The 85,180-nt window shown below is 66.1% G+C and carries 82 protein-coding genes, 1 tRNA gene and 1 pseudogene; 43 read left to right on the plus strand and 41 right to left on the minus strand.

Going from position 1 to position 85,180, the window contains the following annotated elements:
• Positions 1-26: 26 nt before the first annotated feature.
• Both folK and pcnB read right to left on the minus strand, forming a co-directional pair.
• The gene (gene folK, locus J2T07_RS05030; RefSeq protein WP_306847775.1) at positions 27-512 is read right to left on the minus strand and encodes a 2-amino-4-hydroxy-6-hydroxymethyldihydropteridine diphosphokinase; all 486 of its coding nucleotides are present in this window, start codon (positions 510-512) and stop codon (positions 27-29) included.
• Positions 509-1,870: a polynucleotide adenylyltransferase PcnB gene (gene pcnB, locus J2T07_RS05035; RefSeq protein WP_306847776.1), complete on the minus strand. Its 1,362-nt coding sequence runs from the start codon at positions 1,868-1,870 to the stop codon at positions 509-511. Before pcnB ends, folK begins: the two co-directional genes overlap by 4 nt.
• Before the next feature lie 182 nt (positions 1,871-2,052).
• Between pcnB and J2T07_RS05040 the strand changes: the two genes are divergently transcribed.
• Both J2T07_RS05040 and fdxA read left to right on the plus strand, forming a co-directional pair.
• Positions 2,053-2,128 (plus strand) — tRNA-Glu (locus J2T07_RS05040).
• 27 nt (positions 2,129-2,155) lie between these two features.
• Complete coding sequence (gene fdxA, locus J2T07_RS05045) at positions 2,156-2,479, plus strand: ferredoxin FdxA (protein WP_306847778.1); 324 nt, start codon at positions 2,156-2,158, stop codon at positions 2,477-2,479.
• 34 nt (positions 2,480-2,513) lie between these two features.
• Here fdxA and J2T07_RS05050 read toward each other — a convergent pair whose 3' ends face one another.
• The 5 genes from J2T07_RS05050 to dapA form a co-directional block, all read right to left on the minus strand.
• A complete protein-coding gene (locus tag J2T07_RS05050; protein ID WP_306847780.1) occupies positions 2,514-3,476 on the minus strand; it encodes a hypothetical protein in 963 nt (320 codons plus the stop codon).
• 69 nt (positions 3,477-3,545) lie between these two features.
• Positions 3,546-4,505 (minus strand): hypothetical protein, encoded by a 960-nt coding sequence (locus J2T07_RS05055; RefSeq protein WP_306847782.1) that lies wholly within the window; start codon positions 4,503-4,505, stop codon positions 3,546-3,548.
• A gap of 254 nt (positions 4,506-4,759) precedes the next feature.
• Entirely contained in the window at positions 4,760-4,924 is a 165-nt protein-coding gene (locus tag J2T07_RS05060; RefSeq protein WP_306847784.1) for a hypothetical protein, read from the minus strand.
• Positions 4,925-5,268: 344 nt separating this feature from the next.
• Positions 5,269-5,859: a hypothetical protein gene (locus J2T07_RS05065; RefSeq protein WP_306847787.1), complete on the minus strand. Its 591-nt coding sequence runs from the start codon at positions 5,857-5,859 to the stop codon at positions 5,269-5,271.
• Positions 5,860-5,888: 29 nt separating this feature from the next.
• Positions 5,889-6,782, minus strand: a complete 894-nt coding sequence (gene dapA, locus J2T07_RS05070) for a 4-hydroxy-tetrahydrodipicolinate synthase (protein ID WP_306847965.1) — start codon at positions 6,780-6,782, stop codon at positions 5,889-5,891.
• Between the two features lie 180 nt (positions 6,783-6,962).
• Here dapA and J2T07_RS05075 point away from each other — a divergent pair, with 180 nt between their 5' ends.
• From J2T07_RS05075 to J2T07_RS05100, 6 genes are all read left to right on the plus strand, one after another.
• Positions 6,963-7,523: a glycine cleavage system protein R gene (locus J2T07_RS05075; protein WP_306847788.1), complete on the plus strand. Its 561-nt coding sequence runs from the start codon at positions 6,963-6,965 to the stop codon at positions 7,521-7,523.
• A gap of 25 nt (positions 7,524-7,548) precedes the next feature.
• Positions 7,549-8,010: a peroxiredoxin gene (locus J2T07_RS05080; RefSeq protein WP_306847789.1), complete on the plus strand. Its 462-nt coding sequence runs from the start codon at positions 7,549-7,551 to the stop codon at positions 8,008-8,010.
• Between the two features lie 82 nt (positions 8,011-8,092).
• On the plus strand, positions 8,093-9,484 hold the full coding sequence (locus J2T07_RS05085; protein WP_306847790.1) for a PhoH family protein: 1,392 nt from the start codon (positions 8,093-8,095) through the stop codon (positions 9,482-9,484).
• A gap of 49 nt (positions 9,485-9,533) precedes the next feature.
• A complete protein-coding gene (gene thiD / locus J2T07_RS05090; protein WP_306847791.1) occupies positions 9,534-10,310 on the plus strand; it encodes a bifunctional hydroxymethylpyrimidine kinase/phosphomethylpyrimidine kinase in 777 nt (258 codons plus the stop codon).
• Between the two features lie 76 nt (positions 10,311-10,386).
• The gene (locus J2T07_RS05095) at positions 10,387-11,343 is read left to right on the plus strand and encodes an aspartyl/asparaginyl beta-hydroxylase domain-containing protein (protein WP_430539307.1); all 957 of its coding nucleotides are present in this window, start codon (positions 10,387-10,389) and stop codon (positions 11,341-11,343) included.
• Positions 11,344-11,347: 4 nt separating this feature from the next.
• Positions 11,348-11,812 carry a hypothetical protein gene (locus tag J2T07_RS05100; protein ID WP_306847792.1) on the plus strand — a complete coding sequence of 155 codons (465 nt, stop codon included), beginning with the start codon at positions 11,348-11,350 and terminating at the stop codon, positions 11,810-11,812.
• 1,064 nt (positions 11,813-12,876) lie between these two features.
• Here J2T07_RS05100 and J2T07_RS05105 read toward each other — a convergent pair.
• The 3 genes from J2T07_RS05105 to grxC all read right to left on the minus strand — a co-directional run bounded on the left by J2T07_RS05105 (position 12,877) and on the right by grxC (position 14,694).
• Complete coding sequence (locus J2T07_RS05105) at positions 12,877-13,899, minus strand: isocitrate dehydrogenase (RefSeq protein WP_306847794.1); 1,023 nt, start codon at positions 13,897-13,899, stop codon at positions 12,877-12,879.
• Between the two features lie 136 nt (positions 13,900-14,035).
• Positions 14,036-14,425, minus strand: coding sequence for a carboxymuconolactone decarboxylase family protein (locus J2T07_RS05110; RefSeq protein WP_306847796.1), 390 nt, complete (start codon positions 14,423-14,425; stop codon positions 14,036-14,038).
• A complete protein-coding gene (gene grxC / locus J2T07_RS05115; RefSeq protein ID WP_306847798.1) occupies positions 14,425-14,694 on the minus strand; it encodes a glutaredoxin 3 in 270 nt (89 codons plus the stop codon). Before grxC ends, J2T07_RS05110 begins: the two co-directional genes overlap by 1 nt.
• 160 nt (positions 14,695-14,854) lie before the next feature.
• Between grxC and J2T07_RS05120 the strand changes: the two genes are divergently transcribed.
• From J2T07_RS05120 to J2T07_RS05160, 9 genes are all read left to right on the plus strand, one after another.
• Positions 14,855-16,471 carry a M48 family metalloprotease gene (locus J2T07_RS05120; protein ID WP_306847800.1) on the plus strand — a complete coding sequence of 539 codons (1,617 nt, stop codon included), beginning with the start codon at positions 14,855-14,857 and terminating at the stop codon, positions 16,469-16,471.
• Between the two features lie 79 nt (positions 16,472-16,550).
• Positions 16,551-17,240 (plus strand): phosphate regulon transcriptional regulator PhoB, encoded by a 690-nt coding sequence (gene phoB / locus J2T07_RS05125; RefSeq protein WP_072322254.1) that lies wholly within the window; start codon positions 16,551-16,553, stop codon positions 17,238-17,240.
• Positions 17,241-17,469: 229 nt separating this feature from the next.
• Positions 17,470-18,576 (plus strand): phosphate regulon sensor histidine kinase PhoR, encoded by a 1,107-nt coding sequence (gene phoR / locus J2T07_RS05130; RefSeq protein WP_306847969.1) that lies wholly within the window; start codon positions 17,470-17,472, stop codon positions 18,574-18,576.
• Positions 18,577-18,676: 100 nt separating this feature from the next.
• Positions 18,677-20,755, plus strand: a complete 2,079-nt coding sequence (ppk1, locus tag J2T07_RS05135; protein WP_306847803.1) for a polyphosphate kinase 1 — start codon at positions 18,677-18,679, stop codon at positions 20,753-20,755.
• Positions 20,752-21,897, plus strand: a complete 1,146-nt coding sequence (locus J2T07_RS05140) for an MGDG synthase family glycosyltransferase (RefSeq protein ID WP_306847805.1) — start codon at positions 20,752-20,754, stop codon at positions 21,895-21,897. Before ppk1 ends, J2T07_RS05140 begins: the two co-directional genes overlap by 4 nt.
• Positions 21,894-22,418, plus strand: coding sequence for a hypothetical protein (locus tag J2T07_RS05145; protein WP_306847807.1), 525 nt, complete (start codon positions 21,894-21,896; stop codon positions 22,416-22,418). The genes J2T07_RS05140 and J2T07_RS05145 overlap by 4 nt, the downstream gene beginning before the upstream one ends.
• Positions 22,419-22,511: 93 nt before the next feature.
• Positions 22,512-24,029, plus strand: a complete 1,518-nt coding sequence (locus tag J2T07_RS05150) for a Ppx/GppA phosphatase family protein (RefSeq protein ID WP_306847809.1) — start codon at positions 22,512-22,514, stop codon at positions 24,027-24,029.
• 65 nt (positions 24,030-24,094) lie between these two features.
• Positions 24,095-24,838, plus strand: a complete 744-nt coding sequence (locus tag J2T07_RS05155; RefSeq protein ID WP_306847811.1) for a peptidylprolyl isomerase — start codon at positions 24,095-24,097, stop codon at positions 24,836-24,838.
• A complete protein-coding gene (locus J2T07_RS05160) occupies positions 24,835-25,563 on the plus strand; it encodes a UDP-2,3-diacylglucosamine diphosphatase (protein WP_306847813.1) in 729 nt (242 codons plus the stop codon). The genes J2T07_RS05155 and J2T07_RS05160 overlap by 4 nt, the downstream gene beginning before the upstream one ends.
• A gap of 116 nt (positions 25,564-25,679) precedes the next feature.
• On the opposite strand, the gene J2T07_RS05165 is transcribed toward J2T07_RS05160, so the two are convergent.
• The 6 genes from J2T07_RS05165 to J2T07_RS05190 form a co-directional block, all read right to left on the minus strand.
• Complete coding sequence (locus J2T07_RS05165; RefSeq protein ID WP_306847815.1) at positions 25,680-26,480, minus strand: ferritin-like domain-containing protein; 801 nt, start codon at positions 26,478-26,480, stop codon at positions 25,680-25,682.
• Positions 26,481-26,522: 42 nt separating this feature from the next.
• The gene (gene purF / locus J2T07_RS05170; protein ID WP_306847817.1) at positions 26,523-28,001 is read right to left on the minus strand and encodes an amidophosphoribosyltransferase; all 1,479 of its coding nucleotides are present in this window, start codon (positions 27,999-28,001) and stop codon (positions 26,523-26,525) included.
• A 12-nt stretch (positions 28,002-28,013) separates the two neighbouring features.
• On the minus strand, positions 28,014-28,649 hold the full coding sequence (locus J2T07_RS05175; protein WP_306847819.1) for a CvpA family protein: 636 nt from the start codon (positions 28,647-28,649) through the stop codon (positions 28,014-28,016).
• A 41-nt stretch (positions 28,650-28,690) separates the two neighbouring features.
• Positions 28,691-29,755: an SPOR domain-containing protein gene (locus J2T07_RS05180; RefSeq protein WP_306847821.1), complete on the minus strand. Its 1,065-nt coding sequence runs from the start codon at positions 29,753-29,755 to the stop codon at positions 28,691-28,693.
• A gap of 87 nt (positions 29,756-29,842) precedes the next feature.
• A complete protein-coding gene (gene folC, locus J2T07_RS05185; RefSeq protein WP_306847822.1) occupies positions 29,843-31,138 on the minus strand; it encodes a bifunctional tetrahydrofolate synthase/dihydrofolate synthase in 1,296 nt (431 codons plus the stop codon).
• Positions 31,135-31,755: a GNAT family N-acetyltransferase gene (locus tag J2T07_RS05190; protein ID WP_306847824.1), complete on the minus strand. Its 621-nt coding sequence runs from the start codon at positions 31,753-31,755 to the stop codon at positions 31,135-31,137. Before J2T07_RS05190 ends, folC begins: the two co-directional genes overlap by 4 nt.
• A gap of 84 nt (positions 31,756-31,839) precedes the next feature.
• On the opposite strand from J2T07_RS05190, the gene J2T07_RS05195 reads away from it, so the two are divergent.
• Positions 31,840-32,988, plus strand: a complete 1,149-nt coding sequence (locus J2T07_RS05195; protein WP_306847825.1) for a sterol desaturase family protein — start codon at positions 31,840-31,842, stop codon at positions 32,986-32,988.
• Positions 32,989-33,001: 13 nt separating this feature from the next.
• Here J2T07_RS05195 and J2T07_RS05200 read toward each other — a convergent pair whose 3' ends face one another.
• The 6 genes from J2T07_RS05200 to miaA all read right to left on the minus strand — a co-directional run bounded on the left by J2T07_RS05200 (position 33,002) and on the right by miaA (position 39,260).
• Positions 33,002-34,309, minus strand: coding sequence for an adenylosuccinate synthase (locus J2T07_RS05200; protein WP_306847827.1), 1,308 nt, complete (start codon positions 34,307-34,309; stop codon positions 33,002-33,004).
• 51 nt (positions 34,310-34,360) lie between these two features.
• The gene (gene hflC, locus J2T07_RS05205) at positions 34,361-35,230 is read right to left on the minus strand and encodes a protease modulator HflC (protein ID WP_306847828.1); all 870 of its coding nucleotides are present in this window, start codon (positions 35,228-35,230) and stop codon (positions 34,361-34,363) included.
• Positions 35,227-36,363: an FtsH protease activity modulator HflK gene (gene hflK, locus J2T07_RS05210; RefSeq protein WP_306847830.1), complete on the minus strand. Its 1,137-nt coding sequence runs from the start codon at positions 36,361-36,363 to the stop codon at positions 35,227-35,229. Before hflK ends, hflC begins: the two co-directional genes overlap by 4 nt.
• 164 nt (positions 36,364-36,527) lie before the next feature.
• On the minus strand, positions 36,528-37,835 hold the full coding sequence (gene hflX / locus J2T07_RS05215; RefSeq protein WP_306847833.1) for a ribosome rescue GTPase HflX: 1,308 nt from the start codon (positions 37,833-37,835) through the stop codon (positions 36,528-36,530).
• Between the two features lie 94 nt (positions 37,836-37,929).
• A complete protein-coding gene (gene hfq, locus J2T07_RS05220; RefSeq protein WP_167023080.1) occupies positions 37,930-38,190 on the minus strand; it encodes an RNA chaperone Hfq in 261 nt (86 codons plus the stop codon).
• 107 nt (positions 38,191-38,297) lie between these two features.
• The gene (gene miaA, locus J2T07_RS05225) at positions 38,298-39,260 is read right to left on the minus strand and encodes a tRNA (adenosine(37)-N6)-dimethylallyltransferase MiaA (protein WP_306847837.1); all 963 of its coding nucleotides are present in this window, start codon (positions 39,258-39,260) and stop codon (positions 38,298-38,300) included.
• 576 nt (positions 39,261-39,836) lie between these two features.
• Here miaA and J2T07_RS05230 point away from each other — a divergent pair.
• From J2T07_RS05230 to J2T07_RS05245, 4 genes are read left to right on the plus strand one after another with little or no spacing between them, the layout of a single operon-like run.
• Positions 39,837-41,066: a hypothetical protein gene (locus tag J2T07_RS05230; RefSeq protein WP_306847838.1), complete on the plus strand. Its 1,230-nt coding sequence runs from the start codon at positions 39,837-39,839 to the stop codon at positions 41,064-41,066.
• Positions 41,059-41,667, plus strand: coding sequence for a HupE/UreJ family protein (locus tag J2T07_RS05235; protein WP_306847840.1), 609 nt, complete (start codon positions 41,059-41,061; stop codon positions 41,665-41,667). The genes J2T07_RS05230 and J2T07_RS05235 overlap by 8 nt, the downstream gene beginning before the upstream one ends.
• Positions 41,664-41,885 (plus strand): hypothetical protein, encoded by a 222-nt coding sequence (locus tag J2T07_RS05240; RefSeq protein WP_306847842.1) that lies wholly within the window; start codon positions 41,664-41,666, stop codon positions 41,883-41,885. The genes J2T07_RS05235 and J2T07_RS05240 overlap by 4 nt, the downstream gene beginning before the upstream one ends.
• A 47-nt stretch (positions 41,886-41,932) precedes the next feature.
• Positions 41,933-42,730: a DUF4198 domain-containing protein gene (locus tag J2T07_RS05245; RefSeq protein ID WP_306847843.1), complete on the plus strand. Its 798-nt coding sequence runs from the start codon at positions 41,933-41,935 to the stop codon at positions 42,728-42,730.
• Here J2T07_RS05245 and J2T07_RS05250 read toward each other — a convergent pair.
• The 4 genes from J2T07_RS05250 to J2T07_RS05265 form a co-directional block, all read right to left on the minus strand.
• On the minus strand, positions 42,725-43,708 hold the full coding sequence (locus J2T07_RS05250; RefSeq protein WP_306847845.1) for an alpha/beta fold hydrolase: 984 nt from the start codon (positions 43,706-43,708) through the stop codon (positions 42,725-42,727). The two genes, J2T07_RS05245 and J2T07_RS05250, sit on opposite strands and share 6 nt — an antisense overlap.
• 465 nt (positions 43,709-44,173) lie before the next feature.
• The gene (locus tag J2T07_RS05255) at positions 44,174-45,025 is read right to left on the minus strand and encodes a helix-turn-helix transcriptional regulator (protein WP_306847847.1); all 852 of its coding nucleotides are present in this window, start codon (positions 45,023-45,025) and stop codon (positions 44,174-44,176) included.
• Between the two features lie 43 nt (positions 45,026-45,068).
• The gene (locus tag J2T07_RS05260; protein ID WP_306847849.1) at positions 45,069-47,231 is read right to left on the minus strand and encodes a S46 family peptidase; all 2,163 of its coding nucleotides are present in this window, start codon (positions 47,229-47,231) and stop codon (positions 45,069-45,071) included.
• Positions 47,232-47,376: 145 nt separating this feature from the next.
• A complete protein-coding gene (locus J2T07_RS05265; protein ID WP_306847851.1) occupies positions 47,377-49,530 on the minus strand; it encodes a S46 family peptidase in 2,154 nt (717 codons plus the stop codon).
• Positions 49,531-49,703: 173 nt separating this feature from the next.
• On the opposite strand from J2T07_RS05265, the gene tdh reads away from it, so the two are divergent.
• The 3 genes from tdh (at position 49,704) to kbl (ending at position 55,679) form a co-directional block, all read left to right on the plus strand.
• A complete protein-coding gene (gene tdh / locus J2T07_RS05270) occupies positions 49,704-50,726 on the plus strand; it encodes an L-threonine 3-dehydrogenase (RefSeq protein WP_306847971.1) in 1,023 nt (340 codons plus the stop codon).
• Positions 50,727-50,806: 80 nt separating this feature from the next.
• Positions 50,807-54,400, plus strand: a complete 3,594-nt coding sequence (locus J2T07_RS05275; protein WP_306847853.1) for a DUF748 domain-containing protein — start codon at positions 50,807-50,809, stop codon at positions 54,398-54,400.
• A 79-nt stretch (positions 54,401-54,479) separates the two neighbouring features.
• Positions 54,480-55,679 carry a glycine C-acetyltransferase gene (gene kbl / locus J2T07_RS05280; RefSeq protein ID WP_306847855.1) on the plus strand — a complete coding sequence of 400 codons (1,200 nt, stop codon included), beginning with the start codon at positions 54,480-54,482 and terminating at the stop codon, positions 55,677-55,679.
• A 54-nt stretch (positions 55,680-55,733) separates the two neighbouring features.
• Here the strand turns inward: kbl and J2T07_RS05285 are convergent, their stop codons facing one another.
• The 4 genes from J2T07_RS05285 to J2T07_RS05300 form a co-directional block, all read right to left on the minus strand.
• The gene (locus tag J2T07_RS05285) at positions 55,734-56,498 is read right to left on the minus strand and encodes a pseudouridine synthase (protein ID WP_306847857.1); all 765 of its coding nucleotides are present in this window, start codon (positions 56,496-56,498) and stop codon (positions 55,734-55,736) included.
• A 285-nt stretch (positions 56,499-56,783) separates the two neighbouring features.
• A complete protein-coding gene (locus J2T07_RS05290) occupies positions 56,784-57,488 on the minus strand; it encodes a C40 family peptidase (protein ID WP_306847859.1) in 705 nt (234 codons plus the stop codon).
• Positions 57,489-57,752: 264 nt separating this feature from the next.
• Positions 57,753-58,460 (minus strand): YggS family pyridoxal phosphate-dependent enzyme, encoded by a 708-nt coding sequence (locus tag J2T07_RS05295; RefSeq protein WP_306847861.1) that lies wholly within the window; start codon positions 58,458-58,460, stop codon positions 57,753-57,755.
• Positions 58,457-59,899: a M20 family metallopeptidase gene (locus J2T07_RS05300; protein ID WP_306847863.1), complete on the minus strand. Its 1,443-nt coding sequence runs from the start codon at positions 59,897-59,899 to the stop codon at positions 58,457-58,459. The genes J2T07_RS05295 and J2T07_RS05300 overlap by 4 nt, the downstream gene beginning before the upstream one ends.
• 193 nt (positions 59,900-60,092) lie before the next feature.
• Between J2T07_RS05300 and J2T07_RS05305 the strand changes: the two genes are divergently transcribed.
• The 3 genes from J2T07_RS05305 (at position 60,093) to J2T07_RS05315 (ending at position 61,553) form a co-directional block, all read left to right on the plus strand.
• Positions 60,093-60,428, plus strand: coding sequence for a ComEA family DNA-binding protein (locus tag J2T07_RS05305; protein WP_306847865.1), 336 nt, complete (start codon positions 60,093-60,095; stop codon positions 60,426-60,428).
• 105 nt (positions 60,429-60,533) lie between these two features.
• A complete protein-coding gene (locus J2T07_RS05310) occupies positions 60,534-60,995 on the plus strand; it encodes an SET domain-containing protein-lysine N-methyltransferase (protein WP_306847973.1) in 462 nt (153 codons plus the stop codon).
• Between the two features lie 21 nt (positions 60,996-61,016).
• Entirely contained in the window at positions 61,017-61,553 is a 537-nt protein-coding gene (locus tag J2T07_RS05315) for a GNAT family N-acetyltransferase (RefSeq protein WP_306847975.1), read from the plus strand.
• 7 nt (positions 61,554-61,560) lie between these two features.
• Here J2T07_RS05315 and J2T07_RS05320 read toward each other — a convergent pair whose 3' ends face one another.
• The 4 genes from J2T07_RS05320 to J2T07_RS05335 form a co-directional block, all read right to left on the minus strand.
• Positions 61,561-62,472 carry a hypothetical protein gene (locus J2T07_RS05320; protein ID WP_306847867.1) on the minus strand — a complete coding sequence of 304 codons (912 nt, stop codon included), beginning with the start codon at positions 62,470-62,472 and terminating at the stop codon, positions 61,561-61,563.
• Positions 62,469-64,721: a M1 family metallopeptidase gene (locus J2T07_RS05325; RefSeq protein ID WP_306847870.1), complete on the minus strand. Its 2,253-nt coding sequence runs from the start codon at positions 64,719-64,721 to the stop codon at positions 62,469-62,471. The genes J2T07_RS05320 and J2T07_RS05325 overlap by 4 nt, the downstream gene beginning before the upstream one ends.
• A gap of 74 nt (positions 64,722-64,795) precedes the next feature.
• The gene (locus J2T07_RS05330; RefSeq protein WP_306847872.1) at positions 64,796-65,656 is read right to left on the minus strand and encodes a 2OG-Fe(II) oxygenase; all 861 of its coding nucleotides are present in this window, start codon (positions 65,654-65,656) and stop codon (positions 64,796-64,798) included.
• A gap of 137 nt (positions 65,657-65,793) precedes the next feature.
• Complete coding sequence (locus tag J2T07_RS05335) at positions 65,794-66,045, minus strand: GIY-YIG nuclease family protein (protein ID WP_306847874.1); 252 nt, start codon at positions 66,043-66,045, stop codon at positions 65,794-65,796.
• Between the two features lie 46 nt (positions 66,046-66,091).
• On the opposite strand from J2T07_RS05335, the gene J2T07_RS05340 reads away from it, so the two are divergent.
• On the plus strand, positions 66,092-67,162 hold the full coding sequence (locus J2T07_RS05340) for a PLP-dependent aminotransferase family protein (RefSeq protein ID WP_306847876.1): 1,071 nt from the start codon (positions 66,092-66,094) through the stop codon (positions 67,160-67,162).
• A 4-nt stretch (positions 67,163-67,166) separates the two neighbouring features.
• On the opposite strand, the gene J2T07_RS05345 is transcribed toward J2T07_RS05340, so the two are convergent.
• Entirely contained in the window at positions 67,167-67,982 is an 816-nt protein-coding gene (locus tag J2T07_RS05345; protein WP_306847878.1) for a tRNA threonylcarbamoyladenosine dehydratase, read from the minus strand.
• A 65-nt stretch (positions 67,983-68,047) separates the two neighbouring features.
• Between J2T07_RS05345 and J2T07_RS05350 the strand changes: the two genes are divergently transcribed.
• From J2T07_RS05350 to cqsA, 4 genes are all read left to right on the plus strand, one after another.
• The gene (locus J2T07_RS05350) at positions 68,048-68,437 is read left to right on the plus strand and encodes a cytochrome C (RefSeq protein WP_306847880.1); all 390 of its coding nucleotides are present in this window, start codon (positions 68,048-68,050) and stop codon (positions 68,435-68,437) included.
• Between the two features lie 52 nt (positions 68,438-68,489).
• The gene (locus J2T07_RS05355; protein ID WP_306847882.1) at positions 68,490-69,866 is read left to right on the plus strand and encodes a sensor histidine kinase; all 1,377 of its coding nucleotides are present in this window, start codon (positions 68,490-68,492) and stop codon (positions 69,864-69,866) included.
• The gene (locus J2T07_RS05360) at positions 69,866-70,903 is read left to right on the plus strand and encodes a response regulator (protein ID WP_306847883.1); all 1,038 of its coding nucleotides are present in this window, start codon (positions 69,866-69,868) and stop codon (positions 70,901-70,903) included. The genes J2T07_RS05355 and J2T07_RS05360 overlap by 1 nt, the downstream gene beginning before the upstream one ends.
• 276 nt (positions 70,904-71,179) lie before the next feature.
• Complete coding sequence (gene cqsA, locus J2T07_RS05365) at positions 71,180-72,445, plus strand: alpha-hydroxyketone-type quorum-sensing autoinducer synthase (RefSeq protein ID WP_306847885.1); 1,266 nt, start codon at positions 71,180-71,182, stop codon at positions 72,443-72,445.
• A 27-nt stretch (positions 72,446-72,472) separates the two neighbouring features.
• On the opposite strand, the gene J2T07_RS05370 is transcribed toward cqsA, so the two are convergent.
• From J2T07_RS05370 to J2T07_RS05385, 4 genes are all read right to left on the minus strand, one after another.
• On the minus strand, positions 72,473-72,778 hold the full coding sequence (locus J2T07_RS05370) for a DUF962 domain-containing protein (RefSeq protein WP_306847887.1): 306 nt from the start codon (positions 72,776-72,778) through the stop codon (positions 72,473-72,475).
• A gap of 13 nt (positions 72,779-72,791) precedes the next feature.
• Positions 72,792-73,658: a pirin family protein gene (locus tag J2T07_RS05375; RefSeq protein ID WP_306847889.1), complete on the minus strand. Its 867-nt coding sequence runs from the start codon at positions 73,656-73,658 to the stop codon at positions 72,792-72,794.
• Between the two features lie 98 nt (positions 73,659-73,756).
• Positions 73,757-73,960 (minus strand): transcription antiterminator/RNA stability regulator CspE, encoded by a 204-nt coding sequence (gene cspE / locus J2T07_RS05380; RefSeq protein ID WP_306847892.1) that lies wholly within the window; start codon positions 73,958-73,960, stop codon positions 73,757-73,759.
• 392 nt (positions 73,961-74,352) lie between these two features.
• On the minus strand, positions 74,353-74,562 hold the full coding sequence (locus J2T07_RS05385; protein ID WP_306847895.1) for a cold-shock protein: 210 nt from the start codon (positions 74,560-74,562) through the stop codon (positions 74,353-74,355).
• 340 nt (positions 74,563-74,902) lie between these two features.
• Between J2T07_RS05385 and J2T07_RS05390 the strand changes: the two genes are divergently transcribed.
• Complete coding sequence (locus tag J2T07_RS05390) at positions 74,903-75,373, plus strand: hypothetical protein (RefSeq protein WP_306847897.1); 471 nt, start codon at positions 74,903-74,905, stop codon at positions 75,371-75,373.
• Here J2T07_RS05390 and J2T07_RS05395 read toward each other — a convergent pair whose 3' ends face one another.
• Entirely contained in the window at positions 75,374-76,642 is a 1,269-nt protein-coding gene (locus tag J2T07_RS05395) for a winged helix-turn-helix domain-containing protein (RefSeq protein ID WP_306847899.1), read from the minus strand.
• A gap of 116 nt (positions 76,643-76,758) precedes the next feature.
• Between J2T07_RS05395 and J2T07_RS05400 the strand changes: the two genes are divergently transcribed.
• The gene (locus J2T07_RS05400; RefSeq protein WP_306847900.1) at positions 76,759-77,196 is read left to right on the plus strand and encodes an EF-hand domain-containing protein; all 438 of its coding nucleotides are present in this window, start codon (positions 76,759-76,761) and stop codon (positions 77,194-77,196) included.
• Between the two features lie 139 nt (positions 77,197-77,335).
• Positions 77,336-78,403, plus strand: a complete 1,068-nt coding sequence (locus tag J2T07_RS05405) for a phospholipase A (RefSeq protein WP_306847901.1) — start codon at positions 77,336-77,338, stop codon at positions 78,401-78,403.
• Positions 78,404-78,449: 46 nt separating this feature from the next.
• Here the strand turns inward: J2T07_RS05405 and J2T07_RS05410 are convergent, their stop codons facing one another.
• Positions 78,450-78,932 carry an FKBP-type peptidyl-prolyl cis-trans isomerase gene (locus J2T07_RS05410; RefSeq protein WP_306847902.1) on the minus strand — a complete coding sequence of 161 codons (483 nt, stop codon included), beginning with the start codon at positions 78,930-78,932 and terminating at the stop codon, positions 78,450-78,452.
• A gap of 191 nt (positions 78,933-79,123) precedes the next feature.
• On the opposite strand from J2T07_RS05410, the gene J2T07_RS05415 reads away from it, so the two are divergent.
• The 7 genes and pseudogenes from J2T07_RS05415 (at position 79,124) to efpL (ending at position 85,052) form a co-directional block, all read left to right on the plus strand.
• Positions 79,124-81,118: an acetyl/propionyl/methylcrotonyl-CoA carboxylase subunit alpha gene (locus J2T07_RS05415; protein WP_306847903.1), complete on the plus strand. Its 1,995-nt coding sequence runs from the start codon at positions 79,124-79,126 to the stop codon at positions 81,116-81,118.
• 11 nt (positions 81,119-81,129) lie between these two features.
• On the plus strand, positions 81,130-82,026 hold the full coding sequence (locus J2T07_RS05420) for a hydroxymethylglutaryl-CoA lyase (RefSeq protein ID WP_306847904.1): 897 nt from the start codon (positions 81,130-81,132) through the stop codon (positions 82,024-82,026).
• A 40-nt stretch (positions 82,027-82,066) separates the two neighbouring features.
• Positions 82,067-82,552 (plus strand): annotated as a pseudogene (locus J2T07_RS05425) (GNAT family N-acetyltransferase); the annotation flags it as partial.
• 150 nt (positions 82,553-82,702) lie between these two features.
• The gene (locus tag J2T07_RS05430; RefSeq protein WP_306847977.1) at positions 82,703-83,038 is read left to right on the plus strand and encodes a GNAT family N-acetyltransferase; all 336 of its coding nucleotides are present in this window, start codon (positions 82,703-82,705) and stop codon (positions 83,036-83,038) included.
• Positions 83,035-83,604, plus strand: coding sequence for a GNAT family N-acetyltransferase (locus J2T07_RS05435; protein WP_306847905.1), 570 nt, complete (start codon positions 83,035-83,037; stop codon positions 83,602-83,604). The genes J2T07_RS05430 and J2T07_RS05435 overlap by 4 nt, the downstream gene beginning before the upstream one ends.
• Positions 83,605-83,697: 93 nt before the next feature.
• Positions 83,698-84,465, plus strand: coding sequence for an SDR family NAD(P)-dependent oxidoreductase (locus J2T07_RS05440; protein WP_306847906.1), 768 nt, complete (start codon positions 83,698-83,700; stop codon positions 84,463-84,465).
• A 20-nt stretch (positions 84,466-84,485) separates the two neighbouring features.
• Entirely contained in the window at positions 84,486-85,052 is a 567-nt protein-coding gene (efpL, locus tag J2T07_RS05445; protein ID WP_306847907.1) for an elongation factor P-like protein EfpL, read from the plus strand.
• Positions 85,053-85,180: the final 128 nt, after the last annotated feature.

Raw genomic sequence — 85,180 nt, forward strand, 5'->3', positions numbered from 1 at the left:
GCCGATCCTACTCTCCGCGCCAGGATCTAGGGAAGGACCACGCAATCCTTCGTGTCCACCGCCCTTAGCAGGTCCGCCACGCGTCCATGCCCGGGCACGGCCTGTCCGGGGTCGAGGTCGGCCAGCGGCAACAGGACGAAAGCGCGTTCGGCGATCCGAGGATGCGGCAGGCTCAGCCGGTCGTCGTCGAGCACCCGGTCCCCATAGAGAAGCAGGTCGAGATCCAGCGTCCGTGGCCCCCAGCGCTCACCATCGCGCACCCGGCCGAAGGCCTGTTCGGTCTTCAGCAGGACATCCAGCAAGGCGTGCGGCGACAACGTGGTATCCACCGCGATAGCCGCGTTGACGAAATCGGGTTGGGGGACCGGCCCCCACGGCGGCGTCCGGTAGAACCGGGAGCAGCCGGCGAGTGCGAGGCCTGGCTCCCCGGCGAGCCGTGCGATGGCCGCCTCGAGCCGCTGCCGGACATCGCCGAGATTGCCGCCCAGGCCGATCGAGGCGCGAACGCTCACGCTCCGCCCGAATCGCCTTTACCGCGGCCAACGGGCTTGCGCCTGCGGCGGCGCTTGCGGGCGGGTGCCGCGGAGGCCGCCGTCGCCTCGTGGGACGGCACGCCACCGCCGCCCAGGGCGGCGGCGAGCATTTCCGGCGGCAACTGCTGGGCATGCGCCCACCACTCGCCGAGTTCACGCATGCCTGCGGATTCATGTGCGCGCAGCAACAGGAAATCGAAGGCGGCGCGGAACCGTGGATGCGACATCAGGCGGAACACGCGCTTGCGGTGGATCTGCTCGAAGCGCGGCTGCAACGCCCAGATCTCCTCCATCGTGAAGGTAAAGCGGCGCGGGATCGCCACGCGCTGGCACTGTTCGCCGACGACATGCACGGCGGCGCGCTGCCATGCCTCGTTGGCGTCGTAGCCCTGGGCGATCCAGCCGTTGGCCTGGTCGCGCACTTCGCCCCACAGCAGCACCGCGTACAGGAAGGCCGGGGTAACCGACTTGCCCTCGGCGATGCGCGCATCGGTGTTGGCGAGGCCTTGTTCCACGAGCGCACGAAGCGCGTGGTCGCCGCGTTCCAGCGCGCGCGCCGTGGCCGGGAACAGGAACTTCAGCAAGCCGCAGGCCTCGAGCATCTTGAAGCTCTTCAAGCCGTGGCCGGCGAGGAACAGCTTCAGCGACTCGTCGAACAGCCGCGCCGGGGCGGCTTCGCCCAACAGATTGCCCAGGGTCGCGAACGGTGCCGACGCCGCGGGATCGATCTTGAAATCGAGCTTGGCGGCCAGCCGCGCCGCACGCAGCATGCGAACCGGGTCCTCGCGGTAGCGTTGCTCCGGATCGCCGATGAGGCGCATCGAGCGGTCTTCGAGGTCACGCATGCCGCCGACATAGTCACGCACGCTGAAATCGGCGATGTCGTAGTAAAGGGCGTTGACCCGGAAATCGCGGCGGACCGCGTCTTCCTCGATCGATCCCCAGATATTGTCGCGAACGATCCGTCCATCGACGATGTGACGGTCGCCTTCACCACCCTCTTCACCCGTGCCGCGGAAGGTCGCCACCTCGATGATCTCGGGCCCGAACACCACATGGGCCAGCCGGAAGCGCCGGCCGATCAGGCGGCAGTTGCGGAACAGCCCCTTCACCTCTTCCGGCGTGGCGTTGGTGGCCACGTCGAAGTCCTTCGGATGCCCGCCCAGCAGCAGGTCGCGGACGGCGCCGCCGACGAGGTACGCGGCAAAACCGGCGTCGTGCAGGCGATACAGCACGCGCAGCGCGGCCTTGCTGATGTTCTTGCGGGAAATGGAGTGCTGGTCGCGCGGAATGATGCGCAGTACCGGCGAAACGTCACTCCTGGTTTCAGAATTCAAGCGATCGAGGTCCTGGCGAGCGCTCCGGCGCCCGTTCAAGTAGCTGCCCCCACCGGCGGGCGGTGTCGGGATGAATGGGCCCAATGTAACGAATTCGACCCAGTTCGACGAGCGGCCATAAAGTCGTTGCCGGACGCCGTAATTTGGATATACTAGCGCGCTTCGTACCCCCGGTACGACCCGCTCCCTTCGTCTAGTGGTCCAGGACACCGCCCTCTCAAGGCGGGAACACGAGTTCGAACCTCGTAGGGAGCGCCACTTTCCTTCCGGCGCCGAACCGTTCGCATGACCTTTGTCGTCACCGACAACTGCATCAAGTGCAAGTACACGGACTGCGTCGAGGTGTGTCCCGTCGACGCATTCCACGAAGGCCCGAACTTCCTCGTGATCAATCCGGACGAGTGCATCGACTGCACCCTCTGCGAGCCGGAGTGCCCGATCAACGCCATCTATCCCGAGGACGATGTCCCCGCGGGCCAGGAGGCCTTCGTCGCGCTCAATGCCGAGCTATCCAGGGAGTGGCCGGTGATCACCGAGCGCAAGGACGGCCTTCCCGATGCGAAGGAATGGGAAAACAAGCCCGGCAAACTGGCCGAGCTCAAGCGCTGACGCCCCGCCGTGGAAAGACCCCTAGGGGCCTTTGTCATGGAATCGCCTGTTCCCAGAAGGAATAGGTGAACGATGCCGGCCCGTTCATCACCGTGGGAAGCGTCACTCGGACCACGGGCACCCAACGCTTGTAACGGGTATTGAAGTCTTGCTGGTTCGCCTTCGCCTCGTTCAATGCGGCCGTATTCCCGGAAATCCAGAAGAACGCTTCCAGCGGGATATGGCTGTCGTTCTGGGCCCACGTCCCGATCTTGACCTCGTTCTGTATGTTGAACGCCGTTTTGCCGAGCGCGTTCCGGATAAGCGCGAGTTGCGCGAACGCCTGGTAGGCCCCCGCGGTACCTGGCTTCATCATGAATACGCACTGCTCCTGATAGAGCGCGCCGGCTCCGAACCGGGCCATCCATTGGGCGCTGGTGGTGATCCCCATTGCCTGGCAAGAACCCGTGCCGGCAACCGTCGACGGACCACAACCGTCCCTCTCCGGCGAATTCCTGGTATCCGTGGCGCCATCGACGGGAAATGCGCAAAGCACCGTCAACTGGGTATAGCCGTCGCCGGGACTGTCCGCGTAGAAGTGCGGGAGGATGATGAATCCCGTGTAGTAACCCCTGGCCAACGCGCCCAGTGCGTTGTCCTTGCGCAACCAGGAAAACGACACGCCTTGTGGCTGCGCGTTGCTCATGTTGGGGTTCCAGATATCGTATCCCGCCCCGCGATTGACCGTGCGTAGCAGGATTCCCGAACACAACACCGCAGGCAGCGGATTCGGATCATCGGCATACTTCCGACAGTCCGCCACGGCATCGTCATAGCGCTCCTGCAAATGCGCCGCCACGGTCGCTCCCTCGCCGTCGTGAGCTCCTTGCACCACGTTCGACACGTGTGCCTGCCGCATGCCCGTCGACGTCCGCGCATCCTGCGTCGGCACGCCGGCACAGCCTCCCAGCAATACCAGCATCACGCCAAGCAACGTCCAGTGTTCGTACCGCTTCATGATCCTCTCCTTCCATGGTGGTTCGTGCGACGGCAGCCCGGTGCGGCGCGGCACGGCGGGCCTGGTTCCTCAAGGCACCGCCTGCTCCCCGGACACGTATTCGAACGTGGCATGTGCACTCGCATTGGCGGGCAAGGTCATGCGGAGGATGGGCCGCCAGGGCCCACCCGCCCGGATGAAGTCCCTCTGCATGCCTTGCGCGGACGGCAGTCCCGTACCGCCACCGGCGTAGAAAAAGGCGGCAAGCGGGATGGTCCCGACGATGTTCTGCGGCCATTCGGCGACGATCAGTTCATTCTGCGTCTGGAACGAAAGCGTCCCCAACCCACTCATCGTCGACGGGAGCAAGGCGAACATCGTCGAGGCGCCAGGAGTGCCTGTCTTCGTCGTGAATCCGCACTGGTGCGAATTCGGGTAGTCGGTGACGAGCCGGTAATGACTGAGCCAGGCGGCGGTCGTGGTGATGCCCTGGGCCTGGCAGGGCCCGCTCGTCGCCGGGTGGCGGACATTGGCACCGCAACCGAAGCTGCCTCGCGCGTCGGAATTCGCATCGATCGGATACGCGCAAAGCACCTCGATCGGGTAATAGGGGAAGGTTCCCTGGTAGTCCTTCGGCACGAACAGGAAACCGGCGTCGTAGCCGAAAGCCAGCTTGCCGAACTTGGCGTCCTGGCGCAGCCACGAGAACGACACACCCCCCACCTTCGGACTATTCGGGTTGGGGTTCCACACGCCGAAAGCCGCGGAATACTGGCCGCCACGCAAGAGCACGCCCGAACAGTGGAATGCAGGACGGCCGCTACCGCAATCGGCCGGGGTCAGGGCGTAGAGGCCTTGGAACAACAGGGCCATGTTCCGTCCTTCCTCGTCGTTCGTGTTCTGCGGCGCGACGACGCCTCGCGACAAGACGGAAGCTGCCGATGGAGGCTGTGGCGTGGGAAGGTGTGGCGGTGCCGAGGCACACGCGGTCAGGAGGGCGAGCAACAAGCAGCAAAGCGCGCGCCATGCGCGCAGGGTCATCACATCCATGCGTCGAACTCCTTTTCAAGGAAGGCGCCCCCGAGGGAGCGCCAGCCCGTTCCGTTGCTACAACTTGGTGCCGCAATATCCGCAGTAGACCCACCCTATGGCAGAAGCGTTGCCGCACGTAGTGCAATACCCCGAGGCCACGGGTGGCCGCGGCGTCGGCAACGGTCCTGGAGGCGGCGTCGGTGCGGAAGTAGGCGGCGGCGGGGGCGGCACCGGTGCCGCGGTCGCCGGCGGTGGTGGCACCGGTGCCTTGGTTACCGGATCCACGGGATGGGGATCCAGTTCGTACTGACGGACCGGGCGCCCACCCCACCCGTCGCGTCCGCCTGGGTGGCGGCGTTGGCCCGTTCGACCAACTGCTCCACCACCCGTTCGATCGCGCTCAACCGGGACAATAGCTGCCCATTCGTGTCTTCCATGACTCCCTCCTTGGTTTCGGCACGCCGTGCCAAATCGTGACGGACGTTGCACATGTCCGACGACGTATATTCCGTCGACGCCAGTCTGTCGCCGATAGGCGACCGGGACCATATGGCATCGGTCGTAGGAACACGAGGAGCCAATCCGGCAACCACCACCTCGCCGCTCCGATGGCACTGTCGCTCGCGGGGCCCTGGTGGGAGCCGACCTTGTCGGCGATTCCGCGGCAGCGGGCACGATGGAGACAAGCACCCATCGCCGGCAGGGCCGGCTCCCACCAGGCCTTTCCTTCCCAAAAAAAACGCCGCCCGGAGGCGGCGTTCACGCGGGAGAGGCGAAAGGCTTACTTGCTGCCCATCCGCGACTTCAGCGCGTCGATCACGCGGCGCACACCATCGGCGTCGCCCTGCGCGCGGACTTCGCTGCCGGTACCGCTCGGGGTGACCGCCAGCACGACCGTGCGGGTGGCGCCCTTGGCCGAGGCCGGCGCGTCCTTGGCATCCTGGTCGGCGTTCTTGCCGCCACCGAACATGCGACGGAACAGGCCCGGGCGGCTTTCCGGCTTGCCGCGGCTCGCGGCGATCTGGTACGAGCGGGCGGCATCGTCGTGCGAAACCACCGAACCAAGGTCGCCCACGCTGATCAGTTCGCCGATGCGGCGATAGGCGGCATCCGGATCGTCGGTGAGGATGAAGCCATCCGAGACCGGCGCGGCACCCTGGTTCGCGGCGGCCCCAGCGGCGCCCGAGCCAACGTCGGGAATGACCAGGGCGGCACTGGTGGACGGCGTATCGAGGCCCGGCGGGATTTCCAGCGGGGCTTCCTGCTGGGCCCTTTCCCAATCCTTCGTGGAGCGGAACGCACCGCAACCGGAAACGACCAGGACGGACAGGAGCAGTGCCGGGACGACCAGCGCGTACGAGGTTTTCTTCATGAACTTAGGGTTCCGTTGAGAAGGTTGCTTCAGGCGGCAGACGCCAATGGTGCCAGAGCGGCGAGCGTTTCGCGCAGCTTCGCCAATGCCGGACCGGATTCCAGTTCGACCAGCGGCAGCCGCGGGGCGGCAGAACCGAGCCCCAGGGCGGCCAGGCCGGCCTTCACCGGGATCGGATTCGGCGCGCAGTTCAAGGCATCGATCAACGGGGCCAACCGCGCGGTTTCCCTGACGGTCCGCACGGTATCGCCCGAACGGGCGGCATCGCACAGCGCGCGGAAGGCTTCCGGCACGAGATTGGCCACGACGGAGATCGTTCCCGCGGCGCCCGCCAGCATCGCCTCGTGAGCCGAGCCGTCGTCACCGCTGAGGTAGACGAAATCGGCACGGATAAGTTCCGCGAGTGCCTGGATCCGCCCGGCATCGCCGCGCGCCTCCTTGATGCCGATGATGCCGGGATGGTCGCGCAGCAGGGCCACGGTTTCCGGGGCGATATCGCAACCGGTGCGCGGCGGCACGTTGTAGAGGATCACGGGCAGGCCGCCCTCGTCGGCCACCGCGAGGAAATGCCTGCGCAGGCCTTCCTGCGTGGGACGCACGTAGAAAGGCGCCACCACCAGCGCGGCATCGGCGCCGAGTGCCCGGGCACGCCGCGTGGTGGCGATGGTCTTCGCCGTGCCCGCTTCGCCGGTACCGGCAATGACCGGAATGCGTTTATCCACGTGCTTCACCGCGAACGCGAGCAGGCGCTCGTATTCGTCGTGCTCGAGGAAATGCGATTCGCCCGTGGAACCGGCCACGACCACCGCCTGGGTGCCGCCGGCGAGCTGCTGGTCGAGCAGCCGGCCGAAGGCTTCCAGATCGAGGGAGCCGTCCGTGGCGAAGGGCGTCGCCAACGCGGTGATGCTTCCGGAGATGTCCAAGGTGAAACCCGTTGTGTAATCAGCCCTTCGCATGTTACCGGGGCGTTTCCGGCGAGTCCATTCGGCGACTTTCCGGCCCATGGGCGCCCCGTGTCTTGCTAGCGTGCGACGCGGCCAAGTAAGCTGACCCCAAAGCGTTGGTTCCGCGCCCCGCGGGACGCGCCATAGGTAGTTTCCGCCTTGAATCGTTCCGCAGTACGCAGCGCCACCACGGACAACCAGCTCCTCATTTCGACGCTGTCGCCGGCGCATCGCGCGCCGATCCTGGCCCTGGCCAAGCGCATCGCCGATTCCGGCTGCAATCTCGCCGACGCCCGCGTGTCGACGATCGGCAACGATACCTCCGTCATGCTGTTGGCCAGCGGCGCCTGGGACGCCGTGGCCAAGCTGGAGACCTCGCTGGGCAAGCTGGCCCGCGACGAGGAACTGCCGATCGTCCACTACCGCACCACGCCACGCGAGCCCACCGCCCACCTGCTGCCCTACCTGGTCGAGGTGATCGCCGCCGACCGGCCGGGCATCCTCGTGAAGATCATCGAGTTCTTCTCCCGGCGCGACATCAGCGTGGAACAACTCTCGTCCATGCGTTACCAGGCGATGCAGACCGGCGCCGAAATGTTCCAGGCGCAGATCACGATCGGCATTCCCTCGGAAACGCACATCGCCGCCTTGCGCGACGATTTCCTCGAACTGTGCGATGGCCTCAACCTCGACGCCATCATGGACCCCGTTAAATTCTGATCCGGAAGGAGCAGCAGACGTACGCATGATCTCCAAGGGCAAGAAGCTCCCCAAACTCGAAGGCACGCTCGGCGATGGTTCGACGCTGTCCCTTTCTTCCTTCAAGGGACAGTGGGTGGTGGTGTTCTTCTACCCGAAGGACAACACGCCCGGTTGCACGAACGAGGCGAAGGATTTCCGCGACCTCTACGCCCGGTTCCAGGCCCTGAATGCCGAAGTGATCGGCGTCTCCCGCGATTCGGTGCGCTCGCACGCGAATTTCGCCGCCAAGCATCAATTACCCTTCCCGCTCGTTTCCGACGCCGACGAAACCTGGTGCCAGGCCTTCGACGTCATCCACGAGAAGGTGCTCTACGGCAAGCGCCACATGGGTGTCGTACGCAGTACCTTCCTCATCGATCCAGACGGCAAGATCCACACGGAATGGCGCGGGGTCAAGGTTCCCGGCCACGCACAGGCCGTGCTCGAGAGTGTTCCCACCGCGTGACGAATACCGCGTCATGCGGCACCTCCCCCCGGCCGTCGCCGTGCGGCCGGTTCTCGCAACCTCTGCATGAGGTCACTTCCGCATGACCGGAAGCAAGCGCATCTACGCCCTCGACACCAACGTGCTGCTGCACGACCCGACGTCGTTGTTCCGCTTCGAGGAACACGATGTCTTCATACCGATGACGGTGCTGGAGGAACTGGACGACAAGAAGAAAGGCGGCTCCGAGGTATCGCGCAACGGCCGCCAGGTAAGCCGATTCCTCAACGAGTTGATCGAGCGCGACGGCGGTGGACAGGGTCTTCGCGACGGCCTGGAACTGGTCAATCCGCAAGGCATCAAGCTCAAGCGTGGCGCCGTCGGCCGGCTGTTCTTCCAACAACGCGCGAGCCACGGCAACGGCAAGGCCGACAACCAGATCCTCGCATCCGTGATCGACCTGCGCGACCAGTATCCCGACCGCCCGGTGATCCTGGTCACCAAGGACATCAACCTCCGCATCAAGGCCTCGATCTACGGCATCACCGCCGAGGATTACGAGAACGATCGCGCCCTCGACGATTTCGCCCTGCTCTTCACCGGCTCCGACGAGCTGCCGGAGGATTTCTGGGGACGCCATCCTGAACTGCGCTCGTGGAACGAGCGAGGCCGCACCTTCTACGAAGTGAGTGTCCGCGACGACGAGCTCTGGTATCCGAACCAGTGCCTGTACATGCCCGGCGAGAACGACGTCGAGCTGCGTGTGCTCGAACTATCCGGCGACGAGGATGCGCGCAAGGCCCGGCTCGTGCTGCTCGACGACCATACCCACGCCGCGCATGGCGTATGGGGGATCGCCGCGCGCAATCGCGAACAGAACTTCGCGCTCAACCTGCTGATGGACCCGGATGTCGACTTCGTCACCTTGCTCGGTACCGCGGGCACGGGCAAGACACTGCTCGCCCTTGCCTCGGGACTCGCCCAGGTGATGGACCAGCAGCGCTACCGCGAGATCATCATGACGCGCGCCACGGTGTCGGTCGGCGAGGACATCGGCTTCCTGCCCGGCACCGAGGAAGAGAAGATGACACCGTGGATGGGTGCGCTGACGGACAACCTGGAAGTGCTCGCCAACCCGGAGGAAGGTGGCTCGTGGGGCCGCCAGGCCACGAACGACCTGCTCGCCTCCCGCGTGAAGATCCGCTCCTTGAACTTCATGCGCGGGCGTACGTTCCTCAGCCGTTATCTCATCATCGACGAGGCGCAGAACCTTACGCCGAAGCAAATGAAGACCCTGATCACCCGCGCCGGCCCGGGCACCAAGATCGTCTGCCTGGGCAACGTGGAACAGATCGATACGCCCTACCTCACCGAGACCACGTCCGGCCTCACCTATGCCGTGGATCGTTTCAAGATGTGGGCGCATTCGGGACACATCACACTGAAGCGTGGCGAACGCTCGAGACTGGCCGACTTCGCTTCCGAGGCGTTGTAGGGAACCTCCAAGGGCGCGGGCATGCCGCCCGCGCCCTTATCCTCCGCCCATGCGAACCTCCAAACCCAACACACTCACCATCGCCGGCTCGGATTCCGGCGGCGGTGCCGGCATTCAGGCCGACCTGAAAACCTTCCGCGCACGCGGCACCCATGGGCTCACCGCCATCACCGCCGTCACCTCGCAGAACACGCGTGGGGTGAGCGCCGTCCACACGCTTCCCCTCGCCCACGTCCGCAGCCAGCTCGATGCCGTCTTCGACGACTTCCCCATCGCGGCGGTCAAGACCGGGATGCTCGGCAGCGCCGCGATGACCCGTCTCGTGGCGGCGGAAATGCGCCGGCGCAAACCGGCGTGGCTCGTCGTCGATCCGGTCATGCTGGCCACCAGCGGAGCCCGGCTTCTCGATGAAGATGCGCTCGACGCGCTGATCGGCCGGCTGATCCCGCTGGCCGACGTGCTCACGCCCAACCTGCCCGAGGCCGAAACCCTGCTCGGACGCCCGCTCGGGCGCGATATCGACGCAGCGGGCGCCGACCTGCTCGCCCTGGGCGCACAAGGCGTCTTGCTCAAGGGCGGCCACGCCAAGGGGAGAGAGATCGTCGATCGTTACTACGACGCCGGTGGCGTGATCGAGATCCGTCATCCGCGCCTGCCCTTCGAAGGCCATGGCAGCGGCTGCACCCTGGCCTCCGCGGTGGCCGCCGAACTGGCCAAGGGCAAATCGCCGCATGCGGCCGTCCGCATCGCCGTCGCCTGGCTGGACAAGGCCTTCCAGCGCGCCTGGCGGCCGGGCGGTGGCGCGGCCCACGTGCTCGGGCACTGAGCCCGGAGTATCCTACCGGCGTTGATACGGGCCCTTCCGGGCCGTATGTATCGCCCGTCCCCCTCGAGTCCAACCCATGAATTTCCTCGGGCCCCGCTTCATCGTGCTGTACGTGCTGATCCTGTTCACGCTCTGCGTGCTGCTGGTACATCTGCGCGGCCGCTCGCGCCTGCGCTTCGACCGCCAGTTGGTGGACCATTCGGCGATTTTCGCGCCTTACAACCTGCTGATGTACGCCTTCTCCGCCGTGCCCGCACGGCCGATCCTCGATCGCCGCGGCTTCCCCCAGCTCGATCTGTTGCAGACCAACTGGCAGACGATCCGCCAGGAAGCGATGCACCTGTTCGACGAGGGCTTCATCCGCTCGGCCGAAAAGCACAACGACGCTTCCTTCAATTCCTTCTTCAAGCAGGGCTGGAAGCGCTTCTACCTGAAATGGTACGGCGAGCCGCTCGCCTCGGCCGAAGCGCTGTGCCCGGAAACAGTGAAACTGCTGAATTCCATTCCGAGCGTGAAGGCGGCGATGTTCGCCCTGCTTCCGCCGGGCAGCAAGCTCAATCCGCACCGCGATCCCTTCGCCGGCTCGCTGCGCTACCACCTCGGCCTCATCACGCCGAACTCGGACGAGTGCCGCATCTTCGTCGACGGCGAAATGCACGCGTGGCGCGATGGCAAGGACGTCGTCTTCGACGAGACCTACGTGCACTGGGCGGAGAACCGCACCGACCAGACCCGCGTCATCCTCTTCGCCGATGTGGAGCGCCCGCTGAAGAGTGGCCTCATGACCGCGATCAACAAGCGCGTCGGCGCCTTCATGGGTTCGATCACGGCCTCGCCCAACAGCGACGACGGCAAGGAACAGGTCGGCTTCGTCAACCGCATGTTCGCGCTCAACCAGCGCGGCCGCGAGCGCACGCGCAAGTTCAAGAAAGCCAATCCGAAACTGTTCCGCGTGGTGAAGTACATCGGCATCGTGCTGATGATCTGGCTGATCTTCCTGGCGCCCTATCCCTTCTTCCGCGGCGACGCCTGATGCCATGAAGCCCGTCGCGCTCGCGCTGGTTCTACTCGTCGCGACGTCCATCGCCTCGGCGGAAGATGCCGGGCCTGGGCCGGCGGAAGACCTCGCGCCTCGTGTCGCCCGCCTCGTCGACGACACGACGAAAGACGCGGCGAGCGAAGACCGCGCCTTCAACCAGTTGTTGCGACTCGGCAGGGCCGGCGTCCCTTACATCATCGCGCACCTCGGCGACGATCGCCGCCTGCCGGAACAGTCGATCTGGATACACCGCTCGGGTGGACGGGCGGAACGCCAGTACAAACCGTGGTACGTGCATGACGGCCTCGAAGCCGTGCTGACGGAACTGACCGGTTTCACCATGGGCCCTCAGAACGGCCACCTGCTCCCCAGCCAACGCAAGCAGAGCACGCGCAAATGGGTGGCATGGTGCGTGGAGCGCTATCCGGCCCAGGCGGATGTGTGCCGCTCGGGTCAGCGGTAGCGGCACACTGCTTCGTCTCCGGCTCGGCTTCGCCCTCGCTTTTGGGGGTGTGGGGCAGAGCCGTCGGCCGCCACCCTCGTCGCTCCGGTTGCACCGTCGCTCGGGAAGGGAAGCCTGGTGGGAGCCGACCGTGTCGGCGATGGGTGCTTGCCACAACCTGGCCCGCTGCCGCGGGATCGCCGACAAGGTCGGCTCCCACAACGGGGTTTCCGATTCGCCCTCCGTGGCTCAGCGAAAACGGCCGGCCGTCCAGGCCGGCCCCTGACGGGCCTTGTCGCCCGGCGCTCCTCGGTTCCACATGTCGCGCCGAGGGTGGCGGCCGACGGCTCTTCCAGGCACTGAGGTGGTGTGTGGCACAAGCAACGCCCGCTAGCCGGGTGCACGTCCCGTGTGGATGCCGTCCCCGGAAGTCGTCTTTGTGTGAAACCCCCTCACCTGGGTGGGAGCGGACTCTGTCCGCGAACTGTCACCCTGTTTCGAGCGAATGAGGCGATGCGCCTCAACCGAGCGGTGGAAAGCCTCGCCCGATCAGTGCAACGCCTCCTTCGCCACGACAGAGGTCGAGGGTTCGCGGACAGAGTCCGCTCCCACCCGGTGGCGGCAAGCGCCGCACAGAGCGGCACGCGACACGTGGCGAGCGTCGCTTTTCCCACCCACCCACCTCCGTGTCCAGAGAGCTGCCGGGCGCCACCCTCGGCGCGACATTAGGAGCCGAGGACGGGCGGGCGGACAAGGCCCGCAGGGGATCGGCCAAGGATGGCCGATCGTTTCCGCTGAGCCAGGAGGGCGAATCGGAAACCCCCGCCCGACCGTCCGAGCCCGAAGGGGCGCAGCCATCGGACATGGCCGCGCAGCGGCATCCTTTCCCAAGGGACGGCGACTACCGTCGCGCCGAGGGTGGCGCCCGGCAGCTCCCCCGCCACGCACACGACGAACGCGAGGGCGAAGCCGAGCCGTGCATGAAGCTGGCCCGCTGCCGCGGGATCGCCGACAGGGTTGGCTCCCACCGGGAGAACAAAAAAGCCCCGCATTCGCGGGGCTTTTGATGTCGCCTTGCCGGGCTGTTACGCCGTGGCGCGGAGGCGCTCGACGATGGCGTCGCCGAAGGTGTCCGTGGTGCCGGTGCCGCCGACATCCGGCGTGGTGCGGTCGCGGGCTTCCATCACGTCACGGATGGCACTGCGCAGGCGGGTGGCCTTGGCGACCATGTCGAGATGGTCGAGCATGTCGGCCGCCGCGAGCAGCAAGGCGCACGGGTTGGCCTTCTTCTGGCCCGCGATGTCCGGCGCCGAACCGTGCACGGCTTCGAAGATCGCCGCGTCCTTGCCGATGTTGGCACCCGGCGCGAGGCCGAGACCGCCGACCAGACCGGCGCAGAGGTCGGAAAGGATGTCGCCGAACAGGTTCGTGGTGACGATCACGTCGAACTGGTACGGATTCATCACCAGCTGCATGCAGGCGTTGTCCACGATCATCTCGTTGAACTCGATGTCCGGGTAATCCTTCGCCACCTCACGCGCCACCGTCAGGAACAGGCCCGACGAGGTCTTCATGATGTTGGCCTTGTGCACGGCCGTGACCTTCTTGCGGCCCTTCTGGCGGGCCATCTCGAAAGCGTACTTGCAGATGCGCTGCATGCCGGGGCGGGTATTGCGGATCATCGAGATCGCGACTTCGTTGTCGCCCTCGCCCGTCTGGGTCTGGCCTTCGGCGAGGTAGGCGCCCTCGGTGTTCTCACGCACCGTGATGATGTCGATGTTCTCGAAACGCGCCTTCGTGCCCGGGAAACTGATCGCAGGACGCACGTTCGCGTAAAGATCGAACTTGCGGCGCAGGGTGACGTTGATCGAAGTGAAACCGCCACCGATGGGGGTGGTCAGCGGGCCCTTCAGCGCGACCTTGTGCTCGGCGATCTTGTCCAGCGTGGCCTGCGGCAGCAGTTCGCCATGCTTTTCGAGCGCGACCACGCCCGCGTCCACGAAATCGTAGGTGAGGCCGCAGTCCAAGGCATCGAGGACGCGGATGGTCGCGTCCATGATCTCGGGGCCGATGCCGTCGCCGGGGATCACGGCAATGGTCTTGCTCATGGGGGTAACTCCTGAAGGAAAGCGGACGCAGGGCGCGCGAAAGTCGCGCGTGGGGAGAAAAATCGCCCAATTATCGGCGATCGGGCCTGCTTCCTTCAAGTTTGGCGCCCCTCACCGGGGCGCTCGTCATGCCTGTTCAGGCGGCGGAATGATCCGCGCAGGCCGCCGCATCCGCCGGCGCCTCGGTTTCCAGCGAGTCGAGGAAATCGACCGCGCGGCGCAGGTGCGGGATGACGATCGAGCCACCAACCACGAGGCCCACGCTGAACACCTCGAAGAACTCGTCGCGATTCACGCCCGCTTCCTTGCATTGCGCCACGTGATAACTGATGCAGTCGTCGCAGCGCAGCACCATCGATGCCACCAGGCCGAGCATTTCCTTGGTCTTCACATCCAGCGCGCCCTCGCGGTAGGTCTGGGTGTCCAGAGCGAAGAACCGGCGGACCACCTGGTTGTCTTCCGAAAGGATGCGGTCGTTCATCCGCTTGCGGAACGCGGTGAATTCCTCCACGCGATCACCGGCCATCAGTGCGCCGCCTCGAGGATCTCGGCCAGCCGGCCGCTGCGATCCGCCGCGGCGAGGTCGTCGAAGCCGCCCACGTGGGTGCCGTTGATGAAGATCTGCGGCACGGTGCGGCGGCCACCGCTCTTTTCCAGCATCGCGTCGCGCTGGGCGGGATCGGTATCGATGCGCACCTCGTTCCAGGAAAGGCCCTTGGCCTTCAACAGGTTCTTGGCGGCCACGCAGTAGGGGCAGACGGCAGTGGAATAGATGGTGATGTCGGGGCTGGACATGGAGGGATTCTCCGAACCGGAATGGGCGCAAGATGGCGACCGGGAGCGAATTTTGCAAGGACGGGGCGAACCCGACCGCCGCGGCGCGGTCGAAGTCCATCCCACCGCCGCGACCGTGGACGGTGTCTAATCCTTAGGTGATGGTATCGTCGTTCGACCTATGCGCCCGCCCCTTTCCCGCCTGTCCATCCTTGCCGCCACCGCCCTCGCGACCTTTGCCGCGGGTGCCCAGGACAACGTCCGCCTGCCCGACCTCGGCAGTTCGGCCAACGCCCTGATCAGCCCCCGCGAGGCCGACGAATATGGCGCGATGATGCTGCGCCAGATGCACGCGCTCGACCTGACCGTCGACGACGCCCTGGTCGACCAGTACATCAACGACCTGGGTTACCGTCTCGTCGCCTCCAGCGACCGGCCGAAGGACCACTTCTCGTTCTTCATCGTCAAGGACACCCAGATCAACGCCTTCGCGGCACCGGGCGGCTACATCGGCGTCAACGCCGGCCTGATCAACATCACCAGTAGCGAAAGCGAGCTGGCCGGCGTCATCGCCCATGAAATCGGCCACATCACCCAGAACCACCTCTACCGCGCCTTCGAGGATTCCAAGAAGAACGCCCCGCTGATGGCCCTGGTACTGCTGGGTGCCATCGCCGCCGGTGCGGGCGGTGGAGCCGGCGACGCCGCGCCGGCGGTACTGATGGGCGGCCAGGGGCTGCTCATGCAACGGCAGATCAACTTCACCCGCAAGGACGAGATCGAGGCGGACCGGGTCGGCATCCAGACCCTCGCCAACGCGGGCTACGACCCCGAGGCCATGGCCGAGTTCTTCGGCCGCATGCAGGACACCTTGCGCGTGGGCGAAGGTGAAGAGGCCCTCCCCGCCCTGCTCCAGACCCACCCGGTGACTCTGGCGCGCATCAGCGATGCGAAGGCGCGGGCGCGGGTGATCGAGGAGAAGCAGGCGAACAAGCCACGCCTGTCCACGCTCGACAAGGCCTCCTGGGAAAAGAGCACGGCCCCGGTGCTGTTCGTGAAGGATCCGACGACCCTGGTCAGTGCCGGTGAAAAGGTCGTGCCGGAAAGCGCCAGCGACACCTATGCTTTGATGCGCGAGCGCGTGCGCGTGCTCTCGGGCGATGCGCAGCAACTCTCGTCTTATTACGCGACCAATCTGAAACGCAAGGATTTCGACACGGCCGCCAACCGCTATGGCTACGCGCTGGCCCTGCTCCGCACGGGGCATGGCGCCCAGGCGGTGGACCAGCTGAAGCCCTTGCTGGCCAGCCAGCCGGGCAACGTCATCCTTCGCCTGGCCCTGGCCGACGCCTACGAAAACGCAGGCCGCCACGGCGATGCCATGGCGATCTACAAGGCCCTGCACGAGAATTCGCCACGCAACCGCGCCGTGACGCTGGGCTACGCGCGGGCGCTGGCCGACAGCGGCCGCGCCGACGACGCCCGCGCGGCCTCGGCCATGTTGCGGCCGATGCTCGACGACAGCGACGACCCGGAAATCTTCCGCACCTTCGCCCGCGCCAGCGAGCGCTCCGGCGACACGATCCGCGCCGCGGAGGCCTATGCCGACAGCGCCTACCTCTCCGGGCGCCCGTTCGACGCCATGGAACAGCTGCGCCGGCTCCTCAAGCGCGACGACCTGGACTATTACCAGCGTTCACGCATCCAGGCCCGGATCAGCGACCTCACGCCCCTGCTCCTGGAGCTGCGCAAACGCCGGATCACTACCGACGACAACCCCGACGGGCGCAGCCAGTAGCCCGATTGTTACGATTGTCATTGCCGTGTAACACAGCACGGCTGCAATATGACCGTCACAGCCAACGAGCGGTCCCAGCGTGCATAAACGCATCCTTATCGTGGAAGACGAGGCTTCGATTCGCGACATGGTCGCCTTCGCGCTTCGCAAGGCGGGTATGGACGCGGCTCACGCCGCGGACGCCCGCGCCGCCCAGATGGCCATTTCCGAGCGTGTTCCGGACCTCATCCTGCTCGACTGGATGCTGCCCGGCACGAGCGGGCTGGAGCTGGCCCGCCGCCTGCGCCGCGAGGAACTCTCGCGGGAAATCCCCATCATCATGCTCACCGCCCGCGGCGAGGAAATGGACCGCGTGAACGGCCTGGAGGCCGGTGTCGACGACTACGTCATCAAGCCTTTTTCCACCCGCGAGCTGATCGCCCGGATCAAGGCGGTGCTCCGCCGCAGCCAGGGTGACGATGGCTCCGGCGTGGTCGAGCTGGGAGGTCTGCGCATCGACGGGCCGGCACACCGTGTGTTCGCGGGGGAAGAAGCGGTGCCGATCGGCCCGACCGAATACCGCCTGCTGTTCTTCTTCATGACCCACCCGGAGCGGGTGTACTCGCGCGCCCAGCTGCTCGATCACGTGTGGGGCGGCAGCGTCTATGTCGAGGAACGCACGGTGGACGTGCATATCCGCCGCCTGCGCAAGACCCTCGAACCGTGGAAGCTGGACGACATGGTCCAGACGGTTCGTGGCGCGGGCTACCGGTTCTCGTCCAATACCTAGGTTTTAGCGGGCCAGCCGCGCTATGGTGCGTTCCACCAGACCGTCACCGGCTCGACGCATGCCTGTTCGTTTCATTTCCAGTTGGCGACTGCCCGCCGTGTGTGCCGCCCTGCTCGTCGCGGGCGGCGCCGTGGGCGCGCTGGCGGGCGCCGCGCTTGTCGGCGTGACCGTGGTCGCGCTGACGGAAATCGTCGTACTGCTGTCGCTGTTCCGTCACAAGCCGGGGCCAATGTTGCAATCGTCCGCCACGCGCCCCCCTGAGTATGACCGTCTGATGACCCGCACCCGCCGTATCGCATCCCGCCTGCGCGACCTGCGCAGCGCGGCTGGAACGCTGCCCGACGCGGTGGTCCTGCTGGACCACTCGTTGCACGTTCGCTGGTTCAACCACGCGGCGGAGGAATTGCTCGGCCTGAAGCGCCCGCGCGACCGGGGCCGGCCGATCGCCGAATTGCTGCGCAACAGCGAACTGGCGGACTGGCTCACGGACGGTGCGCGGGAACCACTGAACGACGTCACCTCGCCAGGTCATCCCAACCGCCACGTGACCGCCACCCTGCTGCCTTTCGGCAGCCGCCAGCGGCTGCTCCTTGCACGCGACACGAGCCACCTCACCCGGCTGGAACAGATTCGCCGCGACTTCGTCGCCAATGTCTCGCACGAATTGCGCACGCCGCTGACCGTGATCCACGGCTACCTCGAGTTGCTCGACCCGGAGGACGTGCCGGAACTCGCTCCCGTGCTCGACGAGATGCGCGCGCAATCCAAGCGCATGGGCCAGATCGTGGAAGACCTGCTCACCCTCTCGCGCCTGGAAACCCAGGATCACGTGGCGGACGAACACGTGCAGATGGCCCCTCTGCTGGCCAGCCTGCGCAAGGAAGCCGAAGCGCTCAGCCAGGGCAGGCACACGGTATCGCTCGACATCGCCACCTCGTACGACCTGCTCGGCTCGCCGAAAGACCTGCACAGCGCCTTCTCGAACCTGGTGAGCAATGCGGTGCGCTACACGCCGACCGGCGGACGCATCGCCATCCGCTGGGCCGAGGACGAGGGCGGTGCCAGGTTCTCGGTGCAGGATTCCGGCTTCGGCATCCCCGCCGCCCATATCGCCCGGCTCACGGAGCGCTTCTATCGCGTGTCGTCCAGCCGCTCTCGCGACTCGGGCGGCACCGGCCTGGGCCTGTCGATCGTGAAGCACGTGCTGAACCTGCACCAGGCACGCCTCTCGATCGAAAGCGAGCCTGGCAAGGGCTCCACCTTCGCCTGCGTTTTCGGCAGCGACCGCCTCCTCGACGGAACGCGGCTGCAGGAAGCGGCCGGGTTGCACCCTTGAGCCATGCCTGTGAATGCGCCCGGGGCTTGCTGCATTGCCGCTTTCCGGCATGATCGGCGATGAGCCACCATCGGCTGCCGTGAAAAGACCAGCGGAACGAATGAGCGATCCTGTCGACCTCGGCGCCCCCGAGCTATACATCAACCGCGAACTGGCGGCACTGGAATTCAACTTCCGTGTCCTGGCCCAGGCCCGCGACCCGGACGTGCCCGCGCTGGAGCGGTTGCGCTACCTGACCATCGTCAGCAATAACCTCGACGAGTACTTCGAGGTGCGCGTGGCGGTGCTCAAGCACAAGCATGCACTCGGCGTGGCCATTCCGGGCGCGGACGGGATGTCGTCCAGCGAGATCCTCACGCGCATCCGCGAGCGCACGCTGGAACTGGTCACCGAGCTGTACGGCATCTGGCGCGATGAACTGCTGCCCGCGCTGTCCGCCGAAGGCATCCGTTTCCTCACTCGCGATGCCTGGAGCGACAAGCAACGCCGCTGGCTGCTCGGCTACTTCCAGAACGAGATCATGCCGGTGCTGTCGCCGCTGGGGCTGGACCCCGCGCATCCATTCCCGCGCATCCTCAACAAGACGCTCAACCTCGCCGTGGTGCTCAAGGGCCGCGACGCCTTTGGCCGAGAGGGCCACATGGCCCTCGTGCGCGCACCGCGCTCCCTGCCCCGGATCATCCACCTGCCCGCCGAGGTCTCGGACGGAGACGGCGATTTCGTCTTCCTGGCAGAAGTGCTGCAAGCCTTCGCCGACGAGATCTTCCCCGGTTTCCAGGTCTGCTCCTCGTACCAGTTCCGTGTCACGCGCAACAGCGAACTCGTCGTCGAAGAGGCCGAGGTGGAGAACCTCGCCCGCGCCCTGAGCGAGGAACTGGCCGGCCGTGGCTATGCACGCCCTGTCCGCCTCGAAGTCGGTGCCGATTGTCCGCGCGCCATCACCGAAATGCTGATCGCCAACTTCCAGCTCGAGGAAGCCGACGTGTACCGTTGCGACGGCCCGGTCAACATCATCCGTGCCGGACTGATCTACGACCAGATCGACCGCCCCGAGCTCAAGTTCCCGCGATTCACGCCGCGCCTCTCGCCGGCGTTCGAAAAAGGGGTGAACGAGTTCGACGTGCTCGGCACGCGCGACGTGCTGCTGCACCACCCCTACGAGTCCTTCGCCTCGGTGGTCGAGTTGCTGCGCCGGGCCGCCCAGGATCCCGGCGTGCTGGCGATCAAGCAGACGCTCTACCGCGCGGGCAAGGATTCGCCGTTGGTCGATCTCCTGGTGGAGGCGGCACGCAACGGCAAGGACGTCACGGTAGTGATCGAGTTGCGCGCGCGCTTCGACGAAGAGGCCAACATCGGCCTGGCCAACCGGTTGCAGGAAGCCGGCGTGCAGGTGGTCTACGGCGTGGTCGGCTACAAGACGCATGCGAAGATGCTGCTGATCGTGCGCCGCGAGGGCGGTGGCGTGCTGCGCCGCTACGTCCATTTGTCCACTGGCAACTATCACCAGGGCAACAGCCGCGGCTATACGGACATCGGCCTCATGACCTCCGACCCGGAAATCGGCGAGGACATCCACAAGGTCTTCCAGCAGCTGTCCGGCCTTGGCCCGATGATCCAGCTCAAACGCCTGTTGCACTCTCCTTTCACGCTGTACAGCAGCGTGATGGGCAAGATCGAACGCGAGATCGAGCATGCGCGCAATGGACGGCCGGGCCGCATCGTGGCCAAGCTCAACGCGATGAACGAAGCGCACGTGGTCGAGGCGCTGTACCGCGCGTCGATGGCCGGCGTGCAGATCGACCTGATCATTCGCGGCGCGTGCACGCTGCGGCCGGGTATCCCCGGAATCTCCGAGAACATCCGCGTGCGCTCGATCATCGGCCGCTTCCTCGAACACAGCCGCGTCTACTGGTTCGGCAACGACGGCGCGCCGGAACTGTATTGCGCCAGCGCCGACTGGATGGAGCGCAACCTCATGCGCCGCATCGAGGTCGGCGTGCCCATCCTCGAGCCGACGCTGGCGCGCCGCGTGTACGACGAGACGCTGGCCAACTACCTGCGCGACAACACGCAGGCATGGTTGCTGGGCAAGGACGGGCGCTACACGCGCAGCCACCCCGCCAAGGGCGAGGCGCCGTACAGCGCCCAGCAAGCGCTGCTCGCGGCCTATAGCGGGTGAAACGGCGCATCCTTCTCCTGTCGGTATCCGCGGGTGCGGGCCATGTGCGCGCCGCGGAAGCGCTGGAGGCGACCGTGACCACGCTGGCGGCGGAGGGACATGCGATCGAGGCGAAGCACCTCGACGTCATGGACTATGTACCCTCGAGCTTCCGGCGCATCTACGCGGATTTCTACCTGCGCCTGATCACACGGCACCCACAGCTGTGGGGCATGCTCTATCGCATCACCGACGACACACGGCCCGAGGCGGTGACCCAACGCATGCGCCGCACGATCGAGCGGCTGCACACGCGCCGCCTGCGTGCGGCGATCGCGCAGTTCGCTCCGGACGCGATCGTCTGCACGCATTTCCTGCCCGCCGAGATGTTGATGCGACAGATCCGCAAGGGCCGCATCACGGTGCCTGTCTGGCTCCAGGTCACCGATTTCGACCTGCATCGCATGTGGGTGATCCCGGAGATGACCGGCTATTTCGCCGCCAGCCCCGAAATAGCCCAACGCATGTGCGCGGTCGGATTGCCGGCACCACGCGTGCATGCCACGGGCATCCCGGTGATGCCGGCGTTCGCCGAACCGCAGGATCGCCGCGCCCTTGCCGGATCGTTCGGCATGGACCCCGATCGCCCGGCTTACCTGGTGATGGGTGGTGGCGCAGGGGTGGGCGCGCTCGACGAGCTGGCCGATGCGCTGCTCTCCAGCGGCGGGGACTTCCAGCTCGTGGTCCTCGCCGGCCGCAACACGGCGATGCTGGATCGCCTGCGTGCGCTCGCTGCCACGCGGCACGCGGGACGCCTGTTCCCTCATGGGTTCACCCGCCATGTCGAACGCCTGATGGCCTGTTGCGACCTCGCCATCACCAAGCCCGGCGGCCTGACCACGTCCGAATGCCTCGCCATGGGCCTGCCGATGATCGTGAACGCACCGATTCCCGGGCAGGAAGAACGCAACGCGGACTACCTGCTTGAAAAGGGCGCGGCATGGAAAGCGATCGATGCCGTAGCCCTGGCTTGGCGGATCGGTGAGCTCCAAGCCGATCCCTCGCGTCTGGCCGCCATGGCCGCCAGCGCGCGTGCGATCGGCCGGCCGCACGCGGCTCGCGAAGTGATCGATACCGTGCTCGCCAATCTGGACGGTACATGAGTCATTCGCCGCGTCGCCGGGTCATCGCCGTGGTATCGACCGCCCTGTTCACCTTGCTGCTCGCCTTCATGTTCGCCCACGTGGAGATCGAAATCGAAGGCCCCAACGGCTGGGCCACCAGCCTGCCGACCTGGCGCGTCGATCACCACTGGCTGCTCGACCTGCTGTGGGGTGGCCGGCCCATGACCGGCTACCACGCCTGGGTCTTTCCTTTCATCGCCTTGTTTTTCCATTTTCCGATGGTGTTTCGTGGCTTCTGGAGCTGGCGGGCACAAGTTCGCGCGATCGCCTGCGTGATGCTGTTCTGGGTGGCGGAGGACGGCTTGTGGTTCGTGCTGAACCCGGCGTTCGGGCTGGAGCGCTTCAATCCGGCCGATGTACCTTGGCATCGTCATTGGTGGGGACCGGCGCCCAGCGACTACTGGGTGTTCGGTTTCCTTTGCATCGTGTTGTTCGTTCTCTCGGCGCTGCCGAAGCCGCCGCGCCAGCCAGAGGCAGGCACCCGGCTCTATTCCTCGTGACATCTCCACCCGTGCACACACGATTCATGTGCTTGCACGCAAGACCCGGCACCATGCCAGAATCCACCGACACGCCGCTGCGGACATTCCACCTTGGCACCGACAGGTAAATCGCAGATCAACGAAGGCGAGTTGCTCGCCGCCGTCGACCTCGGCTCCAACAGCTTCCATATGGTCGTCGCCCGCTACGAACACGGCGAACCCCGCGTGATCGACCGCCTGCGTGATTCCGTACGCATGGCCGTGGGCCTGCGCCCCGACGGCACGCTGGATGCCAACCATCGTGCCGCCGCGCTCGCCAGCCTCGCACGTTTCGGCCAGCGCATCGCCGGCATTCCCGCCCTTCACGTGCGCGCCGTGGCGACCAACACCGTGCGCCGGCTGGCCTCGCCACATGCCTTCCTTTCCGCGGCCGAGGCGGCCTTGGGCCATCCGGTGGAAATCGTCTCCGGACGCGAGGAAGGCCGCCTGATCTTCCTGGGCGCGGCGCATGACCTGCCCGCCTCGCGCGACCATCGCCTGGTGATCGACATCGGAGGCGGCAGCACCGAGTTCATCGTCGGCCGCGGCACGTCGCCCGTCCTCACCGAGAGCGTGCAGGTGGGTTGCATCGCCTCGACGCTGCGTTTCTTCCCCGGCGGAAAGATCACCCGCAAACGCTGGTTGCGGGCACGCCGTGAGATCGGTGTGCTGCTCCAGCAGTTTTCGGAGGATTATCGCGAAGCCGGCTGGGCCGACGCCTATGGCTCATCGGGCACCGCGAAAGCCATCGGCTCGGTGGTCAGGGCCATGAAGTTGTCGGACGACGGCATCACACCGGAATCGCTCGCGGCGGTCCGCGAAGCGCTGATCGAGCAGGGGTCCTCCGCCACGCTGAAACTGCCCGGTCTTGCCGATGACCGTGCCGAGGTGTTCGCGGGCGGCGTGGCGATCTTCGAGGCCGCGTTCGAGGCCCTCGGCATCGATCGCCTGCGCGTTTCCGAAAGCTCCATGCGCGAGGGCCTGCTCTGGGATCTCATCGGCCGCTCCGCCGGCACCGATCCGCGCATGGCCAGCATCGATTCGCTGGCCAGCCGCTATGGCGTCGACCGCGCCCAGGCCCGCCGTGTGGAGACCACCGCGCTGGCCTTGTTCGACCAGTTGGCCAAGGTCTGGAAGCTCGACGACGACGCGCGCGAGTGGCTTTCCTGGGCCGCGCGCGTACACGAGCTCGGCCTCGCCATCGCGCATAGCCAGCACCAGCGCCATGGCGCGTACATCCTGCGCAACGCCGACATGGCAGGTTTTTCGCGGCAAGAGCAGCAATTGCTCGCAGCCATCGTCGAGTGCCACCGGCGCAAGCCCGAGAAATCGGTCATCTCCGCGCTGCCCGTGCGCTATCGCATGCTGGCCCGCCATATCACGGCGATCCTGCGCCTGGGCGTGCTGTTTCGTCGTGCTCGCCGGGCCGAGGCGCTGCCGCGCATCCGTGCCGTCGCCACGCGCCAGCGTCTCCGCCTGACCCTTCCCGCGGACTGGCTCGACCAGCATCCGCTGACCGAGGCCGACCTGGAACAGGAACGCGAGCCGCTGGCCGAACTGGGCCTCGAACTGGAGATCGTGACCGAATGACCGCGATCCGCCCGGCAAAGGGGGGTATCATGCCGGGAATGTTCCACCGTCACGACCGGTCACCCATGCTCAAAGCCGTATTCGCCAGCGTCCTCCTCGCCCTGCCCGTCCTCGCGTTCGCGCAGGCGACCAAGCCGGCGACACCGGCGCCCGGCCCCGTCGAGCATCCCCGCGTGACGATGCACACCACCCAGGGCGACTTCACCCTGGAGCTGTTCCCGGAGAAAGCACCAAAGAGTGTCGCCAACTTCCTGCAATACGTGCGCGACGGCTTCTACGACGGCACGGTGTTCCACCGTGTGGTCAATGGCTACATGGTCCAGGGTGGCCTCTACAGTCGCGACCTGACGCAAAGGCGCACGCGCGCGGCGATCCCCAGCGAGGCGGACAACGGGCTCTCCAACCTGCGCGGCACCGTCGCGGTGGCGCGCGGAACCGACCCGAACTCGGGTACGGCACAGTTCTTCGTCAACCTCGTCGACAACCGCCGGCTCGACTACGTGAGCAATCAGAGCGGCCTCACCTGGGGCTTCGCCGTGTTCGGCAAGGTCCTGAACGGCATGGACACGATCGACAAGATCGCCGCCCTGCCCACGCGCGCGCAGGGTCCGTTCGTCGGCGACGTGCCGAATCCGCTGGTCGTCATCGAATCGGCCAATGTGGTCGGCGAAGAAAAGGCGGCGCCCTCCCCCTCTTCCTCCGCCGCGGCCCCCGCCAGCACACCGGCGAAGCCCACGACCGCGCCGGCCAAGCCGGCCATGCCCAAGAAGGGCGAGAAGAAAACCTCGACGCCGCCGAAGGCCGCATGAGCACGCTATTCATCGCCGACCTGCACCTCGACGAGAGGCGTCCCGATATCACGCTGTTGTTCGAACAATTCCTCGCTTCAGATGAAGCGCGCTCGGCGAATGCCTTCTACATTCTCGGCGACCTCGTCGAGGCGTGGATCGGCGACGACGACGATGCGGAATTGCCGGCACGGATCGCTCAGGCCACGCGCGGCCTGAGCGATGCCGGTGTTCCCGTCTACTTCATGGTCGGCAATCGCGACTTCCTGCTCGGGCCCGCCTTCGCCGAACGCGCGGGCATGACCCTGCTCGACGACGGCACCGTGCATGACATCGAAGGCGTGCCCACCCTGCTGATGCACGGGGACGTACTCTGCACCGACGATGTCGAGTACCAGGCGGTTCGCGCCCAGGTAAGGACGGAAGCATGGAAGGCACAAGTCCTCTCGATGCCGCTGGAGGCACGCCGTGCCTTCGCCGCCCAGGCGCGCAGCGACAGCAAATCGCGTACCGGCCGCATCGATGAGACGATCATGGACGTGAACCAGGGCGCGGTCGAAGACGCCATGCGCCGAGCAGGTGTCCATCGCCTCGTGCACGGGCACACGCACCGGCCCGCCATCCACGATTTCGAGTTCGACGGCGCGCCTGCGCAACGGATCGTGTTGGGCGATTGGTACGACCATGGCTCGGTGTTGTCGATCGACGGCCACGCGGTCGACCTTCGCGGACTCTCACTCACCTGACGTGATGGTGGGAGCCGGCTCTGCCGGCGATGGGTGCTTGCCGTAACCTGGCCTGCTGCCGCGGGATCGCCGACGAAGTCGGCTCCCACAGGGCAAGCTCATGCAACACGGCAGGCTCAGCCCAGGGTGCCCAGCCAGGCCAGCTCGCTCTCGGAAAACCCCGCCGCGCGGCGCGCATCGAGATTGAAGGGACCTCGCAGCGAACCGTTCATGTAATCGGAGAGGAGTCGCGCGAACGTGGCCTCGGGCTCGATCCCGTCGCGCTCGCAGCACCAGTGGAACCAGCGCGTCCCCGCGGCCACGTGGGCCACTTCCTCGCGCAGGATCACTTCGAGGATCGCGACGGTGCGTTCGTCGCCCTGGCGGCGTAGTCGCTCCATCATGCCGGGAGTGACATCGAGCCCGCGCGCTTCAAGGACGCGCGGCACGAGTGCCATGCGTGCCGTATCGCTGTGCGCCGTTTTTTCCGCCATCTCCCACAGGCCGTTGTGCGCGTCGAAATCACCGTAGACGTGGCCGAGTTCGGCGAGACGGCTGGACAGCATCGTGAAATGCCGCGCCTCGTCGTTGGCGCACGAGGCCCAGTCGCGGTAATACGCCAACGGCTTCCCGCGGAAACGGTAGACCGCGTCCCAGGCCAGGTCGATGGCGTTGAATTCGATATGCGCGATGGCATGCACGAGCGCGGCGCGGCCTTCCGCCGTGCCCAGGCCACGCTGTGCCACCTCACGGGAAGGGACCAGGCGAGGACGTTCGGGCCGGCCCGGAAGTGCGATGGGACGCGCCGGCGGCGATGACGGATCCGGCGCCAGCTCGCCCGCTTGCAGGGCCGCCCAGGTCTGGAAGCTGAGCCGGACCTTCTCGGCCGGATCGGCGGCATCGAGGCATTGTCGGGCGGCGGTGTGCAGGTCGTTCATGGATCGATGGCGGCGTGATTCGTCATCCACGCCGCCCACTGCTCAGGCGCTGCGGCGCTCGTTCTTGGCCGCGTCGGAACGCAGTGCTTCCTGCTGCTCGAGGAAGCCCGCCTCGACGCCCGTGACGTATTCGCCGGAGAAGCACGACGTATCGAAATGGGTGAGAGCTTCGTTGCCATCGGCGACGGCCCAGACGAGGTCGTCGAGGTCCTGGTAGATCAACCAGTCCGCACCGAGCGCCTTCTCCACTTCCTCCACGGTACGCCCGGCCGCGACCAGTTCAGAGGCCGCGGGCATGTCGATGCCGTAGATGTTCGGATAACGCACCGGCGGCGCGGCCGAGGCGAAGTACACATTCTTCGCACCGGCGTCGCGGGCCATCTGGATGATCTGGCGCGACGTCGTACCACGAACGATCGAGTCATCCACCAGCAGGACGTTCTTCTTGCGGAATTCGAGATCGATGGCATTGAGCTTGCGGCGCACCGATTTCACCCGCTCGCCCTGCCCCGGCATGATGAAGGTACGGCCGATATAGCGGTTCTTCACCAATCCCTCACGCATGGGTACGCCCAAGACCTGCGCCAGCGAGCTTGCTGCCGTGCGCGAGGTATCGGGAATGGGAATGACCGCATCGATGCCATGGTCGGGACCACGTTCGCGGAGGATCTTCTCGGCCAGCTTCTCGCCCATGCGCAGACGCGCCTTGTACACCGAGACATCTTCGATCATCGAATCGGGACGCGCGAGATAGACGTACTCGAAGATGCACGGCGCGTGGACCGCCCCTTCGGCGCAATGCTGCGCGTGGAGTTCACCGCCATCGGTGACGATCACCGCTTCGCCCGGCGCGATGTCGCGCAGGCGCTTGAAGCCGAGCACGTCGAGCGCCACCGATTCGGAGGCGATCGCATATTCGCGGCCTTCCGGCGTGACGCGCTCGCCGAGCACGAGCGGGCGAATGCCGTTGGGATCGCGGAAGGCGATCAGGCCATAGCCAAGCACCAGCGCGATGCAGGCATAGCCGCCGCGGGCGCGCGCATGCACGCGTGAGATCGCCTTGAAGACATGCTCCGGCGTAAGGTCGCCGCGATCGTCCACCTGCAGTTCGTGCGCGAGCACGTTGAGCAGCACCTCGGAATCGGAATCGGTGTCGATGTGCCGGCGGTCGTCCTCGAACATCTCCTTGCGCAGGGTCTCGGTGTTCACGAGGTTGCCGTTGTGCGCGAAGGCGATGCCGTAGGGCGAGTTGACGTAGAACGGCTGCGCCTCCTCGGTACCTTCGGAGCCTGCCGTGGGATAGCGGCAATGACCGATACCGATGCGTCCGCGCAGCTTGCTGACGCCCGCGGAGTTGAAGACGTCGCGAACCAGGCCATTGCCCTTGTGCAGGCGCAGACGCGCGCCATCCACCGTGGCGATGCCGGCGGCATCCTGCCCGCGATGTTGCAGGACGGTCAGGCCGTCATACAGGGCCGATGCCACTTCCGTGGTACCGACGATGCCGATGATTCCGCACATGGGTGTTGCCTTCTACGAAGAGGCCGCCGTGGTCGCGGCGGCAGGGTGAGCATTCGAATCTTTCGTGGGCTGCGCGGGGATCGTCAGGTCGCGCAGTTTCATCAATTCTTCCCGGCTGGGCAGTTTCACGTCCGGCATCTTCATGTTCTGCAGCGCCGCCGGTGGGTGCATGTACTCGCGCACGTTCGCCGGCACCTGCTGGCCAAGCCACGCGGCCGGCGCGGCGAACTGCGGCAGCATCGCGGATTCGCGCCACATGGGCTCGTTCGGCAACGGCGTGAAGCCCAGCAGGAACACCACGCCACTCACGATGAGCACGCCGCGCGCGAGACCGAAGATCATCCCGAGCAGGCGGTCCATGCCACCCAGCCCCGTTCCCGAGACCAGGCGCGAAATCAGGAACCGGAACACGGCGCCGACGAGCAGCACCGTGATGAAGCACAAGCCGTAGCCGATGGCGATCCGCGCCGACGGCAGCGACACGCTGCTCTCGAAGTAACGCGCCACCACCGGCCCGAACAGCCACGCGATCCAGAACGCGGCCACCCAGATCACCAATGAAAGCACTTCGGAAATGAGGCCACGCGCGAGGCCGATCAAGACCGAAATGAACAGTACGGCAAGGATGACGTAATCGGCCCAATTCACGTGACGCTCCTCGAATTCACGACGGGAGTCGGTCCGGCCCGTCAGGGCGCCGGGACGACAACCCCATCGAGGCCCACCTTGGCCTTGATCTGGTCCTTCAGGCGCACCGCGTCGTCACGCTGCGTCTGAGGCCCCGCGCGGACACGCCACAACTTGGCGCCACTGCTGGAGGCGATGCTATCCACATAGCCCGGAATGCCCGCGCCGCGCAGCTTGTCGCGCAGGCGCGTGGCTTCGGTCTCGCTGCTGACCGCGGCGACCTGGACCGCGAAACCACCCGCGCGTGGCGCGGCGGTGGGTACGCTGGGCGTGGCCGCGGCGGGAGCCGGGGTGGTGGCGGCCGGGCGCGACGGCGCCGGGGCGTCGGCGGTCTGCGTCTCGGCCTTGGTCGACAGGCTGGCCGGGGCGCCAGGCACCGCGGCGACGATCTTCAGACGGGCGGTCTCGGCGGCGGCACGCGATTCGAACGGCCCGGCGGTGACCCGCGTAAGCGACTTTCCGGCCTGCGTGGTCGACGCGGTGCTCACCGGATAGCCCAGCGCCTTCACTTTCTGCACGAGGGCGTCGGCCTTGGAGCGATCCGCGTACGCACTGAGGTTGATGCTGTAGCTGCCTCGCGCGGCGGTACCCGGCGGCAGGGCGACGGGTGCCGCGGCCGGCGTGGCTGGCGGTGCCGAGGCAACGGGCGTGGTGGCGGGCCTGGCCGCCGGCTTGGCCGGAGTGGCCGGGGTGGCCGCAGGCTTGCTGGCGGCCGGCGCGTTGGCGAAATCTTCCGGCAACGCATCAGCGGGCTTGCGCGAGGCGATGTCCACCGAAGCGAGACGGCCGCCACTGCCGGGAATGACGCTGGCCGAAGGCGCCGAAACGGCGGCCGCGGGCTGTTGGGGCACCGCTCCGGCGGTCTGCGGTCCGTTCACCGTCGCTGGTGAGCCGTTTGGCGCCACGTCGAGCGTGCGCGTCTGCAGTTCACGATCCGGTGCCGGCGGGATCGCCAGGCTGACGGTCTGGTCGGCGTCGGACTTGGGCGGCGTGCTGGAGAACAACATCGGCAAGAACAGGACCGCCAGGGCGATCAGGACGGCGGCACCCAGCATGCGTGTTTTCAAGGAAGGCTCCATACGACCGGTGCAAAGCGAATCGCGGCGATTATAACCGGCAATGGACCTGCCCCGGCGCCTCGCCCGTGCCGGCGTTCACGTGACCGTGGACAAGGCGGCGCCCGCGACGAAGAAGGAGCCGAAAAGCAGCACGGTGTCCTCGTCGCCTGCGGCGTCACGCGCGGCCGCCCAGGCCAGGGCGACATCCGGAAACGCCTGTGCGGCGGCACCCGGGAGCACGGCGGCGAGCGTGGCCGCGATCGCATCGGCGGGCAGGCCGCGCGGGGTATCGCGCTCCAGGCCAGCGAGGAACCAGCCATCGATCCGTCGCCCCAGGGCCGCGACGACACCGGCCACGTCCTTGTCCGCGAGGGCACCGTATACCGCGAAGACGCGGCCCGCCGCGGGTTCGGCGTCCAGCCATGCCGCCAACGCCCGCGCGGCCTGCGGGTTATGGCCCACGTCGACGAGAGTGCGCGGACGCTCGGCGATGCGCTGGAGGCGGCCGGCCACGTGCACCTGTTCGAGGGCGCGCCGAATGGCTTGTGGCGATACATCCACGCGGGGGCCCAGGGCGTGGATGGCCGCGATGGCCGTCGCCGCGTTGGCCATCTGCACCGGTGCATCGAGGGCCGGCCGAGGCAGGTCGAGCACCGTGCCGTCCCGATGGGTCCAGCGCCAGCCCGTGGGAGCCGCCCTTGTGGGAGCGGCTTCAGCCGGTGTCGTGGTGACGGTGAAGGCCTCGCCGGCACGGACGATATGGGCGCCGATGTCGCGCAAGACTTGTAGCAGGCTGGCTGGGGGTGCCGGTTCACCGACGATCGCGGCCCTGCCCGCACGGGCGATGCCCGCCTTTTCGCGACCGATGCTGTCGCGATCGCCGCCGAGCCAGTCCTGGTGATCCAGGTCCACCGTGGTGATGACGGCGACATCGGGATCGACGATATTCACGGCGTCGAGCCGACCACCCAGGCCGACCTCGAGGATGGCGACGTCGAGCGATGCGCGCGCCATCAGGTCGATGGCGGCTAGCGTGCCGAATTCGAAGTAGGTTTGCGGGATGTCGCCGCGCGCTGCCTCGATCCTTTCGAACGAAGCGACCAACGCGTCGTCACCGGCGTCCTCGCCATCGATCCGGATACGCTCGTTGTAGCGAAGGAGGTGCGGCGAGGTGTAACAACCCGTGCGGTAGCCCGCCGCGCGCAGCATGCCCTCCAGCAAGGCCACCGTGGATCCCTTGCCGTTCGTGCCACCGACGGTGATCACGATAGGCGCCGGACGCGGCGCACCCATGGCTTCCCAAACGGCGCGCACGCGCTCCAGCCCCAACGCGATGTCGCGTGGATGCGTTCGCTCCTGGTAGGCAAGCCACTCGGCCAGCGTGCGCGTCATGCAGGGTCCCGGTCCAGTTCACGCATCCAGAAATCGAGCACGTGCGGCGTCGCCGCGTCGGCGCCGATTTCCTTCCACGACAAGGTGCAGCTCAAGTCGATGGCCGGCGTGTAGCCGCGGCCGAGCCAGAACGCGTCGTTTCGATGATAGTTCGCCGGCTTGCGCGGATCGCCCGGCTCGCGCCGCACCGAACAGAAGGCCGTCCAACGGAAGGGGCCGGAGGCGCGCGCATGCGCTTCGCGGGCATCGAAGAATGCGTGGCCGATGCCCCGTCCCCGCCAGGGTGCGAGCAGCACCGATTCGCCGAAATAGAACACGTCGCCCGGCACGATGCCGCCTTCGATGAAGGGACGGCGGAAGGCTTCGCCTTCGTCGGCGAGCGGCATGCCGGTGGAGGCACCCACCGCGCGCCCCGTCTCGTCGCGCGCGACCACGCACACGCTCCGTGGCGATGCTGCATAGGCGGCGAGGTAATCCTCCTCGTAGGCGCGGTCGCCTTCGTAGAGATAGGGCCAGTCGCGAAATACCGACAGGCGCAACCCGGACAATTCCCCGGCCACGGGCAGGATCTCCTTGCCCACGTAAGTCCGTACGTCGATCCCTGGAATGTGGCGCATGGCGGAAAGCCCAACGAAAGAGGCGTGCAGCTTAATGGGAGTGTCGGCCGCGCGCACCTGCGCGGTCTTGCGAAGGTAGCCAGCATGTTCGCGGGATGGTCCCATCTTGTCGACTGGACGAGTGCCCATGCCATCGTCCCGTTCCTCGCCCTGCTCCACCTGACCGGCCTGGCCGGCGATCCACGGGAGATCGCCGGAGCGATCCTCATCTCGATCCTGCAAGTGGCGATCATCGCGCTGCTGTTCCGCCCGCTGGAATCGGTGATCCCCGCCGAGAAGTGGGCGGACCGCAAGCTCACGCGCGTGGACTGGCAATACACGCTGATGATGCTGCTCGGCATCTTCCCGATGTTCAGCTACCTCGTCCTGACGCCGATCGGCAATGCCTTCGGTGGGACGGGCGCCACGGGCGACGACGATTCACCGCTCGGCATCGTGCACTGGGTGCCTGCGTTGAACGGCCATCCGCTGGCGCTGTTCCTGGTCTATTACGTCATCTACGACCTGGTCTATTACTGGATGCATCGCCTGCAGCATGCGCTGCCCTGGTGGTGGGCGCTGCACAGCATGCATCACAGCACCCGGCAGATGAGTTGCTGGACCAACGACCGTGGCAGCCTTGTCGATGGCTTCCTGCAGTCGATGGTGCTGGCAGGCGTGGGCCTGCTCATCGGCGTCGCGCCCACCGACTTCGCATGGTTGATGCTGCTGGGCGAACTGGTGCAGAACTTCTCGCATGCGAACGTGCGCGTGCGCTTCGGGCCGGTTTTCGACCGTCTGTTCGTTTCGCCCGTGTTCCACCGTCTTCACCACATGCTGGTGGACCCGGATCGCCCCAACCTGCACAACTGCAATTTCGGCCAGGTGTTCTCGATCTGGGATTCCCTGTTCGGCACCGCGCTGCATGGCGAGCCGATCCGGCCTACGGGCGTGGGCGATCCCATGGTGGATGCGGACAACGAGAAAGGGCTGACGGGCCTGCATTGGGCGGCGTTTCGCCGCTTCTGGGGCGCGGTCACGTGCAAGGCGGGCTGGCGGTTGGGCGAGGTCGCCTTCGACGCTGATTATCGGCCGGTGCCGGTGAAGGAGATCGACCTGCATGCGTTGGAGGGTGGGCGGCTTGGCGAACACCCATCGCCGACGAAGTCGGCTCCCACAGGTTCGGGGCACCTATCGCCGACAGGGTCCGCTCCCACGGCTTTGGTGGGAGCCGACCCTGTCGGCGAGGGCTAGGGACTGCCGAAGATCAGCAGTTGTCGTCGCCGCCGAACGGATCGTCCAGGACGATCGTATCGTCACGGTCGGCGCCCGTGGCGACCAGGGCCAGCTTGCAGCCCGAAAGCTCTTCCACCGCGCGCAGGTAGGCACGGGCGGCCGGCGGCAGCTTGTTCCAGTCGCGGATGCCCGCGGTGGATTCCTCCCAACCGGGGAACTCCAGGTAGACCGGCTTGCACTCGTCCCAGCCGTCGGCATCCAGCGGAGCCAGTTCACGACGCTTGCCGCGGTATTCGTAGGCGATGCAGACCTTGATGCTTTCCAGCCCGTCGAGGACGTCGAGCTTGGTGATGGCGAGGCCGTCGATGCCGTTGATCTGCACCGCGCGCTTCAGCGCCACCAGGTCGATCCAGCCGCAGCGGCGCGGACGGCCCGTGCTGGCACCGAATTCGTTACCCTTCTTGCGCAGGAGTTCGCCCATCTCGTCGTTGAGCTCGGTCGGGAACGGACCGCCACCGACGCGCGTGGCGTAGGCCTTGCAGATGCCCAGCACATAGTCGATGTCACGCGCACCGACGCCGGTGCCGGCCAGCGCGCCGCCCACCGTGGTGTTCGACGAGGTGACATAGGGATAGGTACCGTGATCGATGTCGAGCAACGCACCCTGCGCGCCTTCATAAAGGATGTTGCCACCCTCGCGACGAACGTCGTGCAGGATGGTCGCGACGTCGTCGACCATCGGCCGCAGGTATTCGCCCCAGGTGAGCGCTTCGTCGAGCACGGTCTGGTAGTCGACCGGCTCGGCCTTCAGCCACTGGGTGAGCACGAAGTTGTGATATTCCACGGCGGCCTGGACCTTCTCCGGCAACTCGTGCGGATACATGAGGTCGGCCACGCGGATGGAACGGCGGGCGACCTTGTCCTCGTAGGCCGGGCCGATGCCACGGCCGGTGGTGCCGATGGCCTTGGCACCGGAAGCCACTTCGCGCGCCTTATCGACGGCGATGTGGTACGGCATGATCAGCGGCGTGGCCGGCGAGATCTTCAGGCGCGGGCGGACATCGACGCCCTGCTCTTCCAGTTCGGCGATTTCGCTCATCAGGGCAGCCGGCGAAAGCACGACGCCGTTGCCGATCAGGCAGAGCGCGTCGTCGCGCAGGATGCCCGACGGGATGAGGTGCAGGACGGTCTTCTTGCCCTTGATCACCAGCGTATGGCCGGCGTTGTGGCCACCCTGGAAACGCGCGACGGCGCCGACACGTTCGGTGAGGAGATCGACGATCTTGCCCTTGCCCTCGTCGCCCCATTGCGCGCCGAGAATGACGACTGACTTACCCATGTTGATGCTTCTCTTTAGTTGCGGTGCCCTGCCGGGCGATGTGGATCGGGTTCAGCGCGGACGGCCGGGGCCATCGTTGAGGTAGCGCAGGAATTCGGAATCGGGCTTCAGCACGAAGGTGCCCTTGCCATCGGCAAAGGCCTTCCGGTAAGCCGCGAGGCTGCGGTAGAAGGCGAAGAATTCCGGATCCTGGCTGTATGCCTGGGCATAGATGGCGGCAGCCTGCGCGTCGCCATCGCCCTTGACCTTGGTCGCCTCGCGGTTGGCATCGGCCAGCAGCACCAGCTTCTGGCGATCGGCGTCCGCACGGATGGTCTCGGCACTCTCCTGACCGGTGTAACGCAATTCATTGGCAAGCTGCAGGCGCTCGGCGCGCATGCGCTTATAGACCGAGCCACTCACCTCGTCAGGCAGGTCGATGCGCTTGATACGCACGTCGACGATGGCGATGCCGAGGTTCTTGCGGGCCACGGCGTCGGTCTGCTGGCGTACGCGCTCGGTGATGTCCTTGCGACCACCGGCGATAAGGTCTTCGAGCGGGCGCGCATTGAATTCGTAGCGCAGCGCATCCTTCACGATCGGGGTGAGGCGCTGGATCGCCTGTACCTGTTCGCCGGAGGTCGCGCGGTAGTAAGACGCGTTATCGGCGATCCGCCACTTCACGTAGAAGTCGACGTTGACGCTTTTCTTCTCCAGCGTGAAATAACGTTCCGGTTGTGCATCCAGGCCGAGGATGCGGTTGTCGAAACGCATGACCTGCTGCACCACCGGGATCTTGAAATGCAGGCCGGGCTGGTAATCGGCACGCACGATACGGCCGAACTGCAGCAGCAGCGCGTTCTCGCCTTCCTTCACGACGAAGGCGCTGTTGAAGCCCAGGAGGACGAGGGCGACGACGATGAGGCCGGAGACGATCTTCACTGGGCGTTCCCCTGCGACGGATTCGGAGTGGCGTCGGTCGTCGTCGCGGACTGGATGACCGTGCCCACGCCTGGAACATTGCGTACCGCGCCGTTGTTCGTCTCGACCGGCAACTGGATGATGTTCTTGCCATTGCTGCCGTCGACGACCTTCGGATTGCCGGCCATCACTTCCTCCACGGTTTCCAGCCACAGGCGCCGGCGGGTGACATCCGGGGCGGCGCGGTATTGCTTGAGCAACAAGTTGAAGCGCTCGACGTCGCCATTGGCACGGGCGATGCGCTCGACGCGATCGGCCTCGGCTTCGGCGGCGATGCGCGCGGCCTCGCCACGCGCCACAGGCACCACCTGGCTTTCGTAGGCGCGGGCCTTGTTCTCTTCGCTTTGCTTGTCTTCGCGGGCGGCGTTGACGTCGTCGAAGGCATCCTTCACTTCCTTCGGCGGCGAGACGTTCTGGAAGCTGACGCCGGTGACGAGGATGCCCGCGTCGTACTTGTCGAGCGTGGCCTGGAGGATGTCACGCGTCTGCTGCTGCAGGGTTTCCTTCGCCGCCGGCGCGACACCCGCGACAGGCGCCTGGTCCGGCGTCGGCGTGTCGACGCCCGGCGTGGTGAGGATGTTGTCCATGATGTTGGCGCCGACCACCGAGCGCACCGCGGCCTCGGCCGCGTTGTGGATGGTGTTCTCCTCGCGGTCGGCGTTGGAGTAGAGGAACTTCCGGGCGTCGGAAACCTGGTACTGCACGTTGAAGTCGATCGCGATGATGTTCTCGTCGCGGGTGAGCATCGAGACATTGTCGGAAACCGAGCGCACCTGGGTCGTTTCGACCTTGGTCACGGTCTCGACCGGGCTGGGCGCCTTGAGATGGAAACCGGGGGGCAGGATGCGCGAGAACTGGCCGAAGCGCAGCACCACGCCGACCTGGCGGGCATCGATGACCGTATAGCTGGAGACCAGCAGCCAGGCGACGATGAAGACCAGCACGATGGCAAAGACACCGCCGCTGCCCGCGCCGAACTTGCCGAACCGGGCCCTGAGGCTCTTGATCGCCGCGTCGATGTCGGGCTTGCGCCCGCTCGACCGGTTGCGGTTCCAGGGATCCTTCTGGCCGTTACCGGGTTCGTTCCAAGCCATGGGCGACAGTCTCCTTCGGGGACCGGAGGGTGGGCGGCTGACAAGCCTTGAGGTGGACCCGCCGCGGCGGGGGATGGACGCCGGACGCGCGAGCGCCCTTCGCCGCGCCGATAGGGCACGCAAACGCTGTGAATTCTATCAGATGGGTACCGATGAGTGCTCGATCAGTGGCCGGCGTGGACCGGATCGATCAGCTCGCGCAGGGAGCCCGCGTGCACATCGTCGCCCAGCAGGGGCGCCAGCACGGAACGCGGCGCATCGATGTCGAGGTGCCAACCATGCTCGTCCACGGCCTCTCCCGCGATCGCTCCCGCCGCCTTGAGCCGCGCATGCAGGCGTCCGGCGCTGAGAGGAAGCTCAAGCCCTGCCCGGATGCGGTCGCCACCGAGCAGTTCGCCCAGCGCCTCGCGCAGGCCGTCCACGCCCGCACCCGTGGCGGCCGAAAGCCAGACCTGGCGTGGCTTGCCGTCGTCCCCACGATCGATCCGCGGCACCATGTCGACGAGGTCGACCTTGTTCATGACCGACAGCTGGGGCACGTCGCCGGCACCGATTTCCTCCAGCACCTCGTTCACCACCCGGGCCAGCAGCTCGCGCTCCTCGTCCGCGGCGTCGCTGACGTGGATCAGGAGATCCGCGTCGCGCGCCTCGGCCAGGGTCGCGCGGAAGGCCGCGACCAGGTCATGGGGAAGCTCACGGATGAAACCGACCGTGTCGGCGACAACCGCCGGACCACAGGACAGGCCGTCGACCTTGCGCACCGTGGGGTCCAGCGTGGCGAACAACTGGTCGGCCGCGTAGACGCCGCCGGTGGTCAGGGCATTGAACAGGGTGCTCTTGCCCGCGTTGGTGTAGCCGACCAGGGCCACGCGCGGCACGGTGTTGCGCAGCCGCGCGCGACGCTGCTGGTCGCGCTGGACCTGCACCTTCTCAAGACGCTTGGTCAGCATCTTCACTCTTTCCGCGAGCAGGCGGCGGTCGGTTTCCAGCTGGGTTTCGCCTGGGCCGCGGTTGCCGATGGCACCGCCGCGCTGGGCGTCAAGGTGGGTCCAGCCGCGCACCAGGCGCGTGGCCAGGTGCTTCAACTGGGCCAGTTCGACCTCGAGCTTGCCTTCGTGCGAACGGGCACGCTGGGCGAAGATGTCCAGGATCAGCCCGGCGCGATCCACCACCCGGGCCTTGAGGTGCTTTTCGAGATTGCGCTCCTGCACCGGGCTGAGCACATGGTCGACCAGGACGAGATCGGCCTCCAACGCGCGGACGGCCTCCGCGACCTCTTCCGCCTTGCCGCTGCCGATGTAGAAACGGGGGTTCGGCACCTCGACGCGGGCCGAAATGCTGGTGAGGATCTCAGCACCGGCCGAAGCGACCAGTTCGGCGAATTCCTCGCCACGGCGGATCGTGTCGCCTTCGCCCCGCGAGTGCGGCAGCACCAGGATGGCCCGATCGCCTTTCTTTTGTCTATCGAACACTTAGGGGAATCACCTCATGGAAAAAGAAGGGGCGCACGCAGCCGGAAGCATACGCGCACCCACTCATTCCTATATGGGACAAAGCCAGGGCCCCTCAACCCTCGCCGTCACCCGATGCCGCATCGCCGTGATTCTCGTGCCCGCCGACCCGGACGTTCCGGCTCGGCACCACCGTGGAAATGGCGTGCTTGTACACCATCTGGCTCACCTGGTTGCGCAGGAGCACCACGAACTGGTCGAACGACTCGATCGTGCCTTGCAGCTTGATGCCGTTCACCAGGTAAATGGCGACCGGTACACGCTCGCGCCGCAGCGCATTCAGAAACGGGTCCTGCAACGATTGCCCTTTGGACATTCTTCTTCTCCCCTACGCCTCTCGTACGGGTCCGGGTAAAAAACGCCTTGCGACGCCCCAGCCCAAGTGTCTTGAATCTTAACTGCTTTTAAACGCCCGCTGGTAGCTTAAGATCGTGACGATCTCGGCATTCCGACGAACTGTTCCACCGCACGCGCGGCCCCGGGTAACGGATCCCCCCGGTCCGGGTCGAACGTGCGCGCGTCGAACTCGCCGCGCAGCCAGGTGATCTGGCGTTTGGCGAGTTGACGAGTGGCATAGATACCACGGTTGCGGAAGTCCGTGGCATCCCCCTGGCCCTCCAGGTACTCCCAGGCCTGCCGATAGCCCACCGCGCGGATCGCCGGCAGGTCCGGATGGAGGTCGCCACGGGCTCGCAGGCGGCGGACCTCGTCGAGGAAACCGTCGGCCAGCATGGCATCGAAGCGGAGCGCGATGCGCTCGTGCAAGGGCTTCCGATCCACTGGCAGCAAAGCGAGCTTGAGGACCCTCCAGGGAAAGCGGATCGTCGTGCCGCCCTGCTGCAACTCGCTCAGGGGGCGCCCGCTCAAGGCCATGACCTCCAGCGCGCGCTGGATTCGTTGCGCGTCGCCTGGCCGAATCCGCGCACCGGCCACGGGATCGAGGGCAGCCATGCGTGCGTGCATCGCCGCCCAGCCGATCGCCGCCGCCTCGGCCGCCAGCCGTTCACGCAACGCCGGATCGGCCTCGGGCAGGTCGGACAAGCCGCGCTGAAGGGCGCGGAAGTAAAGTCCGGTTCCTCCCACCAGGAGAGGCACCCTCCCCTCACCGGTGATGCGCTGCATCGCCGCCACCGCATCCTCACGAAAGTCCGCCGCCGAATACGGCTGCGCCGGATCGCGGATGTCGACCAGGGCGTGTGGGTAACGAGCGAGCGTGGCGGCATCGGGCTTCGCCGAACCGATATCCAGGCCGCGATAGACCAGCGCCGAATCGACACTCACCAGCCCCATGGGAAAGCGATCCGCCAGCGCGCAGGCGAGCGCCGTCTTGCCCGATGCGGTCGGGCCCATCAGGAAGATGGCGAGGGGACGGTTGTCGAGGGTCATGCACGCGGTGGGCGATCGAACGACCGCAAGGTTAGCGCACCCGGGCGACATGCGGTGACGATGCCGGCCAAGGCTTGACCAGCGCAACGCAAGTGCACGCCACATAAGGCGCTTGCGCAGTTATCCACACGGTTATGCAGCGATTACCCACACCGGCTGTGGATATCATCGCATCCCCCGATGAGCATCGCCCTGGTCAGTTCTTGAGCAGCGCAACGCAAGTCCATGCTGTCAAAGGGCGGAATCGAGTTGTCCACATGCTTATGCAGGGAGTATCCACACACGCTGTGGATATCGCGATGCGCTTCCGGCGTGCGTGGTCACGAACTGATCAGGACAACGCAAGTAGTCGCCACGCATGGGCGAATCGGACTTGTCCACACGGTTATGCATCGAATATCCACACGGCGTGTGGATATGTCGTGCCATGCGTTTTCAGAAGGAAGCCCGAGGATCAGGCCACACCGTGCGAATCGCTAAAGATTCCGACAGTCGCCCATAACGGGTTCGGGTGTACTGCCATCAGTCCATTCTGGTATGGCTCCCATGCGAAACCTGCGCCTCCCGCTTGCCATCATGTCGCTTTTCGTTGCGACGCCCGCTGTCCTGCCGACCTCCAGCGCCTATGCCTCGGACCACCTCGATACGCCCACGGTCACCGCCGATCCGCGTGCGGACATCGGCGACCTCTACGCCTGGACCTCCGCGGACGGCCATCATCTGAACCTGGTGATGACGATCGTCGGCCATAGCTTCTCCGACGCCATCGGCTATACCTTCCACGTCGGCAGCGGCAAGGTCTTCGGCGCCACGAGCACGACCACCGACGTGACCTGTCGTTTCAGCGCCTCGTACACCGCCGATTGCACCGCCGCCGATGAACGTGCCTCTGGCATGGTCGACGCGGCGAGTGGCTTCGCGTCGAATAGCGGGCGCCTCAAGGCATTCGCAGGCCGTCGCGACGATCCCTTCTTCAATAACGTGAGGGGGTCCCGAAGCGCGTTCGACGTGGCAGCGCGTGCTCTCGAACATGGGGCGCCGGTCGATGCCGACGGATTTCCGCAGTTCGATGCCGCCACGGTGGCTTCGATCCGCAAGGAGTGGCACCAGACCGGCGGTGGCCCGGGCCAGAATTTCCTCGCGGGATGGACGCCCGCGTGCATCGTCATCACGATCGATCTCGGACTGGTGAATGGCGGCGGCCCGCTACTCGCGGTGTGGGGAGAGACCGCGTCGCCGCACGGCCGCATCGACCGCGCAGGACGGCCGCTCACCGGCAACGCCTTGCTGTCGCCACTCGACGAAGCCAGGGGCGACCGCCTCAAGGAACGCTACAACCGTGCCGAGCCTTCGAGGGCCGCGCAGTTCATCGGCGACATCCAGCGCACGCTCGGCCTCTACGATGGCTACGACGGCGTGCGCGGAAACCAGTGGCTCGCCGACATGCATGCGGCGCCGGGATTCCGCTATCGCCGGCTGGCGACGTTGTTGGCCGACGATCGGTTATGGGTGAACAGTGCCTCGCCGAGGTGCACGCAACTCTTTGCGGTCGAGTTGGCCCGGCTCTCGGGACGTCGCGATTTCGCCGTCGACTGTGGTGGCCGTACGCCGAACTACGATGCGTCGAACCTCTACCGTTCACTGCTTGCGGCCGGCGACCTGGGCAGCATCGACGACGGCGTGCATCACGACGATCGCCCCCATTCCACGACACGATTCCCGTTCCTCGCGGCGGCAGTCAACACCAGCCCCGCGTACACCGCGCCGACCGCGGCTTCCAGCGCGGCGGCCGACTACCATGAATGATCCGCGTGCGTCGTTCGTTGTTCTCGCCTCCGTCGCGGCGGTGACGTTGTCGTACGCCGACCCAGCCATGGCGCATGCCGGTACCGGGTTGGCAGGTGGCTTCGGCGCCGGTTTCGCACATCCCTTCGGTGGCATGGACCACCTGCTCGCCATGGTGTCGGTGGGACTGTGGGGTGCTGTTCTCGGCGAACCCCTGGTGTACCTGTTGCCGATGGTCTTTCCAGGCGTGATGGTGCTGGGTGCCGTGTTCGGCATGGTCGGCGTACCGTTGCCACCCGTGGAATGGGGCATCGCGCTTTCGGTGTGCGCACTTGGCCTTTGTGTCGCCTGCGCACTCCGACCCCGCGTGGGCATGGCGATGATCGTCGTCGCCGTGTTCGGCCTCTTCCATGGGTACGCACATGGCAAGGAACTGCCTTCAGCGGCGGACCCGATCGGCTACAGCACGGGGTTCGTACTGGCGACGGGCTCGCTGCACGTCCTGGGCATCGGGCTCGGCGTGGTCGCGCGATGGCCGCGGGGCATGCGGGCACTGCGCGCTGTCGGCGTCGGTATCGCCGTGACGGGCGCCCATTTCGTCGTGCAGGCAGCCAGGGCATGAACGGAATGCATGCATCGCTAGCGTTTCTCTCGCTCGCCGTCGGCCTCGTGGTGGCGCTGACCAGCGTGATCGTGGCACGTCACCAGCCATCGAGGTACCGCGGCGTGCGCATGGCATTGCGGGTCGTGGCGAGTTGGTTCCTCGCGATCGCCCTGCTCGTCGCGACGCTCTCGTTCCTACCCGTCACCCCGGGCTACGAGCCCGATCACCTCGAATAGGCCTGACCATGCCTCGTCATTGTCCACGGCTGGGGGGTCGCTTCTGCGTGTCGACGCTGATAGTCGCCACGGGTACGGTGCATGCCCACGATTTCTGGGTGCAACCCCAGGCGTTCCAGGTGCAGCCCGTGCAAGCGACACCTCTCACGTTACAGGTCGGCCACGGGCCCTACCGCCAGCGTTCGCCCATCGCGCTACAACGCATCGTGCGATTCCAGGTCACCGGTCCTTCGGACCGGAGCGTGGATCTTCACGGCGCGCTACACCTGGGAGACGTGGCCGGCGACGGTGACGTCGCGCTGCCGCGGGCGGGCACCTATCTGCTTGCCCTGGAAACCGACAACCGCGCGCAGAGTCATCTCCCCTCGTTGCGTTTCAACGATTACCTGACGGTGGAAGGCCTGACGCCCGCATGGGAAAGACGCCGGCGGGAAGGCCGCATGGACGTGGACGAGACGGAAATCTACAGCCGGCATGCGAAGGCGATCATGCAATCCGGGCCATTCGATACCGCGGCACAGGCATCCGTGACGGCACCCCTTGGCCTTACGCTCGAAATCGTTCCGGACATCAATCCATATGCCCTGCCCCGCCCTCGCACGCTACCTGTGCGTGTGTTCTATCAGGGGCATGCCCTTCCGGGCGCCACGGTGAAATTCACGGACCTCGATCACGACGACGCACCCGTCGAGGTGCACGTCACCGACGCGGCGGGCCGGGCGTCCTTCGCCATGCCCACCGCGGGACGTTGGTTGCTCAACACGATCTGGATACGCGCCCTGCCGACGGATGCCGAGGCCGACTATGAAACGGACTTTTCCAGCCTCAGTTTCGGATTCCTATGACATCGCCCAAAGCCGCCGGGCCTCGGCGGCGATGACATCGGGAAATTCTTCGGGGAAGAAGAGTTTCGCGTTCGGTATGCGGTGCACACCATGCGAGTGCTTGAATGCGTGGTCGAGGTACTCCGCGCTCGCGGGCGAGAAGATGGGATCGGCCATGCCCCACACGACACGCATCGGTACGGGACTCTGCGCAAGTCGCGGCCCGATGCCCGCCAGCGAGTTTTCCTCCAGCGCCAGCGCGTAAGCATGCGTGCGCCCGGGATGCGCCACCAGGGGTGCCAGGTACATGTCGATGGCTTCGTCGGTGGGGTGACCCGGATATGTGAAGGTCATGCCACCGAGGCCCTCGGAGGAGCGCGCCAGCGTCTTGTCCGCCAACCATGGCCGCAGCCAGCGATCGACGTATGTGCCCTCGCGCGACATCGCGATCACCGGTGCCATCGCCGCGGGTGGGCATTCGTGTTCGGTATCGCAATTGGTCAGCAACAGGCTGCGTACGCGTTGCGGATGGTGTGTCGCCAGCAACTGGGCGACCGCGCCGCCGCTGTCATTGGCCACGACATCGGCCCGGGAGATGCCGAGGCTGTCCATGAAAGCCACCAGCATGTCCGCTTGCGCCACGGGCGCCACGCTTTGACCCGGGGCCACCTCGGTGTATCCCAGGCCGAGGAAGTCGGGCGCGATGCAGCGACGCGCATCCGCCAGCCGTGGCAGCACGCCGCGCCACTGGAATCCGTTGAGCGGAAAGCCGTGCAGGAAGAGCGCGGCGTCACCACTTCCTTGTTCGACATAGGCGATGTTGCCGAACGACGTGCGGGCGAATGTCCTCGCCGCGTTGAACCGCCGCGCGTCCATGTCCTCGTTCAAGGCCATCCGGCCCATGCCGGGTGCGCACGCCGCCACCACGCCGGCCGCCAGCATGCCCGCGGCGAGCCTCATGAAAGAACGGCGGTCGATGTCGATATGCCCATTACCCACGACGATGTCTCCTCTGCCGCCCACCCAGCGGGGCCGGTGAAGCAGACCATGCTGCCGACTCTACGGCTGTCGGAAAATTTAGGTTCTTGCGTGTTACTGGGTTCGTCCTGTGTCGGGCTCGGCTTCGCCCTCGCGTTCGTTGTGTGCGTGGCGGGGGAGCTGCCGGGCGCCACCCTCGGCGCGACGTGTGGAACCGAGGAGCGTCGGGTGAAAAGGCCCGTCAGGGGGCCGGCCTGGACGGCCGGCCGTTTTCGCTGAGCCACGGAGGGCGAATCGAAAACCCCGCCCGGCGCGACGGGCGCGACGGGGTGCCAGCCATAGAACACGGCCGCGCAGCGGCTTCCTTTCCCGAGCGACGGTGCAACCGGAGCGACGAGGGTGGCGGCCGACGGCTCTGCCTCAGTACCGGCCCGCTGCCGCGGGATCGCCGACAGGGTCGGCTTCCACCAGAAAATTCAGTGGCGGTCAGGTGCGACGGGTCGAGCGGCGGAAATCCGCGGGGGACTGGCCATAGGCCTGGCGAAAGACGGCCGTGAAATGACTGTGGCTGGAAAAACCCAGATCCGCCGCGAGGGCCGAGAGATCGTCTTGCGTGGCCATCAGGTCCAGCGCCCGGGCCAGGCGGAGCCGCAATTGGTAGCGATACAGCGGTATGCCTTCCACGCGCTGGAATACCTGAGTGAGATACACCGGCGACGCACCGATTTCCACACCGACATCCGCAAGCGACCAGCGGCGCGACACATCGCTGGCCAGCAACACCTTTACCCTGTCGGCCAAGCGCCGCTGGCCTTGCGTGGCCTCCGGCGCGTGCGAGGTCCGTGGGCCGAGGCTGCGGCCGACCAGGTTCAGCAAAAGGGTCTCCGCCTCCAGCGGTTCCATCGTCCCCTGCTCCAGCCTGTGGCGGAGCAAAGCCACCATGGCCTGCGCGCCGGGATCGATGCGCCGATGATGCGTGCGGAAGCCGTGTACCGGCCCCTGCTCCAGCGAGCTGACGGGCGCGAGTTCCTCCAGCAAAGGCGCGGCCACCTGGACCGAAAGGCTGGCGTCGCTTCCCTCCACCGGATGAGCGATCCGGTAGCCCTCGTCGGCATTGAAGAACACCACGTGGTTGGCGTCGGCCACGGCCTGGTCGCGGCCTACGTGGCGCACGTAGAGCCCGCGGTAAGGAAACACCAGGTAGGTCGATGCCGCGCATTCCTCGGGGCCGCGATGCGCGCAGCCGCCGTGGCAGACCACGTTCCGCACGGAAACGCTCGCCGTTTCCAGCGAAGCGTTTACGCTGAGTTCGCTCGCGGTGGGGTCGGACCGGGCCATGGCCGCGAGGATCGCACAGGCGCGCGATCCCCGCGACTGCCGGCTATTTCGCCGGAACGCCCATCTCCTTCAGGAGGTTGTCGGCGTGATCGAGATGGTGCATCACCCACAACATATAGCGCACATCGACCTGGATCGAGCGATTGAGCTTCGGATTGAACAGCCAGTCACCACTGACCGACTCCCAGTTGCCGTCGAAGGCGAGACCGACGAGACGGCCCTGCGCATCGAGCGAAGGCGAGCCGGAGTTACCACCGGTGATGTCCAGGTCGGCAAGGAAATCGACCGGCAGCGTACCGAGTTTCTTCGAAGCGTAACCGTCGAAGGCCTTCGCCTTGATCGCCTCGATCTCGGCCTTGGGCGCATTGAACGGCTCTTCACCGGTGTTTTTCTCGACGATGCCCTCGACCGTGGTGAAGGGCGCGTAGCTCACGCCGTCACGCGGGGCGACGCCTTGCACGTTGCCGAAGGTGACCCGCAGCGAGCTGTTGGCATCCGGATACACCGGCAGGCCCTGCGACTCCTTCCACGCGATGATCGCCTGCATGTAGCGGGGACGCAGCCGGGCCAGTTCGCCATCGCGGGCATCTTCTTCGTTTTCGATCTTCTTCAACTCCGGCAGCACCGCATTGGCCAGCTTCAGCATGCTGTCGTCGCTCGCGGCGATCGCCTTCTTGTCGGCCTTGAACCACTTCATGCGCTCGGCCGTGTCGCCCAGTTTGCTGCCCTTGTAGAGCGCCGACACCTTGGCCTGGATGGCCGCACGCGTGGATGCGCCGGCGAGCCACGCGTCGAGCGCGGGCAAGCGCTGGTCCTTCGGCAAGCCGACGTAGCGAACGAGCGCGTTGGCCAGCAGGTCCTGATCGGTCTTCGCGTCGTAGCGGCGCTCCATCTGCTTCAGCGCGCCCTCGATGCGCACCTCGTCGCGCTGCTGGTAACCAGCCTCTCGCTCCATGTCCGGCTTGGTGCGTTCGTCGGCCAGGCGTGCGAGGCGTACGCCGCTGGCGAAGAGCTGGGTGCGCGAAACGAGGGCGAGGTCGACATCGCGCTCGCGGGTAGCCTGGTAGGCGGCGAGCTTGGCCTTGAGTTCGGCGATGTCGGCGACGAGTGCCTGGTTCTCCGCACCGCCCTGCTTCTTCAACCACGCGTCGAGATCGGCTTCCTGCTTCTGTTTCACCGCGACCGCATCGGCGCGGCGCAGGCCTTCGAGCTGGCCGCCGAAGTTCTTGAGATAGTTGTTGAGGCCGGCGACGAGGCTGGCGTATTTCACCGTTACGTCGGGATTGGCCTTGCCGTTCGCGGCGATGGTGTCCAGTTGCTCCTGGTAGAGCTTGATCTGGGTCGGGTACTGCCAGTCGATCGCACTGCTCACCTCCTGGGCGAGACGGTACCGGTTCGTCCTGCCCGGATAGCCCACGACCATGACATAGTCGCCGTCTTCCACGCCTTGTGGGTTGAGCTTGATGACGTGCTTGGGATGGTAGGGCACGTTGTCCTTGGAATACGTCGCCGACTTGCCGTCTTTCGACACATAGGCGCGCAGGTAGCTGAAGTCGCCCGTGTGGCGTGGCCACATCCAGTTGTCGACATCGCCGCCGAACTTGCCGATGGACTCGGGCGGTGCATAAACCAGGCGCACGTCCTTGATTTCGAGCTGCCTGATCAGCTGGTAGCTGTAGCCGCCGTGGAACGTGTACACATCGCAGCGATATCCATCGGTCTCGCAACCCTTCACCAGCGTTTTCTTGGCGAGGTCGATGGCGTCGTAGCGTTGCTGGCCGCTCATCGCCGGGGTGAGCTTCGCGGTCACATCCCGGGTGACGTCGCGGATTTCCTCGGTGACGAAGACGCGCATGTCGGGGGAACCGGGCAGTTCCTCCGCGAAGGTCTTCGCGAGGAAGCCCTGCTCGATGAGGTTCTTTTCCTTCGTGGAGTTGTACTGCAGTGCACCGTAGCCGCAATGGTGATTGGTGACGACCAGGCCATCGGGCGAAACGAAGGAAGCCGTACAGCCACCGAGGCTCACGATGGCGCCCATGGGATAGGCGGTGAGGTCGGTGAGCGTAGCCGGATCGAGCTTCAGGCCGTGCTGTTTCAGCATGGCGGCGATCGTCGGCAACTGGGCCGGCTGCCACATGCCTTCGACGGCATGGGCGGCGGGGATGAGGCCTGCCGCGAGGGCGGTAGCCAGTAGGGCTCGGCGCATGAGGGATCTCCTTTGTGTTCCGGGGCGCGTTGGGGTCTCTGGGATCGCCGACAGGGTCGGCTCCCACCCAGGGACTGTTATAATGTAACGTCAATCCTGACGAATCGACCTCCGGCACGTACGTGCCGGAGGTCACGCTTGCCGCTTACCGTGCCGGCACGCCCAGTTCACGCAACAGGGCGGGCGACGGATACACCTTGTCGATCAGCCAGCGCATGTAGCGCATGTCGACATGGATGGCGCGCTTGTAGCGCGGGTCGTACATCCAGCTCGCGCTGACCGCTTCCCAGTTGCTGTCGAAATTGAGGCCGACCAGTTCGCCCTTCGCGTTCAACACAGGCGAACCCGAGTTACCACCTGTGGTGTCGAGGTTGCTCAGGAAATCGACCGGCATGGCGCCTGACTTCGGATCGGTATATCCGGCGAAATCGCCCTTCCGGATGGCGTCGAGCAACGGCTTCGGCGCGTCGAAGGGCTCTTTGCCGGTGTTCTTCTCGACGATACCGGCGACCGTGGTCAACGGGGCATAGGTCACCGCGTCGCGAGCCATCAATGGGGTGACCTTGCCGTAGCTGACGCGCAGGGTCGCATTGGCATCGGGGTACACCGCCTTGCCCTGCTTCTCGCGATAGGCGATCAGGGCCTGCATATAGGCTGGACGCAGGCGCAGCAGATCGCCTTCGCGGACCTTGCGTTCGTCCTCGATGCGCAGCAAGGCAGGACGCAGGATGCGCGCCGCCACCAACAACGCATCGCCACTGTTTTCGACCTCCGCCGGGGCGGCGGTGAACAGTCGCAGGCGCTCGGCTTCGTCGCCGAACTTCGTCGCCGCATAGATGCGATCCAGCGCTTGCGCGAGTTCGGCTGGCGTACGGCCGAACACCTTGTCCACCTCGGGAAGCCGCTGGGCATCGGGCAGTCGCTGGTAGCGAAGCATCAGCGACGTCACCAGCGCTTTCTCCACACGCGGATCGTAACGGCGCTGCACCTGCTTCAGCTGGCTCTGGATCAGGTCCTCGTCGCGCTTCTGGTAGCCCGTCTCGCGTGCCGCGTCCGCCTTGGGCCGCTCCACGGAAAGACGGTCCACCGCCAGCGCGCCACGCATGAGCTGGGTTTGCGCGGAAAGCAGCCCGACCAGCAGGTCACGCTCGCGCACGTCCTTGCCCTGGGCGATCAGGGCCGTGACCTGGTCGATCTCCGGCTTCAGCGCCTTTCCGTCGGGCTGCCCCGCGAGCCACGACAACATCGCGGCTTCATCGTCGCGGCGGACGGCGACAGCGTCGCTGCGCTGCAGCCCCTCGAGTTCGCCACTGAAACGCTTGATCCCGTTCTTCAGCGTTTGCAGCTGCGACGCATAGCGAATGCCGGCTTCCTTGTCGGCCTTGCCCTGGGCTTCGATCACGTCCTGGAGCGCCTTCAGCACGGCCACCGATGTCGGCAGCCTCCATTCCACCTGGTCGGCGAACTCGGCCGCCGTGCGATGGCGATAGGTGATGCCGGGATAGCCGGCGAGCATCACGAAGTCGCCTTCGGCGACGCCGTCGGTGGCGAGCTTGAGGTGCGAGGGCGGATGGTAAGGCACGTTGTCCGGCGAATAATCGGCCGGCTTGCCGTCGCGCCCGACGTACGCGCGCAGGATGGTGAAATCGCCCGCGTGACGTGGCCAGACGAAGTTGTCGATCTCGTCGCCGTAGTTGCCGATCGCGCGTGGCGGCGCGTAGACCAGGCGGATGTCACGCAGTTCCAGTTGTTTCACGAGGTAGAAGTCGCGCCCGTAGAACATGTTGGCGACGCTGCACTTGATGCCCTCTTCCGTCTCGCATTCGGCCACCAGCGCCTTGCTCGCGGCATCGACGGCGTCGTAATAGGCCCTGCCAGTCTTGCCCCTGGCCTGCGCCAGGATGCGATCGGTGACCTTGTCGAAACCGACCGTGACGCGGAGACGGTAGTCGGGATTGGCCGGCAACTCGCCGGCGCGATCCGGTGCCACGTAGCCATCGGCGATGAGGTCGCGCTCCGGCTTCGAGTTGTACTGGATGACGCCGAAGGCCACGTGGTGGTTGGTGACCACCAGGCCGTCGGCCGAGACGAAGGAGCCCGTCCCGCCACCCACCTTGACCACCGCGTTGAGCGGCGCACGGGTCAGGTCGGCGAGGTCCTCCGGATCGCCACGGAAGCCGGCATCCTTGAGGTTCTTCGCAATTCCGGGCAATTGCGAGGGCAGCCACATGCCCTCGTCGGCTTTCGCGTCCAGCGCCAGCGCCATGGCGGCTCCCAGCATCATCGAGCGGATTCGCATGTTTCGTTGTCCCCTGTGGGTCGTGCGGAGCGTCCCGACCATAGAGGGCCCGAGGGGCCACTGGCAATGGCGCGGCGCACCACGATCCGGGGCCGGTGCGGCTTATAATGCCGGTTTGGGTCCGCGCCGCGGGCCTTCCCCGCACGGAACCCACGAGCCCCATGCAGCAGACGATGAAGGCGCTGGTCAAGCGCAAGCCCGAGCAAGGTATCTGGATGGAAGAAGTTCCGGTGCCGCAGGTCGGCCCGAACGAAGTCCTGATCAAGATCGAGAAGACCGCCATCTGCGGCACCGACCTGCACATCTACAAGTGGGACGAGTGGTCCCAACGCACGATCACGCCCGGCCTCACCATCGGCCACGAATTCGTCGGCCGCATCGCGGAGATCGGCCCGGGCGTCACCGGCTACAAGGTAGGCGACCGCGTCTCGGCGGAAGGCCACATCGTCTGCGGCCATTGCCGCAACTGCCGCGCGGGGCGCCAGCACCTGTGCCCGAACACCATCGGCATCGGCGTGAACCGTAACGGCGCCTTCGCCGAGTACATGACCATGCCTGCCTCGAACCTGTGGCCGATCCCCGACCAGATTCCTTCGGAGCTGGCGGCGTTCTTCGATCCCTACGGCAACGCCGCGCATTGCGCGCTGGAGTTCGACCTGATCGGTGAGGACGTGCTCATCACCGGTGCCGGCCCCATCGGCATCATCGCCGCGGGTATCGCCAAGCACGTCGGCGCCCGCAACGTCGTGGTCACCGACGTCAACGATTACCGCCTGAAGCTCGCCGCCGACATGGGGGCCACCCGCGTGGTCAATGTATCCAAGCAGTCGCTCAAGGACACCGTGAAGGACCTCCACATCGAAGGCTTCGACGTGGGCCTGGAGATGAGCGGCAACCCGCGCGCCTTCGGCGACATGCTCGACTGCATGTACCACGGCGGCAAGATCGCCATGCTCGGCATCATGCCGCGCGGCGCGGGCATCGACTGGGACAAGGTGATCTTCAAGGGCCTCACCCTGCAAGGCATCTACGGACGCAGGATGTACGAGACCTGGTACAAGATGACCCAGATGGTGCTGACCGGCTTTCCACTGCAGAAGGTGCTTACACACCAGATCGCAATCGACGACTTCCAGAAGGGCTTCGACCTGATGGACGCGGGCAACTGCGGCAAGGTCGTGTGCTCCTGGACCTGATCCGCGCCGCCTGACCGCGCTCCCGCCAGCGCCCCCGCCGGGTACACTGCCCCGGGGGCCATGAGGTGAGGAGCGGAGGTATGGAAACACTCAAGACACGCGGCATGGTGCACTGGCGCAAGGGCCGCGAACGCGCCCTCGCTGTTTACCGTTCGCGCCGGACCCGGCGTATCGCCTCCGGCGTGTTTATCGCACTGGTCGTCTTCGGTCTGCTCGGCTTCTTCGCCGCGCCGCCACTGATCCGTTCACAGGTCGAGTCGCGCGCCAGCGCGGCGCTGGGCCGGCCAGTCACCCTCGGCTCGATCAGCCTCAACCCATTCACCTTGAAGCTGACCGCCGAGCGACTGCACATCGGCGAGCGCGACGGCAAGACACCTTTCGTCGATGTCGAGCGGCTCACGGCGAACGCCTCCTGGGCCTCGCTGTTCCGGGCCGCCCCGATCCTAGACGAACTGCGCATCGACGGACCCCGGATCCACCTGCAACGCAGCGCGCCGCAACGTTTCAATGTCTCGGACATCCTCGAGCGCTTCGCGACGGACCCCGCCGCCCCCGACACGGGCCCCGCCAGGTTCGCGCTATCCAATATCGCCGTGCACGGCGGGCAGGTCGATTTCGACGACCGCGTACTGGATGCCACCCACCGCCTCGACCACATCGAGATCGGCGTTCCCTTCATCGCCAGCCTGCCGAGTGCCTCGGACATCTTCGTGCAGCCCTTGCTGGCGATGAACGTCGATGGCAGCCCCCTTCGCGTGCAGGGACAGACCAAGCCCTTCGCCAGCAGTCGGGAATCGATGGTCAGTTTCCGGCTCGACAAGTTGGACCTGCCCCGCTATCTGGGCTTCGTGCCGACCCCTTTACCCGTCGCCGTGCCGAGCGGCAAGTTGTCCGGCCTGCTCGACCTGCGTTTCACGATGACCGACGACAAGCCGCGCGTGGTGTTGAGCGGCCGCCTGACCATCGACGGCCTGCAGGTGAACGACACGAGCGGCGCCCGGCTGGTCGCGCTCGGCCGCGGCGACGTGGCGCTCACGGCCCTGGAACCGCTGACCTCCCGCTACCGCTTCGGTACCGTGGCCATCGACGGTCTCGACCTGCGCTACGCGCGTCTTCCCGGTGGCCGCAGCAATATCGACGCGCTGACGGCACCCTCGCCCGCCACGGCGAAGGACTCGCCGGCGACGGACGTGCGCATCGACGCCCTCACGTTCGAGAACTCAAGGATCGAGTACGCGGATCTCGCGGCGCCGGCACCGGCGCATCTGGTGCTCGACGGTGTGCAAGGCAGCCTGCGCGGGCTCAGCACCGTGGCCGCGCCCGTGGCCCTGCTCGATGTCGCCGCGCGCTTGGCCGGCGGCACGGTCGCCACGCGAGGCAAGCTGGACCTCGCCGCGGCCCGCTATGCGGGCACGTTGTCGCTGGCGAACGTGTCCCTCGCGGCATTGATGCCGCTGACACCGCCGCTGCTGGACGCCGACATCACCGGCGGCGACGTCGCCGCGAACGGCGACCTGACGCTGGACTGGCGCGACGCCGCCATCGTCCGCATCGCCAACGCCAAGGCAAAGCTGGACGGCTTCCAGCTCGTACCGCGCAACGGCCGTGCTTCGCCGATCACCTGGAAATCGATGGCGGTGTCCATCGCCCTGGTCGATCTCGCCACCAGCGAGGCGCGCCTCGACCAGCTCACGCTCGACGGTTTGACGCTCGACCTGCGGCGCCTCGCCAACGGCAACCTCGACCTCGACCTCGCCGGCATCGTGAAGACCCCCGCCACGGCCGCCAAACCGGCTGCACCCTCGACCGCCTGGCGCTGGAGCATCGCCCATCTCGGCCTGAGCGACGGGTCGGTCACGCTCCGCGACGCCAAGGCGCCGGGCAAGCGCAATGCGATCACGATGCTGGCGACCTCGTTCGGCATCGATGGCCTGTCCAACGACATGGGCCACCCGCTCGCCCTGGACCTGAAAGGCAACCTCGGCAAGGGTGCGTTCGCGCTCACCGGCAAGGTGAAACCCCAGCCGCTCGATGCGGACCTGCGGGTGAAGGCCACGCGGCTCGACGTGGCGCCACTGCAATCGCTGGTCAGCGTACCGTTGAACGTCCGCGTGGAGAGCGGCCTGCTCAGCCTCGACGGACAAGTCCGCTACAACGACCGCGGCAACGCGCCCGCCCGGATCGCCTATCGCGGCCAGGCCACGCTTGGCCGCGTGCGCGTGCTGGACAAGCTGACCGACGCCGATTTCCTGCGCTGGACTTCGCTCAGCGCCACCGGCATGGTCATCCGCATGGGCGAGGCAGCGCCCCATGTCGCCATCGGCGGCCTGGCACTGGATGACTTCTATGCCCGCGTCATCATCAACGCGAATGGACGGCTGAACCTCCAGGACGTCGTCGCCAATCCCGAGGCGCCCGGGGCCGTGTCGGTCACCCAGGCGCAGGCTACGCCCGCACCGGCCGCACCGGCGGCCGAACATCCGGCCGCCACGCCACCCACGCCTTCGGCTGACATCCACATCGGCCAGGTCACCCTGACCAAGGGCCACCTCAACTACACAGACAACTTCATCAAGCCCAACTACACCGCGGACGTGACACGGCTGACCGGCAGGATCGGCGCCTTCGGCACGGATGGCGGCGCACCCCCCGCGGAGCTGACCCTGCAGGGCCAGCTCGACGACAACGCGCCGGTGGACATCGCCGGCACGATCAACCCGCTGGCGCCGGTGGCTTCCCTGGACATCACGGCCAAGGCGGAAGGCATCCAGCTCGCCAACCTCTCACCGTACTCGGGCAAGTACGCCGGTTACCCGATCACCAAGGGCCGGCTCAACGTCGACGTGCACTACCTGCTCGACCAGCGCAAGCTGACCGCGGACAACCATATCTTCATCGATCAGCTAACCTTCGGCGACCGGCTCGAGGGACCCGGAATCAGCCATCTCCCGGTGAAACTGGCGGTGGCGCTGCTGAAGGACTCCCAAGGCCGCATCGATGTGCGCGTACCCGTGTCCGGATCGCTCGACGATCCGCATTTCAGCGTGGGCGGCCTGGTCTGGCGCGCCATCGGCAACCTGATCGTGAAAGCGGTGACCTCTCCATTCCGCCTGCTCGCCTCGGCGGGTGGCGGCCGCGAAGACCTCGGCTACGTGGAGTTCGCCCCCGGGTCCGCCGTGCTTGACGCGAACGCGCAAGCCAAGCTGGCCGAGATCGTCAAGGTGTTGGCCGACAAGCCTTCGATCAGCCTCGACATCGTCGGCCGCATCGATCCGGCGAAGGACGAATCCGGCCTCCGTACCGTCATGGTCGACGACCTGGTCCACCAGGAGCTGGTCGCCGACAAGGAAGACGACACGACGCCTCCGACCGCCGCCGAGCAGGAAAAGTACCTGGAACGGGCCTATCGCCACGCCTCGTTCCCCAAGCCCAAGAACATGATCGGGCTGACCAAGTCGCAACCGCCGGAGGAAATGCGCACGTTGATGGAGACCAACATGCCGGTCGACGCCGACGCCCTGCGCCATCTGGCGGAACGCCGGGCCAATGCGGTCCGCCAATGGCTGCAAGGCAAGACGGACGACAAGCGGGTCTTCGTCGTGGCGCCCAAGACGGACGCCAAGGGTATCGATGACGGGGGCAAGACGACCCGGGTGGATTTCGGCCTGCACTGACGCTCCCTGGATCGAGGTTTTCTCATTCGTGCAAAGGCCTCACAATCGGGAGATTCCTCCGTCCCCGGAAACCTCCGCCATGACCTACCCCGGCCAGACCCGTTTCGCCAGCGAACTCGACTCCATCCGCGAACAGGGCTTGTTCAAGAACGAGCGCATCATCGTCTCTCCGCAGTCGGCGGAGATCGAGCTGGAAGGCGGCCGGAAGGTTCTCAATTTCTGTGCGAACAACTACCTGGGGCTGGCCGACCATCCCGAGGTCATCCAGGCGGCCAAGGATGCACTCGACACCCATGGTTTCGGCATGGCCAGCGTGCGCTTCATCTGTGGCACGCAGGACCTGCACAAGGAACTGGAGCGAAAGATCGCCGACTTCTTCGGCAAAGAGGACACGATCCTCTATGCCGCCTGCTTCGACGCCAACGGTGGACTGTTCGAGCCGCTGCTGGGCGAGGAAGACGCGATCATCTCCGACGCACTGAACCACGCCTCGATCATCGACGGCATCCGCCTGTGCAAGGCCAAGCGCTTCCGCTACGCCAACTGCGATATGGCCGATCTCGAGGCCCAATTGCAGGCGGCCGATGCCGCAGGTGCCCGGACCAAGCTCATCACCACCGATGGCGCGTTCTCGATGGACGGCTTCGTTGCGCCCCTCGCCGAAATCACCGCCCTCGCGCGCAAGTACGACGCGTTGGTGCACATCGACGAATGCCATTGCACGGGCTTCCTCGGTGAGACCGGTCGCGGTTCGGCGGAGCTGCACGGCGTGCTCGACAAGATCGACATCATCACCGGAACCCTTGGCAAGGCCCTCGGCGGCGCCCTCGGCGGCTTCACCACGGGTCGTCGCGAAGTGATCGAGCTGCTGCGCCAGCGTTCCCGCCCCTACCTGTTCTCCAACTCACTGCCGCCGCACGTGGTGGCAGCGGGCAGCAAGGTGTTCGACATGCTCGCCGCCGCCGGCGACCTGCGTGAACGGGTGAAGGAAAACACCCGCTACTTCCGCGAGAAGATGACCGAGGCGGGCTTCGACATCCGTCCCGGACAGCACCCGATCGTCCCGGTGATGATCTACGACGCGAAGCAGGCGCAGGCCATGGCGGCGGAACTGCTCGACGAAGGCATCTACGTCACCGGCTTCTTCTTCCCCGTGGTACCGCAGGGCAAGGCGCGCATACGCACGCAGATGAGCGCCGCGCATACGCGTGAGCACCTGGACAAGGCCATAGCGGCGTTCACCAAGGTGGGCAGGAAGCTGGGCGTGCTGAAGGGCTGAGTCCCCACCGGCCCCCAAAGCCCCGTTCGTGGCCAAGGCCGCGAACCAGGGGCCTCAGCGCCTCCGCAGGGCCGCCACCTCCGCAGGGCCGAGGTGGCGCCACTGTCCCTTGGCCAGGTCCCCCAGGACGAGATCGCCGATGGCGACGCGCACCAGCCGCAACACGTCGAAACCCAGCGCCGCCAGCAAGCGCCGGATATGGCGGTTGCGTCCCTCGTCGAGGGTGACTTCCAGCCACGCATTGCGCTCGCCCTGGCGCAACAGCGACGCCGCGGCCGCGCGCAGGGTCTCGCCCGTATCGACCACGCCTTCGCACATCGCGGCGACCGTCGCCGCATCCGGCTGTCCCGCCACCTGCACGTGGTAGGTCTTCGGCACGTGGGTCGCCGGCTCGGTGATTCCGGCGGCCCATGCCGTATCGTTCGACAGCAGCAGCAATCCCTCACTCGCCTTGTCGAGCCTTCCCACCGGTCCCAACCAGGGAAGCCCGGCCCCATCGAGCAGTGAATAAACCGTGTCACGACCCCGCTCGTCCGCGGCCGATACCACGATGCCGCGTGGCTTGTTCATCGCGATATAAACGGGCGCCACGGCCTGCGCGGCGCCACCGTCGATTTCGATACGCTCGTTGCCCGCCAGCGGAAACCCGGGATCGCGCACGATCCGGCCATCGACCCTGACCCTCCCCTCGCGCGCCAGCCGCTCGCCCTGGCTGCGAGAACAGATGCCGCGCTTGGAAAGCACGCGGGCGAGGCCGAACACGGGAGTGGCGGTGCGACGCGGACGCGATGTCGGCGAGCGGGGTGGCTTGCGGGGCATGCGTATAAGGATAGTGGCTGGTGGGCGAAGCTTCATCGAGGATTTCTTTTGAGGGCTATTTGAGGGCTCGGCTTCGCCCCTCGCGTTCGTCGTGTGCGTGGCGGCCGACGGCTCTGCCCCAGCCCCAACGCGAGGGCGAAGCCGAGCCGTGCCGGAAACCGGCCCACCGCCGCGAGATCGCCGACAGGGTCGGCTCCCACCAGAAGATGCCGGCACAAATGCCGGCCCAAAAAAAACGGCATGCCGGAGCATGCCGTTTCGGAAATATGCGTTGAAGGGTGCCCGTCAGATCTTTGCGATGCCTTCGGGGCGCTTGGCGCCGACGAAGTGCTTGGCCCAATAGGCCTCGTTGAGGCTGTCGACACGGACGGTCTTGCCCGCCGACGGCGAATGGATGAACTGGCCGTTGTCGATGTAGATGCCTACGTGCGACACGGCTTTGCCGCGTGTACGGAAGAAGACCAGGTCGCCCGTCTTCATCTCGCTGCGCTTGACCTTCAGGCCCGCGAGGAACTGGCTGGCGGAATTGGTCGGAAGGTCGAGGCCGATGCTGTGCATGAACACGTAGCGGACGAAGCCGCTGCAATCGAAGCCGGTGGACGGCGCACGGCCTCCACGGTGGTAACGGATGTCGCGCAGCTTCATCGCGAAAGCGAGAAGCGCCTCTCGTGCATGACCGTCGACATGGCCGGCCAGCTTGGCGGTGGCGGCGGCGACGAGGCTGTCGTCGTCATCGTCGGCGGTGGCATCGTCGTTGGCGGCGACCTGGCTGGCGGCGGCGGGGGCCGCGGCTGCGATCAGCGAGGTGGCATCGGGAACGGCGGACTGGGCGAGCGCGGTGGCCGGGGCGAACACCGGCAGGTCGGTCAGAAGGAGTGCGGCGGATTGGTCGAGGCCGTGCGGGACGGTGACCGTGTCGGCGATAACGGGTGTTACGGCGGCGATACAAAACGTGGCTAACGCGAGAGCGGTCAGTCGCTTTAAATGCATGAGCGAAAAGGCCTATTCATCGTGAAGTTAAGCCGCCGTGAAGGTGAGACGACCGTGAACGAGGGGTGAAGTTACCAAACCGGATTCAACAAGTTGTTCGCATAAGGTTAAAAACGGTCATTCCTAGGAAACATTCAGAGAAGTCGCAGGAAACTGCGGTCCACGGGGCAAATATCTGAACGGACATAAGGACTTACTTTCACCAATGTGACGGCCCGGCGACGCCGTCACGGCGGGGCGGTTACCGAATCTGTGCATCAGGTCTCACACCGGCTTGTACGACCTTGCCCCGAAGATCGCGCTGCCGATGCGTACCTCGGTGCTGCCCTCGGCGATCGCGAGCGCGAAATCACCGCTCATGCCCATCGACAGGCGGTCGGCGGGATGGCCCGCGTCACGCGCCCTGTCACGGAGACGATACAGGGTACGAAAACAGGCCCTGACGACAGCGTCGTCCGGCGAGGCTTCAGCGAGCGTCATCAGCCCTCGTAGCCGCAGTGAAGGAAAGGCCTTCAACTCGTCGAGGAACCCGGGAAGGGCCTCCGGCACCAGCCCGAACTTGCTTTCTTCCCGCGAGGTCTTCACCTGGACCAGCACGTCGATGGCCCGGCCCTGCGCCTGCAGGGCCTTGTCCAGCGCCACGGCGAGGTCCAGCCGGTCCAGCGACTGCACCTCGGCGGCAAGCTTCGCCACCGCCTTGGCCTTGTTGGTCTGCAGGTGGCCTATCACGACCCAGTCGAGCCGCTCGTCGGCCAGCCCGGCGGCCTTGGCCTGGATCTCCTGCACCTTGTTCTCGCCGAAACGGCGCAGGCCCAATCCCACCGCCTCGCGGATCACGTCCTCGCCGAAGGTCTTGCTGACCGGCAGCAGGGTCACCTCGGCCGGATCACGGCCAGCCTCGCGGCAAGCCGCGGCGATCGACCCACGCACCGCCGCGAGACGCGCGGCCAGCGTGCCGGCGCCGTCGCTCATGCCTTCGCCGCTTCCTGGAAGTGGCGCGCCACGACATCGGCCACGACCATGCTCACGCGCTTGCCCGTCGGAATGTGCAGGAACTCGTTCGGACCGTGGGCATTCGAGTGCGGACCCAGCACGCCCGTGATGAGGAACTGGGCCTGCGGGAATTTCTCACCGAGCATGCCCATGAAGGGAATGCTGCCGCCTTCGCCCATGTAGGCCGCCGGCGCGCCGAAGTAGTGCTCCGAGGCCTTCGCGACGGTTTCTTCGAGCCAGGGCGACAGCGCCGGCGCGTTCCAGCCGCTGCCGTCCTTCTCGAGGTCGAAAGTGACCTTCGCACCGTACGGTGGGTCTTTTTCGAGCAATTGCTTGAGGAACTTGCCCGCCTCCGCCCCGGAGAGGGTCGGGGGCACGCGCAGGCTGAGCTTCACCGAGGTCTTCGGGCGAAGCACGTTGCCGGCGCTATCGAGCGCGGGCATGCCACCGACGCCGGTGACGGCGAGCTGGGGGCGCCACGTGCGGTTGAGCACGAGTTCGGCGAGGTCATCGGTTACCGGTTTCATGCCTTCGACAAAGGGGAACTTGTCGTACACCGCGGTACCGAGCACCTCGGCCGACCGGCGCGCCTGCTCGAATCGCTGCGGAGGGATGTCGACGTAGAGTTCCGGCGGAACGATCGCGCCCGTCTGCGGATCCTCAAGGCGGCTGAGGATGTCACGGAGGATGCGGAAACTGGAAGGCACCACGCCCGATGCGTCGCCGGAATGGACGCCCTCCTCCAGCACTTGCACGGTCAGGTTGCCGCCCGTCATACCGCGCAGCGACGTGGTTAGCCAGAGCTGGTCGTAGTTGCCACAACCCGAGTCCAGGCAGACCACGAGGGCGGGATTGCCGATGCGGCCGGCCAGGTGGTCCACGTAGAACGGCAGATCGTAGCTGCCGGATTCCTCGCAGGCCTCGATGAGGATCACGCAACGCGCGTGCGGCACCCCCTGGTCGCGCAGCGCGAGCAGCGCCGCCAGCGATCCGAAGATGGCGTAGCCGTCGTCCGCGCCACCGCGCCCGTAGAGCTTGTCGCCCTTCAACACGGGTATCCACGGACCGAGGCCTTCGGACCACCCCGTCATCTCCGGCTGCTTGTCGAGATGGCCGTAGAGCACGACGGTTTCATCCGTGCCCTCGCCCTGCACGCCCTGTGCGGGCACGTCGATGAAGATGAGAGGCGTACGGCCTTCCAGGCGAACCACTTCCAGCGACGCACCCTCGAGCGCGGGCAGCTTGGAGCGCGCCCACGATTCCATCAGCGCTACCGCCTGGTCCATGTAACCGTGCTCCCGCCATTGCGTGTCGAACATGGGCGACTTGTTCGGGATACGGATGTACTCGACCAGCTGCGGGACGATTTCCGCGTCCCAGAGGCCACTGACGAAGGAAGAAATACGGGAGGTATCCATGCGGACCGGACTCGTTGGACAAAGGCCGATTGTAACAGCGACGACGGCGACGCCCCCGGCGATGTCGGCACAATGACGGCACGTATCGCGGCGGCACCTCACCGGAATTTCATCTCCGCGCCAGTTCGCGTGAAGCGTGCCGCGACGCAGAGTGCCCCTGCGTCATCCGACGCTGCCCATGAGGAGAATCCACGTGAACCATCATCTCGCCACCCTCGCGATCCTCGCATCGCTGCTGCTCGCCCCGCTGGCTATCGCCTCCTCGCCCGTGAACATCAACACCGCCGACGCGCCGACCCTCGCGCAGTCGCTGGACGGTGTCGGCCTGGCCAAGGCCCAGGCGATCGTGGCCTGGCGCGAGGCGAACGGCGCCTTCGAATCGGCGGACCAGCTCGCCGAGGTGAAGGGCATCGGAGCGTCGCTGGTCGAGCGCAACCGCGATGCCATCCAGGTGGACGGTGCCAAGGCGGCCAGGAAAGCCAAGGCGGCCAGGCCGTCCAAGGCCAAGGCGGGTGCCGAGGAAGACTGAGCCTCTCCCTCTAGCCACTACCGCCGCCGGCCGAACGCGCTACACTCGCGCCCCATGCCGGCGGCGCACTTGCGCTCCCGCCAGGAACAGGGGCTTGATGATCCAATGATCCTGCCGCGTTACCGTATCGCCGATTCCGCCATTCCCGGCGCCGGCAAGGGTTTGTTCGTCGACGAATTCGTGGCCGCGGGGCGTGTCGTCACCGCCCCCGACCAGATCGACCGCACGCACGCCTGGGCCGAGATCGTGGCCTCGCCGAGTCTGTCCGCCGACCTGCACGCCGCCGCCCGCTGGTTCGAGGACCGCTACACCGTTTCGCCCGAGTGGCCGGACGAGTGTTACGTGAACCATAGCTTCGAGCCCACGGGCATCTGGCACCTGGGCTTCATCTTCGCTGCGAAAGACCTTTCACAAGGCACTGAAATCACTGTGGATTACCGCCACCTCCTATCCCCCGGACAGGATGAGAGCTTCCAAGATGCGGCCACTGGTGAGAAAATAACCGGCTTGTCCTGGCAGGAAAGCCTCGCGCTGAGCACTCACGCTCTGGCTCGACTGCTCGGCTGACACTTGGTCACTTCGATGGCAATAGCTGACATTCCCGTTCTGGAAACGCCGCGCCTGCGGCTCACCGCCCTTACCGAACGCCATTTCGACGACTATGCGGCCATGCTCGCGGACGCCGAAAGCACGCGCTGGATCGGTGACGGGCAGCCACTCGACCGGATGAACGCGTGGCGCTCGATGGCCATGCTGCTGGGCCATTGGGCCTTGCGCGGTTGTGGCATGTGGGCGATCGAACTGAAGGACACCGGCGAATTCATCGGCCGCGCGGGCCTGATGAAACCCGAAGGCTGGCCCGACCTCGAGTTGGGCTGGATGCTCAAGCCAGAGCACCGACATCACGGCTACGCCACCGAAGCCGGTGAAGCCATCCTCGATTTCGCCTGGAAGCAGATGCACGCCCAGCGTGTGATCAGCCTCGTGCGCATTGGCAACGAAGCCTCCGACCACGTCGCCGAACGCCTGGGCGGCGAGCACATCGACAACATCGATTTCCTCGGCGGCGCGACGCACCTGTTCGCGTACTACCCACCGCACCGCGAAGTACGCCGCGCCGGCTGAAGCGCCCTTACAACGCCGGCGCGAAATCCGTGCGGCGGCGGCGATGCGGATTGACCGCCACCAACCCGGCGAGCGCCAGCAGGCGCGACGTGCGCATCCATGCCACGACGGCCACGCCGAGCTGGACGATCAGAACGCCTGCCAGAAGCCCGCTGCCCGCACCGGTGGTATGTCCTCGCCAGGCGGCGATAAGCACCGCGAGGACGCCCCCCACCAAGGTGACCGCCAGGTAGACGAATACGCTCGCAAAGGGGCGGCGGACGAACTGCATGAATCCCCTGCCCAGTGCGCGGAAGGCCGAACGCAGGCCGACGTCGGCGATGAATTGTGCGCGAGCGGATTCGACGATCACCTGCGCGACCACGAAAAACAGCAAGCCGACCGCCAACGCACCATGCTGATACAGGTCGGCGGTCGAGGGCAGGAACGCGGCGTCGACCTTGCGCTCCGCGAACGTGGACGCAGCATGCGTCACCAAGGCGAACACACCATACGGGACCAGGGACAGGATCATCAGGCGAAGCATGCGCCCGTATTCCATCGCCCCGCCCTGAAGCAGGCCGCCAAAACCGAGCGCCCGGTTCGCGCGGCCACCAGCCACCGCCATGCCGGTAAGGAATGGCGATACCGCCAGCGTCAGCAGGACCCCTGCCACGAAGGCCATGCCTGTCCATCCATTGGCATCGCGCAGGGCGGAGAAGACATCGGAGAACATCAGTCCGTCGAAGTGCGCCGCCCACGTGTCGGCATGCACCGAATACCCGAGCAGACGATCGAGCACCTTCCACAACGGCAAGGCGACCACCATGGTCGGCAGCAAGGTGATCAGTATCCACAACAGCACCAGCCGCCATTGCAGGCCGCCGAGGGCGCCATGGCCGAGGGCCGCGATGGCCGAGCGTTTCTGACGGTCGTTCATAACGTCACCAGGAAGGCGTAAAGGCCCTGCAGCAGAGCCGCGAAATCGGCGCCCCAACGATGCGACGCGGCGTGGTTGGCGTCCACGGTACGGCTGTCGTCGAGCTTGTTCGCGTCCAGGTAGATCTTCCTGTCCGGATCAAGTTCGGCCGACGTGCCCTTCACCGGCTTGGTGAAGACGAAGCGGGCCCAGCGGCGATCGTCGTCCCAGTGGACGGCCTCCACCGATCCGTCCGCGAACGACACCTTGAGTGTTTGCGGAACGCGCGCGCCATCCCGCCACACCGTTACCGTCGTCTTCCACGGAAAGGGACCGGTACCATCAGCCGCATCGGGATGCGCGTCCTTCCATGCCTCACGCTGTTTCGACACTGCCTCGTCATTCTGCTCGGACGACAGTTCGACACGATGGCCATTCTTGATCGTGGTTCCCGCGAGCGGCAGCACTTCCTCGCTGACGATCTCTTTCACGCGGTCGTCGATACGCGCGGTGCCATAGACGTATTGGTCGAATACCTGTGCCACGACGTCGGGTTTTCCCGAAGCGTCGGCGATCGAAGCCTGGAGGTCGGCGATCGACGGATGACGGAAGTGCCATGTCGCGTAGTACTGGCGATACGCCTTCTCCGTCACGTCCTTGCCGAGGCGTTCCTCCAGATCGTGCATGGCCGTCGCGGTGCGCGAGTAGACCGTGCCGTAGTCGGCGCTGGACAGGCGGTCCCACGCGTTCTGCCCGAGCGGGTCGGAGGGACGCGGCAGCAAGGCGAACATCCGCTCGAGCGCGAACACGTCCATCGGCGCTTCCACGCCGAAGAACTGCCACAGCGGCTTGGTCAGGTACACCCGCTGCTTGCGTTCGCGCAGCATGCGGTCGTCCCAGTATTCGTTGAGGCCTTCATCCAGCATCGGCTCTTCGAATTCGTTCGAGGCGAGCAAGCCGTAGAAATAGCCATGGCCGAACTCGTGGATGGTCACGAAGTCGAGGATGTATTCGTCGAGCGTCTTCGGCTTCACCTCGGTGAAGCTGTCCGCGGTGAAGAACGTGGGGTATTCCATGCCACCCGCTTCGGATGCGTTGAACGGCGGCACCACGGCGGTCACCGTCTTGTAGGGATAAGGGCCCAGCGTCGACGAGAAGTAGCCGAGCGAATCGATGGTTGCCTTCAAGACGGGTTTCGCGCTCGCCTCGTACTCGGGTGGATAGACCACCTTCACCTTCACGGGCGGACTGCCCGGACCGGTGTATTCGCCCTCCAGCGTCTTGTAGCCGGGCGCGGCCATCCAGGCGAAGTCGTGCACGTCGGCCTGGGCGAAATGCCAGGTCAGTTCGTTGCCTTCGGGAGTGGGATCGCCCTGCTGCTCGCCGACGGCCGCCACCACGTAATCCCGGGGAACGGTCATACGAACATCGTATTCGCCGAAGTCGGCATAGAACTCGCTGTTGAAATGGAATTCGTGCACGTTCCAGCGCGGCTCGGTGGCACCTCGTTCACCAGGCAGTTCCAGTACGCCGATCTTGGGAAACCACTGGCCGACGAGGTGGAACTTGCCGACGTAGCCGGTGCGCTCGATCACGCGTGGCAACTGGCTGTGGAAGTTCATGTCCAGCGTGACGCTTCCGCCCGCCGGCACCGGCCGTGCCAGGTCGACGCGAACCACGGTATGGTCGGTATCGGGGCCGCCATCCGGATGGACGTAGCGCCACTTCAACGCCGCACCATCCTGTTCCACATTGCCCAGGTCGATATAACCCCACTCGCCTTTTTTCACCTCGGCGACACCACGCGAGCCGCCGTGGGCGGCAAGTACACGCCGTTCTGTAAAAAAGGTACTCCCCTCGCCTTCGAAGGCGTTGAGATAGAGGTGCAGGAACACTGAGCCGACCGGCCGGTCACTCCGATTGCGCCAGGTCAGCTGCTGCTGGCCGTCCACGGTGTGTTTCGCGGGATCGAGGCGGGCCTGGATTCGGTAGGACACCACGCGGTCGGACAGCGTCGCTTCACTGCCAGTGCGCGGCCCGCCCCATGCGGTCGGCGCGCTGGGCGTGCGCACGGAAGCGGCGTGTGCCGAGGCAAAAGGAATCTCGGCCGGCTCGATCGCCACGGCAGCCGGTGCGGCGACGGTGGACCCGGCGGCGGGGACCGGCGTGGCAGGCCGGGCTTGCGCAGGCTCCTGCGCCCATGCGCCTTGAGCGCACGCGAGTGCGCCGAGCACGACGTAACGAACGACTCTGGCTGCCTGGCGGCGCATCGATCGACCCTCCCCTTGAAGCCGATGAGATTGCGGGCTATGACGTGGGCCGGATATAGGCCAGAGGTCACGGTTCAGCCAGGAAACGAGCGCTCGCGCATCCACTTGGTGAGGATCCACTTCTCGCCGCGGACCACGGGCGCCCCGCCATGCAACGACAACGGATCGAGCGACCCGTCCGGCGCCGTGTACTCGAAATACAGGGCCTGACCCTTGCGCGGTACATAGCTGAAATCGATCCGGGGGAAGACGGTTTCGCCACCGGCCTCGACATCGTTGAGGTACATGATCAGGGTCGATACGCGCTGGCCGCCGTTCTTCAGGTGCGACTGGCTGCCCGGATCGTCCGGCGGAAAGAAATCGAAATGGGGCACGTATTGGGCGCCGACGCCGTAACGCATGGCCTGCAGGCCCTCCCCGTGATCCTCGGTCATCCGCATGATCGCGGCGGCGCGCGCATCGACGCGAGCGATCAGTTCGTTCTCCGAACGCCCGAAGTTGGCACCTTCACTCGTCCGGATGTCCTGTACGACGCCGATGCCCGTGCCCGGGCTGACCACCTCCGAGCGAGCCAGGCGCGTGGTGGCCAGGCTGCGCAGCTGGTCGCATTCGACCGGGTCCAGCACGCCGTCGAGCACGGCGATCGTCGGACGGGACACCCGCACGAGCACGCGTACGCCGCGATCGCCCACATAGAGAACATGGCCATCTTCAAGGCGGCTGCTGAACGTGGCGGGCTCTGGCGCCTGCGCCGGTTGCCGCGGGGCGATGCCGCCGAACAGGGCCTCGGCGATCGCATCGCGTGCCGCCCATTCGTCGAAGCGATTTTGTTTCATGATCCCGAGGACGTCGGCGGGAGCGTGGCCGGCGGCAAGCGACTCGCCGATCCATCGGTGCCAATCGGGGGTGATCTTCGTGTGCAGGCGAGCTTCCATGGCATGGCCTCCTTACGTCGGTGGAATTCCGTTTCTCGTCTCGCCCATCCTATGCCAGTCCAACGTCTACGGGTACCCCATGTCCCATCGACCCGGTGTTCGGTCGACGCCCCCATGGCGCACGGTGACGAGCGGAGCTATACGCCGTCATGGGCGTTCAGCCAGGCCAGCTTCCTCGTCTTCGGCAGGCGCTTCACCTCGTACTCGGCCTTCGACGCCGCCGAACGGTCGGCGAAGGGGCGAAAGCCCAGCAGCCGTACCGGCGGATTGGCCCGCGTGTAACGCGCTCCCTTGCCCGCGACGTGGGCGGCATAGCGCGCGTCGAGGTCGTTGGTGATCCCCGCATACCACGCTCCGTTCCGGCATTCGATCAAATAGACGCACCACATGGAAGCGAAGCCTAGCAGCCCTGGCGGGCACCCCTACAATGCGGCCATGGAACCCAGCTACAACCTGGCGGTGAACCTCCCCCTTCGCGGAAGCGTCGTCACCCGCCTTCGCGCCGCGCTAGCCACCACGCCGGTGGATGTCGAGTCGCTCGCCTATCCCGATCCCGCCGGCGCCCTGTGGATCAGGAAGGCGATCGCAGGCTGGCTGGAGCGCGTGGGAGGGCACGGTCCGGTCGATCCCGAGCTCATCGCCTTGACGATCGGCGCGCGGCACGCGCTCGCCCTCGCGCTGGCCGCGTCCACCGCCGGACGACATCCTGCCGTGCTCGTCGAGGAGCACACGTACCACGGCGTCCGTCGCATGGCGAAGCACCTCGGCACGCGTTGCGTCGACGTGGCGATGGACCGGCATGGCATGAGGCCCGATGCCTTGATGCAGGCGGCCACGCGATCGCGCGCCCGGGCCCTGTATGTCCAACCCACGTTGCAGAACCCAACGACGGCGACCATGCCGCTGGAACGGCGCCTGGACATCGCGGAGGTCGCGGAGCGCCTCGGCCTGACCATCGTCGAGGGCGACGTCTACTCACCACTGCATCGGCCGGTGCGCGAAGGCCTGCCGCCACTTGCCCGACTCGCTCCCCACCGAACCGTGCACTGCGGTGGCATCGGCAAGATCGTCGGACCGGGTCTGCGGGTCGGCTGGATGGTGCACGCCGACGCGACGATGCAGGCGGTTACATCGGCCAGGATCCAGCTCGAGCAGGATGGCCTGCCCGCGCTTGCGTCATCCATCGTCGCCCGCTGGATGGATGACGGCACGGCGGAGGCGCTACTCGACGAACTGACCGACGCCATGGCGTCACGCGCCGGGATGGCGCGGCGGATCATCGGCGAACACCTGGTCACATCCGGAACCGGCCTGCACGCGTGGCTTCCGCTGCCGGACGCGCCCGCCATGGAGAAACGCCTCCTCGCACGCGGCGTCCACGTCGCCGCGTCGAAGCACTTCGTCGGCACGGGGCGGCAGGCTGCCGGCATCCGCCTTGCCATGGGTGCCGAGGAAGATCCTGACCGGCTCGAAGAAGCATTGCGGATCGTCGCCGCCGAGCGCTGAAGGGTCAGCCCCGGGCCGATACCAGTTTTTCGAGTGCCTTCCCTACCGCCGCGAAGGCGAAGGCCCCGGTCACATGCGTGGCCGCGCCCAACCCACCACCGCAATCGAGCTTGAGCGCATCGCCTCCCGGCGGACGCACCCCACAGACACTGCCGTCGGCCTGCGGATAGCGCACGTTCTGCAGTGAGTAAACCGCCGAAACGCCGAAGAAGCGGTCCGGATTGCGGGGGAACCCATGTTCCTGGCGAAGCTTCTTCCGGATCATGCTGAGCATGGCGTCGTGCTCGGTCCGCGAAAGGTCGCGCACGCGGATCTGGGTAGGGTCGGTACGTCCGCCCGCCGCGCCGACGGTGATCAGCGGAACCTTGCGCCGGCGACACCAGACGATGGTCTCGAGCTTGACCTTGAGCGCGTCGCAGGCGTCGATCACCACGTCGTAGTTGCGGTCCAGCAGGTCGTCGAGGGACGACGGGGTGAGGAAACGCTCCACGGCTTCGAGACGGATGGTCGGGCTGATCGCATGCGCGCGCTCGGCGATGACACCCACCTTGGGTTTCCCGTACTGGCCGTCCAGCGCATGGAGCTGGCGGTTCGTGTTGGAAAGGCAGACGTCGTCGCCGTCGATCAGGGTGAGCCGGCCTACGCCGCTTCGGGCAAGGGCCTCGGCCGCCCATGAGCCCACCCCACCCACGCCGATCACGCAAACGTGCGCTTGGGCCAGGCGGTCCAGGCTGCCGCGGCCATACAGTCGTTCGATGCCGGCGAAACGTTCTGCCTGGGCCGTACTCACGTGGGTCTCGATCGGGAAATCCGTGTTCATTGTCTCATATCGAAAGAATGGGACCGTCGGCTATGCTGACGGCCTCGTGCTGCCATGGATCACCGATGCGCCCGTTGCTACTCGTCATCCTCGGACTCGTGGTCGGCGCGATGGGTGCCACCTTCGCCTTGTCCGCGCTGCGGCAGGGAACGCCGTTCCACCTCGGGGTGATGGCGGTCATGCAGCACCACATGGGCGTCCTGCGCGCCAACGTGCGGGCGAAACAATGCGATGCCAAGGGCTCACTGGCCCACCTGTCGCGCATGCGGGAAAACGCCGGGGATGTCCGCGAGGCATTCCCCGGCATGGACGCGCCCTTCTACGGCGGAGGGGACAAGCTCGTCGCGGCGATCGACGATGCCATCTCCCATGCCCCTGGCAGCTGTGCGGCCCTGGCCGGCGTGCTCGCCCCCATCGGCGAGGCCTGCCAGGCCTGCCACCAGCAGTACCAATGAACGCGGCGGCCTTCGCTTGCCCCTCGAGCCACTGACGGACGCCATGCCACCCATGTCCACGCCCCCGGACAATTCGACCCGCCCGCGCCAGTTCTTCCGCATGCAATTGTGGCTGCTGCTGCGCGCGCTGGCCCGGTTCGAAACGACGATGTTCCTGCGCACGCGTTATTCGCAGCCGAAAATGGTCGCGATCGGTGTGGTCGGCAGTTTTTCCCTCGCCGTGTACTACCCGGTGTGGGCCTACCTGTTCCCACAGCCGTATGAGAACCTGCCCATGCGGCTGCTTTGCAGCGCCACCTTCATCCCGCTGGCCCTCTTGCCATGGTGGCCGCGCCGCCTGCGCACGCACCTGCCGACGTACTGGTACTTCGCGATGACCGTGGCGATGCCGTTCTTCGTCGGCTACATGACCTTGCGCAACGCCACGCCCGCGTGGCTCATGACCCACCTCGCCTGCGTGATGCTGCTGATGATGCTGTTCGACATCGCCAGCTTTCTCGTGGTGTTCACCCTGGGCAGCCTGATCGCCGCGCTGGTGTTCGCGCTCTCGCCCGAGGCGCACCTGCACACCCAGACCATGCTCGAGTACATCCCGCTCCTGCTGTTCGCGATGGTCGGTGGCGCCACCTGTACCGTATCGTCCAACATGGCCGAACAGACGAGGATCGACGCCCTGACGGCCGCCTCGAACAACATCGCCCATGAGCTGCGCACCCCCCTGGGTTCCCTGCGCATCGCCGCGCGCGCCGTCGCCCGCTTCATGCCCGATCTGCTCCGTAGCCACCGGCTGGCAGAAAGCCAGGGGCTGCCCGTGCCCGACGTGCGCGCACAGAACCTGCACGCGCTGGAGCGCAGCATCGGCGTCATGGAGCGCGAGGTCACCTACGCGAACACCATCATCGACATGCTGCTGCTCTCCGCCAGGCCGATCGGCGAGGTACCGCTCACCCCGTTGGGGGCGCGCGAATGCGTGGAGCAGGCCCTGCGCCGATTCCCCTACGGCTCGCGCGCGGAGCGCGAAAGGATCACCCTGTCACCCACGGGCGATTTTCGCCTGCTCGGGGAGGAAGCGCTGGTGGTCCATGTGCTCTTCAATTTGCTGCGCAACGCGCTGTTCCACATCGACCGGGCCGGCAAGGGGGAGATCGGGGTGTATATCGAGCCGGACGAACAGGCCAACCGGATCCGGGTCCTCGACACCGGCCCCGGCATCCCGCCGGACGTGCTTCCCCGTATCTTCAACCGTTTCTATTCCTATTCGAGCGACAGCGCCGGGAGCGGGACCATCACCGGGCTGGGCATAGGTCTCGCTTTTTGTCGCGCGGCGATGGAGCATATGGGCGGTGGCATCGCATGCCGTACCAACCTGGGCGAATTCACTGAATTCACCCTCACCTTCCCGCATCCGGAGACCGGGGACCGGCAGTGATGACGCTGAACTCACAGGGCGATATCCAGCCCTTCCATTTCCCGACCACGACGGTGCTCGTGGACGACCACGAGGAATACCTCGACGTCGTCCCGTTGCTGCTCGACCCGATGGTGCGGGTGCGCACGTTCAGTTCCCCGCGCAGCGCCCTGGCCACGCTGGGCAACAACGGCAGCCGCCCCGTGCCTGGCGGCGGCTGGCTGTACCGCTGGAAAGACCGTCCTTCGGAAACGCAGGAACTGGTCGCCCTGGACATCGACTCGATCCACCGGGTGGTCTACGACCCCGAACGGTTTGCCGAGATCTCCGTGGTGGTGGTCGACCAGGCCATGCCCGAGATGGATGGCATCACCTTCTGCAAGCGCTTGCCGAATCCGCATATCGGCAAGATCCTCCTGACCGGCCGCGCCGACGATGCGACGGCCATCGACGCCTTCAATTCCGGGGTGATCGACCGTTTCATCCGGAAGAACGACCCGCTCGCGATCGAAAAGCTGCAGACCGCCATCACCGAACTGCAGCACCGTTACTTCGAACGCGCCAGCGCCTTCGTCGCCGAGACCCTGGCCCTGGGCAATTTCCGTTTCCTGCGCGACCCGGCCTTCCGCGAAGTCCTGCAGAGCGTCACGGCAACGTTCCAGCCGGTGGAATGCTACGTGCACTGCAACCCTACCGGTCTGCTCCTGGTCGACGCGTGGGGCATCGGCCGTTTCCTCCTCGTCCAGACCGACGAGGACCTGCGCACGCACTATGAAATTGCGGCAGATCTGGGGGCGCCGGCCACGGTCCTGGAAGCCCTGCGCAGCGGCGAAGCCCTGCCCTGGTTCAATTCACGGGACGGCTTCTACCATAAGGGCGTCAGCCACCCGGAATCGCACCTGTACCCGGCAACGGCCATTTCCGGCGAACAGTGGTACTACTACGCCCTCATCGACGACGTGGAGCGGTTCCGCCTGCAACATGTGAAGTCATACCGTACATGGCTACGCGAGCAGGACCTGAGCCTGGCCGCCGACAGCAGGCCACGCTTCATCTAGCCGGGCCCTGAATCCAAACGAGTTCACCATCCCGTGGCGGAGCTTCCGGCGCGCGCGGTAGCCGTTTGGTCCAAAAATCCATCGTCGTGTTCGGACCATCCGGTCCCTGCGACGTCTCTCTGGTAATGGCATGAGGCAGGGGTTCCGCAAACGGTACCCTGGCAGGACGCCTCCCTCTCTAACGAATTCGCGTCTGCCCGGGCGAGGCCGACGCGTGCCGCCCCCTCGGGCGGCGCCTGAATTCGCCCATCCATTCACCAGAGAGAGAGATGAACCATGGAAAACGTTTCCATCCTGCATCGCCCCGCCAAGGCACCCGTGCTTCCCGATTTCGTCGCGCGAAGAGTCGATCGATTTCACAACGAACGCGTGGCGGTCGATTGGGGCGGCCGTCACATTTTGAGGGGCCGGCGGCCGCACGACGGCGACCTCATGCTTCAGAGCAACGACTATCTCGCTATCGCCGGGCACCCCGCGATTGTCGAAGCGCAGCGTACGTCCCTTGCCGAAGGAGGCCTGGGAATGATGATGTCTGCGCTGTTCCAGCAAGATGCCAACCAGCCATTGCATCGCGCGGAAGCCGAGCTCGCGCGGGCGGTCGGCAGCGAGGACGGCATCCTTGCCCAATCCGGCTTCGCGGCCAACGTGGGCCTCATCCAGTCCATCGCCACGGAACGCGTGCCGGTATACGTCGACATGCTGGCCCACGCGTCGCTCTGGGAAGGCATCCGCAGCGCGGGCGCCAAGGCGGTGTCCGTGCTGCACAACGACGTGGCCCATCTCGAACGGCAGGTCTTGCGCAACGGCCAGGGCGTGATCGTCGTCGATGCGGTCTACAGCACCAACGGAAGCGTGGCGCCGCTGGTCGAGATCGCTCGCGTCGCCCGGGAGCACGGTTGTGTCCTCGTCGTGGACGAGTCCCACTCGCTCGGCACGCACGGGCGCCGCGGCGAAGGCCTCGTGGCCAGCCTTGGCCTCAACGATCGCGTGCACTTCATTACGGCGAGCCTGGCCAAGGCCTACTGCTCGCGCGCGGGGTTCATCGCCTGCACGACGCATTTCAAGGACTACTTCGGCTGCGAGGCGCTACCCGCGATTTTCAGTTCGTCGCTGTTGCCCTATGAACTGGCGGGCCTTTCGGCTGCGCACCGGGTCATTCAAGCCGAAGACTGGCGCAGGCGCAGGCTGCGCGGGATCACCCGTTACGTGCGTCGCGAACTGACCGCACTGGGCTACCCCATCGGGGACGGCACCGAGCAGATCGTCGCGTTCGAGGCGGGGCAGGAAATCCTGACCGGACGCGTGCGCGACATCATGGAGCGTCACGGCGTGTTCGGCTCGGTGTTCAGCGCACCGGCGACAACGGTCAATCGTTCACTGCTGCGATTGACCCTGAACGCCGGCATGAGCGACACGGACGTGGAAAGACTGGTCGAGGTGTGCCGCTTGGCCCGTGGCGAAATGGCGATCGATTCCTGGAGCGCGACGCGGCGCGCGCAACGCGAATGCCATCGCCAGGACGCCTCCGCCGAGGTGGCATGATGGACGCCCGGCCCCGTTCCGGCCAACTCAGCGCAACGATACGCGCCCGCGCAAGATGTCGGCGAACATCACCCAATCGCCCATGAGGCTGTAAAACGGATGGCGAAAGGTCGCCGGCCGGTTTTTCTCGAACACGAAGTGCCCGATCCAGGCGAAACCGTAGCCACCGGCCAGCGCCAGCACCAACCAGCGGAACTGGCCGGTGGCGACGAGCATGACCAGCGCCGCCAGCACGACCCAACTGCCGGCGAAATGGAGGCGGCGGCAACGCACGTCGGTGTGCTCGCCGAGGTAATAAGGATAGAACTCGCGGAAACTGGCGAACCTGGCCATGCCTATACCCCGCTCAATAGGTAGGCAGGGGAATCCGCTCGTACTCGTCGCCGGGCACGACCGGGAAGCGGCCCGCGGACCAGTCGGCCTTGGCTGCCTCGATCAACTCATTCGAACTGGCCACGAAATTCCACCAAAGATGCCGCTCGCCATCGAGTGGCGCGCCACCGAACAACATCACCAGCGATCGCTCCTTCGCTTCCAGCACCGGCGGTTCGCCCTCGTGCGCCACGGCCATGTCCAGCGCGGCGAGGTCGGTTTCGCCGAAACGTACGGCCCCCTCGACCACGTAAGCACCCCATTCCGCATGCTGTCCCGGCATCGACAGACGGGCCCCCTTCTCGAGGCGTGCCTCGACGAAGAACATGGGAGCGAACACACGTACCGGCGACGTCTCGCCGAAGGCATCGCCTGCGATGACCACGAGCCGGGCTCCATCACGCTCCACTTTCGGCAACTCGGCCGCGGCGTGGTGATGAAATTCCGGGTCGATCCCTTCGTGCGACTTCGGCAGCGCCACCCATACCTGGATGCCGTGCAGGTTGCCGCCATGCCGCGCCTCCGGCGGGGTGCGCTCGGAATGCACGATGCCACGGCCGGCGGTCATCCAGTTCACGTCACCCGGATGGATGTCCACCGCGCTGCCGAGGCTGTCGCGATGGCGGATCACACCATCGAACAGCCACGTGACGGTGGCGAGGCCGATATGCGGATGCGGACGCACATCGAGCCCCGTGTCGTCGGCGAACGCCGCAGGGCCCATCTGGTCGAAGAATACGAAGGGCCCGACGTGCCGCGCCTTCAGGTGGGGAAGCATGCGCCGAACGACGAATCCGTTGCCGAGATCGCGCGGCTTGCCGTCGATGGGGATGGTGGTCATGGGGGACTCCGCAGGGCACGCAAAAGCCCCCCCGGCGCAGCTGCGCCGAAGGAGCGGAAGTCATGCAAGAACGGGCGGCGCGAGCCGGCCCGAACAAATCACTTCGGAACGACGTCGTCCGCCTGCGGGCCCTTTTGGCCCTGGGTCACCTTGTATTCCACCTTCTGACCTTCCTGCAGCGACTTGAAGCCGCTGCCCTGGATCGAACGGAAATGCACGAATACGTCCGGACCACCTTCATCCTGAGTGATGAAGCCAAAGCCCTTGGCGTCGTTGAACCACTTCACAGTACCTGTTGCCATCACACACACCTCTATCCAACACTCGAAAACCGGCTCGCAAGCCGGCGACTTACTGGGAATGCAGGACCGGGTGAAGCGATGGAGCGTCAGACTGCTCGCTTACATCGGGTCACTCTCGTGACCGCGCAGACACAGTAGCCCAGATAATAACCACATTTTTCGGAAGTTCTGTAGGGGAACCCCTACAGGAGACGATTTTTTGACGTCGATCACGCAGAAAAGCGTGAAGGAGCCTGGAAATCCGAATCCCGGCTCGATCGACCGACGAAAAAGAACCTAAAAAGGTTCTGGTCGGGCCCGAATCGCGAAGTACTGCCCGATCTTGCGCGAAAAACAAAAAAAGCCGGGCGTTGCCGCCCGGCTTTTCGCAAAACTTGGGTTGCCCCGGCCGATTAAGCGGCCTGGACTTCCTCAGCCTGCAAGCCCTTCTGGCCATTCACGACCTTGAAGGAGACCTTCTGGCCTTCGGCAAGGGACTTGAAGCCATTGCTCTGGATAGCGCGGAAGTGGACGAACACGTCCGGGCCAGCTTCACGCGAAATGAAGCCAAAACCCTTTGCATCGTTGAACCACTTGACGGTGCCGATCTCACGATCCGACATAGAAACACTCCAATACGATTTACGAATGAAACCAGCGACTTGTTGTAAGTCGCCGCATTACTGGTGTGCAAGGAAACGCGAGGAGCGAAGCGATGTTGCGGATACGTGATCAGCTGCATCGGGTCAACATAACTCTATGACCCCGGCAAACACAGTCCGGAGACTATACCCGTACCTGAAGGAAATAGCGATGACCCTGAATTGCCCCCGGGCTCCCCCATCGCTGACGTGGATTTCACCCCGGTTGGGGACATCCTTGCCCCGCGTCGCACTAGCGGTGCGACTTTGGCTACCATCCGTCCACGCTCGCCAAGGGGACCGACGACCCATGAACCGCTCCATGATCCGCATTGCCCCACTCCTGATCGGCGCCCTCGCGCTGGCCGCCTGCTCGGACCACAAGACCAAGCCGGAACCCACCACCAGCCGCACCGTGAGTTCGACCGCCACGGCAGGCGGTGGTACCCGGGCCACCACCTCCACGACCTCGACGAGCGCCGCCCCAAAAAGTGGCGGCAGCCGCACGGGTGCGAGCGGCAAGCAGGCTCCCCTGCCCGACAACACCGGCATCGCGTCCTGCGACGAGTACCTGGCCAGCTACAAGAGCTGCCACCTCGCCGCGGGCATCTACGCCCGCGACCAGATCGAAAGCCGCTACGAGCTCATGCGGACCAGTCTGCTGCGGCAGTCGCAGGATGCCGACATGCGCGACCAGTTGGCGAACCGCTGCACGTCGCTGGCCAACCAGCTCAAGGAGGCGCTGCACGGCAAGTCGTGCTCGGACGTGCCCGCCCCCGCCTCCACCCGCTGATCAGCCGGACAAGGCCTTGCCGATGAGCGAAGCCAGCCCCCGGGGCTGGCTTCGCTCCACCACGACGCGAGGCGTGCCATGCCAGGCGGCGCATTCGTCGATCGCCAGGGCCAGCCCCTCCACGAGCACCGGGGAAAGGGCCTCGCCTGGCTCCAGCCAGATGCCCAGGACCTGGAACAAGCCGCCCTGGCGGTGGGCTTTCGCATCCAGGCGCCCGACCAGCCGGCCACGATGCAGGATGGGGAGCACGTAGTAGCCATACTTGCGCTTCGGCGCGGGCGTATAGCACTCGATCGTGTATTCGAAACCGAACAGGTCCATCGCCCGAGCGCGATCCCAGACGACGGGATCGAAGGGGGATAGCAACGTGGTCCGCGTCGCCCGCAGGCTTCCCCGCACTGCCTCGTCGAGCAGCGACGCGTGCGAGCGATGCACGTAGGCCGGCTCGTCCCAGCCGTCGACAGCTATCCGTATCAGTGACCCATCGGCCAGCATCGGCACCAGTTCCTCGTCCGTCACGCGCGGACGCAGGCGGAAGTAATCCGCTATCCAGCGTGCCTTCGCGATACCGAGCGCACGCATGCTTTCGATGATGAAATAGCGGCGCACGGCCGCCTCGTCCTGGGTGCCGGGGGGCGGAGGCTCGGGCCAATGGGCGGTCACCCGCTCGGCAAGGTCGTAGACCCGCTGGAAACGCTCCCGGCGCGCCACCATGAGCCGGCCCAGTGCGAACCATGCCTCGAGCCAGCGCTTCTCCGGTTTCCAGCCCCACCAGCCCTTGCTTGCCGGAGCGTCACGCTCGAAATCGGCGGCACGCAGGGGGCCTTCCCGGCGAATCCGCTCCAGCAGCGCATCCATGTCGGTGCGCGCCTCGGCATGGGTGCGTTCGGCGCTCTTGTGCGCCCAGTGGCCCGCGCGCCCCGATCGGTAGTCACGGTGGTAGTGGAACTGGCCGGAGGGAACGAAACACGCCTCATGAGCCCAGCATTCAGCGATGAGCCCCTCGGCCAGGGTCTCGTCGAGCCATTCGTTGCGGTAGCCACCGAGGCGCGAGAACAAGACCATATAGGGGCTGCGTGCGACGACGTTTATCGTGTCGATCTGCAGCAATCCCATCCGCGCGATGATTGTTGCCACATCGGGCTTGCGCGCCTTGCGGGTACCCCGCTTCAGCAAACCCTGCGCGGCGAGGTGCATGAGCTGGGCGGAGCGGGATGAGAGACGAAGCACGTCGCCCGTGGAGGCAGCGTCGGTTACGCGTGACGACACGGTGGAGGCCTTATCGCAATTGGGCCGCCATTAAATCGCCCCTTGCTAGCGTGGGCAATGATGCCGTGCGCTGACGCGTTCGGTGCGTTCCCCTAGCTGACGAAAGGAGGCTTTCGATGAAGAAGCAAGTTCGCGCCGTCGCCCTCGGCGCATCGCTGTTGCTGGCAGGCGCGGCAATCGCCCAGAACGCCCCGCCGCCGGGACAGGTCCCGCCTCCGCCACCGGGCGAAGCCACCCCGCCTCCGCCCCCTCCGGCGAACGCGCCGTTGCCGCCCCCCGCTCCGGGCACCGAGGGAGGCGCGCCTGGCACGACCCTCTCGACGCCGCAGGGCCAGGTCACCGTGAACAGTGGCCCCGCGCCGGCGAAGCCGGCCGGACCCGCGCCGGATTTCGCCACGCTCGCCGGCGGCAAAGGCTCGATCAGCGAGGAGCAGGCCTCCGCCTATCCCCTGCTGGCCAATGATTTCCAGTACGCGGATAGCAACCGCGATGGAAAAATCTCAAAGGCCGAGTACCAACGCTGGGTGAGCAAGTCGGGAGCCAGCGGACAGTAAGCATCTCGCGCCCGGCTCCGGGCTGGAAACTCCGAGCCGGGCTGTTGCGACGCGTACCGCTGCACGTTTTTCCCACGCTCGCGGCCGCTACACTTCTCCCTCGCCGGTGCCAGCCCGGCTCGCAGGGAGTCACACCAACATGAAGCCATTCCGCGCCGCCGGCGCCCTCGGCGCCTACGCGTGCCTGCACACGGGCCTCGCATTTGCGCAGAACCCGAGCCCCATCGATATCCGTGCCTGCGCCGGCATCGAAACCGATTCGCAGCGCCTTCTCTGCTACGACAAGGCCGTGGGTCGCGACCAGTTGCCACAGGCCGTGAAGAAGGAAGACCGCGACGGGGAATCAATCAGCGTCGACCTGGCCACGCGCAATTCGGGTGGTGTCGCCAAGCCGCTCTCGCTGCTCGACAGCCGCTGGGAACTCTCACCCGAATCCAAGCTCGGCACCTTCAACCTGCGCGGATACAAACCCACGTATGCGCTGCCATTCTTCGGCACCACGAAGCAGAACACCACGCCGCATAGTCCCGCTCCGGACCACACGGTCACGACACCGCAGGAACTCCAGAGCGTCGAGGCCAAGTTCCAGATCAGCCTGAAAACCAAGGTCGCGGAAAACCTCTTCGACGACAACGGCGATGTCTGGGTCGGCTATACGCAGTCGTCGCGATGGCAGGTCTACAACCCTGACAATTCGCGCCCCTTCCGCGAGACGAACTACGAGCCGGAGGCCATGCTGGTATTCAATACGAACTACCAGGTGCTGGGCTGGACGGGCCGCCTCGCCGGCATCGGCATCAACCACCAGTCCAACGGACGCGCCGATCCGCTCTCGCGCAGCTGGAATCGCGTGATCGCCGACATCGGCCTGGAGCGCGAAGGCTGGACGATCATGCTGCGACCATGGTGGCGCATTCCGGAAGATCGCAAGGACGACGACAATCCCGACATCCAGGACTATATGGGCCGGGGGGAGATACAGGTGGTGCATGAGGTGGGCCGACAGGAATTCGGCCTGACCGCGCGCCATTCATTCCGTGGCGGGGACCGCTCGCACGGGTCGTTGCGCGGGACGTGGAGTTTCCCGGTGGCGGGCAACCTGCGCGGCTACCTCGAGATATTCAATGGCTACGGCGAGAGCCTGATCGACTACAACCACAGGGCGACGTACCTAGGCCTCGGCGTGTCGTTGCTCGATTGGTATTGATCCAGCCCTATCGGGAGTGCCCCCACAGGGCTGGATCAACGGACGATCAGTGGTGGTGGCCGCCTTCGCCGTGGACGTGGCCGTGCGACAGTTCTTCGTCGCTCGCCTCGCGGACGTTGGTGATCTCGATGGCGAAGTGCAGCGTCTGGCCGGCGAGCGGGTGGTTGCCGTCGACGGTGACGTTGTCGCCCTCGATCTTGCTCACGGTCACGTTGATGCTGCCCTGGTCGTTGCGACCCTGGAACTGCATGCCCGGCTGGAGGTCTTCCACGCCCTGGAATGCCGCGCGCGGCACCACCTGGATCAATTCCGCGTGGCGCGGGCCATAGCCTTCTTCCGGTGCCACGTCGACCTTGAACTGGTCACCGGCCGAACGGCCTTCCAGTGCCTTTTCCAGGCCCGGCACGATATGGCCTTCGCCATGGATGTAGGCCAGCGGCTCACGTCCGTCCGAGCTATCGATGACGTTGCCCTGGTCGTCGGTCAGCGTGTAATGGAAGGAAACGGCGTGTCGATCGGCGATCTGCATGAATTAAATTCTCGCTCTGGAGGGGATAAGGGAAGACGTGGATGCCCTCCGGGACCTCCAAGGCTAGGCGACCCGTCCGCGTACTGCAAATCCGCGGCGCCCCGGATGCTGCGCCGCAACCCGCCGCGAGGCCGCGATCTGCTAGCTTTCCCGCTTTTCCCATCCCCCTCCGAAACCCCGACGGGAGCCGCATGTTCGACTGCATTCTGATCGCCAATCGTGGCGAGATCGCCTGCCGCGTGATCCGGACCTGCCGCCGCCTGGGCATCCGCACCGTCGCCGTCTATTCCACGGCCGACGCCGACGCCCAGCACGTGCGCCTGGCGGACGAGGCCTGGCCGATCGGCGGCCCCCGGCCGGCGGAGTCCTACCTGCGCGGCGAGGCCATCCTGGACGTGGCGCGGCGTAGCGGTGCCCAGGCCATCCATCCCGGTTACGGCTTCCTTTCCGAGAACACGGATTTCGCCAGGGCCTGCGCCGCCGCCGGCATCGTCTTCATCGGACCCCGCCCCGAAAGCATCGATGCGATGGGCTCCAAGGCCGCCGCGAAGGCGCTGATGGAGAAACACGCCGTGCCGCTGGTGCCCGGCTACCACGGGGAAGACCAGGAGCCGGCGCACCTTGCCGCCGAAGCCACCAGGACCGGGTTTCCGCTCATGATCAAGGCCGCCGCGGGCGGCGGCGGCAAGGGCATGCGTATCGTGCGCGACGCGGCCGGCTTTGCCGATGCGCTTGCCTCGGCTCAGCGCGAAGCGGCGAATGCCTTCGGCGACACGCGAGTGATCCTCGAACGATATGTCGGGCATCCGCGACATATCGAGTTCCAGGTGTTTGGCGACAGTCACGGCAACATCATCCACCTCAACGAACGCGAGTGCTCCGCGCAACGCCGCTACCAGAAGGTGCTCGAAGAGACGCCTTCTCCCTTCCTCGACGAGGAGCGCCGTGCGCGGATGGGAGCGGCGGCTGTCGCGGCCGCGCGGGCGGTGGACTACGTGGGCGCGGGCACCGTCGAATTCATCGTCGGCCAGGATGGCGAATTCTTCTTCATGGAGATGAACACTCGCCTGCAGGTGGAGCATCCGGTCACCGAGGAAACCCTCGGTCTCGACCTGGTCGAATGGCAGCTGCGCGTGGCACACGGCGAGCCCCTGCCACTTCGCCAGGAGGATGTCCGGGCCAGCGGCCACGCGATCGAGGTGCGCCTGTACGCCGAAGACCCCGAAGCGAACTTCCTGCCGGGCTCCGGACGCCTTGCGGCGCTGGCATTGCCCTCGCCATCGAGGCATGTGCGCCTGGATGCCGGCGTGGTCGCCGGCGACACGGTAACGATTTTCTACGACCCGATGATCGCCAAGCTCATCGTCCACGATCGCGACCGCGCAAAGGCGCTCGAACGCCTGCGCGAGGCACTCGCCCAGACCGACATCGCCGGACCGAAGTCGAACGTGGCCTTCCTCGAGCGCCTTGCCCGCCACCCCGCGGTGGTGGAAGGCCGCATCGACACCGGCTACCTCGACCGCCATCTCGACGAGTTCCTGATGGGCACCACGCGGGCGGGCGACCTCGAGTGTTTCGCCGCCGCCACGGCCGTCCTGCTCGCCGACGAGTCCGCGCCGGCCGTGGCCGCGGGCGACCCTCATTCGCCGTGGGCCAGCGCCGATGCATGGCGCCTGGGCCATCCTGGAAAGCGCGTGGTCGCCCTGATGGAAGGCGAATGCCGCCACGAAATCGACGCGCACGGACACGACGGCCACTACGTCCTCCACCAGGGGGACCATTCGTGCACCGTGGCGGGTGCGCGCCTGGGCGACGGCATCTTGTCCGCCCGGTTCGACGGCCGGGCACGGCGTGTCCCCCTGTCGATGGAAGGCACGCGCATCCGCTTGCACGACGACGAGGGCCGACGTTGGACCTTCGAACGCGCTCCCGCCTATGCGTGGGCCGGCGAGGCTTCCCCAGGCGCCCGCCACCTCGTCGCCCCGATGCCGGGACGCATCGTGCTGGTCCGCGCCACGGCCGGAGATGTGGTCGAGGAAGGCCAGGAATTGCTGGTGATGGAAGCGATGAAGATGGAGTTGGCCTTGAAGGCGCCCCGTGCCGGTACGATCGAGTCCGTATCCGCCGCGCAAGGCGACTTCGTGGACGCCGATGCGATCCTCGTCCGCTTCACGGAAACGGCCTGATGGAAACCCGCATGAACGCATCGAATCACGTCCGCATCGTCGAAGTCGGCCCTCGCGACGGCTTGCAGAACGAAAAGGCTCTCTTGCCCGCGGCGGTGAAGATCGAACTGATCGACCGCCTCTCCGCCACGGGCCTTGCCACCATCGAGGCCACCAGCTTCGTCAGTCCGAAGTGGGTACCCCAGCTTGCGGACGCCGCCGAGGTATTTCGTGGCATCCGCAAGGCGCCCGGCGTGGTCTATCCGGTGCTCGTGCCGAACCTGCAAGGCTACGAACGGGCGCGCGAAGCCGGCGCCGGCGAAGTGGCCGTGTTCACCGCGGCTTCCGAGGCGTTCAACCGCGCCAACATCAACGCGTCGATCGACGAGTCCATCGACCGCTTCATGCCCGTGCTCGAACGCGCCCGCGCGGACGGCGTCGCCGTGCGCGGTTACGTGTCGACGGTGCTCGGTTGCCCATACCAGGGCGAGGTCCCGGTGGCCGACGTGGTCCGCGTCGCGCGCCGCCTGCACGACCTGGGCTGCCACGAGATATCCCTCGGCGACACGATCGGCGTGGGCACGCCGGTGAAGGCGCGCGACATGTTGCGCGCCGTCGCCAGCGAGGTGCCCATGAGCGCCCTGGCCGTCCATTTCCACGATACCTACGGCCAGGCGCTCGCGAACATCCTCACCTGCCTCGACGAAGGCGTTCGCGTGGTGGACAGCGCCGTGTCCGGCACGGGTGGTTGCCCCTATGCAAAGGGCGCCACCGGAAATGTCGCCAGTGAAGACGTGGTCTACATGCTGCATGGCATGGGCATGACGACGGGCATCGACCTCGACAAACTGATCGAAACCGGGGCCTGGCTGGCCGGGCGGCTGGGCAAGGAAACCGCGAGCCGCGTCACCCGGGCCCGGACGGCCTGAGCGGCTCCCACGTGAGCGGGTTTCATGGCAGCATCCATGTATGCCTGCCGACTATCTCATCCGCCCGATCGAGCCTCGCGACGATGCCGACATCGCCGCCGTCATTCGCACCGTCATGCCGGAATTCGGCGCGGACGGGCCCGGTTTCGCCATCCACGATGCCGAGGTGGACAGGATGTCCCAGGCTTATTCGCTGCCGCGCACCGCTTATTTCGTGGTCGAAAAGGACGGGCACGCGATCGGCGGTGGCGGTATCGCCCCCTTGGAGGGCGGCGACGCCGAGACCTGCGAGCTGCGCAAGATGTATTTCCTGCGCGAGGCCCGAGGCACGGGTGCCGCGTCGCAGCTGATCCGGCGCTGCCTGGATGCCGCGCGACGCGCCGGCTTCTCACGCTGCTACCTGGAGACCCTCACCGGCATGGACGCCGCGCAGACGCTTTACCTTCGCCACGGGTTCACCCGCATCGACGCGCCCATGGGCGGCACCGGCCACTTCAGCTGCGACCGCTTTTTCCTGCGCAACCTCAACGACGGCGACCTCATCGTCGCGCCGACACCGCCATCGCTGGTTTTCGCCATCGACGATCCCGGCCGCGACGATGTGCTTCCGCTGATCGAGCAGTTGCACGGCTACCTCTCGGATCTCGACCGGCACCTTCCGCCACCGTCGGCAAGCGTGGAAAGCCTGCGGCAGCCGCATACCACCTTCATGACGGCGCGTGTCGACGGCATTCCACTGGCGTGCGGTGCGGGAGTGGACCACGGTGACTACGTCGAACTGAAATACATGTACGTGCTTCCCGCCTGCCGTGGCATGGGACTCGGCAAGCAGATGCTCGAGGCGCTCGAGCAACAGATACGCGCCAACGGCGGAAAGATCGTGAAACTCGAGACCGGCACCGCGCAGACCGAATCCATCGAACTGTACGAGCGCTCGGGCTACCGCCGCTGCCGCCCGTTCGGAGAGCATGGCGCCCAACCCTCCAGCATCTTCATGGAGAAGCCCCTGTGATCCGTATCGCCGTCGAGGCGGACGCCGCCGCCTGCCATGCCATCTACGCTCCCGTCGTGGAGAGCAGCGCCATCACGTTCGAGACCGAGCTTCCCGGGGAAGAAGCCATGCGTGGGCGCATCCGCGGCAAGCTGGCGAATCATCCCTGGCTGGTCTGGGAAGAACAAGGCGACGTGATCGCCTATGCCTACGCAGGCCGCTTCCGCGAACGCGCCGCCTACGACTGGATCGCCGAGACGTCCATCTACGTGCACGAGAAAGCCCGCCGCCGTGGCATCGCCCGCCGTCTCTACGGCGCGTTGCTCGGGACCATGCGCCTGCAGGGCATCAACCAGGCCGTCGGCGTGATCACGCTTCCCGGCGATCCCAGCGTGACGATGCACGAATCCATGGGCTTCGCGCCGGCCGGCGTCTGGCCGAAAGCCGGCTACAAGCTCGGCCGGTGGTGGGACGTGGGCGTATGGAGCCTGTTCCTGGCCGAACCGGCCACGCCCCCACCCGCGGTGGTTCCCTTCGCCGGGCTGGTGGAATCGAACGCACTGCATGCGTTCCTTGCCGCGTCCTGACCACGTCGCACGTTCGTGTGCCGATGCACAAAGCCATCGGCGGCACCCTCGGCTAAGATGTGCCTCTTTGTCAGTCGCACCAGCGGAGTCTTCATGCAGCTCGAACAGGTCAGGGCCGTCATCACCGGCGGCGCATCCGGTCTGGGGCACGCCGTCGCCCAACGTCTCGTCGCCGCCGGCGCGAAGGTGGCGCTCTTCGACGTCAACGAGGAAAAGGGCCAGGCCGCGGCCTCCGCCCTGGGCCCTCTCGCCACGTTCCAGCGCACCGACGTCACCTCCGAGGAGAACGTGGCGACCAACGTCGGCGCGGCGCGCGAAGCGATGGGAGGCCTGAACGTGGTCGTGAACTGCGCGGGCATCCTGGGAGCCGGACGCGTACTCGGCAAGGAAGGCCCCATGCCCTTGTCCACGTTCACCGGCACCGTGATGGTCAACCTCGTGGGCAGTTTCAACGTCGCCAAGGCCGCCGCGCAACTCATGCAGGCGAATGCGGCCGGCGAAGACGGCGAGCGCGGCGTGATCGTCAACACGGCCTCGGTCGCCGCCTACGAGGGACAGATCGGGCAGGCCGCCTATTCCGCCTCCAAGGGCGGCGTGGTGGGCATGACCCTGCCGATGGCGCGCGAACTGTCGCGCTTCGGCATCCGCGTCAACACGATCGCACCCGGCATCTTCTGGACACCGATGGTCGACGGCATGCCGCCGCAGGTGCAGGAATCCCTGTCCGCGTCGATTCCGTTCCCGTCGCGCCTGGGCAGGCCGGAAGAGTTCGCCGACACCGTGGCCTTCATCCTCACCAGCCGTTACCTCAACGGCGAGACGATCCGCCTCGACGGCGCCGTGCGTCTCGCCCCGAAATAATCCACTCCAAGTCGAACCCCATGAAAGCATCCGAAGTAAAGAAGGGTAACGTCGTCGAGAACGATGGCACCGTGTACCAGGTCCGTGACATCGAACGCAGCGCGCCCACCGCGCGCGGCGGCAACGTCACCTTCCGCTTCACCCTTTACTCCATTCCCGGCAATCGCAAGTACGACCTCAGCCTGCGCGCCGACGACGAGTTGAAGGAAGTCGAACTCAGTCGCCGCCAGGCGAAGTTCTCGTACATGGACGGCGACGCGTTCGTCTTCATGGACGACGAGGACTATACGCAGTACGTCCTCGGTCCCGAGGTGGTCGGCGACAACGCCGGCTACGTCGTGGAGGACCTGGAAGGATATTTCGTGCAGGTGATCGACGATGCGCCGGTCGGCCTCCAGGTGCCCACCTCGGTGGTCCTTGTCGTCACCGATACCGCGCCGGAACTGAAGGGAGCCAGCGCCACCAAGCGCACCAAGCCGGCCACCCTGCAGACCGGCATCGAGGTGCAGGTGCCGGAATACATCACCACCGGCGAGAAGGTCACGGTGAACACGCTTACCGGCGAGTTCGCGGGCCGCGCGTCGTGATCGTCGCGGGGGGGGGGGGGGGGGGGGGGGGGGGGGGCCGCCCCCCCCCCCCCCCCCCCAACCCCCCCCCCCCCCCCCCCGTTTGGGGCGCGGCCGCCGCAACAGACCCCGCGAGACGCCCAAAAAGC

It is taken from the genome of Luteibacter jiangsuensis, assembly GCF_030812295.1.
Taxonomy (GTDB): Bacteria; Pseudomonadota; Gammaproteobacteria; order Xanthomonadales; family Rhodanobacteraceae; genus Luteibacter; species Luteibacter jiangsuensis_A.

What these genes read in the sequence shown, in the direction of transcription:
- J2T07_RS05255 (WP_306847847.1), bottom strand. Translation starts at nt 45,025, where the DNA reads ATGGCCCGGTCCGACCCCACCGCGAGCGAACTCAGCGTAAACGCTTCG.
- hflK (WP_306847830.1), bottom strand. Translation starts at nt 36,363, where the DNA reads ATGGCTTGGAACGAACCCGGTAACGGCCAGAAGGATCCCTGGAACCGC.
- phoR (WP_306847969.1), top strand. Translation starts at nt 17,470, where the DNA reads ATGTTGCAATCGTCCGCCACGCGCCCCCCTGAGTATGACCGTCTGATG.
- J2T07_RS05390 (WP_306847897.1), top strand. Translation starts at nt 74,903, where the DNA reads ATGATCCGCATTGCCCCACTCCTGATCGGCGCCCTCGCGCTGGCCGCC.
- J2T07_RS05335 (WP_306847874.1), bottom strand. Translation starts at nt 66,045, where the DNA reads ATGTGGTGCGTCTATTTGATCGAATGCCGGAACGGAGCGTGGTATGCG.
- J2T07_RS05155 (WP_306847811.1), top strand. Translation starts at nt 24,095, where the DNA reads ATGCTCAAAGCCGTATTCGCCAGCGTCCTCCTCGCCCTGCCCGTCCTC.
- J2T07_RS05275 (WP_306847853.1), top strand. Translation starts at nt 50,807, where the DNA reads ATGGAAACACTCAAGACACGCGGCATGGTGCACTGGCGCAAGGGCCGC.
- J2T07_RS05055 (WP_306847782.1), bottom strand. Translation starts at nt 4,505, where the DNA reads ATGGATGTGATGACCCTGCGCGCATGGCGCGCGCTTTGCTGCTTGTTG.
- J2T07_RS05200 (WP_306847827.1), bottom strand. Translation starts at nt 34,309, where the DNA reads ATGGGTAAGTCAGTCGTCATTCTCGGCGCGCAATGGGGCGACGAGGGC.
- kbl (WP_306847855.1), top strand. Translation starts at nt 54,480, where the DNA reads ATGACCTACCCCGGCCAGACCCGTTTCGCCAGCGAACTCGACTCCATC.
- J2T07_RS05405 (WP_306847901.1), top strand. Translation starts at nt 77,336, where the DNA reads ATGAAGCCATTCCGCGCCGCCGGCGCCCTCGGCGCCTACGCGTGCCTG.
- J2T07_RS05235 (WP_306847840.1), top strand. Translation starts at nt 41,059, where the DNA reads ATGAATGATCCGCGTGCGTCGTTCGTTGTTCTCGCCTCCGTCGCGGCG.
- J2T07_RS05360 (WP_306847883.1), top strand. Translation starts at nt 69,866, where the DNA reads ATGACGCTGAACTCACAGGGCGATATCCAGCCCTTCCATTTCCCGACC.
- J2T07_RS05100 (WP_306847792.1), top strand. Translation starts at nt 11,348, where the DNA reads ATGAAGCCCGTCGCGCTCGCGCTGGTTCTACTCGTCGCGACGTCCATC.
- J2T07_RS05260 (WP_306847849.1), bottom strand. Translation starts at nt 47,231, where the DNA reads ATGCGCCGAGCCCTACTGGCTACCGCCCTCGCGGCAGGCCTCATCCCC.
- J2T07_RS05340 (WP_306847876.1), top strand. Translation starts at nt 66,092, where the DNA reads ATGGAACCCAGCTACAACCTGGCGGTGAACCTCCCCCTTCGCGGAAGC.
- J2T07_RS05165 (WP_306847815.1), bottom strand. Translation starts at nt 26,480, where the DNA reads ATGAACGACCTGCACACCGCCGCCCGACAATGCCTCGATGCCGCCGAT.
- J2T07_RS05325 (WP_306847870.1), bottom strand. Translation starts at nt 64,721, where the DNA reads ATGCGCCGCCAGGCAGCCAGAGTCGTTCGTTACGTCGTGCTCGGCGCA.
- J2T07_RS05190 (WP_306847824.1), bottom strand. Translation starts at nt 31,755, where the DNA reads ATGCGCCACATTCCAGGGATCGACGTACGGACTTACGTGGGCAAGGAG.
- J2T07_RS05120 (WP_306847800.1), top strand. Translation starts at nt 14,855, where the DNA reads ATGCGCCCGCCCCTTTCCCGCCTGTCCATCCTTGCCGCCACCGCCCTC.
- miaA (WP_306847837.1), bottom strand. Translation starts at nt 39,260, where the DNA reads ATGACCCTCGACAACCGTCCCCTCGCCATCTTCCTGATGGGCCCGACC.
- J2T07_RS05355 (WP_306847882.1), top strand. Translation starts at nt 68,490, where the DNA reads ATGTCCACGCCCCCGGACAATTCGACCCGCCCGCGCCAGTTCTTCCGC.
- cspE (WP_306847892.1), bottom strand. Translation starts at nt 73,960, where the DNA reads ATGGCAACAGGTACTGTGAAGTGGTTCAACGACGCCAAGGGCTTTGGC.
- J2T07_RS05440 (WP_306847906.1), top strand. Translation starts at nt 83,698, where the DNA reads ATGCAGCTCGAACAGGTCAGGGCCGTCATCACCGGCGGCGCATCCGGT.
- J2T07_RS05300 (WP_306847863.1), bottom strand. Translation starts at nt 59,899, where the DNA reads ATGGATACCTCCCGTATTTCTTCCTTCGTCAGTGGCCTCTGGGACGCG.
- J2T07_RS05345 (WP_306847878.1), bottom strand. Translation starts at nt 67,982, where the DNA reads ATGAACACGGATTTCCCGATCGAGACCCACGTGAGTACGGCCCAGGCA.
- J2T07_RS05080 (WP_306847789.1), top strand. Translation starts at nt 7,549, where the DNA reads ATGATCTCCAAGGGCAAGAAGCTCCCCAAACTCGAAGGCACGCTCGGC.
- J2T07_RS05375 (WP_306847889.1), bottom strand. Translation starts at nt 73,658, where the DNA reads ATGACCACCATCCCCATCGACGGCAAGCCGCGCGATCTCGGCAACGGA.
- ppk1 (WP_306847803.1), top strand. Translation starts at nt 18,677, where the DNA reads ATGAGCGATCCTGTCGACCTCGGCGCCCCCGAGCTATACATCAACCGC.
- J2T07_RS05145 (WP_306847807.1), top strand. Translation starts at nt 21,894, where the DNA reads ATGAGTCATTCGCCGCGTCGCCGGGTCATCGCCGTGGTATCGACCGCC.
- J2T07_RS05195 (WP_306847825.1), top strand. Translation starts at nt 31,840, where the DNA reads ATGTTCGCGGGATGGTCCCATCTTGTCGACTGGACGAGTGCCCATGCC.
- cqsA (WP_306847885.1), top strand. Translation starts at nt 71,180, where the DNA reads ATGGAAAACGTTTCCATCCTGCATCGCCCCGCCAAGGCACCCGTGCTT.
- efpL (WP_306847907.1), top strand. Translation starts at nt 84,486, where the DNA reads ATGAAAGCATCCGAAGTAAAGAAGGGTAACGTCGTCGAGAACGATGGC.
- J2T07_RS05085 (WP_306847790.1), top strand. Translation starts at nt 8,093, where the DNA reads ATGACCGGAAGCAAGCGCATCTACGCCCTCGACACCAACGTGCTGCTG.
- hfq (WP_167023080.1), bottom strand. Translation starts at nt 38,190, where the DNA reads ATGTCCAAAGGGCAATCGTTGCAGGACCCGTTTCTGAATGCGCTGCGG.
- tdh (WP_306847971.1), top strand. Translation starts at nt 49,704, where the DNA reads ATGAAGGCGCTGGTCAAGCGCAAGCCCGAGCAAGGTATCTGGATGGAA.
- J2T07_RS05400 (WP_306847900.1), top strand. Translation starts at nt 76,759, where the DNA reads ATGAAGAAGCAAGTTCGCGCCGTCGCCCTCGGCGCATCGCTGTTGCTG.
- J2T07_RS05110 (WP_306847796.1), bottom strand. Translation starts at nt 14,425, where the DNA reads ATGGCCGGTGATCGCGTGGAGGAATTCACCGCGTTCCGCAAGCGGATG.
- fdxA (WP_306847778.1), top strand. Translation starts at nt 2,156, where the DNA reads ATGACCTTTGTCGTCACCGACAACTGCATCAAGTGCAAGTACACGGAC.
- J2T07_RS05385 (WP_306847895.1), bottom strand. Translation starts at nt 74,562, where the DNA reads ATGTCGGATCGTGAGATCGGCACCGTCAAGTGGTTCAACGATGCAAAG.
- folC (WP_306847822.1), bottom strand. Translation starts at nt 31,138, where the DNA reads ATGACGCGCACGCTGGCCGAGTGGCTTGCCTACCAGGAGCGAACGCAT.
- J2T07_RS05370 (WP_306847887.1), bottom strand. Translation starts at nt 72,778, where the DNA reads ATGGCCAGGTTCGCCAGTTTCCGCGAGTTCTATCCTTATTACCTCGGC.
- purF (WP_306847817.1), bottom strand. Translation starts at nt 28,001, where the DNA reads ATGTGCGGAATCATCGGCATCGTCGGTACCACGGAAGTGGCATCGGCC.
- thiD (WP_306847791.1), top strand. Translation starts at nt 9,534, where the DNA reads ATGCGAACCTCCAAACCCAACACACTCACCATCGCCGGCTCGGATTCC.
- J2T07_RS05285 (WP_306847857.1), bottom strand. Translation starts at nt 56,498, where the DNA reads ATGCCCCGCAAGCCACCCCGCTCGCCGACATCGCGTCCGCGTCGCACC.
- J2T07_RS05420 (WP_306847904.1), top strand. Translation starts at nt 81,130, where the DNA reads ATGAACGCATCGAATCACGTCCGCATCGTCGAAGTCGGCCCTCGCGAC.
- J2T07_RS05265 (WP_306847851.1), bottom strand. Translation starts at nt 49,530, where the DNA reads ATGCGAATCCGCTCGATGATGCTGGGAGCCGCCATGGCGCTGGCGCTG.
- J2T07_RS05295 (WP_306847861.1), bottom strand. Translation starts at nt 58,460, where the DNA reads ATGAGCGACGGCGCCGGCACGCTGGCCGCGCGTCTCGCGGCGGTGCGT.
- J2T07_RS05050 (WP_306847780.1), bottom strand. Translation starts at nt 3,476, where the DNA reads ATGAAGCGGTACGAACACTGGACGTTGCTTGGCGTGATGCTGGTATTG.
- grxC (WP_306847798.1), bottom strand. Translation starts at nt 14,694, where the DNA reads ATGTCCAGCCCCGACATCACCATCTATTCCACTGCCGTCTGCCCCTAC.
- J2T07_RS05310 (WP_306847973.1), top strand. Translation starts at nt 60,534, where the DNA reads ATGATCCTGCCGCGTTACCGTATCGCCGATTCCGCCATTCCCGGCGCC.
- J2T07_RS05105 (WP_306847794.1), bottom strand. Translation starts at nt 13,899, where the DNA reads ATGAGCAAGACCATTGCCGTGATCCCCGGCGACGGCATCGGCCCCGAG.
- J2T07_RS05320 (WP_306847867.1), bottom strand. Translation starts at nt 62,472, where the DNA reads ATGAACGACCGTCAGAAACGCTCGGCCATCGCGGCCCTCGGCCATGGC.
- J2T07_RS05415 (WP_306847903.1), top strand. Translation starts at nt 79,124, where the DNA reads ATGTTCGACTGCATTCTGATCGCCAATCGTGGCGAGATCGCCTGCCGC.
- J2T07_RS05290 (WP_306847859.1), bottom strand. Translation starts at nt 57,488, where the DNA reads ATGCATTTAAAGCGACTGACCGCTCTCGCGTTAGCCACGTTTTGTATC.
- J2T07_RS05230 (WP_306847838.1), top strand. Translation starts at nt 39,837, where the DNA reads ATGTCGCTTTTCGTTGCGACGCCCGCTGTCCTGCCGACCTCCAGCGCC.
- J2T07_RS05240 (WP_306847842.1), top strand. Translation starts at nt 41,664, where the DNA reads ATGAACGGAATGCATGCATCGCTAGCGTTTCTCTCGCTCGCCGTCGGC.
- J2T07_RS05095 (WP_430539307.1), top strand. Translation starts at nt 10,387, where the DNA reads ATGAATTTCCTCGGGCCCCGCTTCATCGTGCTGTACGTGCTGATCCTG.
- J2T07_RS05060 (WP_306847784.1), bottom strand. Translation starts at nt 4,924, where the DNA reads ATGGAAGACACGAATGGGCAGCTATTGTCCCGGTTGAGCGCGATCGAA.
- J2T07_RS05065 (WP_306847787.1), bottom strand. Translation starts at nt 5,859, where the DNA reads ATGAAGAAAACCTCGTACGCGCTGGTCGTCCCGGCACTGCTCCTGTCC.
- J2T07_RS05410 (WP_306847902.1), bottom strand. Translation starts at nt 78,932, where the DNA reads ATGCAGATCGCCGATCGACACGCCGTTTCCTTCCATTACACGCTGACC.
- J2T07_RS05350 (WP_306847880.1), top strand. Translation starts at nt 68,048, where the DNA reads ATGCGCCCGTTGCTACTCGTCATCCTCGGACTCGTGGTCGGCGCGATG.
- J2T07_RS05160 (WP_306847813.1), top strand. Translation starts at nt 24,835, where the DNA reads ATGAGCACGCTATTCATCGCCGACCTGCACCTCGACGAGAGGCGTCCC.
- J2T07_RS05330 (WP_306847872.1), bottom strand. Translation starts at nt 65,656, where the DNA reads ATGGAAGCTCGCCTGCACACGAAGATCACCCCCGATTGGCACCGATGG.